Annotated in this window: 105 protein-coding genes and 3 pseudogenes (1 of these 108 cut by a window edge); 41 read left to right on the top strand and 67 right to left on the bottom strand. The window is 64.0% G+C overall.

Going from position 1 to position 110,620, the window contains the following annotated elements:
• Positions 1 to 181: 181 nt before the first annotated feature.
• Complete coding sequence (gene trmL, locus ACODS1_RS14525) at positions 182 to 646, bottom strand: tRNA (uridine(34)/cytosine(34)/5-carboxymethylaminomethyluridine(34)-2'-O)-methyltransferase TrmL (RefSeq protein ID WP_489086208.1); 465 nt, start codon at positions 644 to 646, stop codon at positions 182 to 184.
• On the opposite strand from trmL, the gene ACODS1_RS14530 reads away from it, so the two are divergent.
• A complete protein-coding gene (locus tag ACODS1_RS14530; RefSeq protein WP_489086209.1) occupies positions 645 to 1,088 on the top strand; it encodes a hypothetical protein in 444 nt (147 codons plus the stop codon). The genes trmL and ACODS1_RS14530 overlap by 2 nt on opposite strands.
• A gap of 543 nt (positions 1,089 to 1,631) precedes the next feature.
• Here the strand turns inward: ACODS1_RS14530 and ACODS1_RS14535 are convergent.
• Entirely contained in the window at positions 1,632 to 4,010 is a 2,379-nt protein-coding gene (locus ACODS1_RS14535; protein WP_489086210.1) for a penicillin acylase family protein, read from the bottom strand.
• 123 nt (positions 4,011 to 4,133) lie between these two features.
• On the opposite strand from ACODS1_RS14535, the gene ACODS1_RS14540 reads away from it, so the two are divergent.
• The gene (locus ACODS1_RS14540) at positions 4,134 to 5,147 is read left to right on the top strand and encodes an AraC family transcriptional regulator (RefSeq protein WP_489086211.1); all 1,014 of its coding nucleotides are present in this window, start codon (positions 4,134 to 4,136) and stop codon (positions 5,145 to 5,147) included.
• Here the strand turns inward: ACODS1_RS14540 and ACODS1_RS14545 are convergent.
• Positions 5,144 to 5,716, bottom strand: a complete 573-nt coding sequence (locus tag ACODS1_RS14545) for a DUF6436 domain-containing protein (RefSeq protein WP_489086212.1) — start codon at positions 5,714 to 5,716, stop codon at positions 5,144 to 5,146. The two genes, ACODS1_RS14540 and ACODS1_RS14545, sit on opposite strands and share 4 nt — an antisense overlap.
• Positions 5,717 to 5,827: 111 nt before the next feature.
• Here ACODS1_RS14545 and bipL point away from each other — a divergent pair, with 111 nt between their 5' ends.
• A complete protein-coding gene (bipL, locus tag ACODS1_RS14550) occupies positions 5,828 to 6,769 on the top strand; it encodes a phospholipase BipL (RefSeq protein WP_489086213.1) in 942 nt (313 codons plus the stop codon).
• 192 nt (positions 6,770 to 6,961) lie between these two features.
• Here bipL and ACODS1_RS14555 read toward each other — a convergent pair whose 3' ends face one another.
• Positions 6,962 to 7,726, bottom strand: a complete 765-nt coding sequence (locus tag ACODS1_RS14555; RefSeq protein WP_322978946.1) for a hypothetical protein — start codon at positions 7,724 to 7,726, stop codon at positions 6,962 to 6,964.
• Positions 7,727 to 7,846: 120 nt separating this feature from the next.
• Here ACODS1_RS14555 and ACODS1_RS14560 point away from each other — a divergent pair, with 120 nt between their 5' ends.
• The 3 genes from ACODS1_RS14560 to ACODS1_RS14570 are packed head-to-tail and all read left to right on the top strand — an operon-like array spanning position 7,847 to position 9,454.
• Positions 7,847 to 8,464, top strand: a complete 618-nt coding sequence (locus ACODS1_RS14560) for a 2OG-Fe(II) oxygenase (RefSeq protein WP_489086214.1) — start codon at positions 7,847 to 7,849, stop codon at positions 8,462 to 8,464.
• Between the two features lie 3 nt (positions 8,465 to 8,467).
• On the top strand, positions 8,468 to 8,980 hold the full coding sequence (locus ACODS1_RS14565) for a 2-thiouracil desulfurase family protein (RefSeq protein WP_489086215.1): 513 nt from the start codon (positions 8,468 to 8,470) through the stop codon (positions 8,978 to 8,980).
• A gap of 36 nt (positions 8,981 to 9,016) precedes the next feature.
• A complete protein-coding gene (locus ACODS1_RS14570; RefSeq protein ID WP_322978943.1) occupies positions 9,017 to 9,454 on the top strand; it encodes a DUF4399 domain-containing protein in 438 nt (145 codons plus the stop codon).
• A gap of 69 nt (positions 9,455 to 9,523) precedes the next feature.
• Here ACODS1_RS14570 and serA read toward each other — a convergent pair whose 3' ends face one another.
• Positions 9,524 to 10,753 carry a phosphoglycerate dehydrogenase gene (gene serA, locus ACODS1_RS14575; protein ID WP_322978942.1) on the bottom strand — a complete coding sequence of 410 codons (1,230 nt, stop codon included), beginning with the start codon at positions 10,751 to 10,753 and terminating at the stop codon, positions 9,524 to 9,526.
• 181 nt (positions 10,754 to 10,934) lie between these two features.
• Between serA and ACODS1_RS14580 the strand changes: the two genes are divergently transcribed.
• From ACODS1_RS14580 to ACODS1_RS14600, 5 genes are all read left to right on the top strand, one after another.
• A complete protein-coding gene (locus ACODS1_RS14580; protein ID WP_489086216.1) occupies positions 10,935 to 12,326 on the top strand; it encodes an FAD-binding oxidoreductase in 1,392 nt (463 codons plus the stop codon).
• Positions 12,327 to 12,450: 124 nt separating this feature from the next.
• Positions 12,451 to 13,116: a fumarylacetoacetate hydrolase family protein gene (locus ACODS1_RS14585; protein ID WP_489086217.1), complete on the top strand. Its 666-nt coding sequence runs from the start codon at positions 12,451 to 12,453 to the stop codon at positions 13,114 to 13,116.
• Between the two features lie 81 nt (positions 13,117 to 13,197).
• Positions 13,198 to 14,115 (top strand): SdiA-regulated domain-containing protein, encoded by a 918-nt coding sequence (locus tag ACODS1_RS14590; RefSeq protein ID WP_489086218.1) that lies wholly within the window; start codon positions 13,198 to 13,200, stop codon positions 14,113 to 14,115.
• Between the two features lie 101 nt (positions 14,116 to 14,216).
• Positions 14,217 to 14,564 (top strand): NirD/YgiW/YdeI family stress tolerance protein, encoded by a 348-nt coding sequence (locus ACODS1_RS14595; RefSeq protein WP_489086219.1) that lies wholly within the window; start codon positions 14,217 to 14,219, stop codon positions 14,562 to 14,564.
• A gap of 61 nt (positions 14,565 to 14,625) precedes the next feature.
• Positions 14,626 to 15,534 carry an SdiA-regulated domain-containing protein gene (locus ACODS1_RS14600; RefSeq protein WP_489086220.1) on the top strand — a complete coding sequence of 303 codons (909 nt, stop codon included), beginning with the start codon at positions 14,626 to 14,628 and terminating at the stop codon, positions 15,532 to 15,534.
• A gap of 12 nt (positions 15,535 to 15,546) precedes the next feature.
• On the opposite strand, the gene cadR is transcribed toward ACODS1_RS14600, so the two are convergent.
• On the bottom strand, positions 15,547 to 15,999 hold the full coding sequence (gene cadR / locus ACODS1_RS14605) for a Cd(II)/Pb(II)-responsive transcriptional regulator (RefSeq protein ID WP_489086221.1): 453 nt from the start codon (positions 15,997 to 15,999) through the stop codon (positions 15,547 to 15,549).
• A 78-nt stretch (positions 16,000 to 16,077) separates the two neighbouring features.
• Here cadR and ACODS1_RS14610 point away from each other — a divergent pair, with 78 nt between their 5' ends.
• A complete protein-coding gene (locus ACODS1_RS14610) occupies positions 16,078 to 18,297 on the top strand; it encodes a heavy metal translocating P-type ATPase (RefSeq protein ID WP_489086222.1) in 2,220 nt (739 codons plus the stop codon).
• Between the two features lie 73 nt (positions 18,298 to 18,370).
• Here ACODS1_RS14610 and rpiA read toward each other — a convergent pair whose 3' ends face one another.
• Positions 18,371 to 19,042, bottom strand: coding sequence for a ribose-5-phosphate isomerase RpiA (gene rpiA / locus ACODS1_RS14615; RefSeq protein ID WP_489086223.1), 672 nt, complete (start codon positions 19,040 to 19,042; stop codon positions 18,371 to 18,373).
• A 158-nt stretch (positions 19,043 to 19,200) separates the two neighbouring features.
• On the opposite strand from rpiA, the gene ilvA reads away from it, so the two are divergent.
• Entirely contained in the window at positions 19,201 to 20,715 is a 1,515-nt protein-coding gene (ilvA, locus tag ACODS1_RS14620; RefSeq protein WP_489086224.1) for a threonine ammonia-lyase, biosynthetic, read from the top strand.
• Positions 20,716 to 20,796: 81 nt separating this feature from the next.
• Positions 20,797 to 21,237: a DUF2269 domain-containing protein gene (locus ACODS1_RS14625; protein WP_489086225.1), complete on the top strand. Its 441-nt coding sequence runs from the start codon at positions 20,797 to 20,799 to the stop codon at positions 21,235 to 21,237.
• Here the strand turns inward: ACODS1_RS14625 and ACODS1_RS14630 are convergent, their stop codons facing one another.
• Together ACODS1_RS14630 and ACODS1_RS14635 are read right to left on the bottom strand one after the other, a co-directional pair.
• On the bottom strand, positions 21,238 to 22,464 hold the full coding sequence (locus tag ACODS1_RS14630) for an MFS transporter (RefSeq protein ID WP_489086226.1): 1,227 nt from the start codon (positions 22,462 to 22,464) through the stop codon (positions 21,238 to 21,240).
• 52 nt (positions 22,465 to 22,516) lie between these two features.
• Positions 22,517 to 23,173: a histidinol-phosphatase gene (locus ACODS1_RS14635; protein ID WP_489086227.1), complete on the bottom strand. Its 657-nt coding sequence runs from the start codon at positions 23,171 to 23,173 to the stop codon at positions 22,517 to 22,519.
• A gap of 144 nt (positions 23,174 to 23,317) precedes the next feature.
• Here ACODS1_RS14635 and ACODS1_RS14640 point away from each other — a divergent pair, with 144 nt between their 5' ends.
• On the top strand, positions 23,318 to 23,797 hold the full coding sequence (locus ACODS1_RS14640; protein ID WP_322978930.1) for an RNA pyrophosphohydrolase: 480 nt from the start codon (positions 23,318 to 23,320) through the stop codon (positions 23,795 to 23,797).
• A gap of 20 nt (positions 23,798 to 23,817) precedes the next feature.
• Positions 23,818 to 26,097, top strand: a complete 2,280-nt coding sequence (gene ptsP / locus ACODS1_RS14645) for a phosphoenolpyruvate--protein phosphotransferase (RefSeq protein WP_489086228.1) — start codon at positions 23,818 to 23,820, stop codon at positions 26,095 to 26,097.
• 174 nt (positions 26,098 to 26,271) lie between these two features.
• Here ptsP and ACODS1_RS14650 read toward each other — a convergent pair whose 3' ends face one another.
• Positions 26,272 to 27,015, bottom strand: coding sequence for an NRDE family protein (locus ACODS1_RS14650; RefSeq protein ID WP_489086229.1), 744 nt, complete (start codon positions 27,013 to 27,015; stop codon positions 26,272 to 26,274).
• 128 nt (positions 27,016 to 27,143) lie between these two features.
• On the opposite strand from ACODS1_RS14650, the gene ACODS1_RS14655 reads away from it, so the two are divergent.
• The 3 genes from ACODS1_RS14655 to ACODS1_RS14665 are packed head-to-tail and all read left to right on the top strand — an operon-like array spanning position 27,144 to position 29,531.
• Positions 27,144 to 27,926: a sulfite exporter TauE/SafE family protein gene (locus ACODS1_RS14655; protein ID WP_489086230.1), complete on the top strand. Its 783-nt coding sequence runs from the start codon at positions 27,144 to 27,146 to the stop codon at positions 27,924 to 27,926.
• Between the two features lie 10 nt (positions 27,927 to 27,936).
• Positions 27,937 to 28,737 carry a prolipoprotein diacylglyceryl transferase gene (gene lgt / locus ACODS1_RS14660; RefSeq protein ID WP_489086231.1) on the top strand — a complete coding sequence of 267 codons (801 nt, stop codon included), beginning with the start codon at positions 27,937 to 27,939 and terminating at the stop codon, positions 28,735 to 28,737.
• Positions 28,737 to 29,531, top strand: a complete 795-nt coding sequence (locus ACODS1_RS14665) for a thymidylate synthase (RefSeq protein ID WP_489086232.1) — start codon at positions 28,737 to 28,739, stop codon at positions 29,529 to 29,531. Before lgt ends, ACODS1_RS14665 begins: the two co-directional genes overlap by 1 nt.
• 39 nt (positions 29,532 to 29,570) lie before the next feature.
• Here ACODS1_RS14665 and ACODS1_RS14670 read toward each other — a convergent pair whose 3' ends face one another.
• Both ACODS1_RS14670 and ACODS1_RS14675 read right to left on the bottom strand, forming a co-directional pair.
• Positions 29,571 to 30,941: a DUF3482 domain-containing protein gene (locus tag ACODS1_RS14670; RefSeq protein ID WP_489086233.1), complete on the bottom strand. Its 1,371-nt coding sequence runs from the start codon at positions 30,939 to 30,941 to the stop codon at positions 29,571 to 29,573.
• A 75-nt stretch (positions 30,942 to 31,016) separates the two neighbouring features.
• The gene (locus ACODS1_RS14675; protein WP_489086234.1) at positions 31,017 to 32,408 is read right to left on the bottom strand and encodes a DUF2868 domain-containing protein; all 1,392 of its coding nucleotides are present in this window, start codon (positions 32,406 to 32,408) and stop codon (positions 31,017 to 31,019) included.
• A gap of 256 nt (positions 32,409 to 32,664) precedes the next feature.
• On the opposite strand from ACODS1_RS14675, the gene ACODS1_RS14680 reads away from it, so the two are divergent.
• The 6 genes from ACODS1_RS14680 (at position 32,665) to ACODS1_RS14705 (ending at position 39,549) form a co-directional block, all read left to right on the top strand.
• A complete protein-coding gene (locus ACODS1_RS14680) occupies positions 32,665 to 33,555 on the top strand; it encodes a glycine zipper 2TM domain-containing protein (RefSeq protein WP_489086235.1) in 891 nt (296 codons plus the stop codon).
• A gap of 11 nt (positions 33,556 to 33,566) precedes the next feature.
• A complete protein-coding gene (locus tag ACODS1_RS14685; protein ID WP_489086236.1) occupies positions 33,567 to 35,363 on the top strand; it encodes a hypothetical protein in 1,797 nt (598 codons plus the stop codon).
• Entirely contained in the window at positions 35,360 to 36,382 is a 1,023-nt protein-coding gene (locus ACODS1_RS14690) for a hypothetical protein (protein ID WP_489086237.1), read from the top strand. The genes ACODS1_RS14685 and ACODS1_RS14690 overlap by 4 nt, the downstream gene beginning before the upstream one ends.
• A gap of 101 nt (positions 36,383 to 36,483) precedes the next feature.
• Positions 36,484 to 38,229 carry a hypothetical protein gene (locus ACODS1_RS14695; protein ID WP_322978918.1) on the top strand — a complete coding sequence of 582 codons (1,746 nt, stop codon included), beginning with the start codon at positions 36,484 to 36,486 and terminating at the stop codon, positions 38,227 to 38,229.
• A 67-nt stretch (positions 38,230 to 38,296) separates the two neighbouring features.
• A complete protein-coding gene (locus ACODS1_RS14700; RefSeq protein WP_489086238.1) occupies positions 38,297 to 38,827 on the top strand; it encodes a dihydrofolate reductase in 531 nt (176 codons plus the stop codon).
• A 74-nt stretch (positions 38,828 to 38,901) separates the two neighbouring features.
• Positions 38,902 to 39,549, top strand: a complete 648-nt coding sequence (locus ACODS1_RS14705; RefSeq protein ID WP_489086239.1) for a YitT family protein — start codon at positions 38,902 to 38,904, stop codon at positions 39,547 to 39,549.
• 3 nt (positions 39,550 to 39,552) lie between these two features.
• Here ACODS1_RS14705 and ACODS1_RS14710 read toward each other — a convergent pair whose 3' ends face one another.
• The 33 genes and pseudogenes from ACODS1_RS14710 to ACODS1_RS14870 all read right to left on the bottom strand — a co-directional run bounded on the left by ACODS1_RS14710 (position 39,553) and on the right by ACODS1_RS14870 (position 74,628).
• A complete protein-coding gene (locus tag ACODS1_RS14710; RefSeq protein WP_489086240.1) occupies positions 39,553 to 40,920 on the bottom strand; it encodes a nucleobase:cation symporter-2 family protein in 1,368 nt (455 codons plus the stop codon).
• Between the two features lie 130 nt (positions 40,921 to 41,050).
• Positions 41,051 to 41,578, bottom strand: coding sequence for a lactoylglutathione lyase (gene gloA, locus ACODS1_RS14715; RefSeq protein WP_489086241.1), 528 nt, complete (start codon positions 41,576 to 41,578; stop codon positions 41,051 to 41,053).
• A 227-nt stretch (positions 41,579 to 41,805) separates the two neighbouring features.
• Positions 41,806 to 42,264, bottom strand: a complete 459-nt coding sequence (locus ACODS1_RS14720) for a metallophosphoesterase family protein (RefSeq protein WP_489086242.1) — start codon at positions 42,262 to 42,264, stop codon at positions 41,806 to 41,808.
• Between the two features lie 109 nt (positions 42,265 to 42,373).
• The gene (gene ilvD, locus ACODS1_RS14725; protein ID WP_489086243.1) at positions 42,374 to 44,212 is read right to left on the bottom strand and encodes a dihydroxy-acid dehydratase; all 1,839 of its coding nucleotides are present in this window, start codon (positions 44,210 to 44,212) and stop codon (positions 42,374 to 42,376) included.
• 229 nt (positions 44,213 to 44,441) lie between these two features.
• The gene (locus ACODS1_RS14730) at positions 44,442 to 44,990 is read right to left on the bottom strand and encodes a methyl-accepting chemotaxis protein (protein ID WP_489086300.1); all 549 of its coding nucleotides are present in this window, start codon (positions 44,988 to 44,990) and stop codon (positions 44,442 to 44,444) included.
• A pseudogene (locus tag ACODS1_RS14735) lies at positions 44,988 to 45,770 on the bottom strand (PAS domain-containing protein); the annotation flags it as partial. The pseudogene ACODS1_RS14735 and the gene ACODS1_RS14730, both read right to left, overlap by 3 nt.
• A gap of 105 nt (positions 45,771 to 45,875) precedes the next feature.
• On the bottom strand, positions 45,876 to 46,943 hold the full coding sequence (locus ACODS1_RS14740) for a protein-glutamate methylesterase/protein-glutamine glutaminase (RefSeq protein ID WP_322978910.1): 1,068 nt from the start codon (positions 46,941 to 46,943) through the stop codon (positions 45,876 to 45,878).
• A complete protein-coding gene (locus ACODS1_RS14745; protein ID WP_322978909.1) occupies positions 46,940 to 47,449 on the bottom strand; it encodes a chemotaxis protein CheD in 510 nt (169 codons plus the stop codon). Before ACODS1_RS14745 ends, ACODS1_RS14740 begins: the two co-directional genes overlap by 4 nt.
• Positions 47,442 to 48,251, bottom strand: coding sequence for a CheR family methyltransferase (locus tag ACODS1_RS14750; RefSeq protein WP_489086244.1), 810 nt, complete (start codon positions 48,249 to 48,251; stop codon positions 47,442 to 47,444). Before ACODS1_RS14750 ends, ACODS1_RS14745 begins: the two co-directional genes overlap by 8 nt.
• An 88-nt stretch (positions 48,252 to 48,339) precedes the next feature.
• Positions 48,340 to 50,028, bottom strand: a pseudogene (locus ACODS1_RS14755) (methyl-accepting chemotaxis protein); the annotation flags it as partial.
• Positions 50,029 to 50,420: 392 nt separating this feature from the next.
• The gene (locus ACODS1_RS14760; protein WP_489086245.1) at positions 50,421 to 50,930 is read right to left on the bottom strand and encodes a chemotaxis protein CheW; all 510 of its coding nucleotides are present in this window, start codon (positions 50,928 to 50,930) and stop codon (positions 50,421 to 50,423) included.
• Between the two features lie 49 nt (positions 50,931 to 50,979).
• Positions 50,980 to 52,593 (bottom strand): methyl-accepting chemotaxis protein, encoded by a 1,614-nt coding sequence (locus ACODS1_RS14765; protein ID WP_489086246.1) that lies wholly within the window; start codon positions 52,591 to 52,593, stop codon positions 50,980 to 50,982.
• Positions 52,580 to 53,131 (bottom strand): chemotaxis protein CheW, encoded by a 552-nt coding sequence (locus ACODS1_RS14770; RefSeq protein WP_322978903.1) that lies wholly within the window; start codon positions 53,129 to 53,131, stop codon positions 52,580 to 52,582. The genes ACODS1_RS14765 and ACODS1_RS14770 overlap by 14 nt, the downstream gene beginning before the upstream one ends.
• Positions 53,132 to 53,134: 3 nt before the next feature.
• A complete protein-coding gene (locus ACODS1_RS14775) occupies positions 53,135 to 55,339 on the bottom strand; it encodes a methyl-accepting chemotaxis protein (RefSeq protein WP_489086247.1) in 2,205 nt (734 codons plus the stop codon).
• Positions 55,336 to 57,501, bottom strand: a complete 2,166-nt coding sequence (locus tag ACODS1_RS14780) for a chemotaxis protein CheA (RefSeq protein ID WP_489086248.1) — start codon at positions 57,499 to 57,501, stop codon at positions 55,336 to 55,338. The genes ACODS1_RS14775 and ACODS1_RS14780 overlap by 4 nt, the downstream gene beginning before the upstream one ends.
• On the bottom strand, positions 57,501 to 57,806 hold the full coding sequence (locus ACODS1_RS14785; RefSeq protein WP_489086249.1) for an STAS domain-containing protein: 306 nt from the start codon (positions 57,804 to 57,806) through the stop codon (positions 57,501 to 57,503). The genes ACODS1_RS14780 and ACODS1_RS14785 overlap by 1 nt, the downstream gene beginning before the upstream one ends.
• A gap of 15 nt (positions 57,807 to 57,821) precedes the next feature.
• Entirely contained in the window at positions 57,822 to 58,190 is a 369-nt protein-coding gene (locus tag ACODS1_RS14790) for a response regulator (protein ID WP_061240163.1), read from the bottom strand.
• Positions 58,191 to 58,201: 11 nt separating this feature from the next.
• On the bottom strand, positions 58,202 to 59,452 hold the full coding sequence (locus ACODS1_RS14795; protein ID WP_489086250.1) for a methyl-accepting chemotaxis protein: 1,251 nt from the start codon (positions 59,450 to 59,452) through the stop codon (positions 58,202 to 58,204).
• 45 nt (positions 59,453 to 59,497) lie between these two features.
• Entirely contained in the window at positions 59,498 to 60,127 is a 630-nt protein-coding gene (locus tag ACODS1_RS14800; RefSeq protein ID WP_322978899.1) for a response regulator transcription factor, read from the bottom strand.
• Complete coding sequence (locus ACODS1_RS14805) at positions 60,124 to 61,929, bottom strand: sensor histidine kinase (protein WP_489086251.1); 1,806 nt, start codon at positions 61,927 to 61,929, stop codon at positions 60,124 to 60,126. The genes ACODS1_RS14800 and ACODS1_RS14805 overlap by 4 nt, the downstream gene beginning before the upstream one ends.
• A gap of 74 nt (positions 61,930 to 62,003) precedes the next feature.
• Positions 62,004 to 63,068, bottom strand: coding sequence for a protein-glutamate methylesterase/protein-glutamine glutaminase (locus ACODS1_RS14810; protein WP_489086252.1), 1,065 nt, complete (start codon positions 63,066 to 63,068; stop codon positions 62,004 to 62,006).
• Positions 63,065 to 63,583, bottom strand: a complete 519-nt coding sequence (locus ACODS1_RS14815) for a chemotaxis protein CheD (protein WP_489086253.1) — start codon at positions 63,581 to 63,583, stop codon at positions 63,065 to 63,067. The genes ACODS1_RS14810 and ACODS1_RS14815 overlap by 4 nt, the downstream gene beginning before the upstream one ends.
• A complete protein-coding gene (locus ACODS1_RS14820; RefSeq protein WP_489086254.1) occupies positions 63,576 to 64,394 on the bottom strand; it encodes a CheR family methyltransferase in 819 nt (272 codons plus the stop codon). Before ACODS1_RS14820 ends, ACODS1_RS14815 begins: the two co-directional genes overlap by 8 nt.
• The gene (locus tag ACODS1_RS14825) at positions 64,391 to 64,903 is read right to left on the bottom strand and encodes a chemotaxis protein CheW (protein ID WP_489086255.1); all 513 of its coding nucleotides are present in this window, start codon (positions 64,901 to 64,903) and stop codon (positions 64,391 to 64,393) included. The genes ACODS1_RS14820 and ACODS1_RS14825 overlap by 4 nt, the downstream gene beginning before the upstream one ends.
• Before the next feature lie 3 nt (positions 64,904 to 64,906).
• Positions 64,907 to 66,550: a methyl-accepting chemotaxis protein gene (locus tag ACODS1_RS14830; protein WP_489086256.1), complete on the bottom strand. Its 1,644-nt coding sequence runs from the start codon at positions 66,548 to 66,550 to the stop codon at positions 64,907 to 64,909.
• Between the two features lie 32 nt (positions 66,551 to 66,582).
• A complete protein-coding gene (locus ACODS1_RS14835) occupies positions 66,583 to 67,137 on the bottom strand; it encodes a chemotaxis protein CheW (protein WP_489086257.1) in 555 nt (184 codons plus the stop codon).
• A 22-nt stretch (positions 67,138 to 67,159) separates the two neighbouring features.
• Positions 67,160 to 69,331 carry a chemotaxis protein CheA gene (locus ACODS1_RS14840; protein ID WP_489086258.1) on the bottom strand — a complete coding sequence of 724 codons (2,172 nt, stop codon included), beginning with the start codon at positions 69,329 to 69,331 and terminating at the stop codon, positions 67,160 to 67,162.
• A gap of 6 nt (positions 69,332 to 69,337) precedes the next feature.
• Positions 69,338 to 69,658: an STAS domain-containing protein gene (locus ACODS1_RS14845; protein WP_489086259.1), complete on the bottom strand. Its 321-nt coding sequence runs from the start codon at positions 69,656 to 69,658 to the stop codon at positions 69,338 to 69,340.
• A gap of 10 nt (positions 69,659 to 69,668) precedes the next feature.
• Positions 69,669 to 70,037, bottom strand: a complete 369-nt coding sequence (locus ACODS1_RS14850) for a response regulator (RefSeq protein ID WP_489086260.1) — start codon at positions 70,035 to 70,037, stop codon at positions 69,669 to 69,671.
• A gap of 8 nt (positions 70,038 to 70,045) precedes the next feature.
• A pseudogene (locus ACODS1_RS14855) lies at positions 70,046 to 70,663 on the bottom strand (methyl-accepting chemotaxis protein); the annotation flags it as partial.
• Positions 70,664 to 71,372: 709 nt separating this feature from the next.
• Entirely contained in the window at positions 71,373 to 72,011 is a 639-nt protein-coding gene (locus tag ACODS1_RS14860) for a response regulator transcription factor (RefSeq protein WP_322978887.1), read from the bottom strand.
• The gene (locus ACODS1_RS14865) at positions 72,008 to 72,742 is read right to left on the bottom strand and encodes a sensor histidine kinase (protein WP_489086261.1); all 735 of its coding nucleotides are present in this window, start codon (positions 72,740 to 72,742) and stop codon (positions 72,008 to 72,010) included. The genes ACODS1_RS14860 and ACODS1_RS14865 overlap by 4 nt, the downstream gene beginning before the upstream one ends.
• Positions 72,743 to 73,428: 686 nt before the next feature.
• On the bottom strand, positions 73,429 to 74,628 hold the full coding sequence (locus ACODS1_RS14870; RefSeq protein ID WP_489086262.1) for a class I SAM-dependent rRNA methyltransferase: 1,200 nt from the start codon (positions 74,626 to 74,628) through the stop codon (positions 73,429 to 73,431).
• A 139-nt stretch (positions 74,629 to 74,767) separates the two neighbouring features.
• On the opposite strand from ACODS1_RS14870, the gene ACODS1_RS14875 reads away from it, so the two are divergent.
• From ACODS1_RS14875 to ACODS1_RS14895, 5 genes are all read left to right on the top strand, one after another.
• Complete coding sequence (locus ACODS1_RS14875) at positions 74,768 to 75,634, top strand: HDOD domain-containing protein (RefSeq protein WP_489086263.1); 867 nt, start codon at positions 74,768 to 74,770, stop codon at positions 75,632 to 75,634.
• A gap of 81 nt (positions 75,635 to 75,715) precedes the next feature.
• Positions 75,716 to 76,528 carry a bifunctional DNA-formamidopyrimidine glycosylase/DNA-(apurinic or apyrimidinic site) lyase gene (gene mutM, locus ACODS1_RS14880; protein ID WP_489086264.1) on the top strand — a complete coding sequence of 271 codons (813 nt, stop codon included), beginning with the start codon at positions 75,716 to 75,718 and terminating at the stop codon, positions 76,526 to 76,528.
• A 102-nt stretch (positions 76,529 to 76,630) separates the two neighbouring features.
• The gene (locus ACODS1_RS14885; protein ID WP_489086265.1) at positions 76,631 to 77,209 is read left to right on the top strand and encodes a lysophospholipid acyltransferase family protein; all 579 of its coding nucleotides are present in this window, start codon (positions 76,631 to 76,633) and stop codon (positions 77,207 to 77,209) included.
• A 75-nt stretch (positions 77,210 to 77,284) separates the two neighbouring features.
• Complete coding sequence (locus tag ACODS1_RS14890; RefSeq protein ID WP_489086266.1) at positions 77,285 to 77,623, top strand: multidrug transporter; 339 nt, start codon at positions 77,285 to 77,287, stop codon at positions 77,621 to 77,623.
• A 125-nt stretch (positions 77,624 to 77,748) separates the two neighbouring features.
• Complete coding sequence (locus tag ACODS1_RS14895; protein WP_489086267.1) at positions 77,749 to 79,584, top strand: Na/Pi cotransporter family protein; 1,836 nt, start codon at positions 77,749 to 77,751, stop codon at positions 79,582 to 79,584.
• Positions 79,585 to 79,593: 9 nt separating this feature from the next.
• Here ACODS1_RS14895 and ggt read toward each other — a convergent pair whose 3' ends face one another.
• The 6 genes from ggt to ACODS1_RS14925 form a co-directional block, all read right to left on the bottom strand.
• The gene (gene ggt, locus ACODS1_RS14900; RefSeq protein ID WP_489086268.1) at positions 79,594 to 81,264 is read right to left on the bottom strand and encodes a gamma-glutamyltransferase; all 1,671 of its coding nucleotides are present in this window, start codon (positions 81,262 to 81,264) and stop codon (positions 79,594 to 79,596) included.
• Positions 81,265 to 81,350: 86 nt separating this feature from the next.
• On the bottom strand, positions 81,351 to 81,602 hold the full coding sequence (locus tag ACODS1_RS14905) for a YfhL family 4Fe-4S dicluster ferredoxin (RefSeq protein WP_004373873.1): 252 nt from the start codon (positions 81,600 to 81,602) through the stop codon (positions 81,351 to 81,353).
• 157 nt (positions 81,603 to 81,759) lie between these two features.
• Positions 81,760 to 82,242: a pantetheine-phosphate adenylyltransferase gene (coaD, locus tag ACODS1_RS14910; RefSeq protein WP_322978878.1), complete on the bottom strand. Its 483-nt coding sequence runs from the start codon at positions 82,240 to 82,242 to the stop codon at positions 81,760 to 81,762.
• A gap of 105 nt (positions 82,243 to 82,347) precedes the next feature.
• On the bottom strand, positions 82,348 to 83,946 hold the full coding sequence (locus ACODS1_RS14915; protein ID WP_489086269.1) for a GMC family oxidoreductase: 1,599 nt from the start codon (positions 83,944 to 83,946) through the stop codon (positions 82,348 to 82,350).
• A gap of 143 nt (positions 83,947 to 84,089) precedes the next feature.
• The gene (locus ACODS1_RS14920) at positions 84,090 to 84,635 is read right to left on the bottom strand and encodes a twin-arginine translocation pathway signal protein (RefSeq protein WP_489086270.1); all 546 of its coding nucleotides are present in this window, start codon (positions 84,633 to 84,635) and stop codon (positions 84,090 to 84,092) included.
• A gap of 42 nt (positions 84,636 to 84,677) precedes the next feature.
• Positions 84,678 to 86,108, bottom strand: a complete 1,431-nt coding sequence (locus ACODS1_RS14925) for a coniferyl aldehyde dehydrogenase (protein WP_489086271.1) — start codon at positions 86,106 to 86,108, stop codon at positions 84,678 to 84,680.
• A gap of 215 nt (positions 86,109 to 86,323) precedes the next feature.
• Between ACODS1_RS14925 and ACODS1_RS14930 the strand changes: the two genes are divergently transcribed.
• On the top strand, positions 86,324 to 86,983 hold the full coding sequence (locus tag ACODS1_RS14930; RefSeq protein WP_489086272.1) for a TetR/AcrR family transcriptional regulator: 660 nt from the start codon (positions 86,324 to 86,326) through the stop codon (positions 86,981 to 86,983).
• 177 nt (positions 86,984 to 87,160) lie between these two features.
• On the opposite strand, the gene ACODS1_RS14935 is transcribed toward ACODS1_RS14930, so the two are convergent.
• The 5 genes from ACODS1_RS14935 to ACODS1_RS14955 form a co-directional block, all read right to left on the bottom strand.
• Positions 87,161 to 88,144: a hydrolase gene (locus ACODS1_RS14935; protein ID WP_489086273.1), complete on the bottom strand. Its 984-nt coding sequence runs from the start codon at positions 88,142 to 88,144 to the stop codon at positions 87,161 to 87,163.
• Between the two features lie 168 nt (positions 88,145 to 88,312).
• Positions 88,313 to 88,918 (bottom strand): 16S rRNA (guanine(966)-N(2))-methyltransferase RsmD, encoded by a 606-nt coding sequence (gene rsmD / locus ACODS1_RS14940; protein WP_489086274.1) that lies wholly within the window; start codon positions 88,916 to 88,918, stop codon positions 88,313 to 88,315.
• Positions 88,918 to 90,378: a M16 family metallopeptidase gene (locus tag ACODS1_RS14945; RefSeq protein ID WP_489086275.1), complete on the bottom strand. Its 1,461-nt coding sequence runs from the start codon at positions 90,376 to 90,378 to the stop codon at positions 88,918 to 88,920. The genes rsmD and ACODS1_RS14945 overlap by 1 nt, the downstream gene beginning before the upstream one ends.
• A complete protein-coding gene (locus tag ACODS1_RS14950) occupies positions 90,368 to 91,741 on the bottom strand; it encodes a M16 family metallopeptidase (protein ID WP_489086276.1) in 1,374 nt (457 codons plus the stop codon). Before ACODS1_RS14950 ends, ACODS1_RS14945 begins: the two co-directional genes overlap by 11 nt.
• Positions 91,742 to 91,886: 145 nt before the next feature.
• A complete protein-coding gene (locus tag ACODS1_RS14955; RefSeq protein WP_322978869.1) occupies positions 91,887 to 92,321 on the bottom strand; it encodes a BLUF domain-containing protein in 435 nt (144 codons plus the stop codon).
• 338 nt (positions 92,322 to 92,659) lie between these two features.
• On the opposite strand from ACODS1_RS14955, the gene ftsY reads away from it, so the two are divergent.
• From ftsY to rpoH, 4 genes are all read left to right on the top strand, one after another.
• A complete protein-coding gene (gene ftsY / locus ACODS1_RS14960; protein WP_489086277.1) occupies positions 92,660 to 93,943 on the top strand; it encodes a signal recognition particle-docking protein FtsY in 1,284 nt (427 codons plus the stop codon).
• Positions 93,940 to 94,608, top strand: a complete 669-nt coding sequence (ftsE, locus tag ACODS1_RS14965) for a cell division ATP-binding protein FtsE (protein WP_322978867.1) — start codon at positions 93,940 to 93,942, stop codon at positions 94,606 to 94,608. Before ftsY ends, ftsE begins: the two co-directional genes overlap by 4 nt.
• Positions 94,608 to 95,624: a permease-like cell division protein FtsX gene (gene ftsX, locus ACODS1_RS14970; protein ID WP_322978866.1), complete on the top strand. Its 1,017-nt coding sequence runs from the start codon at positions 94,608 to 94,610 to the stop codon at positions 95,622 to 95,624. Before ftsE ends, ftsX begins: the two co-directional genes overlap by 1 nt.
• Positions 95,625 to 95,767: 143 nt before the next feature.
• Positions 95,768 to 96,622 (top strand): RNA polymerase sigma factor RpoH, encoded by an 855-nt coding sequence (gene rpoH, locus ACODS1_RS14975; protein ID WP_489086278.1) that lies wholly within the window; start codon positions 95,768 to 95,770, stop codon positions 96,620 to 96,622.
• Between the two features lie 65 nt (positions 96,623 to 96,687).
• On the opposite strand, the gene mtgA is transcribed toward rpoH, so the two are convergent.
• On the bottom strand, positions 96,688 to 97,416 hold the full coding sequence (mtgA, locus tag ACODS1_RS14980; RefSeq protein ID WP_489086279.1) for a monofunctional biosynthetic peptidoglycan transglycosylase: 729 nt from the start codon (positions 97,414 to 97,416) through the stop codon (positions 96,688 to 96,690).
• A gap of 157 nt (positions 97,417 to 97,573) precedes the next feature.
• Here mtgA and ACODS1_RS14985 point away from each other — a divergent pair, with 157 nt between their 5' ends.
• The 6 genes from ACODS1_RS14985 (at position 97,574) to ACODS1_RS15010 (ending at position 102,063) form a co-directional block, all read left to right on the top strand.
• On the top strand, positions 97,574 to 97,945 hold the full coding sequence (locus ACODS1_RS14985; protein ID WP_489086280.1) for a DUF423 domain-containing protein: 372 nt from the start codon (positions 97,574 to 97,576) through the stop codon (positions 97,943 to 97,945).
• Between the two features lie 102 nt (positions 97,946 to 98,047).
• Positions 98,048 to 98,248, top strand: coding sequence for a sulfur carrier protein ThiS (thiS, locus tag ACODS1_RS14990; protein ID WP_489086281.1), 201 nt, complete (start codon positions 98,048 to 98,050; stop codon positions 98,246 to 98,248).
• A gap of 76 nt (positions 98,249 to 98,324) precedes the next feature.
• On the top strand, positions 98,325 to 99,119 hold the full coding sequence (locus ACODS1_RS14995) for a thiazole synthase (RefSeq protein WP_322978861.1): 795 nt from the start codon (positions 98,325 to 98,327) through the stop codon (positions 99,117 to 99,119).
• 67 nt (positions 99,120 to 99,186) lie between these two features.
• Positions 99,187 to 99,903: a tRNA (guanosine(46)-N7)-methyltransferase TrmB gene (gene trmB / locus ACODS1_RS15000; RefSeq protein WP_489086282.1), complete on the top strand. Its 717-nt coding sequence runs from the start codon at positions 99,187 to 99,189 to the stop codon at positions 99,901 to 99,903.
• Positions 99,904 to 100,076: 173 nt separating this feature from the next.
• Entirely contained in the window at positions 100,077 to 101,420 is a 1,344-nt protein-coding gene (locus ACODS1_RS15005) for a DUF1329 domain-containing protein (protein WP_489086283.1), read from the top strand.
• A gap of 94 nt (positions 101,421 to 101,514) precedes the next feature.
• The gene (locus tag ACODS1_RS15010; protein ID WP_489086284.1) at positions 101,515 to 102,063 is read left to right on the top strand and encodes an AAA family ATPase; all 549 of its coding nucleotides are present in this window, start codon (positions 101,515 to 101,517) and stop codon (positions 102,061 to 102,063) included.
• 7 nt (positions 102,064 to 102,070) lie between these two features.
• Here the strand turns inward: ACODS1_RS15010 and ACODS1_RS15015 are convergent, their stop codons facing one another.
• The 10 genes from ACODS1_RS15015 to proC all read right to left on the bottom strand — a co-directional run.
• Entirely contained in the window at positions 102,071 to 102,394 is a 324-nt protein-coding gene (locus ACODS1_RS15015; protein WP_322978857.1) for a DUF3392 domain-containing protein, read from the bottom strand.
• Positions 102,395 to 102,675: 281 nt separating this feature from the next.
• Positions 102,676 to 103,836: a radical SAM family heme chaperone HemW gene (gene hemW, locus ACODS1_RS15020; RefSeq protein WP_489086285.1), complete on the bottom strand. Its 1,161-nt coding sequence runs from the start codon at positions 103,834 to 103,836 to the stop codon at positions 102,676 to 102,678.
• Positions 103,833 to 104,429: an RdgB/HAM1 family non-canonical purine NTP pyrophosphatase gene (gene rdgB / locus ACODS1_RS15025; protein WP_489086286.1), complete on the bottom strand. Its 597-nt coding sequence runs from the start codon at positions 104,427 to 104,429 to the stop codon at positions 103,833 to 103,835. The genes hemW and rdgB overlap by 4 nt, the downstream gene beginning before the upstream one ends.
• Positions 104,430 to 104,569: 140 nt before the next feature.
• Entirely contained in the window at positions 104,570 to 104,986 is a 417-nt protein-coding gene (locus ACODS1_RS15030) for a DUF4426 domain-containing protein (protein ID WP_322978854.1), read from the bottom strand.
• Positions 104,987 to 105,000: 14 nt separating this feature from the next.
• Entirely contained in the window at positions 105,001 to 105,621 is a 621-nt protein-coding gene (gene metW, locus ACODS1_RS15035; protein WP_489086301.1) for a methionine biosynthesis protein MetW, read from the bottom strand.
• A 2-nt stretch (positions 105,622 to 105,623) separates the two neighbouring features.
• Positions 105,624 to 106,763 (bottom strand): homoserine O-succinyltransferase MetX, encoded by a 1,140-nt coding sequence (gene metX / locus ACODS1_RS15040; protein ID WP_489086287.1) that lies wholly within the window; start codon positions 106,761 to 106,763, stop codon positions 105,624 to 105,626.
• Between the two features lie 107 nt (positions 106,764 to 106,870).
• Complete coding sequence (locus ACODS1_RS15045; RefSeq protein ID WP_489086288.1) at positions 106,871 to 108,847, bottom strand: dynamin family protein; 1,977 nt, start codon at positions 108,845 to 108,847, stop codon at positions 106,871 to 106,873.
• A gap of 227 nt (positions 108,848 to 109,074) precedes the next feature.
• Positions 109,075 to 109,371, bottom strand: a complete 297-nt coding sequence (locus tag ACODS1_RS15050; RefSeq protein ID WP_489086289.1) for a DUF167 domain-containing protein — start codon at positions 109,369 to 109,371, stop codon at positions 109,075 to 109,077.
• Positions 109,372 to 109,965: a YggT family protein gene (locus tag ACODS1_RS15055; protein ID WP_322978850.1), complete on the bottom strand. Its 594-nt coding sequence runs from the start codon at positions 109,963 to 109,965 to the stop codon at positions 109,372 to 109,374.
• 10 nt (positions 109,966 to 109,975) lie between these two features.
• A protein-coding gene (gene proC, locus ACODS1_RS15060) for a pyrroline-5-carboxylate reductase (protein ID WP_489086290.1) crosses the window boundary here: on the bottom strand, positions 109,976 to 110,620 show its 3' portion. Its footprint extends 174 nt past the window's final position; 645 of the gene's 819 nt are visible here — the last part of the coding sequence; its start codon lies beyond the right edge, outside the window; it ends in the stop codon at positions 109,976 to 109,978.

Raw genomic sequence — 110,620 nt, forward strand, 5'->3', positions numbered from 1 at the left:
TACTTTTCTTTGCGCATTTCAAAGAAAAGTGAGTCGCCCGAGGGGGCGAAACCCGAAATGTCTGAAGACACCCAAAGCGGCGTCCAGAACACCAACACAAGCCAACACACACTTGCCCGTCCGGTGTCAGAACTGCCTTCCCCGAAATTCCACGAAGAACCTTACTTGCCCACCTACCGCCTCAATCCGCGTCGGCGAAGCCGTTCTGCCGCCAGGCTTCGTAAACGGTCACCGCCACCGTGTTGGACAGGTTCAGGCTGCGGCAACCCGCACGCATCGGCAGGCGCACACGCTGCTCTGGCGGCAGGGCGTTACGCACCTCCTCCGGCAGACCACGACTCTCCGGGCCGAACAGAAAGGCATCTCCAGGCTGATAGGCGATCTCGTGGAACGGCTGCGAACCCTTGGTGGTGAAGGCGAACAGGCGCGGCTGGCCGAGGCTTTCCAGGCAGCTTTGCAGGTCGGCATGACGCTTGAGCGTGGCGTATTCGTGATAATCCAGGCCGGCGCGGCGCAGGCGCTTGTCGTCCAGTTCGAAGCCCAATGGCTCGATCAAGTGCAACTGGCAGCCGCTGTTGGCGCATAGCCTGATAATGTTGCCGGTATTGGGCGGGATTTCCGGTTGAAAGAGGATGACGTGAAACATGCAGCACTCCGAGCACTGGGACGAGCGCCATTCTACGCCGCCGGAAGATCCGCGGCCGCGTTTGCGCTGGCGTTTCATGGCATCGGTGATGTTGATCGCCTTTCTCGTCGGCCTGATGATCGGTCGCGTGTTCGATCCGCCACGGCTGCGTATCGCGGATGCCGAGGCCTGGGAGCAGGGCCTGCAGCTCTGGTTCAACCGTGAGCCGCAGACGCAGGCCGAGCGGGTCGAGGGGGCGCTGGTCTATCGCTTCGAGGATGCCTACGGCCGCGTGCGCGAAGGGCAACTGAAACTGCCGCTGGGGCTGGTGAACTGGCGCATCGCGCGCGACGGGCGGGATCTGTTGCTGGTGCTGGTGTCGCCACGCCCGCTTAGCGGAGAATGGCGCGGTAGCGAGGTGGATGGGCGCTGGCGCGTGCAACTGGCGCTGCGTCCCGAATAAAGAAGGGGATTCCCCGGCCTGCCTGTACCAAGGTCCCCGAAGCGGGTGGTGCCACGCTCGTCGAGCGAGCTGTGGCACGGCATGTGACGCATACGTCGCGTCGAATAAAGAAGGGGTTTCCCCGGCCTGCCTGTACCAAGGTCCCCGAAACGGGTGGCGCCACGCTCGTCGAACGAGCTGTGGCGCGGCATGTGACGCATACGGCGCGTCGAATAAAGAGGGGGATTCCCCGGCCTGCCTGTACCAAGGCCCCCGAAACCGGTGGCGCCAAGCTCGTCGAGCGGGCTGCGGCGCACGGCATGTGACGTGTACGTCACGGCGAATAAAGAAGGGGATTCCCCGGCCTGCCTGTACCAAGGTCCCCGAAAATCGGATTGCCTTAGCCTATGCAGGGCGTGTGCCAATTTTATTACCTGGCCCGCAATGCCAGATTTGGCGGGCTGTAGAACGCTCTGGCGAGCGTTGTCAGGGCTGAAGACGGGAGGGTGTGCACCACAGAGCAGCGTGATGCACCTTGTGTGCACCACGCTGCATAGCCGGGCTTTAGCGGGGGAGTAGTTGCAGGGTGCCCTGAGTGTGGGTGGCCACGTCCGCCTCGCTCAGGTGCTGCGGCCGGTAGACGCCCAGCACATGACCGGCGGCCTGGTCGGCGTAGTGTGCGTCGAAGGGCACGCCGCTTTGGCCGACCGGGTTGCTGCCCAGCGCCTTGCTGGCATCGGCCAGGTCGATCAGGCGGCGCGTCGAGGGGCCGTAGACCACCTGCCAGGGCGCCGGGCCGATCTTGTGCGAAAGGTTGTCCGGTACCTCGTGGCTGCCCGGTGCGGCGAAGGGGCCGGCGTTGAGCAGCCAGGCCAGCGGCTGCTGGATGCCCAGCGGATGAGCGTGGGTCAGGGTGTGGGCGCGGCCCCATTGCCAGGTCTGCGGGTCATCGCCGAATTGTTCGCTGAGGTGCGCCAGGCTGGCACGCCAGGCGTCGCCGACGATCTGCGCGCGGGTTTGCGTGCCGCTAGCGCCCTTGCGCTGCCACCAGGGCGATTGCGCATCGGCCATCAGGCGCGGCAGGGCGACATCGAGCACGCGACTCTGCAACAGACTGTCGAAGAAGACATCACCCAGTTCGTCGGCCATGGCCTCGTGCGCCAGTTGATAGAGCAACTGGTTGAACAGGGTTGCGGCCACCGAGTCCAGCGGGTGCTCGCCATTCCACTCGGCCAGGCGTTGCACCAGGGCCTGTTCCCGTTCGCCCTGGGCGGCGCTACGCAGTTCGTCGAGGATCGGCGCCAGCACGCGCTTGGGGTAGTCGGTGCCGGTATCGAGTTGCAGGGCCTGGCTATTGTTCTGATCCCACTTCACCGAGGCGTCGCTCAGGCGCTGGTTCAGGCGCTGGCCGCGATCAGGCAGGTTGTAGTAGCCGGGAATCTCGATGCCGCTGGCCGGTACCGGCTGGTAGTTGGCCGAGACGATATAGCCACGCGCGGGGTTCTCTTCCTGCGGATTGTCGCTGAAAGGGTGATAGCCGGGCTTGTCCGCCTCGCCGCTGCCGCCGTCGAGGATGAAGGTCGGGTTGACCCCGGCAGGGCGTAGAGGCAGCTTGGCCGAGGCCCACCAGCCGATATCGCCGGTGGCGTTGGCCCAGACCACGTTGAGGCCGGGCGCCTCGATCTTTTCAGCAGCGGCGCGGGCCTTGTCCAGGGTATCGGCGCGGTTGAGCTGGTAGAAGGCGTCGAGGATCGGGTTGTCGGTCTCGAGGAAGGCCCACCACATGGCGATGGGTGTACTGCCGCTGCTCTGGCCCAGGGCATCGTTGACGATAGGCCCGTGTGGCGAGCGGCGCAGGGTGATCTGCACTGGCTCGGCGCCCTTGACCTGGATGCTTTCGGTGCGTTGCTCGAGGTCGACCCAGCGGCCCTGATACCGGATCTGGTTGGGGTTGTCCGGATTGACGCGCTCGGCGATCAGGTCGAGGTCGTCGTTCTGGAACATGGTCAGGCTCCAGGCGAAGTCGCGGTTGTGGCCGAGCATGGCGCTGGGGATCAGCGCGTGGTGGTAGCCATACAGCTCGTAGCCGGGCGCCTGCAGGTGCGCTTCGTACCACACCGCTGGCAGGGAGAAGCGAATATGCGGGTCGCCCGCCAGCAGCGGTTTGCCGCTGGCCGTGCGGCTGCCGGAGATGGCCCAGGCGTTGCTGCCCTCGAACTGCGGCAGGCCGCTGCCAGCCAGCGCTGTGTCGCTGAGCTGGGCGAGGGCGGACAGATCCTTCCAGTCGCCGGCATTCAGGGTGTTGCCGAGCACGCCCTCGGGGTGCCAGTCGAGGTCGAAGACCTTGAGGTAATCCGCGCCGAGGCTGTCGCGCACGTAGCTCATCAGCGGTTCGGTGCGCAGCGCGGCGGCGAAGCTGTAGGCCATGTAGCCGGCGACGCTCAGGGTGTCGGCGACGGTGAAGGGACGTGGCTTGATGCCCAGCAGGTCGAACTCCACCGGCAGCGGGCGGCTGGCCTGGTATTGGTTGATGCCGTCGAGGTAGCTCTGCAGCGCGCGTACGGACGGGCTGCCGGCATCCAGTTGGGCAGCGCGGGCGTCGGCGTGGCGACCGATCTCCAGGGTGCGGAACAGGCGATCGGTGGGCAGCAGCTTTTCTCCCAGCACCTGGGCCAGTTCGCCGCGCGCCAGGCGCCGCAGCAGCTCCATCTGGAACAGGCGATCCTGGGCATGCACGAAACCCAGGGCGCGATACAGGTCATCCTGATTCTGCGCCTGGATATGCGGCACGCCGCGCTCGTCGTAGCGCACCGTCACCGGCGCCTGCAGGCCAGCCATGCTCAGTTCGCCATCGCGTTGTGGCTGCTTGCCGTGCAGGTACCAGCCAGCGCCTGCGGCGGTGACGGCAACGATCAGGGCGAGGGCGGTCAGGGGGCGTTTCATCGAGCGGTGATCCTTGTTCTTGTGGGGCGGCAGGCGGGCATTCTGCGCAGCAACCCCGGCGCTGGCATTGACCAGATGCCGCAAGCTTGAAAGTCTATGGTCAATTCTGCCCTGGATCCTGCTATGTCTGATGCCGAGCGCTCCGCATTCGTCGCACTGACCCATTCCGCCACCCTGCGTCGTTTGTTGTACGAAGCGTTGGCAGCTTTGCGTCTGGATCCGACCGACAGTTATCGGCGTGCCTATGCCGGGGTGCAGTTGGCTTCGCCGCTGCACGATGCGCGCGAGGATCACGACAACGCCCCACGCTTCTGGCAGGCGATCGCCGGGATCAGTGGCGATGCCGACATCGGTCTGCACCTGGCCGAGGCCATGCAGCCACGGCCGATGGATGTGGTCGGCTACCTGCTGCTGGCTGCGCGTGACCTGCGCCAGGGGTTGCAGGCCTTCGTACGCTTCCAGCACATCCTCTCCGGTGGCTTCGCCGCGCGGCTGGAGGAGGGCGAGGAGCAGGTGCGCCTGGTGATCGACCTCAACTACCGGGGCTTCGGCTCCTTGCGTCAGCAGATGGAGTGCCTCGCTCTGCTGCTGCACAAGGTGTTGGCGGCGGCCTGCCCGCTGCCATTGCCGCTGCTGGGCGTCGAGTTCCGCCATGCGGCGCCGCGTCGTCTGCATGAGCACCGCCGCCTGCTGGGTGTCACGCCCACGTTTGGCCAAGCGCACGATGCGCTGATCCTGCCGCGTGCCGTGCTCGCCAGGCCGCTGCGCAGTGCCAATGCGCGCCTGTTCGAGGTGCTTGTCGAGGAGGCCCAGCGGCAGTTGGACGAATTGGTGGAAAACCAGTTGCTGGCGCGAGTGCGCTACTGGCTGGAACTCAACCTGGGGCAGGCAAGTTGCGACCTGCGTAGCTGCGCGCTGGCGTTGGGGCTGTCCTACTCGGCGTTGCAGCGGGCGCTGAGCGAGCAGGGCAGCAGCTTCCGTGCGCTGCATGATGAGGCGCGCCGCCTCAAGGCATTGAGCCTGCTGGAGCAGGGGCTGGCGGTGCGCGACGTGGCACGCGCCTGCGGTTTTGCCGAGCTATCGCCTTTCTACCGGGCGTTTCGGCGCTGGCAGGGCGGAACGCCACGCGGGCGCTAGTCGGCAGCCTGCCAATCGCAGAAGCAGCCGACGGCCAGGGTGTTGCTGGCATCCACACGGCGCCCATCGGCCAGGGCTTCGAGGATCGGCTCGATGAAGCTGTTGCTCGAGTTGCACGTCAGCCCTTCGCTGTAGGGGCCGAAGTAGGCGAGTTGGCCTTGCCGATCCCAGATCGCCACCGCCGGGCTGGCGGGAATGGCGTCACTGCCTGGCAGCGCTTCGAGCACCTGCAGACCGCTCAGGTCGGCCGGCAGACTGCCCTTGCTGCCAGGGCGTTGCACGGCATAGAAGGCCACACCCTTGGTCGCGTAGCCGGCGATCAGCTCGGCCAGGTGCTGCTGGTTGCCGACATTGCACGGGCAGGCTGGATCCCAGAAATGCACCAGGCGGATCGGCCCCGGCCCGGCCAGTTCGTCGGGCAGGCGCAGTTCGGCGCCGGAGAACACGGCCGCGCGCTCGTCGAAGGGACGCAGATAGCGCGCCTCGAACCAGCGATAGGCCATGAACAGCGCCACCGCGCAGGCGATGGTGAGCAGGACGATCCAGAGGGTGCGTGATGAGCGAGGCATGGGGGCAGGGCTGGCGAATGGGCGCCTAGCTTGCCATGGCGCGCCCGGCAGCAGAATATCGGCGCATCGAGAAACCTCCGCTCGCGCCAGGCGAGCCATGTCGGAAACCCCATGTCAGAGCCGTTCCAGCCCGAGCAACTGCGCCCTTTGCTGCGACCCTTGGCCGCAGCCCGCCTCGACCTGCCCGCCCTGCAGGCCTATCGCAGCTTCTATGGCCTTGATCAGGCGTTACGCCACACCGGCTTGGACTGCCGCCTGGGCACTTTCAGCGCCGCCGGCTACCAGATCGCCGTGCAACTCTGGGCACCGGCCGAGCCGCGCGGCACCCTGTTGCTGCTGCATGGTTACTATGACCACATGGGCCTGTACCGGCACGTGATCGACTGGGCGCTGAGTCTGAACTTCGCCGTGCTGGCCTGCGATCTGCCTGGGCATGGGCTGTCCAGCGGGGCGCGGGCCAGCATCGGTGACTTCGCCGAGTACCAGCAGGTGCTGCTCGGCCTGTTCGCCCAGGCTGCCGAGCTGGGCCTGCCACAACCCTGGCATCTCTGTGGGCAGAGCACCGGCGGGGCGATCCTGCTGGATTATCTGCTCAGCGATGGTACGCGCCCCGAGCTGGGCCAGAGCATCCTGCTGGCGCCCCTGGTGCGTCCGCGCGCATGGAACTGGTCGAAGTTCAGCTACCGCCTGCTCAGCCCGTTCGTGCGCGAGATTCCGCGTCGTTTCAGCGAGAACTCCAGCGATGCGGCGTTCCTCGACTTCGTTCACAACCTCGACCCGCTGCAACCGCGCAGCCTGCCCACGGCCTGGGTCGGCGCGCTGAAACGCTGGGTGCCGCGTATCGAAGGCGCAGCGCGCAGCCCGCACAGCCCGCTGATCGTACAGGGCGAGGAGGACATGACGGTGGACTGGCGCTACAACCTGGAAGTCCTGCAGGACAAGTTCCGCCAGCCAGAGATCCTGAGGCTGCCCGAGGCGCGACATCACCTGGCCAACGAGAACGAAGCGTTGCGCCGACGCTACTTCGACTTTCTCAGCGAGCGTTTGGCGTAGGACGGAATCGCAAGCTGGTAGGAGCGGATTTATCCGCGATTGGCGTGAGCGCGGAAGGTTCTGGCTGAACGCCGGTGGTGTTTCGCTGGAGCGTTGTGGTGGCGAATCAGGCATGGCCCGGCGGGCTGTTCGCTTCGCTCCTGAGCCCGCCCTACATGCTGGTGCCGCCGCCTTGCTTGGTGACTTCCGGCTTCAGATACCCTGCGGCGGTGGCTCCAGCTCGCTGCTGCTCATGCCCACAGCCAGGCCGGCACGCAACGAGGCCAGGGCCGCCTTGTAGTAGGCCTGGCCATCGGCTGACTGGGCGAATTCGACGAACTGTTCCAGTTCCGGGTCGGATAGATCGCGGTAAACGTGCAGCAGGGTGTTGTCCAGATCCTGATCGATCTGCGCCATCAGGCGTTCACGCTGACCGTTGAGCAGGCTCTGCGCCTGACCGCCGCCGAGCAGGCCGGGGATCATCTGGCTGAGGCTGTCGGCCGCCACGCCGGCCAGGGCCAGGCTGACTTCGGCGCCGGCTTCCTTGGCCGGCAGGGCCTGGGCCAGGTGGCGGATCAACAGGCGGCGGGTGGCATCGGCCTCGGTGCGCGGCAGGCCATTGGCATAGCGCGCCAACTGATCGCTGCGCGTGGCCAGCACTTCGGCGGCGACGATCTTGCGGCCCAGTGCGGATTGGAAGAAGGCCAGCGCCGGCTGCGGATTGGCCAGCTCCATGCGCAGGCTGTGTTGGGCGCGGCGGTCGATGGCGGCGGCGGCGAAGCGCTGGTTGCTGTTGTCCACCAGCGCCTGGTAGACGGCCGGCGGCAGCGTGCTGCGATAGCGCAGTTGAGCCGCATCCAGCGCCTGGTTGAAATGTTCGCGCTGCTGCGGCCAGCCAGCGGCCTGGTACAGGCGCAGATGGTCGTCGGCCATGGCCGGCAGGGCCAGACAGAGCAACAGGGCAAACAGAACACGCATCGCAAACTCCTTGGCAGACCGCCTGACCAGACCACGTGGCGAGGGCTTGGCGGCCAGCTATTTTCGGTGGCTGGCAATGGCTTGTCGAGCAGTTCGCTGGGCACTGATAGAATCGCCGGCATGACCGACTTCTCCGCCTCTTTCACAGCCCTCATCGACGACCTTGCCAGCCAGGGTTGGTCGCAGCAGGAGCTGTTCGCTCCGCAAGTTCTGACCCGCGAACTGGCCGCTGAGTGCCACCGACGTGTGCAAAACGGTGATCTGCATGCCGCTGCCGTAGGCCGGGGCGAGGCCCAGCAGGTGCAGGAAGGCATTCGCGGCGACCGCATCCAGTGGGTCGAGCCGGGGCAGAGCGAGGCCTGTGACCGCTATCTGGTTCTGATGGATGAGCTGCGCCAGGCGCTCAACCAGGCCTTCTATCTGGGCCTGGAAGACTTCGAGTGTCATTTTGCCTGCTATGCGCCGGGAGCCTTCTACCAGCGTCATTTCGACCGCTTCCGTGATGACGATCGACGCACCGTGTCGGCGGTGATCTACCTCAACGAGGACTGGCTGCCCGAGCAGGGCGGGGCGCTGCGCATGTACCTGCCCGAGGGCGGCGAGCGCGACGTGTTGCCGCTGGCCGGCACCCTGGTGCTGTTCATGTCCGCCGAAGTGCCCCACGAAGTATTGGCCTCCACACGTGAGCGCCTGTCGCTGACCGGCTGGTTCCGCCGTCGCGGCGATGGCCCGCTCTGAGTCATGTACAAGATTCTCGTTAGTCGCTGCCTGCTGGGCCACCGCGTGCGTTACGACGGTGGCGCGCATGGGCCGTACGACCTGCTGCAGCAGTGGCTGGACGAGGGACGGGTGGTGGCCTTGTGTCCGGAAGTGGCCGGCGGTCTGCCGACGCCTCGCCCGCCTGCCGAAATTGCCGGAGGGCAGGGCGCGCAGGTACTGGATGGGCGTTTGCCGGTGCTGACCATCGATGGCGCCGACGTTACCAGCGCCTTCGTCGCGGGGGCGCAGCAGGCGTTGGCGCTGGTGCATGAGCACGGCATCCGCCTGGCCTTGCTCAAGGCGCGCAGCCCGTCCTGCGGCAATCTGGAAAACTATGACGGCTCCTTCAGCGGTGTACGTGTCGCGGGCGAGGGCGTGACCGCCGCGCTGCTGCGTCGTGCCCGTGTGCAGGTGTTCAATGAGCAGCAGCTCGACGAGGCGCGACAGGCCCTGCAGGTTCTTGAGAGCGAAGCGGGAACGACTGGCGCGGTATAGAGTCCATCGTTCTCTGCCTTGCTCGAGGACGCTGTGATGACCCGAACCCTGAATACCATTTCCCTTTGTGCGGCCTTGCTGCTGGGTGCCAGCGCCACCGCTTGGGCCGACATGCCGCGCACGCCCGCACCGGAAGGCGCCAAGGTGTACTTCATAGAGCCGGCCGACGGCGCGACGGTCGGCCAGACCTTTACCGTGAAGTTCGGCCTCAAGGGCATGGGCGTGGCGCCGGCTGGTGTCGATGCTCCGGCTACCGGGCACCATCATCTGTTGATCGATGTCGACTCGCCGCCTGCGATGAACGCGCCGCTGCCGATGACCGATGCCATCCGCCACTTCGGCAAGGGCCAGACTGAAACCGAGCTGACCCTGCCGCCGGGCAAGCACACCCTGCAGTTGCTGGTGGGCGACAAGAACCACGTGCCGCTGGATCCGCCGGTCATGTCGGAGAAGATCAGCGTGACGGTGAAGTGACCTGGCTACCGGCCAACTCAAACGAAAAAGGGCGACCCGAGGGTCGCCCTTTGCATATCCGCCTGCCGCTTAGAACAGCACGCGGCTACGGATGGTGCCATGTACCTGCTGCAGCTTCTCCAGCGCCAGGTCGGAGTACTCGGCGTCGACGTCGATCACCACGTAGCCGACCTTGTCGTTGGTCTGCAGGAACTGACCGGAGATGTTGATGCCGTTGTCGGCGAACACCTTGTTGATCTCGCTCATCACGCCCGGCACGTTCTCGTGGATGTGCAGCAGACGGTGCTTGCCAGCATGGGCCGGCAGGGCCACTTCGGGGAAGTTGACCGAGGACACCGAGGTGCCGTTGTCGCTGTACTTGACCAGCTTCTCGGCCACTTCCAGGCCGATGTTGGCCTGGGCTTCGGCGGTGGAGCCGCCGATGTGCGGGGTGAGGATCACGCGATCCAGGCCGCGCAGCGGGCTCTCGAAGATGTCGTCGTTGGACTTGGGCTCGACCGGGAACACATCGATGGCGGCGCCGATCAGGTGCTCGTCCTTGATCGCGTTGGCCAGATGATCCAGCTCGACCACGGTGCCACGGGCGGCGTTGATCAGGATGGCGCCTTTCTTCATGGCGCGGATTTCCTTCTCACCGATCATCCACTGGGTGGACGGCAGCTCCGGTACGTGCAGCGAGACGATGTCGGCCAGGCCCAGCAGTTCGTGCAGGCTGCCGATCTGCGTGGCGTTGCCCAGTGGCAGTTTGGTCACGGTGTCGTAGAAATACACCTGCATGCCCAGGGCTTCGGCCAGCACCGACAGTTGGGTGCCGATGGAGCCGTAGCCGATGATGCCCAGCTTCTTGCCACGGATCTCGAAGGAGTTGGCCGCCGACTTGATCCAGCCGCCACGGTGGCAGGAGGCATTCTTCTCGGGGATGCCGCGCAGCAGCAGGATGGCTTCGGCCAGCACCAGCTCGGCCACCGAGCGGGTGTTGGAGTAGGGCGCGTTAAACACGGCGATACCGCGTTCGCGGGCAGCGTCCAGGTCGACCTGGTTGGTGCCGATGCAGAAGCAGCCGACGGCGACCAGTTTCTTCGCGCAATCGAAGACGTCTGCCGTCAGTTGGGTGCGCGAGCGAATGCCGATGAAGTGCGCGTCGGCGATCTTCTCTTTCAGCTCATCGCCTGACAGGGCGGTCTTGAGGTACTCGATGTTGGTGTAACCGGCGGCCTTCAGCGTGTCTACGGCGTTCTGGTGCACGCCTTCGAGAAGAAGGAACTTGATCTTGCTCTTTTCGAGAGAGGTCTTGCTCATCGGAGTACCTGTGTCCCACAGAAGAATGTCAGGGAAGGGCCGAGAAACTCAGCCAGTGCCCGCAGATCGCTGCATGGCTCGATTCACGGGGTGCGTATGCTAGCATGTTCGCCTTTTTCAATGCTCGGTTGCGACCTGAATGGTTCTCAGGGCGACCATGAATCCTTTGAGAGTTCCGTAGATGACCACCCCCGCCCAGATCGAAGAGCTGAAGACCCTGGTTGAGCCCGGCAAGGTGCTGACCGACGCCGATTCCCTGGAAACCTACGGCAAGGACTGGACCAAGCAGTACGCGCCCGCACCATCGGCCATCGTCTTCCCCAAGACTGCCGAGCAGGTACAGGCCATCGTGCGCTGGGCCAACCAGCACAAGATCGCCCTGGTGCCCTCGGGCGGCCGTACCGGCCTGTCTGCGGCGGCGGTAGCAGCCAATGGCGAAGTGGTGGTGTCGTTCGATTACATGAACCGCATCGTCAGTTTCAACGAATACGACCGTACCGTGGTCTGCCAGCCGGGCGTGGTGACCAAGCAACTGCAACTGTTCGCCGAAGAGAAGGGCCTGTACTACCCGGTGGACTTCGCCTCCAGTGGTTCCAGCCAGATTGGCGGCAACATCGGCACCAATGCCGGCGGGATCAAGGTGATTCGCTACGGTATGACCCGTAACTGGGTCGCCGGTCTGAAGGTGGTCACTGGCACCGGCGAGCTGCTGGAGCTGAACCGCGACCTGATCAAGAACGCCACCGGCTATGACCTGCGCCAACTGTTCATCGGCGCCGAAGGCACGCTGGGCTTCGTCGTCGAAGCCACCATGCGCCTGGAGCGTGCACCGAAGAACCTCACCGCGATGGTGCTCGGCACGCCGGATTTCGATTCGATCATGCCGGTGCTGCACGCCTTCCAGGGCAAGCTCGACCTGACCGCCTTCGAATTCTTCTCCGACCGCTGCCTGGAGAAGATACTCGGTCGTGGCGACGTGCCGGCGCCCTTCGAGAGCCACACGCCGTTCTACGCCCTGCTGGAATTCGAGGCGCTGAACGAGGATGTGGCCAACGAAGCCTTGGCGACCTTCGAGCACTGCGTCGAGCAGGGCTGGGTGCTCGATGGCGTGATGAGCCAGAGCCAGCAGCAGCTGGAAAACCTGTGGAAGCTGCGCGAGTACATCTCCGAAACCATCAGCCACTGGACGCCGTACAAAAACGATATCTCCGTGACCGTCGGCCAGGTACCGGCCTTCCTCAAGGACATCGACGACATCGTTTCGGCCAACTACCCGGACTTCGACGTGCTCTGGTACGGCCACATCGGTGACGGCAACCTGCACCTGAACATCCTCAAGCCCGAAGCGCTGGCCAAGGAAGACTTCTTCGCCAAGTGCGCGGTGGTCAACAAGTGGGTGTTCGAGATCGTCGAGAAGTACAACGGCTCGATCAGTGCCGAACATGGCGTGGGCATGACCAAGCGTGACTACCTGCAGTACAGTCGTTCTGCAGAGGAAATCGCCTGCATGAAGGCGATCAAGGCCGTGTTCGATCCCAACGGGATCATGAACCCCGGCAAGATCTTCGCCTGACGAAAACGCCCATCCGACCGATGGGCGTTTTCGTATGCGGTGCACGATGGCGCCGCCTCGTTTAAGGTAGGACGTCAGGCCACAAGCCGCGATGCCCACAATACGAACAACACAGGAGTCGGTGATGAGCTATCAGCACCAGTACGTCGACGGTACCACCGTCCACTTCTCGCTCGGCAAGGTCGTCTGCATCGGCCGCAACTATGCCGAGCATGCCGCCGAACTGAACAATCCGGTGCCCACCGAGCCGCTGCTGTTCATCAAGCCCGGCTCCTGCGTGGTGCCGCTCGATGGCGGTTTCAGCATTCCCGAGGATCGTGGTTCGGTGCATTACGAGGCCGAAATTGCCGTGCTGATTGGTAAACCACTGTCGAAGAAGCCCGATGCCGAGGAAGTGCGCGATGCCATCAGCGGCTTCGCCCCGGCCCTGGATCTGACCCTGCGCGACGTGCAGGCCAGGCTCAAGGAAAAAGGCTACCCCTGGGAAATCGCCAAGAGCTTCGATGGTGCCTGCGTGCTGGCGCCCTTCGTGCCGGGCGATGCCATCGAGGATCTGACCGATATCGGCATTCGCCTGGTGATCAATGGCGAAACCCGCCAGGACGGCAACAGCCGCGACATGCTCAACCCCATCGTGTCGATGATCCAGCACATGGCCGGGCATTTCGCCCTGCAGCCGGGCGACGTGATCCTTACCGGCACACCGGTGGGCGTCGGTGCGCTGAACAAAGGCGACGAGCTGGCGCTCGAGCTGGTCGGTCATAGCCGCTTCACCAGCCGCGTGCTATAAGCGATGACCGCCGCCTGATCGCGGCGGAACTCCCCTCGACAGCGGATGTCGCATTGCAACCGCGCAGCCGAGCCGTCGCCGATGCCTTATCTCCGCTCTCCTCTGATCCGTCCGCGCAACTGGCTCCTCGGTTGCGCATTGCTGACCGCAGGCGTGCTGGTGCAAACCCAGCATTGGGACGATCGCGCCCAGCTCTGGTGGCAGGAGCGCTCCACGCCATTGGTCAACCGTCTTGCCAGTATCTGGTTGCCCGGTTATCGCGCTGTGGTGCAGGCCAAGGCCCTGGCCGGATTGGAAGACGATGAAACCTCCGGGCTGACCTACAACCCGAGAACCGGCACGCTGTTCACCGTCACCGGTAAACATCCATTGCTAGTCGAGTTGTCCCGCGACGGGGAGATTCTGCGGCGTATCCCGCTCAAGGGTTTTGCCAACCCCGAGGGCGTGGAAATGATGGATAACGGTCGCATGGCCATCGTCGATGAGCGCAGCCGCCTGCTCACCACATTCACGCTCGATGCCAATGCCCTGGAGCTGAACGCGGCGGACTTCCCCGGCTTCGACCTGGGTTTTGCCGATGCGGGCAACAAGGGCTTCGAAGGGCTGGGCTGGGATTCGCGCAGCCATAGCCTGTTGCTCGGCAAGGAGCGCGGACCGCTGGGTTTGTTCAGGTTGCCTTTCCCCGGTGAAGACGGCGCAGCAGGTACGCTGCAGCCGCTGATGGCGGGCAACCTGGGCCTGCGCGATATTTCCTCGCTCAGCGTCGACGAGCGCACCGGCCATCTGTTGGTGCTGTCCGATGAATCGCGTCTGTTGCTGGAACTCGACCGTAGCGGTCAGCCGGTCAGCTTCCTCAGCCTGGCGGGTGGCCTCAACGGCCTGGACAGCAGCATCGAGCAGGCCGAGGGCGTGGCCATGGATGAGAGCGGTGATATCTATATCGTCGCCGAACCGAACCTGTTCTACCGCTTTCGCAAGTCGCTGCCAGGCGCAGGCTGAGCGGACGCGAGCGTTCAGCTTGGCTTAAGCGGCGATTCAGTCTGGCTTCAGCTAGCGGCACTAATCTGAACCCGTCACTTACGAACTACGAGGTTCACAGCATGAAACGCACCGCTCTCGCTCTGATGATGATGCCCCTGATCAGCACCGCCGCTTTCGCCACGGGTTACACCGGCCCAGGCGCCACTCCGCAGGTCACCACCGTATCTGCTGCGCAACAGGCAGCCGACGATACCCACGTCGTACTCGAAGGCCAGATCGTCAAGCGCCTGCAGGACGAACTGTACGAGTTCAAGGACGCCACCGGCACCATCCAGGTTGAGATCGACGACGAAGACTGGCCGAACCAGACCGTCTCGGAAAACGCCAAGGTGCGTCTGACCGGCGAAGTCGACAAGGACTTCAACAACCGTGAGATCGATGTCGACCGCGTCGAACTGATCAACTGATCGTGATGTTCCGCTCACCCGCCACAGACACGCTGTGGCGGGTTTTTTCGTGAGAGAGCCCATGCGCCGCCTGCTTGCCATCAATCCCTGGTTCTATCTGCTTGGTTTCCTGCTGCTGGCCGTCGGCGTAATTGCCCAGCAGTATCGTCTGTTCGAGCGTGCCTGGTTCGTCGTCGAGGAGTGGCAGCATGGCGAGCAGTGGCGCGAGCGGTCGTTGTGGCTGGGCGACTACCGCGCAGTGATCGAGGCCAAGCCCATCGGCGATATCAGTGATGTTTCGGCGCTGACCTTCGATCCGGATCGCAACAGCCTGTTCAGCGTCACTAACAAGCCGGCCAAGGTGATCGAGATGAGCCTGCAGGGTGACCTCCTGCGCACCATCGATCTGCAAGGTTTTGGTGATCCCGAGGCCATCGAATACGTGGCCCCCGGCACCTATGTGATTGCCGATGAGCGTGAGCAGCGCCTGGTCAAGGTGCGTATCGACGATGCCACGCGCGTACTCGACTCGGCCGACTTCCAGCAGCTTTCGCTGGGCATTGGTCGCAATGGCAACAAGGGCTTCGAAGGGCTGGCCTATGACGCCGCCAACCAGCGTTTGCTGGTGGCCAAGGAGCGCGATCCGGTACGCATCTTCGAAGTGCTTGGCTTCCCGCACGTGGACGACAGCAAGCCGCTGGCGCTGCAGGTCAATACCGATCCCAAACGCGATGCCCGGCTGTTCGTGCGGGATCTGTCGAGCCTGGATTTCGACGCCGCCACCGGCCATATGCTGGCGCTGTCGGACGAATCACGCCTGGTGATCGAACTCAATGCCGAGGGCAAGCCGATCAGCACCTTGTCGCTGTTGCGCGGCCAGCATGGCCTCGAACGCAGCGTACCGCAGGCCGAAGGGGTGGCGACCGATGATGCCGGCAACCTGTACCTGATCAGTGAACCGAATCTGTTCTACGTCTTTCGCAAGCCTTAGGAGTGGTTCTGCTCAGTGCGAATGACTCTTGCCGACATGGGTATGACCATCATCGGGTAAGGGCTGCACACCACCGCTGACGTTGAGCTGACGCAGGATGCCGCAGTCCTCCGCCTCCTGCGGGCCGTTGCAGCGATCACGCAATTCGCTGAGCTGATTGCGCAGGGCCAGCAGGCTGTCGATGCGCGCCTGTACGTGCTCGATGTGCTCATCCACCAGACTGTTGATGCCGGCGCAGCTCTCATGGGGCAGGTCGCGCAGAGCCAACAGGCGCTGGATCTCTTCCAGGGTCATGTCCAGGGTGCGGCAGTTGCGGATGAACACCAGGCGCTCCAGATGCTCGGGGCCATAAAGGCGGTAGTTGCCTTCGCTGCGTGCGGGTGCCGGGAGCAGGCCTTCTCGCTCGTAATAACGCACCGTCTCGACCTGGCAGCCGGCCTTCTTCGCCAATTCTCCGATTTTCATGGAATCCCCTCCGATTGCTTGACCCTATAGTGACTACAGGGTGTGTACTCGGCAACAGACACCTGACGGAGAGTTGCCATGAGCCACTGCTGCGACCATTCGCACGAGCAGTCCCCCGCGCGCCACGATCACACCCATGAGCATGCCGAGCATGATCACGGCACCTATGTGTCATCGGTCGATGAGCCGCTCAATGGCGCGGTGAACACCCGTATCCGCATCGAACAGATGGACTGCCCGACGGAAGAGCGCCTGATTCGCGATGCCCTGGGCCGCTTACCTGGCGTGGCAGGCCTGCAGTTCAATCTGCTGCAGCGTGTGCTCACCGTCAGTCACGATCAGGGTGCACTGGATCAGGTGCTGCCCGCCATTCGCGGCCTCGGCTTTACCCCGCAGGTCGAAGAGGCGGGCCGCACGCAGCAGCCGGTTGCCGCTCCAGAGCAGAAGTCCTGGTGGCCGCTGGCGCTGGCTAGCCTGATGGCGACGGCTGCGGAGGGGGTGCACTTCGTCTCGCTGGGCCCAGAGTGGCTGGTGGCGTTGCTGGCCCTTGCCGCCATCGGTCTGTGCGGGCTGAATACCTACAAGAAGGGCTGGATCGCCCTGAAGAACCGCAACCTCAACATCAATGCGCTGATGAGCATTGCCGTGACCGGCGCGCTGCTGATCGGCCAATGGCCCGAGGCGGCGATGGTGATGGTGCTGTTCACCCTCGCTGAGTTGATCGAGGCACGCTCACTGGATCGGGCGCGCAATGCCATTCGTGGGCTGATGGATCTGGCGCCGCCGCGTGCCACGGTGCGGCAGGCTGACGGCAGCTGGCAGGAGATCGATGTACAGGCCATCGATCTCGATGCCGTGGTGCGGGTACGGCCGGGTGAGCGCATCAGCCTCGACGGTGAGGTTGTCAGCGGTTCTTCGACCGTCAACCAAGCGCCCATCACCGGGGAAAGCCTGCCGGTGGAAAAGCGCGTGGGTGATCCGGTCTTTGCCGGCACCATCAACGAGGTGGGCTCGCTGGAGTTCCGCGTCACGGCGGCGGCGCACGACACCACGCTGGCGCGCATCATCCATGCGGTGGAAGAAGCGCAGGGCTCGCGCGCGCCGACCCAACGCTTCGTCGACCAGTTCTCGCGCCTCTACACCCCGGCAGTGTTCGCTTTCGCCCTGGCTGTAGCGGTGCTGCCGCCGCTGGTCATGGGCGGTGCCTGGTTCGACTGGGTCTACCGCGCCCTGGTGCTGTTGGTGGTGGCCTGCCCCTGCGCGCTGGTGATCTCTACGCCGGTGACCATCGTCAGCGGCCTGGCGGCGGCGGCGCGCAAGGGCATTTTGATCAAGGGCGGCGTCTATCTGGAGAATGGCCGGCACCTGGCGCTGCTGGCGCTGGACAAGACCGGCACCCTGACCCACGGCAAGCCGGTGCAGACCGACAGCCTTCACCTGCTGGAAACGCCTGAGCCCGTGCATGCCATCTGGGCGGCAAGCCTGGCCGCGCGCTCCGACCATCCGGTTTCCCGGGCGCTGGCTCTGCATGCCCAGGAGCAGGGGCAGGCGCCGCTTGAGGTCGAGGATTTCGAGGCATTGCCGGGGCGCGGCAGCAAGGGGCGGATCGCCGGCAGGCTGCTTCATATCGGCAACCATCGCCTGGTCGAAGACCTCGGGCTTTGCTCGGCGCAACTGGAACAGCGCCTGGAGGCGCTGGAGCGCGAGGGCAAGACGGTGGTGGTGCTGTGCGACGAGCAGCGTGCGCTGATGCTCTTTGCCGTGGCTGACACGGTGCGCCAGACCAGCCGAGAGGCGATCGGCGAGCTGCACCAAATGGGCGTGCACACCTGCATGCTCACCGGGGACAACGCTCACACCGCGGCTGCCATCGCCGAGCAGGTCGGCGTCGATGAGGCGCGCGGCGACCTGCTGCCGACAGACAAGCTGGCCTGGGTCGAGGCGCGTCAGGCGCAGGGTAAGGTCGTCGGCATGGTCGGTGATGGCATTAACGATGCGCCGGCGTTGGCCAGGGCCGAGATTGGCTTCGCCATGGGCGCTGCGGGCACCGATACCGCCATCGAGACGGCAGATGTCGCGTTGATGGACGACGATCTGCGCAAGATCCCGGCCTTCGTCCGCCTGTCACGGCAGACCCACGCGATCCTGCTGCAGAACATCGTCCTGGCGCTGGGCATCAAGGCGATCTTCCTGGGTATGACCCTGGCAGGCGAGGCGACCATGTGGATGGCGGTGTTCGCCGACATGGGCGTGAGCCTGATGGTGGTGTTCAACGGATTGCGATTGTTGCGCAAGTGAGCACCACCCTGCGTAGCCCGGATGAAATCCGGGAACCTGACGCAATGTTCCCGGATTTCATCCGGGCTACGGTTTAGCGCTTGAGCGTTTTCACGCCTTCGGCAGTGCCGAGCAGCAGCAGATCGGCCGGGCGGGCGGCGAACAGGCCGTTGGTGACCACGCCGACGATGGCGTTGATATCTGCTTCCAGCTTCACCGGGTCGGTGATCGACATGTTGTGCACGTCGAGGATGATGTTGCCGTTGTCGGTCAGCACGCCTTCGCGGTACACCGGATCACCGCCCAGTTTCACCAGCTCGCGGGCGACATGGCTGCGTGCCATCGGAATCACTTCCACCGGCAGCGGGAATTCGCCCAGCACCGGCACCAGTTTGCTGGCGTCGGCAATGCAGATGAAGGTCTTGGCCACGGCGGCAACGATCTTCTCGCGGGTCAGCGCAGCGCCGCCGCCTTTGATCAGGTTCAGGTGCTCGTCGCTCTCGTCGGCGCCGTCGACGTAGAACTCCAGATCACTGACGGCGTTGAGGTCGTAAACCGGGATGCCATGGCCTTTCAGGCGCGCGGCAGTGGCTTCGGAACTGGCCACGGCACCGTCGAACTCCATCTTGTGCTGGGCCAGCGCGTCGATGAAGAAGTTGGCGGTGGAGCCGGTGCCGACACCGACGATGCTCTTGCTGTCGAGGCGCGGGAGAATGTGGTCGACGGCGGCCTGGGCCACAGCCTGTTTCAGCTGATCCTGGTTCATCGCGGGGGAATGCCTGGAAAGATGGGGAACGAGGCGCGAATTATAGCCGCAAGTGCTGGGCTGACGGGGCAAAACCCGTGCGTTTCGTATGGTCGCCTGGCGCGGCGCTGCGGTAGACTCGGCAGTCCCCTCCAAGCCCGAACGCCTGCGAAATCGCCATGCTCGAACAGTACGTGAAGAAGATCCTCACCTCGCGCGTCTACGACGTCGCGGTGGAAACCCCGCTGCAACCCGCCCGTCAGCTCAGCGAGCGACTGGGCAGCCAGATTCTGCTCAAGCGCGAGGATCTGCAGCCGGTGTACTCGTTCAAGATTCGCGGCGCCTACAACAAGCTGGCACAGCTGTCCGCCGAAGATCTGGCGCGCGGCGTGGTCACCGCCTCGGCTGGCAACCATGCGCAGGGCCTGGCCCTGGCCGCCAAGCACATGGGGGTGAAGGCGACCATCGTCATGCCGCGCACCACCCCGGAGCTGAAGGTGCAGGGTGTGCGTTCGCGCGGTGGCAAGGTGGTGCTGCACGGCGATGCCTTCCCTGAAGCGCTGGCGCATTCGCTGAAACTGGTGGAAGAGAAGGGCTACACCTATATCCATCCGTACGACGATCCGCTGGTGATCGCCGGTCAGGGCACTGTGGCCATGGAGGTGCTGCGTCAGCATCAGGGGCGCATCGACGCCATCTTCGTGCCGGTCGGTGGCGGCGGCCTGATCTCCGGTATCGCGGCGTACGTGAAGTACCTGCGCCCCGAGATCAAGGTGATCGGCGTCGAGCCGGACGACTCCAACTGCCTGCAGCAGGCGATGGCAGCGGGCGAGCGCGTGGTGTTGCCGACCGTCGGATTGTTCGCCGATGGCGTGGCGGTGGCGCAGATCGGCCAGCACACCTTTGACATCTGCAAGCACCACGTCGACGAGGTGATCACCGTCAGCACCGATGAAATCTGTGCGGCGATCAAGGACATCTACGATGACACCCGCTCGATCACCGAGCCGGCCGGCGCCCTGGCCGTGGCCGGGATCAAGAAGTACGTCGAGCGCGAGGGCGCCAAGGGCGAGGTGCTGGTGGGCATCGACTCCGGCGCCAACGTCAATTTCGACCGCCTGCGCCATGTCGCCGAGCGCGCCGAGCTGGGCGAGAAGCGCGAGGCCATCATCGCTGTGACCATCCCCGAGCAGCCCGGCAGCTTCAAGACCTTCTGCGAGGCGCTGGGCAAGCGCCAGATCACCGAATTCAACTACCGCTATCACACGGGGCGTGAAGCGCACATCTTCGTCGGCGTGCAGACGCACCCGGAGAACGATCCGCGTGCCGCGCTGGTCGAGGGGCTGCGCGCGCAAGGCTTCCCGGTGCTGGATCTGACCGAGAACGAACTGGCCAAGCTGCACATCCGTCACATGGTCGGTGGCCATGCGGCGGGCGTCGGCGACGAAATGGTGCTGCGCTTCGAGTTCCCCGAGCGGCCGGGCGCGCTGTTCAACTTCCTGCAGAAGCTGGGCGGGCGCTGGAACATCTCGATGTTCCACTACCGCAACCACGGCGCTGCCGATGGCCGTGTGCTGGCCGCGCTGCAGGTGCCGGAAGACGAACGCCATCTGGTGCCGGAGGCGCTGGACGCCATCGGATATCCCTACTGGGACGAGAGCGAGAATCCGGCTTATCGCCTGTTTCTGGGCTGATACGTTCGAACCGTAGGGCGGGTACAACCCGCCAGAGCTCGTTGGCGGGTTGCACCCGCCCTACCTAAAAAGGAAGCCTCGATGGAACACTACCTGCTGGTTCGTATTCTCCACAGCGCCCCAGGCGTGTTGTTGCTGCTGGGCCTGATCGCCCACGGTTTCATGCTGTTCAAGGCGCAGCGCGGTGGTGATGCGGCCGTGCTGGCGCGCAAACTGCGTGTGACCCTGCTGTTCAGCTTACCGGCATTCGCCGTGCTGGCACTGAGCCTGCCGATTACCGGCTACTGGCTGGTCAATACCGCCGGCTGGCCGCTGGGGCAGACCTGGCTGCTGCTGGGTAGCATTCTGTATGGCGTGATGATGTTGCTCGGCCTGCTGCTGGCTGGTCGTCTGGCTGTTTGGCGTGCGCTGGGCGATACGCCGGCGCCGACAGCGCTCAAGCGTCTGTGCCTGATCTATGCCGGGCTCATTCTGGTCTTGCTGATCGCCATCATGGCGCTGATGGGTGCCAAGCCGGTCTGATCAGGCGTGCATGGGCCTGGCCGGGCGTAGCCAGGTGAAGGCCAGTAACAGGTAGATCAACGAACCGCCCCAGTACAGCCAGGCGAAGCCGTTGTTCAGGCCTATCAACAGGTAGGCGAACAGGGGGCCAAGCGCGGCGCCGAGATCCTGGGCTACCGAGTAGCGCGTCATGAAGGCGACCACATTACCGGTGCTGGCGACGTCGCTGGCAAGCGCGTCCGATAGTGTGGTCAGCCCGGTCGCCAGTAGCATCATCAGTACGCTTACCGCAATCCAGGCGATCAGTGGCAGGCCGCTGGCCATCAGGCCAAAGCTCGCCGCAGCCCCCATCAGCGCCCATCCGTAGAGTCGCGAGCGACCTGCCGGGCGATCAGACCAGGCGCCAACGCGTTTACCCAGCCAGGGCTCCCATGACCAGCGCAGCGCTTGCAGGATGCCGGACAAGGCAGTGGCGCCGAGCAACAGGCCGAATACGTCGAGTTCGCTGCCGTAGAAATGAGCGATCAGCGCGCTCAGCGTTGCGGCCAACACACCCTGAATCAGCAAGGCGACGCAAAAGCCGTTGACGAGGATTGCATAGGCTCCGCTGGTCGGCCTTCGTTCATGCGGGACATTGATACCGGATGCAGGTGCGAGCCGCTGTTCGCCATAGCCGGAGGGCAGATGGACGTGGCGGAGCAGCAACGGCAGACCAAGCAGAGCCAGGCCGGTAAAGCTCAAGGCCAGCGCGGGTAATCCATAGATGGGTACCAGTAATCCGCCGAGCAGCATGCCCGCAAGGCTGCCAAGCCGGTAGAGGCCGTTGTAAAGGCCCATTGCCTGGCCGCGCGACTGTCCGTTGGAGCAGTAGACCACCGCCGACAGGCCGCCAATGCGAAACAGCGACCAGCCGATTCCCCATGCGGCGCGTAATAGCAGCCAGGCGATAAAGCCTTTGGCGATACCGTAGCCCAAGGTCGTGGTGGCGCCGATCAAGGTGGCCAACAGCAAGCCGGTTCGCAGGCTGATGCGTTGATAAAGCCAGCCGATCAGCGGGTTGAATGGCAGACGAATCAGCCGGTTCACCGAAAGCAGTACACCGACCTGCCAAAGCGCATCTAGGCCCACTTCCCGCCAATAGACAGGTAGGGCGATATACAACATCGAGTCGCCAGCCAGGCACAGCGCCGTCGCCAGTGCCACGACCACGAGAGGTCGCGAGGCGGCTTGATCGACGGGGCGCGGCATGGCAACTCCTCTGTCGCCTGGGAATGGTTCCTGGCTGGCCGAGAGTGAAGCGTCAGTCGCGCAGCGAAATCACCGGCCAGCCGCGCTCGATGGCCGTGGCACGCAGTACGTCGTCCGGGTCGACCGCCACCGGGTTGGCTACGGCTTCCAGCAGCGGCAGGTCGTTGCGTGAGTCGCTATAGAAGTAGGCGCCTTCCAGGTTGTGCCCCGTTTCGGCCAGCCATTCGTTCAATCGGGTTACCTTGCCGCCCTGGTAGCACGGCGTGCCGGTAATCTGGCCGGTGTAGCGGCCGTCCTGCATGCCACATTCGGTGGCGAGCAGGGTTTCCACGCCGAGGCGTGCGGCGATCGGCGCGGTGATGAAGCGGTTGGTGGCGGTGATGATCACCAGCTTGTCACCCGCAGCGCGGTGCTCGGCCAGCAGTGCCTCGCCCTTGGCCAGGATGATCGGCTCGATCACCTCGGCCATGAACTCGCGGTGCCACTGCGCCAGTTGCGCCATGTCGCTGCGGCCGAGAATGGCCTGGCTGAAGTTCTGGTAGGCCACCACGTCCAGCTTGCCGGCGCAGTAATCGGCATAGAAGGCATCGTTGCGTGCCAGGTACTCGGCGGCGTCGACCAGGCCGCGCTGGCAGACGAATTCGCCCCAGCTGTGGTCGCTGTCGCCAGCCAGCAGGGTGTTGTCGAGGTCGAAAAGGGCCAAGCGCACGGTTCTGTACCTGTTCTTCAAGGGTTTGCGGCGCGCCAGAATAGCCGCTTTGGCGGGGCTTTCAAACTGTGCCTAAACCCGCGTTGCTGCTGGCGTCGGCTTTGTGGAACAATGCCGGAACTTGCGTCTATGAGGTTGCTTGCCGTGATTGATTCCGATGGTTTCCGCCCCAATGTCGGCATCATCCTGACCAACGATGTCGGCCAGGTGCTCTGGGCCCGCCGTATCAACCAGGACGCCTGGCAGTTTCCGCAGGGTGGCATCAATGATCGCGAGTCACCCGAAGAGGCCTTGTACCGCGAACTCAATGAAGAAGTCGGGCTGGAAGAGCAGGATGTGAAAATCCTTGCCTGCACCCGTGGCTGGTTGCGTTATCGTCTGCCTCAGCGTCTGGTGCGCACCCACAGTCAACCGTTGTGCATCGGGCAGAAGCAGAAGTGGTTCCTGCTGCGCCTGACCGGCGCCGAAGACCGCGTGCGTATGGATCTGACCGGCAAGCCGGAATTCGACGGCTGGCGTTGGGTCAGTTACTGGTACCCGCTGGGCCAGGTGGTCACCTTCAAGCGCGAAGTCTACCGCCGGGCCCTCAAGGAACTTGCACCGCGCCTTAGTGTGCGCGACTGATTACGGGATTTTGACCGAGCATGCTCAACACGCTGCGCAAGATCGTCCAGGAAGTGAACGCCGCCAAGGATCTCAAGGCGGCGTTGTCGATCATCGTGCAGCGCGTCAAGGAGGCCATGGGCAGCCAGGTCTGCTCGGTCTATCTGCTCGACCCGGAAACCAACCGCTTCGTGCTGATGGCCACCGATGGCCTCAACAAGCGCTCCATCGGCAAGGTCAGCATGGCTCCCAGCGAAGGTCTGGTCGGCCTGGTCGGTAGCCGCGAAGAACCGCTGAACCTCGAAGACGCCGCCAGTCACCCGCGCTATCGCTACTTCGCCGAAACCGGCGAGGAGCGCTACGCCTCTTTCCTCGGTGCACCGATCATCCACCACCGCCGTGTGATGGGCGTACTGGTGGTGCAGCAAAAGGAGCGCCGCCAGTTCGACGAGGGCGAAGAAGCCTTCCTGGTCACCATGAGCGCGCAGCTTGCCGGCGTTATCGCCCATGCTGAGGCGACTGGCTCGATTCGCGGCTTGGGGCGCCAGGGCAAAGGCGTGCAGGAGGCCAAGTTCGTCGGCGTGCCGGGTGCGCCGGGGGCAGCGGTGGGTACCGCTGTCGTGGTGCTGCCGCCGGCCGATCTGAATGTAGTGCCAGACCGTAGTGTCGATGACATCGCCGCCGAGCTGGAACTGTTCGACAAGGCGCTGGGTTGGGTGCGCGAGGACATGCAGGAGCTGTCCGAGAAACTCGCCACGCAACTGCGCAAGGAAGAGCGCGCGCTGTTCGACGTCTACCTGATGATGCTCGACGACGCGGCTCTGGGTAACGAGGTGCGCAAGGTCATCCGCACCGGCCAGTGGGCTCAGGGCGCGCTGCGCCAGGTGGTGCTGGATCACGTGGCGCGCTTCGAGCTGATGGACGACGCCTACCTGCGCGAGCGCGCCAGCGATGTGCGTGACCTCGGCCGGCGCCTGCTCGCCTACCTGCAGGAAGAGCGCAAGACTTCGCTGGTCTACCCGGACAACACCATCCTGGTCAGCGAAGAGCTGTCGCCGGCGATGCTCGGCGAAGTGCCGGAAGGCAAACTGGCCGGCCTGATCTCGGTGACCGGCTCGGGCAACTCTCACGTCGCGATCTTCGCCCGCGCCATGGGTATTCCCACAGTGATGGGCGTAGTCGACCTGCCGTACTCGAAGATCGATGGCATCAAGCTGATCGTCGACGGCTACCACGGCGAAGTCTTCACCAACCCCAGCGAGCTGCTGAGCAAGCAGTACGCCGAGGTGGTCGAGGAAGAGCGCCAGCTCACCGAAGGCCTCGACGCCCTGCGGGCGCTGCCGTGCGAGACGCTCGACGGCCACCGCATGCCGCTATGGGTCAACACCGGCCTGCTCGCCGATGTCGCCCGTGCCCAGCAGCGTGGCGCCGAGGGCGTTGGTCTGTACCGCACCGAAGTGCCGTTCATGATCAACGAGCGCTTCCCCAGCGAGAAAGAACAGCTGGCCACCTACCGCGAGCAATTGCAGGCCTTCCATCCGCTGCCAGTGACCATGCGTACCCTGGACATCGGCGGTGACAAGGCGCTGTCCTATTTCCCGATCAAGGAAGACAACCCCTTCCTCGGTTGGCGCGGCATCCGCGTCACCCTGGACCACCCGGAAATCTTCCTGGTGCAGACCCGCGCCATGCTCAAGGCCAGCGAGGGGCTGAACAACCTGCGTATCCTGCTGCCGATGATTTCCGGTACCCAGGAACTGGAAGAAGCCCTGCACCTGATCCACCGCGCCTGGGGCGAGGTGCGTGACGAGGGCACCGACGTGCCGCTGCCGCCGATCGGCATGATGGTCGAGATTCCGGCGGCGGTGTACCAGACCCGTGAACTGGCGCGGCAGGTGGACTTCCTCTCGGTTGGCTCCAACGACCTGACCCAGTATCTGCTGGCGGTCGACCGCAACAATCCGCGTGTGGCCGACCTGTACGACTTCCTCCACCCGGCGGTGCTACAGGCGCTGCAGAAGGTGGTGCATGACGCCCATCTGGAAGGCAAGCCGGTGAGTATCTGTGGCGAGATGGCGGGTGATCCGGCAGCGGCCGTGCTGCTGCTGGCCATGGGCTTCGATTCGCTATCGATGAACGCCACCAACCTGCCCAAGGTGAAATGGCTGCTGCGCCAGATCACCCAGAGTAAGGCCAAGGAACTGCTGGGCCAGGTGATGCGCATGGACAGCCCGCACCTGATCTACAGCACCCTGCACCTGGCGCTGCGCAATCTGGGCCTGGGGCGGGTGATCAACCCGGCCTCGAATATCCAGGCCTGAAGCCTAATTATCTGGGAGCGGGTTCTCGACTGGAGGGCTCAAGCGCAGAGGTTTCATGTAGTAGCGAGCTCTGCTCGCGAATCACGGCTAACGGCAAGAGCTTCGCGAGCAGAGCTCGCTCCTACTTCAAGGCACACTCTGCTGCTGGCCGTTCGACCGAGATCGGGCCTTGGGCTACTTCTGCAAGGCCACCTCGCCCAGAAGGGCGCCATGCGGGCCGAAGCTGCGCTCGATGATGCTCCAACGCCCATCCTGTTCTAGGTTCAGCACCGTGCTGGCACGCGTGCCGTAGTCGGCGCTGGCGATGAAAACGCTCGACAGCAGACGTTCGATGTCCAGGCCGACGCCGGTGTTCGGCAGCAGGTGGTCGTCTGGTCGCGCTGTATCGGCCATCACCCACAGCAACGTTTCGTCATCGGCATCCGGAGCCTCTTGCAGCGACTGGCGTGCGCGCAGCAGCTTGGGCCAGGGCGTATCCAGGTTGGCGTTGCACAGGCCGTAGACACCCGGCTGCAAACGGCGCGCCTGGCCCTCCTGGGAATTGAAGTGCCAGAGCTGGGTCGCATCGCCCAGCAGCAGATTGAAGCCGGCGTAATCGGCGGCACGAGGCATGAGCTGGTCGAGGTAGGCGCCTGGCGCTATCTGGCTCAGCAGGTAGTCGGCAGTCAGTTCACCGCGTGAGCGCGGGCCGACCTTCTGCCGGGGATCGCGGATATTGGTCAGCGCGGCGAAGCGACCTTGCGCGGTCACGCCAAGCCAGGTGCCACCGGCTTCCAGATCGCGTCCGGCGAAGACGTCGGGGGCATCCGACCATTGGCTCAAGGCCGCGCTGGGGCGTGCGTAGAACTCATCACGATTGGCTGCCAGGCGCAGCACGGTTGCGCTTTGCGGCCGCCAGGCGAATACGATCAGGCACATGACAGGTTCTCCCAGGCTGAGTCCCGCAGGCTAGCGAGTGCTCGCCCGCTGGGCAACCAGCACGTCGATTCGGCTGCCGCTGGCGGGGCATTTCCGCTACCATGCCGCTTTGTTTTTCGGGGACGTCGATGGAACTGCTGCTCTACCTGGTGCTGGGCGCGGCGGCTGGTGTGCTGGCCGGGCTGTTCGGCGTGGGTGGCGGGCTGATCATCGTGCCGGTGCTGGTCTTCAGCTTCGCTTCGCAGGGTATGTCGGCAGAGATTCTCACGCATCTGGCCGTGGGCACCTCGCTGGCGACCATCGTCTTCACCTCGATCAATTCCATGCTCGAGCATCACCGCCAGGGTGCGGTGCGCTGGCCGCTGTTTCGCTGGCTGACCCTTGGCATCCTGCTCGGCAGCGTGCTCGGTGCGCTGACGGCGGCAGCCATCCATGGCGAGTGGTTGCAGAAGATCATTGGCGTCTTCGCCCTGCTGGTCGCCGCTCAACTGCTGCTGAACCTGAAACCTCGTGCCAGCCGCGGTGTCCCAGGCAAGCCTGGATTGGCGGTGGCGGGCGGTGTGATCGGCTGGGCCTCGGCGATCTTCGGCATCGGCGGCGGTTCGCTGACCGTGCCCTTTCTGGTCTGGCGCAGCGTGCCGGTGCAGCAGGCGGTGGCGACTTCGTCGGCCTGCGGGCTGCCAATCGCCGTGGCCGGTGCCCTGAGCTTCATCTGGACGGGGTGGGGCAACCCGCTGTTGCCGTCATGGAGTGTCGGTTTCGTCTACCTGCCGGCGCTGTTGGGCATTGCGCTGACCAGTATGTTCTTCGCCCGTTTTGGTGCGCGCCTGGCTCATCGCCTGTCGCCGCTGTTGCTCAAGCGCCTGTTCGCCCTGCTGTTGTTCAGCGTGGGTTTGAGTTTCCTCGTTTAAGGAGTTCCTGATGCTGCCTTATCCGCAGATCGACCCGGTGGCTGTCGCCCTCGGTCCGCTGAAAATCCACTGGTACGGCCTGATGTATCTGGTCGGCATCGGTGGCGCTTGGCTGCTGGCCTCGCGCCGGCTGAACCGCTTCGACCCGACCTGGACCAAGGACAAACTGTCCGACCTGGTGTTCTGGGTGGCCATGGGGGTGATCCTCGGCGGGCGCCTGGGCTACGTGTTGTTCTACGATCTGCCGGCGTACCTCGCCGAACCAGCGAAGATCCTGCGCATCTGGGAGGGCGGCATGTCCTTTCACGGCGGCCTGATCGGTGTGATGCTCGCCACCCTGTGGTTCGGCAAGCGCAACGGCAAGAGCTTCTTCGAGCTGATGGACTTCATCGCGCCGCTGGTGCCGATCGGCCTGGGCGCGGGGCGTATCGGCAACTTCATCAACGCCGAGTTGTGGGGCAAGGCCACTGACGTGTCCTGGGCGATGATCTTCCCCACCGATCCGCAGCAGTTGCCGCGTCACCCGTCGCAGCTCTACCAGTTCGCCCTGGAGGGCGTGGCGTTGTTCGTCATCCTCTGGTTCTACTCGCGCAAGCCGCGCCCGACCATGGCCGTGTCCGGCATGTTCGCCGCCTGCTACGGGGTGTTCCGCTTCATCGTCGAGTTCGTCCGCGTGCCGGATGCCCAGCTCGGCTACCTGGCCTGGGGCTGGCTGACCATGGGGCAGATCCTCTGCGTACCGATGGTGCTCGGCGGCCTCGGTCTGATTGCCTACGCCTACAAGCGCCAGCGCGTGCGGGGAGTCGCCTGATGAAACAGTACCTCGACCTGATGCGCCACGTGCGCGAGCACGGCACCTTCAAGGAAGACCGCACCGGCACCGGCACCTACAGCGTGTTCGGCTACCAGATGCGCTTCGACCTGGCCGACGGCTTCCCCCTCGTCACCACCAAGAAGTGTCACCTGCGCTCGATCATCCACGAGCTGCTGTGGTTCCTCCAAGGTGACACCAACATCAAGTACCTCAAGGACAACGGCGTCAGCATCTGGGACGAGTGGGCCGACGAGAACGGCGACCTCGGTCCGGTGTACGGCTACCAGTGGCGCAGCTGGCCGGCGCCCAACGGCGAGTCCATCGACCAGATCGCCAAGCTGATCGAGATGATCAAAAAGAACCCGGATTCGCGCCGCCTGATCGTCTCAGCCTGGAACCCCGCGCTGGTCGAGCAGATGGCACTGCCGCCGTGTCACGCGCTGTTCCAGTTCTACGTCGCCGACGGCAAGCTGAGCTGCCAGCTGTACCAGCGCTCGGCGGACATCTTCCTCGGTGTGCCCTTCAACATCGCCAGCTATGCGCTGCTGACGTTGATGGTGGCGCAGGTCTGCGACCTGCAGCCGGGCGAGTTCATCTGGACCGGCGGTGACTGCCACCTGTACGCCAACCACATCGAACAAACCGACCTGCAACTGACCCGCCAGCCGCTGCCGCTGCCAACCATGAAGCTCAATCCCGAGGTGAAGGATCTGCTGGCCTTCAAATTCGAGGACTTCGAGCTGGTGGGCTATGAAGCGCACCCGCATATCAAGGCGCCTGTGGCCGTCTGAGATGGCTGTGGGTGGCTCTGGTGGGCTTCAGCCCACCAATTACAAGGCGATTTCGCTGCGCAGACGCTCTACCTGTTCGGCACGTTCGGCCTCTTCCAGGCGTGCCCCGGGATTGAGCGACGACCATTGTGGGTGAGCACGTGCCACGTTCAGCGGGGCGGGCAGTTTGCCTTGGCGCCACAGGCTTTCCTGCGGAGCGCTGAGGGTGATGGCGTCCATCGCGGCGTGGCCACGGGCGTCCAGGGCGGCCAGCAGTTGCTGCTGACGCAGGGCGAGCAGGCGCAGCACGGCATCGTCGACGGTCAGCTCGCGCTGGCCTTTCAGTTTTCCCTTCAGCCTTGCTCCATAGTTGCGCAGAGTCTGTGCGCTGCCGCCGATCACCGCGCCCAATGCGGCGGCGGCGCCCATCGTCAAACCGCCGACCAGCAGGTCGACACCCACGCCGGTGGCTGCGCCAGCGGCCATGCCACCGCCGACCTTGATGCCGAGCTGCTTGAGGGTTTCCGGGTTGAACAAATCGTCGCCCCAGCGGCCATCGAGCAGCGGCAGATCGGCCGCCTTGGCATCGCTGCTGCGGAAGGCATACAGGCGTAACAGGGCTTCGACGCAGCGCTGTTCGCGCTGGCGAATGGCATCGCGTAGCTCGCTCACAGCGGCCTGCTCCAGCAGCGGCTGAGCGGCGACGCTGCGGCGGCAGGCGGCGCAGTCGATCAGCAGTTCGGCGATCAGGCGCCGGCCGGCCTGGCGCCGTGCCTGGCGCTGCGCCTCGTGATCTTCGATCAGCCGTTGCAGTTGCGGGCGTGCGCGTTCCAGCAGCAGGGCCAGGCTTTCGTACAGGCGCCGTTCGCCATCCTCCGGCGGCGCCACGCTGTCGAACGCCACCAGGGCATGCAAGCCTAAGCGAGCCAGCGCTTCACGCCATTCGCCCTCGCGATGCTGGCTGCTGGCGACGAAGTTGAGCACCGGTAGCAACGGGCGACCACACATGGTCAATACCGCCAACTCGTCGCGGTACTTGGCCAGCACCGGCTCGCGCACGTCGATCACATAGAGCCCGGCGTCGGAGGCCATGAGCTGGCGCAGCACCTTGGCCTCCTGCTCGTAACGCTGGCGCGCTTCGCTGCCGTCGAGAAAACGTGCCAGGCGCGCCGGGCCGTCCAGGCGCTCACCGGGGCGGTCGAGGCGTTCCAGGTAGTCGAGCAGGGCGATGGCGTCTTCGAGGCCGGGCGTGTCGTATAGCTCCAGCAGGGCCTGGCCATCCACCGACAGGCGCGCACCCTCGACGTGGCGGGTGGTGCTGGCGCGTGGCGAGACTTCGCCGAAGTCGATATCGCGGGTCAGGGTGCGCAGCAGCGAGGTCTTGCCGACGTTGGTATGGCCGACCAGGGCGAGTTTCAGCGGCGGGGTCATGGCGTGGCCTCGATCAGGCAGCCCGGAGGCAGAGCGTAGATTGAGGTAGGAGCGAGCTCGTGCGCCTGCGGTTCTCTAATCATGCCCTGTCTCCAGCCAGCTCAATGGCGCCGTATCGCGGTGCGCAAGCCCCAGGCTGGCAAGTGCCTGGTGCCAGTCCGCCAGGCGCGCGCTGTCCAGGCTTTCCCCAGGGGCGGGTGGCAGCAGCCAGATGCGTGTTGAGCCTGCGCAGCGTGCCAGTTCACCGAGCAGCGCCAGGGTGCCGCGATCCGGCGAGCGGCGTGGGTCGCAGGCGATGGCCAGGCGCTCGGGCGGGAAACGGGTGAGTTGTTCGAGCAACTGCCGGCGCTGTTCGCGGCTGTCGATCACCCCGGCATCGGCCACGCCTTTGGGCAATGAGGCCGGCGGCCAGGTTCGGCGGTCGTCCAATTCCAGACCCAGCAGCAGGGCGCCGCTGCCAGCCTGGCCATTGGCACCGCCTTGCGGCTGATGCAGTTCGGCGGGCGCCAGGTCGCAGATGCCGAGGCGTTCGCTATCCGGCTGCAGGCGCTGGCGCAGCAGGTTGTAGCCGGGCAGGTCGAGATCCAGGCACAGCGCGCGCTTGCCGGATTGCCAGCGCCACAGGCACAGCAGTGCGAGCGGCAGGCGCGGCAGCAAGCCGTAGACCAGCACCACGCCCACCAGCCAGCCGGCCCAGCTTTGCCGGGCGATTTCACTGGTCAGCGCGGAATCGCCACTGGCGCGGATCAGCTCCACGTCCGGCAGGCTGAAGCCGAGCAAGGCGGGCAGGGCGCCGATGGCTTGGGTCAGGGCGATGAAGGTGTCGCCGCCGAGGATGGTGGTCTCCCAGACGAAACCGTAGCGGCGGGTGGCGAGCAGCAGCAAAAGTGTGGCCAGCGCAGCGAGCATGGCCAGCGTCCACAGGCCGTTGACCAGCAAGCCCAGGCCCCAGCGGGTCAGGCGTTGGCGTTGCAGCATCAACAGCAGGGCCGGCGCCAATTGCGCGGCACTGGCATCGCGCGCCAGCTTTTCGCTGAGCCAGAGCCACAATCTGCCCAGGGCGCCGGGGCTGTCACGGGTCAGCAGCAGGCCGAGCAGCCAGCCTGTCAGCATCAGCAGGTTGAGCCCGAGCAGGCTACCCAGCGCCCAGAACACATTCACCGGCTGACGCCCATCACCCAGCGCTGCCAGTGCCAGGCCGGCACCGCTGAGCAGGGCCAGCAGCACCAGCAGCAGGCCAGCCAGGCGTGCGCCCTGCTGCCAGTGCAGCAATGCTCGCCATTGGCCGTCGCGGCGCGCCAGCAGCAGAGCGCGGTGCTGGATGCGTGCGGCCAGGTCGCCCGCTTCGGTGCGGGCCAGGCGATTGGCCTCGGCGTCGTCGAGCGGGCCGGCGTGCTCTTCGCGCAGGCGAATCGTCTCGCTGAGCCAGAGCTTCTGGAAGGGCGTAGGGGAGGAGGCGTCTGTCACGCGGCGTCTCGTCTTACGGATCAGGGCCTGAGAATAACCCCTGATCCGTACGGAGGCGAATCAACGGGATGAGTCGGTGCCTCCGGAGGCGTGATGGGATGGTGGGGCTTTGAATATTTATGTCGAGCGATGTTGTTTTGCTATTCCTTTGTGTGGGTAAATTGGCGCCAGCATCAGGGAAGAGCGCAAAATCTAGCCAAATTTCATGGCTCCTCCCTGAACACGTCTGTTTTTCAGTCACGAAGAAGGGAATTCCATGGAGTTTGCAAAAAAGACCGGAGCCTTTTTGCTCGGTGCCTCGATCGTAATGGCGTCGGGGTGCGCCAACCTCTCCGATAATCAGTGGGTCAACAAGGAAAATATCGGCACCCTGGTTGGGGCGACCGCTGGCGTCTTGATTGGCAGCCAAATTGGTAACGGTAACGGCCGTACCGTGGCGATGCTGGCAGGGGCTCTAGCCGGCGGTTATCTGGGTAAAACCATTGGCGCCAAGCTCGATGAGCGCGACCGCCAGGCTCTGGCCCAACAGACGCAGCAAGCCTTGCAGTTCTCCCGCGATGGGCAGAGCAGTCAATGGGAGTCGGCGCACAGCGGCGCTACGGCAACCATCACGCCGGTCAAGACCGAAACTGTTCAGCGTCAGATCGAGGTCAAGCGCGCCCCGTCTGTCCAGCCGGTGGCCAACATGACGTTGATCAACAAACCCTACCGCGCTGTGAAATCGGCCAATGTACGCAACGCGCCTGATCTCAATGCCGAGAAGGTCGGCGGTCTGCCAGTGGACACCACGTTCACCGCTATCGGGCGTACAGATAATGACTGGATCATGGTGGGACGCCGGGGTGTGACCATCGGCTATGTCTATGCACCGCTTGTGGCCGAAGTACAGCCGGCGCCTGCAGCTTCTGGCGCAACACAGGCTGTGGTCGATAGCGCAACCGATCTTGATAGCCTCGACAGCAGTACCGCATCGAGCAAGGGGATCGACCTCGATGCCATCGACCTGGATGCCGCACCTGTGCAGCAGACTGTGGCGGCGCAGACCACCTGCCGCACTTTGGACTATGACGTCAGCGTCAAGGGTGGGCACGAGAAACAGACCGTGCAGGCCTGTCAGGCGGCAGATGGCGCCTGGGAACTGATCTGACGGAGTCTTCGATGAAATCCTTACTTGCACTCAGCTTGCTTGCGTTGGCCGTTTCGGCTCAGGCGGCTGATCATCGCCTGGCCTACTCGAAGGCTGAAAATGTCGAGGTCTTCGTTGAGCATGTCGATGGGCAGCCCTGGTGTGGCGAGCGCCTGCAATTGCGCTTCGCCTTCGCCAACGCAACGCCGGACTCGGCCGCTGTAGGGCGTCTGCTGCCCAAATTGGGTGGCCTGATCAGCAATCAGTGCGCGGCTGCCAACCAATTGCAGTGGTACAGCACGGATAGTTCCGGTCAGCGTCTGGCCAGCGGCAGTGCTGCACAGAGTGGAGGCTGGCAGGCTCAGGTCAACGCACCGAATGCCCCGGCGGTTCAGGCTCCTGTGGCAGAGGTACCGGCTGTCGTCGAGCCCGCTCCCCAGCCTCTTGCTGAGCCTGCGCCTGAGGTGGCCAACCCGCCTGCGCCAGTCGTTGCCGAGGCGCCTGACGCGGCCTCAAGCTCTGCACCTGCTGTACCTGCCAGCGTGCCCAGCCCGGACTTTACGGTATCTGGCTGGCAGCCTCCCTCTTCGAATGAGGCACTGGCCAAGGCGAGTTTTCTTACTGAGGTCACCGACCAGACCGGCTGTCGCTTCCGTCTCGCGGTTAAGTTCGAAGACCCCGTACAGAATGTGCGCGCTGAGTCGCAAGGCGTGACCTGTGGCACCGATGGTTATGCTCAAGGGCCTGGCAAGTTGAGTGTCACGCGCAGCGATGGCGTGCGTCTGTACAGCTTCAATAACGGCGGGTTCCTCGCCGGGTTACCGGTTGCCGGCAAGGTGCCTGACCTGCCTGTGGTCGGCTTTGACGACAGCAACAACCTGCTGCTGTCTTTGTTCAGTGAGCCAGCCAGCAAGGTGCACTATCTGTTGCGTCTGGGGCGTAACTACAACGGTAGCTGGAATGCCGGCAGCGGCATGCTGCTGGCTCTGACCGAGAATCGCGATCTGTTCCGCAATGCCGACAGCATCAAGCGCACGATCGAGCTAGCCACTGCACGTCTGGATCAAGCCGCTCCTGATCTGGACAACCTACGCTTCTACGCCATGCGCGATCTTGACCAGGGGTTGTTCAAAGGTGATCGCGACTTCTGGCTGTATGAAATCAGCCTTTCACGCCGCTATCGCACCCGTGTTTGGGATTACAACCTGCAACATGCCGATAACTATCTGTTCGCCTTCGAGCGCAAAGAGGCCGAGCAGCAGCGTCAGGCCGAGTTGCAGCGCCAACGCGAGGAGCAACGTCAGCGCGAGCTGTTGGGGCGCCAGGCTGAGCAGCAACTGCAGCTTTACCGTCAATTCCGGCGGGAAACTCGCAAACCCGAAGAGCTCTACCAGCGCATCAGTCGTGATGCCAGTTACTCGCCAACAGGTGGGGGCAGCTACGCCGGCATGCTCAAGGGCAATGCGGTCGATTACAGCCAGATCGTCTACATCGGTGGCAAAACCGAAGGTGGTTGGGAGATCGAATACCCCTACCAGGCCGTGCTCAATACCGACGATAGCGCACAGGATGCCGATAAGGGCTGGTTCCTGGTCAAGGGCAAGGCGCGCCTGGACGGGGAGCGCCTGGATAACCAGCAACTGCCACTGACGTTGGTAGCCGCCAGCTCGCTGATTGCCTGTAACGAGGATGAGTGTGCCGATCTGCGTGATCCATTGACCCTGCTGCGTCATGAAATTGGTGATCCGAGCTGGACTGTCGAAGGTGCCAGGGATGTGATCAAGAAAGCCTGGCCGGATCGGGCCGTCGAGCAAGGAGACGAGCAATGAACAAGAGCGTCATGGCAGTCGCCGGCGGTGCTGTTGTGCTGTTGGCGGCCGGTTACTGGGGGTTAAGTGCCTATGCCGCAAAACAGGCCGAGAAGCGCCTTGAGGATTGGGCGTACGACATGGAGGTGGATGACAAGCTGCACTGGCAATCGGTGTCATCGAGCCCCTTCGGTGGTCGCGTTAGCATCCATGGTGTGGAGCTGGAGACGGGGCGCAATCAACCGCCATTGCGAATTGAGGAAATGACCGTCAGTGAGCTGTTGCAAGGTGACGAGCGCAGCCGTATTCGGCTGCAGTTCAAGGGTATCGAGGCGGATGATTCGGCCTATGCCAATCTGCGCGGTATCGGCGCGTTGGCCGGTGGCGGTGCACGACGTGCCATGCATGATCTTGAACCTGCACTCAATAGCGGTTTGATGACCCTTGCGCCTTCGGATCTGGAGCTGTTCGTTGACATCGATGATGATGCCGGCACGCTTGAGAGTGAACTGATGGTGAGCCTGCCCGAGTTGTTCGAGATGCGTGTCAACTATCAGTTGAGCAACCAGCGTGGCCTCAATCGACAACTCGTCCGTGCGCAGGACGAACTGGCCGATGCCGAGAACCTCTTCCAGGTGCTTGGTCTGCTTCAGGGGTTCGAACAGGGGCTCGAGCGGGCAGAAATCGCCAGTGTCACGCTGAGTCTCAAGGATCACGGCATGCTGAAACGCAGTATCGCTCTGCAGCAGCGTTACAACACGCCGCTGGATCCTACCGCCGGCAGTGCCGACGAGCAGCGTGCGCGTCATTACGAGCGGCAGGTCAAGGAGATCGTCGGGCGTTGCGAAGACGAGAAGCTCGGGAACTCGCTCGACGGTGCCTGTGATTTGCTTGGTGACCTGTTACGGGGTGATGCACAGGGTGTCGAGCTCAGCCTCAGTCCCGACAAGGTTCGGCTGGTCGACTTGAGCAAGCTCGATGATGAGCGTTCGGCCAGGCGTCTGTTCGAGCGACTGAACCCGAAACTCAGCAGCCTGTGATGGCCCACCCTGCGCGGTGAGCTACATTCGGCGAGGTTGGCCCGGCATGCATGGGCTGGCCTCGCGCCTTACGTTCACTCAAAACATTCAAGAGTGTTGTTATGTCATACGATTTCGGCTCGCAGTCGCTGGGCATCGGTAATCCGTTCCGGATCGAAGGTGCAATGGTGGCTGCACGTGGCGCGTTGGTCGTGCTGCTCGGGGCGTACTGCCTATTTCAGGTCGCGGGCCTGGTCGACTCTCGCCGCGAGATCGAAGGCTGGCTGCATGCTGGTGTCGGCCTGCTATTGCTGGTCTGGGGCCTGGTTGGACTAGGCGATGGTCTGCTCAAGGTGTTTCGCTTTTATGTCGGGCGCAACGTGCCTTCCAGCCTGGCGAAGAATCAGGCTGACGGTGAGGCGCGTCACTTGTTGGCCTATACCGCAGAGCAGCTGCACGACATGCTCATGGGGCGCAAGAACACCACCTTCAAGGAACCGCAGAGCCTCTTCGCTCGTTTAGTTCATACCCTGGTGCCCAAGCTGATCTTCCTGCCGCCCACCTACCGCGGCCTGGCGGAAAACCTGCTGTTCGGCCTGTGCATGACCCTTTTCATGCTGCTGACCTACGCGCTGGCCTGGTTCGCCGGTGCCAGCGGCCTGGCACGTCTCAACGGTACGCCGGTGATGGCCTGGCTCGGCTGCCTGCTGACCCTGTATCTGTTCAAGCTGTGGTTCGGCATGCGTAATCCACTGCAGCACTACAGCCGGGGCGACATGAACATCGGTCTGCCGCGTATCGGTTTCATCATCAGCCTGGCCATCCTGCTGCCGGTCGCGCTGGTTTACGTTCACAGCCACGTCCATTCGATCCCTGCCCTGCCGGTGAACCCGACGCCGCTGCTGCTGACCGCGCTGTGCCTGGCGTTGCTGGCCTGCGGCCTGGGCTTGTTCATGTTGCTGCAGCGCCTGCGCAGCGTCGATCCGCATACCGAGGTTTCCGAGCATCGCGACAACTGGCAGCGCAACCTTGTGCCGCGTGAGCTGTTCATTCGCCTCGATGCGCACATTCTGGCCAACCGCCGTTACCAGGAAATCCCTAACCGGGTGTACCTGAAGTTCAACCCGGAAATGATGGAAGAGGGCGGCCAGGACAAGGGTGCCTTCAAGGGGCGCACGCTGGTGGAAACCCAGCCGGTGGTGCAAACGCTCGAACACACTGCGGCCTATCGCCTGACGCGCAGCATTGCCAGCGCGCTGGGTCAACTCTTGCTGGCCGGTAGCGCCCTGTGGCTGGTGGTACTGCTGGGGGATCTGGCGCGGGTTGCCTACCGTCCCGAGCAGCTCATGCTGCTGGGTTACCCCCTGTTGCTGTTGTTGTTCGGTCTGGTGATCAGCCGCATGAGCAATGTGTTCTGGGCTGAAATGCAGTTCCGCTCGCTGTTGCTCGATCTTTCTATCGAGGGCACCTACACCCAGTCCAAGCTATCCACCGGACAGAGCATCTACGACAGCACGCGTTCGGAAAACGTCGTGGTGCGCTCGACCATCACCCCGTGGTTCCTGCTCAGCACGCTGCTGACCAGCACTTTCGTGCGGCCGGGTAGCATGAACCTGGAGCAATATCGTCACGTGCTGTCGTTCGAAAAGAGCGATGACACCTTGGCGGCTATCCTGGGTGAGCTGGACGAGTTCTTCGCAAGCCGTGAGGCGATTGCCGGGGTCAACGAAGTCGACCTCAGGTCGGCCAGCCAGATCTTCCAGATGAACGAGCAAACCCGTGCGCTTCAGCAAGGTACGCCGGTCGCGCTGGAACAGGAGCAGGCCGCTGGCGTGATCGCCCAGCAACCGGACGCTCCAGTCAGCTGAGACGACAACCCGGCAGGTGGCGCGGCAAGCCACCTGCCTTGGCTGCGACGACGCTTGTCACTCTGCTATGCTCGCCGCCATGAATACGACACGCCCCCTTTCCCTGATCGCCGCCCTCGCGCACAACCGTGTGATCGGCCGCGACAACCAACTGCCCTGGCACCTGCCGGCGGATCTCAAGCACTTCAAGGCGATGACCCTGGGCAAGCCGATCATCATGGGTCGCAAGACCTGGGATTCGCTCGGCCGCCCGTTGCCGGGCCGGCTCAACATCGTCGTCAGCCGCCAGCCTGGGTTGATGCTCGAAGGCGCCGAGGTCTTCGCCACGCTGGAAGCCGCCATCGCGCGGGCTGACGAATGGGCGCGCCAGGAGGATGCCGACGAGCTGATGCTGATTGGCGGTGCGCAGCTCTACACCCAGGGGCTGGCACTGGCTCAGCGCTTGTATCTGACCCGCGTCGGCCTGGAGCCGGAAGGTGATGCCTTCTTCCCCGAGGTCGACGACGCCGATTGGCGCCTGGCGTCCAGTGTCGAGCATCCGGCCAGCGCGGACATCCCCTTCTACGCCTTCGAGGTGTGGGAACGCCGCGGCGTATAATGGTGACTCCGTCGGCGCTGCGGGACTAGCGCAGCGCCATACCACGCCCTATGCACCTGGATGCAGCTTCTGCGATGACTGATCAACCGACCGATGAGGTGCCACGCAGCGCGGTGGCCGCCATCTTCGTCCGTCACCCGTTGTGGGAGGACGCGCTGGCCTTGCTGTTCGGCACCGCCCTGGTGGCACTGGGCATCGCCTTCTACGCGCATGCGGGGTTGATCACCGGCGGCACCGTGGGGGTTGCCTTCCTCGCCAACTACCTGGCCGGTTGGCCGTTCGGCCTGGTGTTCTGCCTGGTCAATCTGCCGTTCTACCTGCTGGGTATCTGGCGCCTGGGCTGGGGCTTCACCCTGCGTACCGGCTGCGCGGTGCTGCTGGTGTCGCTGCTGGCCGAGGCGACGCCGCACTGGGTCAGCTTCTCTCACTTGAGCAGCCTCTACGCCGCGCTGTTCGGCGGCGCGGCGATGGGCCTGGGCTTGCTCATGCTGTTTCGCCACCGCGCCAGCCTGGGCGGGGTGAACATTCTTGCGCTGTTCCTGCAGGAGCGCTTCGGCCTGCGTGCCGGCATGGTGCAGATGGGGATCGACGCGAGCATCGTCCTGGCGGCCATCTTCGTGGTATCGCCGGATAAGGTGCTGCTGTCGGTGCTCGGCGCGCTGGTGCTGAACCTGGTGTTGGCCATCAACCACCGCGCCGACCGTTACGTGGGCGTGAGCTGAATCTCAGCCTTCTTTCTGCGTTTCCGGCAGGAACCAGTTCATCAGCAGGGCGCAGATGCCTCCGGTGGCAACGCCGGATTCCAGCACGCTGCGCAGCCCGGCCGGCAGGTGGGCGAGGAATTCCGGCACCTGCGAGAAGCCCAGGCCAAGGGCCAGCGATACCGAGATGATCAGCAGCGCGCGTCGATCCAGTTGGACGCCAGCGAGTATGTTGATGCCCGCCGCAGCCACTGCACCAAACATCACCAGCGCCGCGCCGCCGAGTACCGGCTCCGGCACCGCCTGCAGCACGCCGGCCACCACCGGGAACAGGCCGAGCAGCACCAGCAGCGCGGCGATCCACAGGCCGACGTGGCGGCTGGCGATACCGGTCAGCTGGATGATGCCGTTGTTCTGCGCGAACACCGAGCTGGGGAAGGTGTTGAACACGCCGGCCAGCAGCGAGTTGGCGCCGTTGACCAGCACGCCGCCCTTGATCCGCTGCATCCACAGCGGGCCTTCCACCGGCTGACGCGACAGCTTGCTGGTGGCGGTGATGTCGCCGATGGCTTCCAGCGAGGTCACCAGGTAGATCACCACCATCGGGATGAACAGGCTCCAGGAGAAACCGAGGCCGAAGTGCAGCGGCATCGGCACCTGGAACAGCTCGGCTTCATGCATGCCGGAGAAGTCCAGGCGACCCAGGTAAGCGGCCAGGGCATAGCCGATGGCCAGGGCGATGATGATCGCGCAGCTGCGCAGCCACACCAGCGGCAGGCGGTTGAGCACGATGATCGCGCCCAGCACCACGCCCGACAGCAGCAGGTTCTCGCCATTGGCGAAGGTGCCATTGCCCATCGCTGCGTAGCCGCCACCCATGCTGATCAGGCCGACCTTGATCAGGGTCAGGCCGATCATCAGCACCACGATGCCAGTGACCAGCGGGCTGATCAGGCGTTTGACGAAGGGCAGGATGCGCGACACGCCCATCTCGATGAACGAGCCGGCGATGACCACGCCGAAGATCGCCGCCATCACCGCTTCCACCGCCATGCCCTGGTTGACCAGCAGCACGCCGCCAGCAATCAGCGGGCCGACGAAGTTGAAACTGGTGCCCTGCACGATCAGCAGGCCGGCGCCGAGCGGGCCGAAGCGCTTGCATTGCAGAAAGGTGGCGATGCCGGAGATGACCAGGCTCATCGATACGATGATGTTGGTGTCGCGCGCCGACACGCCGATGGCCTGGCAGATCAGCAGACCGGGGGTGACGATGGGCACGATGATGGCGAGCAGGTGCTGCAGGGCGGCGAGCAGGGCGGCCAGTGGGCGCGGTTTGTCGTCCAAGCCAAAGAGCAGCTCGTTGCGGGATTCGGGGGCAGGTGGGGTGTGCATGGCAGTCGACCGCGAAAAAAGCGGCGATTCTACCCGAGTTGCACCACAGGGCGTCGCGGCTAAAACCCCTCCCACGGTTCAGTGGGCATGTGGGAGGGGCTTTAGCCGCGACAGAGGTTTGCCCTGCGGATCAGTCGACTGCAGTGAACTGGATGATTTCCACCCAGTAGCCATCCGGATCCTTGATGAAGGCGATGTCGCGCATGCGCCCGTCGGTCAGGCGCTTCTGGAAGGCTACGCCGAGGTCTTCGAAGCGCTGGCAGGCTGCCTTGATGTCCGGCACCGCCACGCACAGGTGGCCGAAACCGCGCGGGTCGCTGTTGCCGCTGTGGTAGGAAAACTCCGGATCCTTCTCGGTGCCGTAGTTGTAGGTCAGCTCCAGCACGCCGGGGATCGACTTGCGCCATTGGTGACGGGCTGCCGGGTCGGTGGGGATCTGCGACTTGTCAGCGATCAGCGCAAGGAAGTACAGGCTGAACTCGGCGTCGGGGAAGTCCTTCTTCTCCAGCAGGGTGAAGCCCAGCACGCGGGTGTAGAAATCCAGCGATTTGGTCAGATCCTTCACACGGATCATGGTGTGGTTGTAGACGAAGTCGGCGGTGGCGACGTCGGGCTTGGCGGTCACGCCGGGCAGGGTGTTCAGTTCGTCGAGGGTCATGGGGCCTCCATCAGGCGTGAAAAAGCAGTACCTGCCTAGATGGACGCGGCGATGACGTTTTTCAAGGCTGGTGGTTGGGTATTGGGCCGTGAGTAGTCTGCTGGGTTCCCCGGATTGCATCCGGGCTACGGACTACAAAGTAGAGTGTGTAGGGTGGACAACGCCGTTTTTGTCCACCATGGAGGGCAGAGCGGTGGACGGGTGAAGCGTCGTCCACCCTACGGGGTTCAGACCTGCAGCGTGATCAGCTCGGCCCGTGCCCGGCCATCCTCTATATGCAGGAGGCCCACGCCGATGGGCAGCTTGAAGCGCCGTGGCCCGGCGCTGCCAGGGTTGAGGTAGAGCACGCCGTCGCGCTCTTCGTGCAGCGGCTTGTGCGAGTGGCCGGCGATCACCACGTCGATGCCCTGCTCAGCCGGGTCGAAATCCAGTTGCTTGAGATCGTGCAGCACATGCAGCGTGACGCCGCCAAACGTCAGCCTCAGCCGCTCGGGGATGGCGTCGGCCCAGGCGTCCTGGTCGTTGTTGCCACGCACCACCGACAGCGGCGCGATGCGCTGCAGTTCGGCCAGGATATGCGGCCCGCCGATATCACCGGCATGGATCAGATGATCGACGCCCTGCAACGCTGCCAGCGCCTCGGGGCGTAGCAGGTTGTGGGTGTCGGCGATCAGGCCGATGCGCATGAGTGCCTCCCGTGATGAGTCAGGTGCCAGCTTGCTGCCGGTAAAGTCTGTGGGCAAGAAAAAGCCCGGCAAGCATGGCCGGGCTTTTCATTACAGCGGCACGGAGCAATCAGCCTTCGAGCATCGCCTTGTTGCGTACCGCACCCTTGTCGGCGCTGGTGGCCAGCAGGGCGTAGGCTTTCAGCGCGGTGGACACCTTGCGTGCACGCGGGGCGACCGGCTTCCAGCCTTTCTTGTCCTGTTCGGCGCGGCGGGCGGCCAGTTCGTCATCGGACACCAGCAGGTTGATGCTGCGGTTGGGAATGTCGATCAGCACTTTGTCGCCGTCCTGCACCAGGCCGATGGCGCCGCCAGCGGCAGCTTCCGGCGAGGCGTGGCCGATGGACAGGCCGCTGGTGCCGCCGGAGAAGCGGCCGTCGGTGAGCAGGGCGCACTGTTTGCCCAGACCCTTGGATTTCAGGTAGCTGGTCGGGTAGAGCATTTCCTGCATGCCCGGGCCGCCTTTCGGGCCTTCGTAGCGGATGATGACGATGTCGCCCGGTTTCACTTCGTCGGCGAGGATGCCTTTGACGGCGCTGTCCTGGCTTTCGAAGATCTTCGCGTTGCCTTCGAAGACGTGGATCGACTCGTCGACACCGGCGGTTTTCACCACGCAGCCGTCCAGGGCGATGTTGCCGTAGAGCACGGCCAGGCCGCCTTCTTGCGAGTAGGCGTGCTCGACCGAGCGGATGCAGCCGTTCTCGCGGTCGTCATCCAGGCTGTCCCAGCGGGTGCTCTGGCTGAACGCGGTCTGCGTCGGAATGCCGGCCGGGCCGGCCTTGAAGAAGTGGTGAACCGCTTCGTCCTGGGTCTGGGTGATGTCCCACTGGGCGATGGCATCGGCCATGCTCGGGCTGTGCACGGTCGGCACGTCGGTGTGCAGCAGGCCGCCACGGGCCAGCTCACCGAGGATGCTGAAGATGCCGCCTGCGCGGTGCACATCTTCCATGTGGTACTTCTGGATGTTCGGCGCCACCTTGCACAGCTGCGGCACCTTGCGCGACAGGCGATCGATGTCGCGCAGGTCGAACGGAATCTCGGCTTCCTGAGCGGCGGCCAGCAGGTGCAGGATGGTGTTGGTGGAACCGCCCATGGCGATGTCCAGGGTCATGGCGTTCTCGAACGCCTTGAAGTTGGCAACGTTGCGCGGCAGTACCGAGTCATCGCCTTCGCCGTAGTAGCGCTGGCACAGCTCGACGGCCAGGCGGCCGGCGCGCAGGAACAGTTGCTCGCGGTCGCTGTGGGTGGCCAGGGTGGAACCATTGCCCGGCAGCGACAGGCCCAGGGCTTCGGTCAGGCAGTTCATGGAGTTGGCAGTGAACATGCCGGAGCAGGAACCGCAGGTCGGGCAGGCGCTGCGCTCGTACTCGGCGACCTTCTCGTCGGAGCAGGAGTCGTCAGCGGCGACCACCATGGCGTCGACCAGATCCAGACCGTGGCTGGCCAGCTTGGTCTTGCCGGCTTCCATTGGGCCGCCGGAGACGAATACCACCGGGATATTCAGGCGCAGGGCGGCCATCAGCATGCCGGGGGTGATCTTGTCGCAGTTGCTGATGCAGACGATGGCGTCGGCGCAGTGGGCGTTGACCATGTACTCCACGGAGTCGGCGATGATCTCGCGGGAGGGCAGCGAATAGAGCATGCCGTCGTGGCCCATGGCGATGCCGTCATCGACGGCGATGGTGTTGAATTCCTTGGCCACGCCGCCGTGCTTCTCGATCTCGCGGGCGACCAGTTGACCCAGATCCTTCAGGTGCACGTGGCCGGGCACGAACTGGGTGAAGGAGTTGGCGATGGCGATGATCGGTTTCTTGAAGTCTTCGTCCTTCATCCCTGTGGCGCGCCACAGGGCGCGGGCGCCGGCCATGTTGCGGCCGTGGGTGGAGGTTTTCGAGCGGTAATCGGGCATGACGGTTTCCTGCGGCTAATTCGGTTGTGTGTGCAGTGAGCGGCGTCTGGCGGCTGATCGCCGCGTGGGGAGGGCTGCATGACGAGACGGGATCACCACTCGTGCGGCCTGGGCTCACGGGCCCGCCGGGGATGCCAGGCGAGGAATCGGCTGATTCTACGCCCGGCGGGGCTGGAGGGGAAAGGCTGCTAGCCGGGAAGGGCTGGCCAGGTTGTACTGCGGCGCCGAGTCAGAGGCCGTGATTGAGCTTGTGGGTCAGACGTTGGATGGTTTCCACCATTCGTTGCGCGCCGCCCTGAATGCTCTGGATGGCCCGGCCTGCCTCGTGCGCCAGCAAAACTCCCTGATCTACCTTGTCGCAGCTTTGTTGCATGCTGGAGACAGCTTCCTGGGCCAGCTCGTGGTTGCGCCTCACGACCTCGATGATTTCCTCAGTGGCCTGGGCCGTGCGGGAAGCCAGGTTACGTACCTCATCCGCGACCACTGCAAAACCTCGACCCTGCTCGCCAGCGCGAGCAGCCTCGATGGCGGCGTTGAGCGCCAGCAGGTTGGTTTGCTCGGCGATGCCGCGAATGGACTGGACGATGCTGTTGATCATCTCCGATTGCTGACTGACAGCACTCAAGCGCTCGGCGGCATGAGTCAGCCCGCCAGCGATGCCTTGCACCATATCCACCGTACGGCTGACCACCTCGGCACCGCCTTGTGCTTCAGCGTCGGTTTGCAGTGCGCTTTCATAGGCCAGATGAGTCGCTTCGGATTCGGCTTGTTGCTCCATTATCTCGGCGGTGATGTCGGATGCGAACTTGACGATCTTGTAGAGCCGGCCGCGCGTGTCGAACACGGGGTTGTAGCTGGCCTCGAGCCAAATCACCTTGCCATCCCGGTTGCGTCGCTGGAAACGACCGCTGCAGTATTCGCCACGGTTGAGCCTTTGCCAGAAATGCTGGTAGTTCGGGCTGGACGTTTCCTCCGGGGCACAGAACAGGCGGTGATGACGGCCGATCACATCCTGCCGTCGGTAGCCCATGACGCTGAGGAAATTGTCGTTGGCGGCTACCACCTCGCCGCCAGGGTTGAACTCGATGACCGCCATCGAGCGGTTGAGAGCCGTGATGATCGCATCGTCCTCGTGCTCGTGAGTCACGCTTGGCGTGATGTTGGTTGCCAGCTTGATGACCTTGGTGACTGCACCCGTGGCATCGTGTACGGGGTTGTAGGTCGCTTCCAGCCAGACGTCCTGCCCCTGTTTGTCGAGACGCAGGAAACGCTCACGGATGAATTCTCCTCGCGCCAGGCGGGCCCAGAACTGCCGGTACTCGGCGCTCTGTGCCTCCTGCTGTTGGCAGAACATGCGGTGGTGCTGGCCGACGATTTCGTCCAGGCGGTAACCCATCGTCTGCAGGAAGTTGTCATTCGCTCCGAGGATCGTTCCGTCGGGTAGGAACTCGATGATGGCCTGTGAGCGATTGAGGGATTCGCGCAATGCCAAGGCTTGGGCCAGCTCTTCCTTGCAGCGGGCCAGTTCTTGTTTCAGAGCGGCGTTGAAGAAGTTCATCGTGTTGGACTCCGGATATTTCACCGGTCAGGCAATGTGGCATGACCGAAGGGTGCGTAAAGGTGTCCCTGTTGAGCGACACTCCCTGGCCGATGGCCTGCCTGTTCAATGTTTTTCCGTCCTGAGGATGTAATTGGCGATCTGCTCCAGCGGAATCTCGCGGCTGACCGCATCGATTTTCTTGGCTTCCTTGGGCATGCCGTAGACCACGCAACTGGCTTCGTCCTGGCCGAGGGTGAAGGCACCGGCTTCGCGCATCTCGCGCAGGCCACGGGCGCCGTCGTCGCCCATGCCGGTCATGATGATGCCGGTGGCGTTGGCGCCAGCAGCGCGCGCGGTGGAGCGAAAGAGCACGTCCACCGAGGGTTTATGGCGGCTGACGGGCGGGCCGTCGACCACTTCGACCATGTACTGCGCGCCGCTGCGTTTGAGCAGCATATGGCGGCCACCGGGCGCGATCAGCGCGCGGCCGGGGATGACCCGGTCGCCGTGCTTGGCTTCGCGCACTTCGATCTGGCACAGAGCATTGAGGCGTTCGGCAAAGGCAGCGGTGAAACGCTCCGGCATGTGCTGGACGATGACGATGCCCGGGCACACGCGTGGCAGGGCGGTGAGCACGTACTCCAGCGCCTGGGTGCCGCCGGTGGAGGTGCCGATGGCGACGATGCGCTCGGTGGTGCGGGTCATGGCGCTGGCGGTGCTGGCCGGCAGGATGACGTCGGCATTGAGTTTGGGGGCGGCGGCCACAGGTGGCGGCGCCAGGCGCTTGAGGCGCGCCTGGGAAGCCGCGCGAATGGCGTTGGCCAGCTCTTCGGTGGCCTCCAGCAGAAACTGACGCAGGCCCACCTGCGGCTTGGTGACGATGGCCACGGCGCCGGCGGCCATGGCTTCCATGGTGGTGGCGGCGCCTTTTTCCGTCAGGGTCGAGCAGATCACCACCGGAGTCGGGCGCTCGGCCATCAGCTTCTTCAGGAAGGAAATGCCGTCCATGCGCGGCATCTCCACGTCCAGGACGATCACGTCCGGCCATTCGCGCTGCATCTTGTCCAGGGCGAACAGGGGATCGGCCGCGGTGCCGATCACCTCGATGCCCGAATGTTCGGCCAGACTTCCAGCCAACACCTGACGGACGACAGCGGAGTCGTCGACGATCATCACCTTGATGTTCTTCATGATGGTTGCGCCTCGTAGCGGCGTGCAGCGATCTGCTGTTGAGAGGGGCAGCGCAGGGTGATGTGCCCGCTCCAGATATCGAAAATCAGGTTGCGGTAGCCGTCGCCACCGGCATGTCGCGCGTGGCATTGCAAACCGTGGGCGGCGAGCAGTTGGAGGCCAGCGGCCACATTGGCCTCGCCGATATTCTGCTGGGTCAATGCGCCGAACATGTTGCCACCGCCCAGCAGGCTGATGTGGTAGTCCGCGGCCTGGGTGCCGCTGGCCTGAATTTCCTTGAGCAACAGGTGCAGCGCCTCGTCCGCGTAACGGCCGTCGAGCTGTTGGCCGCGATAGCGGCGGCTGGGCAACATGTAATGGCACATGCCGCCGATGAGTTCATGCGGGTGCCACAGCACCAGCGATACGCACGAGCCCAGCAGTGTGCGGATGCGTGTATGGCGATCGCCGAAGTAGAGCTCTCCTGGTTGCAGGAATATCTCGATGACGCCGTTGGGCTTATGCATGGGGCTTCCGGTAGATCGAGGGGCGCAGTGGTTGCAGATCGTCGCTGATGCCGTTGAGGCTTTCCGAATGGCTGATGAAGAAATAGCCGCCAGGGCGCAGGCGTGCACTCAGACGCTGCACCACCTGACGCTTGGTCGGCTGGTCGAAGTAGATCATCACGTTGCGCAGGAAGATCACGTCGAACACGCCCACCTCGGGCAAGGCATTGTTGAGGTTGATCTGGCGGAAGCTGATGCGCCGCTTGAGTGCCGGCTCCAGGGTGAACATGCCAGCATGCTGGCCGGTGCCCTGCAGGCAGTGACGGTGCAGCACCTCACGCGGGATCTGACTGGCTTCCTCGATGGGATAGATGCCGCTGCGGGCCTGGTCGAGAATGCGCGTGCTGATGTCCGAGGCGAGGATCTCCCATTGGCGTGCCTTGAGCTGCTCGGCCAGCAGCAGGGCCAGGGTATACGGCTCCTCACCGCTGGAGCAGGCCGCACTCCAGATGCGCAGCGGCTGGCTGCCATTGCGCAGATCGTCCTGCAGGCGCTCGCGCAGAAAATCGAAGTGCTTGGGTTCGCGGAAGAAGTAGGTCTCGTTGGTCGTCAGCAGGTCGACGGCTGTCTGCTGCTCGGCCTTGTCCTTGAGCAGCAACTGGAAATACTCGCCGTAACTGTTCAGCTCGTAGTGGCGCAGGCGCTTGCTCAGTCGCCCGGCGATCAACTGACGCTTGGCGTCGCTCATGGCGATGCCGGCGATCTCGTAGATCATGTCGCGAAACTGCTGGAATTCGCGGTTGCTCAGGCTGGTGGTAGTCATGGCTGGTTGTGCTCCTGGGCTCGGGGCGATTCGAGGGATCCTGCGCCGGTGAGCTGGCGCAGGACGTCAGGCGATGGAGCCGTCATGCTCAGCTCACGAAGCGTGCGAAGCCGCTGCCATGTTCATCGTTATGAGCCGAGGTGCCATGTGCGGGTGCCACGGTCGCCGGCAAAGGGCGTGAGAGAACGTTCGTATTGCTGCGGCTGCCCAGGCGGAAGAACTGCATCAGGTTCTGCAGATTGACCGATTGGTTGGTCATCTCCTCGGAGGTAGCCGCCAGTTCTTCGGAGGCAGCGGCATTCTGCTGGGTGATATCGCTGAGCTGGCTCATTGCCGCGCTGATTTGGTGGACTCCCGTGCTTTGTTCTTCCGAGGCGGCGGAGATTTCCTGCACCAGATCGGAGGTCTTGGTGATCGACGGCACCATCTCGTCGAGCAGAGCACCGGCGCGTTCGGCCAGCGACACGCTGCTCTTGGCCACCGCGCTGATTTCCTGTGCGGCGACCTGGCTGCGCTCGGCCAGCTTGCGCACCTCGGCGGCGACCACGGCAAAACCCTTGCCGTGCTCGCCGGCACGGGCGGCTTCGATGGCCGCGTTGAGCGCCAGCAGGTTGGTCTGGTAGGCGATGTCGTCGACGATGCCGATCTTGTCGGCGATGGTTTTCATCGCACGCACGGTTTCCTTGACCGCCTGGCCACCCTCGGCGGCCTCGCGTGCGGCCTTGCTGGCCATGCCGTCGGTGACCTTGGCGTTTTCCGTGTTCTGCGCGATGGAGGCCGACATCTGCTCCATCGCTGCACTGGTTTCCTCCACCGAGGCCGCCTGGCTGGAGGCCGAATGGCTGAGGCTTTGCGCGGTGGCGGAAATTTCCTCCGCGGCGCTGCTGAGCGAGCTGGTGGACTGGTGAACCTGGCCGATGATCTCGGCCAGTTTGCCGACCGTCGCGTTGAGCGATTGCTGCAGTTCGTCCAGATGCCCTTTGTACTGGCCGTTCATGGTGCGGGTCAGATCACCCTCGGCCAGCGCCTTGATCACCGCCATGGCTTCGTTGAGCGGGTTGATGATGGCTTCCAGCGTACCGTTGAAGCCGTTGACGATGCTGCGGTAGTAGCCTTTGTGACGGTTGGCGTCGGCGCGCACGTCGAGCTTGCCTTGCATGGCCGAATCACTGAGCAGGCTGGTGTCTTCGATCAGCGCGATCATGTTGGCGCGCAGTTGCTCGATGGTCTCGTTGATGAATACCTTTTTGCCGGGGAACGTCTCCAGGTGAGCGTCGAGGTTGCCGGCGCCCAGTTCCTGCACGCAGGCGATGGCTTTTTTCTTGACGTTGATATGGCCGGCGACCATCGCATTGATACCGCGGGCAATCTCGGCGTAGCTGCCGGAAAAGCGCGAGGCGTCGATGACCACATCGATATCGCCTTTGTCGTGCTGTTCGGACATGTGGCGCATCTCATCCATCAGGCCGGTGATGTTGCGGCGCAGGGTCTCGATGTTGTCGTTGATGAAGGCTTTCTTGCCAGGCAGTTGTTCCAGCGGCGCCTTGAGGTCGCCTTCGGCGATGGAGCGTACGCAGGCCATGGCCTTTTTCTTCACCTCGATATGGCTGGCCACCAGCGCGTTGATGCCCTGGGCCATCTGGCCGAAGAGGCCCGGCCGCTGGGTACCGAGGGTGGCGTCGATGTCGCCACGGGCGTGCTCGTCGCTGACATGCACCAGATCCTGGCTGAGTCCGCCAAGCTGCTCACCGATCTGCTGCAGTTGTTCCTGAAGCGAGCCTGATACGGCAGGAACCGGCGATGTACTGCTTTCACCGCGTGCGAGCTGCTTCGCGAAGTTGAGCAGAGCTGAGGGCTCGTTGCCCAATTGCTGCTGCAGGCGGTGGTTCAACAGCAGGCACTGCGCGACAACGGCGATCACGGCTACGATGGCAATGGGCATGGCCGCATGGGCTGCCAGATCCGATGCCAGGACAAGACAGGCGAGGGTGGCGGTCGCGCCCAGCGCTGCAAGGCGAATGTTCAGATTCATGGCATGTTGCTCCTTGGTTGGCGGGCAGCGGCGGTACTGCCGTTGTCGAGAATCAGTGCATGGATTTCATCGAGCAGGCTGTGAAACGTCGGGTATCGGCGAGCGTTCCGGTGGCTAGTCATCGTCGCCTCCGCGGTTCAGGCCGACTCGGCCAGCCCGGCACCGGCGAGCCGGTGCAGCTCGTCGAGTGACAGCACACGGCCGATGTCGATCAGCACGACCAGGCCGGTATCGAGCTTGCCCATGCCGATGAGAAAGTCGGTGGGAATGTGGCTGCCGAAGCTGGGCGGTGGCTCGATGTCCTGCGGGGAGATTTCCAGCACGGCATTCACCGCCTCGACGACGATGCCGATGACCTGATCGATACCATCGCGCTGCACTTCCAGAATGACGATGCACGAGCGCCGGCTGACCTGGGTGGCGCCCTGGCCGAAGCGCTGGCGCAGATCCATGATCGGCACCACGCCACCGCGCAGGTTGATCACACCAAGGATGCTCGGCGGCATCAGTGGCACCGGTGTGAGGCGGCCGTATTCGATGATTTCGCGGACGTTGCGGGTACCGACGGCGAAGGCTTCTTCGCCGAGGGTGAAGGTCAGGTACTGCTGGGTGGTATCCGTCACCGCCTGCGGGTTGAAGCTGGGCATGTGTCGCTCCTGGGGCACCCCCTGGTGCCCGCCTGCGAATGGGGCGTGGTCAGTGTTGGAAGCGGATGAAGCCACTGGCCAGCGGCTCCTGCTCATAGCGCTCGCCTGTTTTTTCCGGGCTGCGACGCGGCTGTTTGGCACGCTCGGGGCGCGCGCTGCCGCTTGCGTTGTTGACCTTGAAGAAGTCCATCAACTGCTGCAGCTGCTCGGCCTGACCGCTCATTTCCTCGGCGGTCGCTGCCAGTTCTTCGGAGGCGGAGGCCGATTGCTGGGTGATCTCGCTGAGCTGGTTCATGGCAGCGTTGATCTGCCCGACCCCGGCGCTCTGTTCTTCGGAGGCGGCGGAGATTTCCTGCACCAGGTCGGAGGTCTTGGTGATCGACGGCACCATCTCGTCGAGCAGGGCGCCGGCGCGCTCGGCCAGGGACACGCTGTTCTTGGCCACTTCGCTGATTTCCTGGGCGGCCACCTGGCTGCGTTCGGCCAGTTTGCGCACTTCGGCGGCTACCACGGCGAAGCCCTTGCCGTGCTCGCCGGCACGGGCGGCTTCGATGGCGGCGTTGAGGGCCAGCAGGTTGGTCTGGTAGGCGATGTCGTCGACGATGCCGATCTTGTCGGCGATGGTCTTCATCGCCGCCACGGTGTTCTTGACCGCCTGGCCACCTTCGTCAGCTTCGCGGGCGGCCTTGCTGGCCATGCCATCGGTGACCTTGGCGTTCTCCGTGTTCTGCGCGATGGAGGCGGACATCTGCTCCATCGAGGCGCTGGTTTCCTCGACCGAGGCGGCTTGTTCGGAGGCGCCCTGGCTCATGCTCTGGGCCGTGGAGGAAATCTGCTCGGAAGCACTGGACAGCGAGTCGGCGTTGCTGCGCACCTCGCCGATGATCTGTGCGAGCTTTTCCACCATGCCCTTGATGGCGGCGAGCATGCTGCCGGTGTCGCCAGCCTTGGTCTCGACGTTGACGGTCAGGTCGCCGGCGGCGATGCGCGCCACCATCTCCGCTGCATAGGCCGGCTCACCGCCGAGCTGGCGCAGCAGGTTGCGGGTGATCAGGCCGCCAATCAGCCCGATCACCACCAGTGTGATCAGTGAGACGGTGATGGACACCAGCGTCGCCTGCTGCAGGGTGTCCTGCGCAGCCAGGCTGCCCGTGTCGGCGGCCGTGACGTTGTATTGGAGGTGCGTATTGAGGTCTTCGCTTAGCGGCTCGATGACGTCATGTTGCAGCGCGAGCATGGCATCGCGGGCGGCCTCGTTCTCATTCCTGCGCGACAGAGCCAGTGCGCCGTCAGCGCCTTGCAGAAAGCTGGCGATGCCTTTGCGATCGGCTTCCAGCAGTTGCCCGTCCTTCTCGTCGGACAGCAGCTTGGAGTACTCCTCGATCGCTTGCTGGATGTCGCCTCGGTTGCTCTTGATGCGGGTTTCTATCTCGGCCATCGCCGCATCGTTGGTGGTCAGGATATGGCTATAGAGCAACTGGATCTGTACGTTGATGGCGCTGCGCACCTTGTTCAGGGCGACGATGCTGGGCACCGAGTTGATGTTGCCGTAGTTGGCGGCGGTGAAGACCTGGTTCATCTGCTGATAGCTCAGGCCGGACAACAGCAGGATGCCGAACAGGGCAGACAGAACCAGAAGAATCATCTTTTTACTGATGGTCATTTGCGTGCTCCGGCGCGCTCGCGCGCATTGCATGGAAAGAGGGGGTTTGACCTGCCATGTCTGCGATCTGGCTGATCGACAGCACTTGCTCCATGCGCAGCAGGGTGAGGAATTGCTGATCCAGGCGGGCAATGTCCTCGATGAACTCGCCGCGGATGCGGCTGCCGAATGCGGGGGCCTGGCGGATGGCCTCGGGCTCGATTTCGACGACGGCGTTGACCGCATCGACCAGCGCACCGATCAGGTGGGTTTCCTCTTCGTCGAGGATCTCCACGATGACGATGCAGGTGCGCGCACCCAGTGCGGTTCGGCCATGGCCGAAGCGTTCGGCCAGGTCGATGATCGGCACGATGGCCCCGCGCAGGTTGATCACGCCGCGCACCAGGCTGGGCATCATCGGTACCAGGGTGATCTGGTCGAACTCGAGGATCTCGCGTACGTAGCGAGTCGCCACGCCGTAGGGATCGTCGCCGACGCGGAACGTCAGGTACTGCCGTTGCTGCTCGTGATTGATCAAGGCGTTGATATCGATGCTCATGACTCAGCTCCCGAAGCGGATGAATCCGCTTTCCTGATCGTCGGCCCTTTTCGGCAGGGCGCTGCGTGCAGCGGGTGTGGCGCGCACGGCGCTGTGGCTGCTGCCTTGACTGGCCAGTTGGAAGAACTGCATCAGACTCTGCAGATTGACCGATTGGCCGGTCATTTCCTCGGAGGTGGCGGCCAGCTCCTCGGAGGCGGCAGCGTTTTGCTGGGTGATGTCGCTGAGCTGGGTCATGGCCGCGCTGATCTGGTTGACGCCGGTGTTCTGCTCCTCGGACGCCGCAGCGATTTCCTGCACCAGGTCAGAGGTCTTGGCGATCGACGGCAGCATGTGATCGAGCAGGCTGCCGGCGCGTTCGGCCAGGGAGACGCTGCTCTTGGCCACTGCGCTGATTTCCTGGGCCGCCACCTGGCTGCGTTCGGCCAGCTTGCGCACCTCGGCGGCGACCACGGCGAAGCCTTTGCCATGCTCGCCGGCGCGAGCCGCTTCGATGGCCGCATTGAGTGCCAGCAGGTTGGTCTGGTAGGCGATGTCGTCGACGATGCCGATCTTGTCGGCGATGGTCTTCATCGCCGCCACGGTATCGCGCACCGCCTGGCCACCTTCGCTGGCCTCGCAGGACGCCTTGCCGGCCATACCGTCGGTAATCTTGGCGTTTTCCGTGTTCTGCGCGATTGAGGCAGACATCTGCTCCATTGCCGCGCTGGTTTCTTCGACCGACGCCGCCTGGCTGGAGGCCGCCTGGCTGAGGCTCTGGGCCGTGGCGGAAATTTCCTCGGCGGCGCTGCTGAGCGCACCGGTGGACAGCTGCACCTGACCGATGACGTCGGCCAGTTTGTGCACCGTGGTATTGAGCGACTGCTGCAGTTCCTCCAGATGCCCCTTGTGCTGGCCGCTCATGGTGCGCGTCAGGTCGCCTTCGGCGAGCCCGGCGATCACGCTCATGGCTTCGCGCAGGGGGCGGATGATGGTTTCCAGCGTGTCATTGATGCCCTCGACGATGCGGCGGAAGTCCCCCTGATGGCAGCTGGCATCGGCACGGGTGTCGAGACGCCCTTCGAGCGCGGCCTGGCTGAGCATCTGGGTATCTTCGATCAGGGCCTGAACGTTACGCCGCAGGGTCTCGATGTTGTCGTTGATGAAGGCCTTCTTGCCGGGGAACTGCTCCAGCGGCGCAGCCAGGTCGCCCTCGCTGAAGGCCTTGATGCAGGCCATGGCCTTCTTCTTCACGCTGATGTGGCCGGCGACCATGGCGTTGATGCCCTGGGCGATCTCGGCATAGCTGCCTCGGAAGTGCGAGGCGTCGATCATCACGTCGATATCGCCCTTGTCGTGCTCCTCGGACATGTGGCGCATTTCGCTCATCAGGCCGGAGAGGTTGCCACGCAGGGTCTCGACGATGTCGTTGATGAAGGCTTTCTTGCCGGGGAACGGCTCCAGCGGCGCCTCGAGATCGCCTTCGGCGATGCATCTGACGCAGGCCATGGCTTTCTTCTTCACGCTGATATGGCCGGCGACCATGCTGTTGATGCCTTGGGCAATCTCGGCGTAGCTGCCGGAAAAACGCGCAGCGTCGATGACTACGTCGATATCGCCTTTATCGTGGGCTGCGGACATATGGTGCATCTCGCCCATCAGGCCGGTGATAGTGCTGCGCAGGGTTTCGATGGTGTCGTTGATGAAGGCCTTCTTGCCGGGGAACTGCTCCAGCGGCGCCTTGAGATCGCCATCGGCAATCGAGCGGACGCAGGCCATGGCTTTTTTCTTCGCCTCGATATGGCTGGCCACCAATGCGTTGATGCCCTGCGACACGTCGCCGTAGAGGCCGGGTAGGCGGGTATCGAGCGTCACGTCGATGTCGCCACGGGCATGTTCGTCGCTGACCTGGCGCAGGTTCTGCGCCAGCCCGCCGAGCTGGCCGCCGATCTGCTGCAGGCGATCCTGCAGCGAGCCAGCCGGGGCTATCACCTGTTGTTGGCGGCTACCTTCACCACGAGCTAGCTGTTCAGCAAGGTCGAGCAGAACCTGAGGTTCGGCACCCAGTTTCTGCAGGCTGAGTTGCAGGAGCAGGCCCTGCACGACAACGGCGACCACAGCCACGATGGCGACGGGGATGGCAGCGCTGGCAGGCAGGTTGAAGGCCAAAACCAGCAGGGCGAGGGTGGCGGTTGCGATCAGAGCCGCGATACGAAGAGAGAGGTTCATTGCACGGTGCTCCTCAACTGGCTGGACGGGCTGACGGCACGTGGGCCGCCGCTTTGCGTGATCTGGGCCAGCAGGCCCGGAATGTCGAGGATCAGAGCGACGGCGCCGCTGCCGAGGATGGTGAAGCCGCTCAGCGCCGGTACCTGGCAGAACACCTTGCCCAGCGGTTTGATCACGGTCTGGAATTCGCCGAGCAACTGATCGACTACCAGCCCGGCACGCACGCCGGCGTAGCGCACCACCACCACGTTTTCACGCCGTGGTGGCTGGCCCTGGTCATCGAACATCTGGCGCAGGCGGATGAATGGCAGCACGTTGCCGCGCAGATCGAGGTGCTGCTGGCCGGTAATCTGGTCGCTGGGCAGCTCGATGCATTCCTCGACCATGTCCAGTGGCACCACGTAGCTGGCCTGGCCGACGCCGATGAGGAAGCCATCAATGATCGCCAGGGTCAGTGGCAGGCGAATGCGCACGCAGGTGCCCTGGCCCAGCTTGCTGTCGAGTTCGACGGTACCGCGCAGGGCGGTGATGTTGCGCTTGACCACGTCCATGCCGACGCCACGGCCGGAGAGGTTGCTGATCTGCTCGGCGGTGGAGAAGCCGGGCTCGAAGATCAGGTTGAAGATCTCCTTGTCGCTGAGCTGCTGGCCTTCGTTGATCAGGCCGCGCTGAGTGGCCTTGGCCAGGATCTTCTGCGGGTTGAGACCGCCGCCATCGTCGGAGACTTCGATGACGATGCCGCCGGCCTCGTGGTAGGCGTTGAGGCGTACCACGCCCTGCAGCGACTTGCCGCTTTCGCGCCGCGCGTCGGCCGATTCGATGCCGTGATCCATGGCGTTGCGCACCAGATGGGTGAGGGGATCGCCGATCTTCTCCACCACGGTCTTGTCCAGTTCGGTGTCGCCGCCGCTGATCTGCAGCACGATGTCCTTGCCCAGTTCCTTGGAGACGTCGCGCACCACGCGCTGGAAGCGGTTGAAGGTGGCGCCGATCTGCACCATGCGCAGGGTCAGGGCGCTGTCGCGAACTTCCTCGACCAGGCGCGAGAGGGTTTCGGCGGACTCGCTCATGTCGGTCAGGCCGCTGCGCTGGGCCAGCATGCGCGTGTTGGCGCCGGCGATGATCAGCTCGCCGACCAGGTTGATCAGTTGATCGAGCTTGGTCGCGTCGACGCGGATCAGGTTGGCATCGTTGCCACTGCGGGCGGACTCTTTGCCCGAATTGCTGCGCGCCTCCGGGCTGGCCGCCGGTACCTGGGCGCTGCTGTTGACCTGGCTCGTGGCGCTATCGATGAGGGTCGGTGCGCCGGCACTGGCGCTGAGCATTTCAGGGCTCAGGCCGGTGCAGCGCGCCAGGCGTTCGAGTTGTGCCTCGCCTTCGCTGGCGCGCTCCTGCAGCAGCGCCTGGAAGTCGCTCAGGCTGGCGCCGGGTGGCAGCAGGCGGATGCTGCCTTCTTCGCGCACGAACTCGAAGGCGCCCTCGATGGCGCTGGCCTCGGCGTCGCTGGCGAAACTGAGCTCCAGGCCCAGGTAGCAGGTTTCCGCATCCAGTTCGTCGAGCGCGGGCAGGTGGTCGAGCACCGTTTCGATATGCAGCACCTGGCCGAGGGTGCTCAGGTAACGGATGAAGGCCAGCGGATCCATGCCGTTGCGCAGGGTGTCGGGGCCGAAGCGCAGCGACAGGTGCCAGTGCGGGCTGCCACCCGTGGCGCGACTTTCCTGTTCGCTGCTGGCGCACGGCGCAGGCTCTGCGCTGGCCGGTTGCGCCTGCAGGTAGCGGCTCAGAGCGGTGATCAGTTCCTGGCCGTTGGCGGTCACGCTTTCGGGTAACTCCGCCAGGTCGCCGCCGTCGGCCAGGTGGCGGATCAGCCCGGCGAGGTGGTCGCCGACCTTGAGCATCAGGGCGATCAGATCGGCGTCGAGGTGCAGCTCGCCGCCGCGCACGCGGTCAAGCACGCTTTCGGCGACGTGGGTGAAGGCGACGATGCCGTCGAAGCCGAACAGCCCGGACGAGCCCTTGATGGTGTGGGCCGCGCGGAAGATGGCGTTGATCAGCTCGGGATCGTCCGGGTTGTGTTCCACCTGCAGCAGGGCATCTTCCATCTGCAGCAGCAGTTCCTGGCTCTCGGCGATGAAGGTGCCGATGACACTGTCGAGGTTCATCAGTTGACCTCCGGATCGGTCAGTAAATCGGTCAGCCCGCTCAGGGTGAGCAGCTCGCGTACCACGGCGCTGGCGCCCTGCAGGCGTAGCTCGATGTCCTGGCGGCGTGCCTGCTCGCGGGTGGCCAGCAGCAGTTGCAGGCCGGCGCAGTCGAATTCGTCGATGCCGCTCAGGTCGATTTCGAGGGCGATGGCGCCCTGCAGGGCGACGCTCAGGCGCGGTTTGGTATCGGCAGCGGTGTAGATGCTCAGTGCGCCTTCGAGCGCCAGACGGCGGATCTCATCGGCTGTGGTGGTCGCGTGCATGGCGCACCTCGCGAATCAGGGCAGGATCAGTTTGGAAACGGCGGTGAGCATCTGCGCCGGCTGGAAGGGCTTGACCACCCAGGCCTTGGCACCGGCAGCCTGGCCTTCGCTCTTCTTGGCGTCGCCGGCTTCGGTGGTGAGCATGATCACGGGGGTGAACTTGTAGTTGGGCAGCGTCTTGACGTTCTTCAGGAAGGTGATGCCGTCCATGTTCGGCATGTTCACGTCGCTGATGATCAGGTGCACCTTGCGTCCGTCGAGCTTGGTCAGCGCATCCTTGCCATCGACGCCTTCGATGACGTCGTAGCCGGCGCTTTTCAGGGTCATGCCGACGACCTGGCGGATGGAGGCGGAGTCGTCGACGATGAGAATGGTCTTGGCCATGGGGCATGTCCTCAGAAGAAGGTGATGTCGGAAGCGCTATCGGCGGCGGCGGTGTTGCGGCGACCGTGATGGATGGCGTGCTGTTCGGGCATGGTGTAGGTGTGCGACAGCTCGTTGAGCCAGGTGCGCGCGTCGACCCGTTCGCAGGGTTCGCTCAGGTGGGTGCCCAGACGCTGGATGTCGTCGCGCATGTGGCCGAGCATCTGGCTGACACGATCCTGGAATTGCAGCGCCACCAGCACGTCGGAGATTTCGTCGCCCACGGCCTTGTTCTCCTGATGCAGCACCGTGCCGTGCTCGACCAGGCGAGTGGCGCTGCCGCGCAGGTCGGTGATGAGGTGGTGGATCACCTCGCTGGCACTTTTCAGGGTGTTGGCATCGCGATCGGTGTGTTCGTTGGAAACCTGCAGGGTGCGTTCGATGGCCGCGCTGACGGTCTCGATGGTCTCGTCGATGCGCTTGCCGGTGGCTTCTGAAAGGGTGGAAAGCTTGCGCACTTCATCGGCGACGACGGCGAAACCACGCCCGGCCTCGCCAGCCCGTGCGGCTTCGATGGCGGCGTTGAGGGCCAGCAGGTTGGTCTGTTTGGCGACGTCACCGACCTCCTTGGCCATGGTGCGCAGTTGCGTGGTGTAGCCGCTGAGGCTGACCACCTCGGCCAGCAGGGTTTCCTTGCTGCTCAGCGCCTGGCGCAACTGACCGACGATGTCCTCCAGGTCGCTCTCGCTGCTGGCCAGCAGGCTGAGCAGCGATTGTTCATCATCCTGATTGTCGGTGCTGATCACCGCACTGATGCGCTGAGCCAGTTGGGTGAAACGCGCGCTGAGCGATTCGATGGCGGTTTCAGTGTGCTGTCGCGCCGCCTCGATCTGCTGCGACCAGACGGGGGACAGGCCACGGCACAGATCGGCCAGGCCGTCGACATGGCGCTGGGCCTCCTCTGCCTGGCCGTCGCGGATGCCATTCTGGTAGGCCTGCGCGGTGGCGGCGGCCTGTTTGCCGGCCAGGCTACGTACGCTGGCGTGCACCAGAGCGCCGGGCAGCAGCGCGGCGATCAGCCAATAGGCGCTGGGCAGCATGAGCACCAGCCAGACGAGCAGCAGGCTGCCGAGGCTGGCCAGCGTGGCGGGAAGCCAGGAGATCCGGGGGGCGTTGGTCTGGGTGGTCACGTTGACACTCCATCGAGCAGCGAAGCCGGGCATGGGCGGCCCGTTCTTGGCTATCAGGATGGTGTGTCGGCGTTGGCCAGGGCATCGGTGCATCCCGATGATGGCGTAGGGCCACTCCTTTTTTTTGTAGGACGATTCCTACCTTGACAAGCGCTCCGTCATGGCGAAGCGGATGATGTCGGCGTTGCAGCTGAAGCCCATTTTTTCCATCAGCCGGGTCTTGTGCGTGCTGACGGTCTTGTTGCTGATGGCCAGGCGCTCGGCGATCTGGTTGACGCCCAGGCCGTCAGCGAGCAGGCGCAGGATCTGGAATTCCCGATCCGACAGGCTGTCCAGGCCGCTGTCGCGCGGTTCGGAATTGGCGAAGGCCAGCTGTTCGGCGATGCGCGGATCCAGGTAGCGACCACCGCCGGCGACCTTGTTGATGGCGGCGAGCAGGGTTTCGGCGTTGTGATCCTTGGTCAGGTAGCCGCTGGCGCCGGCCCGCAGCGCGCGTTGGGCGATCTGCGGTTCGTTGTGCATGCTCAGCACCAGGATGGGCAACTTGGCGTAATGGCCGTGGATGCGGGCGATCAGATCCTCGCCGCTGATGCCGGGCATGCTCATGTCCAGCAGCACCAGATCGACCTCCACGTTGCGCAGGCTCTCCAGCACCTGGCCGCCGTTCTCCGCTTCGGCGACTACCTGCAGGCGGTTGTCGAACTCGATCAACTGCTTGAGGCCGTTGCGCATGATGGTGTGATCGTCAGCGATCATGATCCGCGTCATGGGGCCTCCTGGGTCGACTTGATGGGCAGGGTCGCCTGGACAGTGGTGCCCTGGCCGGGGTGGCTGAAAATGACCACTTCGCCGCCCAGGCTGATGCCGCGTTCGCGCATGCCGGCCAGCCCCAGCGAACGTTTGTTGACCGAGGCGGGGTCGAAGCCACGACCGTTGTCGGTGATATCCAGGCGGTAGGTGTCGTCGATGCGCTCGAGGCTCACCACGGTGCGCGTGGCGCCGGAGTGGCGAGCGACATTGTTCAGCGCCTCCTGGACGATACGGAAAGCGGTGGTGGCTTGGTCGTCGGTCAAGGCCGGTTCTTCGCTGTGGGTGGTCAGTTCGCAGGCAATCCGGGTGTGTTGGCGAAACTCGCTGATCAGCCATTCCAGTGCCGGGTAGAGGCCCATGTTGAGCACGGCCGGGCGCAGGCTGGTGGCGATGGTGCGCACCACCTGGATGGTGCGGTCGCACAGCCCCATCAGGTTATCCACGGCAGGGTTCAACCCTGGCGCCTGGCTGCCGAATTGCAGGTTTAGCATGGAAATGCCCATGCGCAAGGCCGTCAGGTGCTGGCCCAGTTCGTCATGGATTTCCTGGGCGATCAGCTTGCGCTCTTCTTCCCGCGCCGATTCCCGCCGGCTGGTCAGTTCGCGCAGTTGCTGGTTGCTGGCGGCCAGGCGCCGCTCGGCCTTGCGGATGTTGGTGATGTCGCGAGCCAGGGACAGCACGCTGGTCACCTCGCCGTGGTCATCACGCTCGGGTACCAGCTGCACGAGGTAATGCAGGTGCTGGTCGACCGGGCCGTCGATGCCGTGAATCAGTTCTTCTTCCAGGGACTTACCGCTTTTGGCGACCTCCCGCACCATCTCGGCCATGATGTCGACTTGTGAGTTGTCGCCAAAGGCATCACGTGCCGGGCGGCCTCTGGCCTCCACCAGAGGCAGCCGGCACAGTGCTTCCAGCGCCGGGTTGGCATAGATCAGGCGGAAGTCGGGAGTGAGGCGGCCGATGGCGTCATGGGTGTTCTCGATCAGGGCACGGAACTGGCGCTCGTTGTGCCGCAGGGTATCGGTCAGACGTTGTTGTTCGGTGAGATCGTGCAGCAATGCCAGACTGTAGCCGCGCCGATCGTAGTGGAAACGAGTGAATTTCACCGACAGGTGACGGCGTGTACCGTCGATGGGATTGCTCAGTTCCAGATGCACCGCTTGCTGGTCGCGTATGAGCTCCTGCAACTGTTCGTCACTATGCAGGGCCAGCGGTATCAGGGCCTGGCCGATGTTCTGGCCAAGCAGATACTTGCGAGCCTGGCCCATCAGTACGGTGGCCGCTTCATTGAGGTAGCGGATATTCAGCGCGTCATCCAGCAGCAGGGCGCCGTCGGCGGTGAAGTCGAGCGCGAAGCTGAGCAGATAGACCAGCTCGGCACGTTCCTGGGTCGAACGGGGTGGGCTCAGGCGAATGAGGAAATGATCGACGTCCGATCCATTCGTCGAAATGCCGGAAACACTGGTTCTCAGCCATTGGTAGGCCTCGCCTGGGTTACCAATGCGCAACTCGCCGCAGGGAATATCGGCCTGCTGGCGGCGTGCGCGCTCCAGAGCGTAAGTGAGCGCGTCCTGATCTTGCGGGTGCAACCAGTGCGTCAGCGGCTGGTGTGTCGGCACCTGCAGCGGCGTACCGAGCAAGCGCAGCAGGGCGGGATTGCCCTGCTTCAGGCAACCGTCGAGATCCAGTACGCCTAGACCGACCGGTGCCGTATGCCATGCTGCGTCACGCAGGGCATCTGCCGTATGCGTCTCTTCCAAAGCCTTCCCCCGATGGCATGACCTTTCCAGTATGGGTCAGTTTTCCGGTTGCGGCGGGCGTATTGAGCCCCGGCTCAGGTGCGCTCGGTGCGCAGGATGTACGCAGGTATCTGCTCCAGCGGAATCTCGCGGCTCACCGCCCCGAGTTTCTTCGCCTCCTTGGGCATGCCGTAGACGACGCAACTGGCTTCGTCCTGGCCGAGGGTGAAGGCGCCGGCCTCGTGCATTTCGCGCAGGCCACGGGCGCCGTCGTCGCCCATGCCGGTCATGATGATGCCGGTGGCGTTGGCACCCGCAGCACGGGCGGTGGAGCGGAACAGCACGTCCACCGAGGGTTTGTGGCGACTCACGGGTGGGCCGTCGACCACTTCGACCATGTACTGCGCGCCACTGCGCTTGAGCAGCATGTGGCGGCCTCCGGGCGCGATCAGCGCGCGGCCGGGGATGACCCGGTCACCGTGGCGGGCTTCGAGCACTTCGATCTGGCACAGGCCGTTGAGACGTTCGGCGAAGGCCGCGGTGAATTTCTCCGGCATGTGCTGGACGATGACGATGCCCGGGCACACGCGCGGCAAGGCGGTGAGCACGTATTCCAGCGCTTGGGTGCCGCCGGTGGAGGTGCCGATGGCGACGACCCGCTCGGTCGTGCGGGCCATGGCGCTCGGGCTGGCGGGCGGTAATACCGCGTCGGCGCCCAGCTTGGGCGTGACGGCGGGTTTTTCCTTGAGCTGGCGCAGGTTGGCGCGCGCGGCGGCCTTGACTGCGCCGAGCAGGTCATCGCTGGCGTTGACGAGAAATTTGCGCAGGCTCATCTGTGGCTTGGTGACGATGCTCACGGCGCCTGCAGCCAGCGCCTGCATGGTGGTGCTGGCGCCCTTTTCGGTGAGCGTGGAGCAGATCACCACGGGCGTCGGGCGTTCGGCCATCAGCTTCTTGAGGAAGGTGATGCCGTCCATGCGCGGCATTTCGACGTCGAGGACGATCACGTCGGGCCATTCGCGCTCCATTTTGCTCAGGGCGAACAGCGGATCGGCAGCGGTGCCCAGCACCTCGATGGCCGGGTCGGCGCCCAGCACCGAGGCCAGCACCTGACGCACGACGGCGGAATCGTCGACGATCATGACTTTGATGGGTTTCATGCAGACTGCACTCCAGTGGGGCTTCCACTGCCGGGTACGATGGGCGACAGCTTCAGGGCGAGCTGGCCGCTCCAGATGTCGAAAAGCAGGTGCCGGTGGCCGGTTCCACCGACGTGCTCGCCATGGCTCATCAAGCCGTGCATGGCGAGGAGCTTGTAGGCCATGTCGATATTCTGCTGACCGACGTGGCGTTTGCCGCGGTTTCCGACGTTCGGAAACATATTGCCGCCGCCGAAGATGCGCACGTGATATTCGTTGGCGCGGGTGCCGTGCGCGCTGATGGCTTCCAGCAGCATGAGCATGGCCTCGTCGCCGTAGCGTCCGTCCAGTTTGGCAGTGGGTTGGCCACGGGTGGGCAGCATGTAATGGCACATGCCGCCGAGTCGATGGCGCGGGTGCCAGAACACCAGGGATACGCAGGAGCCCAGCAGCGTGCGGATGCGCGTGCCGACGCCGGCAAAGTGCACATCGCCCGGTTGCAGGTAGACGTCACGCGTCGTTACGGGCTTAGGCATCGGGTTTGCGGTAGATCGATGGTTTCACGACCTTCAGCGTGTCATCGATACCGTTGAGACTTTCCGAGTGGCTGATCAGAAAGTAGCCGCCTGGCCGCAAGCGGCTGAGCAGACGCTTGACGACTTGACGCTTGGTATCACCGTTGAAGTAGATCATGACGTTACGCAGGAAGATCACGTCGAACAGACCGGTCTCCGGCAGTGGGTTGTTCAGGTTGATCTGTTCGAAGCGTATTCGTCGCCGGATCGAAGGGCATATCAGCATGCTGCCCTCGTTGGCGCCCACGCCGCGAAAGCAGTGCTGCACCCGCATCTGGCGCGGGATGTCGTCACTGTCTTCCAGACGATAGACGCCGGCGCGGGCGCGATCCAGCACCCGTTGGCTGATATCCGACGCCAGGATTTCCCAGGGCCTCTCGCCGAGCACATCCGCCAGCAGCAGGGCAATGCTGTAAGGTTCCTCACCGCTGGAGCAGGCGCCGCTCCAGATACGCAACGGGCGCCCACTGGGGATCAACCCCGGCTGGCCCAGGCGTTCACGCAGGAAGTCGAAGTGCTTGGGCTCACGGAAGAAGTAGGTTTCGTTGGTGGTCAGCAGGTCGACGCAGTGCTGCAACTCCGCCGGGCTCTGGTTGAGGCGCCGGAAGTAGTCGCCGTAGCTGTCCAGCTCGAATTCGCGCAGGCGCTTGCTCAGGCGCCCGGCTACCAGCGGTTTCTTCGCATCGGACAGGCTGATGCCGGCAATGTCGTGGATCAACTGGCGAAACTGATCGAACTCACGATCACTGAGCGCGACGGCGGTACTGCTCATGGCTGTTCCTGGCTGGGGGCTCGCTGCGTGCTGGCCTGCTCCAGCAGGCTGATCTCGTCATCGGACAGCACTCGACCTACATCGAGCAACACGACCAGGCGTTCGTTCAACTTACCCATGCCTCGGATGAAGTCGGCGCGGATACGGTTACCGAAGCTGGGGGCAGGCTCGATCTGATCGGCACCGAGCTCCAGCACCTCGCTGACCGCATCGACCACCATGCCGATCACACGCAGGCCGTCCTCCGTGGCGATCTCCAGAATGACGATACAGGTGCGCGGGCCAATCACGGTCGCGCTGCCGCCGAAGCGCAGCCCCAGGTCGATGACCGGCACCACGGCGCCGCGCAGGTTGATCACGCCGAGGATGCTCGGCGGCATCATCGGCACGCTGGTCAGGTGGCCGTACTCGATGATCTCGCGCACGGCATGGATGTCGACGGCGAACAACTCCTTCGCCAGGGCGAAGGTCAGGTACTGGCCGGCGGCGCTGAGGGGTGCGGCAGTCATCGACTACTCCTGAAAGCGCACGTAGCCAGCAGGCAGGCCGCCGGCCATCAGCGTGGACGCGTCGTCATCGGCCTGAGTGGCGCGTGGCGAGTGGCCCGAACGCGGTACCGGAGCGTGACGCTGCGGGCTGCGGGCACCTGGTGTGCTGTTGAGCTTGAAGAAGTCCATCAGTTGCTGCAGTTGCTCGGCCTGGCCGCTCATTTCCTCGGCAGTGGCTGCCAGCTCCTCGGAGGAGGAGGCGTTCTGCTGGGTGATTTCGTTGAGCTGATTCATGGCTGTGCTGATCTGGCCGACGCCCGAGCTCTGCTCTTCGGAGGCGGCGGCGATTTCCTGCACCAGATCGGAGGTCTTGGCGATGGACGGCACGATCTCGTCGAGCAGGGTGCCGGCGCGTTCGGCCAGTTGCACGCTGGACTTGGCCACCTCGCCGATCTCTTGTGCGGCAACTTGGCTGCGTTCAGCTAGCTTGCGTACTTCGGCAGCGACCACGGCGAAGCCCTTGCCATGCTCGCCGGCGCGCGCGGCTTCGATGGCGGCGTTGAGCGCCAGCAGATTGGTCTGGTAGGCGATGTCATCGACGATGCCGATCTTGTCGGCGATGGTTTTCATCGCCCGTACGGTTTCCTTGACCGCCTGGCCGCCTTCGCCAGCTTCGCCGCTGGCCTTGCTCGCCATACCGTCGGTGATGCGCGCGTTCTCGGTGTTCTGCGCGATGGAGGCGGACATCTGCTCCATCGAGGCGCTGGTTTCTTCTACCGAAGCCGCCTGCTCGGAGGCCGCCTGGCTCATGCTCTGCGCGGTCGCGGAGATTTCCTCGGAGGCGCTGGTCAGCGCGTCGGCGTTGCTGCGCACTTCGGAGATGATCTGCGCCAGGCGCTGCGACATGCCGTGGATGGCGGCCAGCATGCTGGTGGTGTCGCCTGGGCGGGTATTGATCTGCACACGCAGGTCGCCTTCGGCGATGCGCGACACCACCTCTGCGGCATAGCCCGGCTCGCCGCCGAGCTGGCGTACCAGGCTGCGGGTGATCAGCCAGGCCAGGAGAATGGAAATAAGGACTGCCACGCCGCCGATGATCATCAGCTGCAAACGAGACTCTTCGTAGAGGGCCGTGGCTTCGTCTGAGCTCTTGTCCATCAGCCCAGCCTGGAACTTGAGCATGTTATCTGCAGCTGCGAGCAACTCGTTGTTGGTGGGAATCAACTGCTCATACAGATAGCTTTCCGCCCGCTCCTGATCATCGAGCATGGTGAAAATTTCATCGTAACGTTTGCCTATGGCGTCTCGTGCCGTATTGACCTTAGCCATCAGCTCGCGCCCTTCCGGCGTATTGATCATGCGCCCGAGTTCTTCGGTGGCATCCGCACGGCGTTGGCGGCTTGCACTGATCAACTCACGGTTCTTCTCGTCAGAGGCGCTATCGTCAATCAACAAGATATCGCGGATGAAACGAGCTTGATTGAGGGTCTCGTCCTTGATGCTTTGAGCCAATAGCACCTTGGCGTAGCGATCCTCGACGATGAAGGTGCTGGAATCATTGATCGCACTCATGCGTATGATCCCCAGCAGCGTCGCCATTATCAGCAGGAGCACGACCATGCCAAAGCCCAGCCCCAGCTTGGTCGCCACTTTCATATTCTTGAACATGGTTACTTTCTCCATTTGACCTGGTCGGTTGCTCAGGTGCGTGCTTTGTTGCCGGAAGCCGCAATTTCGGCGACCGCCAGGGTGTTTTCGATGGTCAGAAGGACGATGAAGTCGTCCCCCTGGCGCACCATGCCGTGAATGAAGTCGCTGCGGATGGGGTTGCCGAACGCTGGCGCCGGGCGGATCTGCGCGGCGGCGACCTCCAGCACTTCGCTGACGGCGTCGACGATGATGCCCAGTACCTGAGCGTCCTCTTCTTCCACCACCTCGACGATGATGATGCAGCTGCGCTTGTCGATGCGGCTTGGGCCCTGGCCGAAGCGCAGGTTCAGGTCGATCACTGGCACCACCGCGCCGCGCAGGTTGATCACGCCATGGATGCACGAGGCCGCCATGGGCACACGGGTAAGCTGCGGGTACTCGATGATCTCGCGCACGCTCAAACCGTCGAGGGCATAACGTCGGGCGTTGAGTTCGAAGGTCAGGTACTGGCGCGAGGCGTCTTGCTCGTCGACCACCTTCCCCGAGGCTGGAAGCATTGCCACCGGGTGCTGCGGCGAACTCGCCGGATTATCGGGAAGACTCATGATGTGCGCTCATTGGCTGATTTCAGGCTTCGCTGGTGAGCGGAGCCGCGTTCGTCGTGGTGCTGGACAGGTCGGTGAGCAGGCTGGGAATGTCGAGAATCAGCGCCACGGCGCCGCTGCCCAGAATGGTGAAGCCCCCGACGCCACGGCAGGTTTCGAACAGCTTGCCCAGCGGCTTGATCACGGTCTGGAACTCGCCCATCAGGTGGTCGACCACCAGGCCGACGCGCTGCCCGGCGTAGCTGACCACGACGACGTTCTCACGTCGGGGCGGCTGGCCAGCTTCGTCGAACAACTCGCGCAGGCGGATGAACGGCAGCACTTCGCCGCGCAGCGAGATGTGCCCACGATCATGGCGGGCATTGACCTCTAGCTCGATGCATTCCTCGACCAGATCCAGCGGAATCACGTAACCGGCCTGGCCGACGCCGACCAGGAAGCCATCGATGATGGCCAGGGTCAGCGGCAGGCGAATGCGTACGCAGGTGCCTTCGCCGAGGGTGCTGTCCAGGTCGATGCTGCCGCGCAGGGCGGTGATGTTGCGCTTGACCACGTCCATGCCGACGCCGCGACCGGAGAGGTTGCTCACCTGCTCGGCGGTGGAGAAGCCCGGCTCGAAGATCAGGTTGAAGGTTTCCTTCTCGGTCAGCGTCTGCCCCTCGCTGATCAGACCGCGTTCGCGGGCCTTGGCCAGGATGCGCTGCGGGTCGAGGCCGCCGCCATCGTCGGCGACTTCCAGAACGATGCTGCCGGCATCGTGGTAGGCGTTAAGGCGCACGTTGCCCTGTGCTGGCTTGCCCCGCGCCTGGCGCATGGCCTGCGACTCGATGCCGTGATCCATGGCATTGCGCACCAGGTGCGTGAGCGGGTCGGTGATGCGCTCGACGACGGTCTTGTCCAGCTCGGTATCACCGCCGCTGATGGACAGGGCGATGTCCTTGCCCAGTTCCTTGGACACGTCACGTACCACGCGCTGGAAGCGGTTGAAGGTGGCGCCGATCTGCACCATGCGCAGGGTCAGGGCGCTGTCGCGGACTTCCTCGACCAGGCGTGAGAGCAGTTCGGTGGATTCCAGCATTTCGGCATGGCCGCATTGCTGGGCGGTCATGCGCGCCCCGGCGCCAGCGATGATCAGTTCGCCGACCAGATTGATCAGTTGGTCGAGCTTGCCGGCATCGACGCGAATCAGGTTGCCTTCATTGCTGCGGTTTTCCTTGACCTGTTGCTGCTTCTGCAGGGCAGCGGCGATCACCGGCGGCTGCACCAGGCTCTCCTCCACCAGCACCTGGCCGATGGGGCGTGCTTCAGCCTGTTGCTGGCCTTGCACCTGGGTGTGCAGCACCTCCTGCAGTTCGGCAGCGGTCAGGGTGCCGCAGCGCATGAGGATTTCGCCGAGGCGCATGTCCTCTTCCGGCAAGGTGCGGATCAGCTCCAGGTATTCCTCGGATTTGCTGTTGGGCGGCAGGATGCGGATCAGGCTGTCTTCGCGGACGAACTCGAAAGCCCCTTCGATGGTGGCCTTGTCCGCCTCGCTGGCGAAGGCGACCTCGAAGCCCAGGTAGCAGGTTTCCGGATCCATCTCGGCGGCCGGCGGTACGCGGTCGAGCAGCGGTACGATGCTGACGATGCGTCCGAAGGTGTTGAGATAGCGCAGCAGCGACAGTGGATCCATGCCGTTGCGCAGCGTGTCCGGGCCGAAACGCAGCGAGAGGTGCCAATGGTCGGCGCTGACGCCGCCGACACTGCTGCGCTCGACCAGCCCATTGCTGGACGGCAGGTTGCTCGTGTTCTGCGGCGCGTCCATATAGAGGCTGAGCTGGTCGCCCAGTTGATGGTTCTGTTCGAGCAGGGCAGGGTCGAGCTGGTCGAGTGTCTGGCCTTCGTCGAGCAGGTCGATCAGGTGGCCCAGGTGGTCGCCCACCTGCAGGAACAGGGCGGTCAGGGTGCCGTCGAAACGCAGTTCGGCATTGCGAATCCGATCCAGCACGCTTTCGGCAATATGGGTGAAGCCGACGATCAGGTCGAGGCCGAAGAGGCCGGCCGAACCCTTGATGGTGTGGGCCGCACGAAAGATCGCATTGATGGTATCAGCATCGTCCGGGGCGCTTTCCAGCACCAGCAGGGCTTCCTCCATCTGTTCGAGCAGTTCCCGGCTCTCGGCGATGAATATCTTGAGTACTTCGTCCATATCCATGCCGTGTCACTCGCCGCTGGGTTTGATCAGGATGGGGTCGCCGAAGAAGGACGCCAGGCCAGAGAGTTCGAAGGCATCGATGACGGCCGGACTGTGATGGCTCAGGCGCAGCTGGCAGCCCTGGCGCTCGGCTTCCTGCTTGGTCAGCACCAGCAGTTGCAGGCCGGCGCAGTCGATTTCGTCGAGGGCGGAGAGATCCAGTTCCACCTCCGCACCCGGCGCCAGTGCGCGCATCAGCAGATCCAGGTTCTCGCTGACGCTGTAGATGGTCAGGCCACCTTCCAGCGGCAGGATGCGGTACAGGTTCTCGCCCGGCGCGTCGGTCATGGCGCCGTTCTCATGGCAGGATCAATTTGGAAACGGCGGTGAGCATCTGCGCCGGCTGGAAGGGCTTGACCACCCAGGCTTTGGCCCCGGCCGCACGACCTTCTTCCTTCTTCGCTTCGCCGGCTTCGGTGGTGAGCATGATCACCGGGGTGAACTTGTAGGCGGGCAGTTGCTTGACGTTCTTGAGGAAGGTGATGCCGTCCATGTTGGGCATGTTCACGTCGCTGATGATCAGGTGCACCTTGCGGCCATCGAGTTTTTTCAGGGCATCCTTGCCGTCGCAGCCTTCGATCACATCGTAGCCGGCCCCTTTCAGGGTGATGCCCACGACCTGGCGAATGGATGCCGAGTCGTCGACGATGAGTACGGTCTTGCCCATGGGGTACCTCAGAAGAAAGTGATGTCGGAATCGTTGCGTTTGCCGGGCGCATCGCCCCGGTGAATCGCGTGCTGTTCGGGCATGGTGTAGGTCTGCGCCAGCTCTTGCAGCCAGCGTTGGCTGTCCAGCATTGGCGGCGTTTCACCCGTCGAGCGCAGGCGCTGGCGTTCTTCGACGTGCAGTTGCAGCTTGTCCAGATCGTCGCGCACATGGCCGAGCATCTGGCTGATGCGATCCTGGAACTGCAGGGCGACCAGCACTTCGGCGATGTCCTGAGCGACGATTTCACTCTGGCTGCGCATGGATTCGTTGTGGCTGACGATGCCGCTGGCGCTGTGGTGGAAACGGGTAATTACGCCATTGATGACTTCACTGGCGTTGTTCAGTGTCAGCGCATCGGTCTTGGCATATTCCTGGGAGATGGCCAGGGTCTTGTGGATGGCGCCGTTGACGATGTTCACGGTTTCGCCGATGCGCTGGCCGGTTTCGCCCGACATCGCCGAGAGCTTGCGTACCTCATCGGCGACCACGGCGAAGCCGCGACCGCTCTCGCCGGCGCGGGCGGCTTCGATGGCCGCGTTGAGCGCCAGCAGGTTGGTCTGTTTGGCGATGTCGGCGACGTCCTGCGCCATGGTCTGCAACTGATCGGTGAAGCCGGAGAGCTGCATCACTTCCTTGAGCAGCGACTCCTTGCTGGCCAAGGCTTCGCGCAAGGCCATGATGATCATGTCGAGTTCGTGCTGGCTGGTGGAAAGCAGGGCAACCAGGCGGTTGCCGGCTTCGCGTTCCGGGCCATTGCCCAGGCTCTGCTGGATGCGCCCGGCAAGATTGGAGAAGCGCTCGCTGAGCGAGCTGATGGCCTCTTCACTGTGCCCGCGGGCGCTCTCGATCTGTTGCGCCCAGACGGGGAGGGTCTGTCCACAGAGGGCTTCGAGATCGTCTTTGCTGGCCTCGACACTGATGTGCGTGGAAGGCAGGGTTTCTGCGGGCGGGGAGGGGCGCTTGCCGAGCAGCAGGAGGGCGGCGCCCGCAGCCAGCAGAATGATCAGAACAGGGATCAGGCTTAGCCAGCCGAGCCCGACGACGAGCGTCGAGGCGAGGCCGCAGAGCAGAATCAGTGATGGGGCAATCAGGTGATGAGTGTGATCGCGCACTTCTCGACTCCGCGACAGATAGGCTGTTGTCGTCGCGGAACAGCGATCAGGCGGGGTTCCTGCGGGTTGCCTGCGATCATTCCATCGACTCTGGCAGGATGCATCAGCCCCGCCGGCCAGCGGCATCAGGGTTTTCTGGATTTTCTTGCTATGAAATTCCTGTCAGGTACTAGGGATTTCCCTATCTGAGGTAAGGGTCGGGAAAGCTGGCTGCGTACTTGATCAGGTCGGCATTGCTGGAAAATCCCATCTTTTCCATCAGATTGATCTTATGCGTGCTGACGGTCTTGTTACTGATCATCAACTGCTCGGCGATGCGGTTGACGCTCAAACCTTCAGCCAGCAGTCGCATGATCTGGAACTCTCGGTTGGTCAAACTGTCGAGGCCGCGGTTGCTTTGAGGTTTGAGGCTGCTCAAGGCGATCTGTTCGAGTAGATCCGGATCGATGTAACGCCCGCCGGCACTGACCTTCTTCACAGCCGCGATCAGGGTTTCGGGCGACTGGGTCTTGGTCAGGTAACCCGCGGCTCCGCAGCGCAGCACGCGCATGGCCAACTGGGCGTCGTTATGCATGCTCAGCACCAGAATCGGCAGGATGGGGTGTTGATGCACGATGCGTGAAACCAGCGCTTCGCCGCTGAGCCCCGGCATGCTGATATCCAGCAACAGCAGATCGACGGTCAATGATCGCAGGCACTCCAGGGCCTGTGAGCCGCTGGCGGCTTCACCCTTGATGACGATGTCCTTGTCCAGCTCGAAGATTCGCTTCAGACCTTCACGCATGATGGTGTGGTCGTCTACGAGCATCAGATTGATCATGCGCTCTCCCTGGGTTGGAGGCTGATGGGGAAGATCACCTGGACGATGGTGCCTTGCCCCGGATGGCTGAAAACGATGACCGGGCCACCGAGCTTGCGTCCACGCTCGCGCATGCCTGACAGACCGTTGGAATCGGGCATGATGTCGTTCAGGGCGAACCCCTGGCCGTCGTCGAAGATCTCCAGCACGTAGTCGTTCTCGCGACGTTCCAGGCTGACTTCTGCATGGCTGGCGTTGGCATGGCGCAGGATGTTGGTCAGCGATTCCTGGACGATGCGATACAGATGCGCGGCGCGCTCTGCCTCGAGATCGATGCCCTGCGGCGGCCGATTGTAACGGCAATTTATGGCTGAGACCTGGCGAAAATCCTCGATCAGACCTTCCAGAGCCCTGTCGATATTCTGCGAATGTCCGGGGGAGCCACCGTTAGGCAGCTCGCGGATGGTATCGATCGCGCCATGGGTGATCGAACAGAGGCGACTGACCTGTTCCAGAAGATCCGGGCGATCACTCCCCAGGTGAATGCGCAGCACCCCCAGCCCCTGGAGGAGAACGGTCAGTTGCTGGCCCAGTTCGTCATGCAACTCCTGCGCGATGCGCTTGCGTTCTCTCAGGCGCGCAAGGGCACAGGCTCGCGCCAGGCGAGTCTTGCAGTGGGGACAGTTGGCATCTTCGTTCTGCTGTTTACGAGGGCGTACAGACGTATGGGAGAGCGTCGTTGCAATATTCACAGGGGCTCTTCTCTTCTTATGGCGGCTGGTTCGCTGAAGACCGCCGCGGCGAGGCACAAAGGTGGTAGAGGTTCTCTCCGATTGGGGGCTATTCGACGAAGAAGTTCGAAAGTGGGGGACTTTCGATGCCGTAAATACGATCCCCGCCATGGATATGGCTTATGGCTACGGCACAGAGCGAGGAGGCGCGCGTTCGTTGTCGGTTACTCGAACTGAAACCCCGCACAATCCTGATTCGATTCCGCCTGGCATCGCTCGGTTGGCTCCCGCAGTTGGTATACCGTCGATTTTAGAAGTTTGCGAACGAGGAGGCGCCAACCGGGCGAAGTGACCGGTCGGACGAGATGCATGCGGTTAGTACGAGGTATGCGAACGCCTTGGCCATAAGGCGCCGGATACCGTATCGGAAGACAATGATCATGATGCAGGCTCAGCTGGGCGAAGGGCTTAGCATATCGCCCGTGCTGCCCGCGTTGACAGGGGGATGATCGAGTGGGCGCTTGAAAATTGGCGTATGCGCCAGGTGCGTTGCGAGAGTGTCATATCGATGGCGGTTCGGGTCACGCCTCAACTGTTTCGCCGCCAGCGCTCTAGGTCGGGGCTAAGGCTGCCCGGGAGAGCCCCATCGCCAGGGCGCTCTCCCGGTCGCTAATGACCTGGGTGTCGACCGCTTGGGGCGGTCAGGCTCAGCTATTGGGCAGCAGACGAACGGTCAGGCTCTTGATGTAGCGTGTTTCCGGGATCGCCATATGTTCCGGATGATCCGGGCCCTGCGCGCCGCGTTCGAGCAACTGGATGTTGCGGTCGAGGTGGCGTGCGCTCTGCAGCAGAATCTGGTGCAGGTTGTCCTCGGCCAGGTGCATCGAGCAACTGGCGCTGACCAGGATGCCGTCCTTGTTGAGCATGCGCATGGCCATTTCGTTGAGGCGACGGTAGGCCGCTTCACCGTTCTTGATGTCCTTCTTGCGCTTGATGAAGGCGGGTGGGTCGGCGATCACCACGTCGAAGCGCTCTTCGGCCGCCTTGAGTTCACGCAAGGCGGCGAAGGCGTCGCCCTCGACGCAGGTTACCTTCTCGGCCAGGCCGTTGAGCGCGGCGTTGCGCTCCACGCCATCGAGGGCGAAGGCCGAGGCATCGACGCAGAACACCTCGCTGGCGCCGAAGGCCGCCGCCTGCACGCCCCAGCCGCCGATGTAGCTGAACAGGTCGAGCACACGCTTGCCCTGTACATAGGGCGCCAGGCGCGCCCGGTTCATGCGGTGGTCATAGAACCAGCCGGTTTTCTGCCCTTCGATCACCGGCGCCTCGAACTTCACGCCGTTCTCTTCCAGGGCGACCCACTCCGGCACCTGGCCGTAAGCGGTTTCCACGTAGCGTTCCAGGCCTTCGGCGTCGCGGGCGCTGGAGTCGTTCTTGAGCAGGATGCCGCTGGGCTTGAGCACCTGGATCAGCGCGGCCAGTACATCATCCTTGTGCCGCTCCATGGTGGCCGAGGCCAGTTGCACCACGAGGATGTCGAAGAAACGGTCGACCACCAGACCTGGCAGCAGGTCGGAGTCGCCGTAGACCAGGCGATAGCAGGGTTGATTGAACAGGCGCTCGCGCAGCGACAGGCAGACGTTGAGGCGATGCACCAGCAGCGACTTGTCCAACTCGTGTTTGAGATCGCGCGACAGCAGGCGAGCACAGATCAGGTTGTTCGGGCTCATGGCGACGATGCCCAGCGGCTTGCCGCCGGCGGCTTCGAGAATCGCCTGATCGCCGGCTGCAAAGCCGTGCAGCGGCGTGGCGGTGACGTCGATTTCGTTGCTGTAGACCCACAGATGGCCGGCGCGCAGGCGTCGGTCGGCATTGGCTTTCAGGCGCAGGCTGGGCAGGGAAGACATGGCGTGGTGCTCCGCGGGTAAAAGGGCAAAATTATAGCGTTTCGGCGCTGCCAGCGGGGTGGTTAAAAAAGTTGAATGCGCCAGTGCTCTGGCTTTAGCTAGACTGTGCGGTACTTCTCATCTCCTCCGATCCTTCGCCATGACCTATGAACTCACGTCCGAGCAGATTCAGCAGATCCTGCAGGGCATCAGCGTACCGCCGCAGCCCCAGATCATGGTCGATCTGCAGATGGAACAGTTCATGCCCGATCCGGATCTGCGGGCCATCGCCAAACTGATCAGCCAGGATCCGGGGCTATCCGGGGCGTTGTTGAAAATCGTCAATTCGCCACACTTCGGCCTGGCCAACCGTATCGCGTCGATCCAGCAGGCAGTCAATCTGCTGGGCTGCAATACGGTGATCAACCTGATCAATGCCCAGTCGATCAAGGGTGAGTTGACCGACGAGGCGATCCTGACCCTCAACCGTTTCTGGGACAGCGCCCAGGACGTGGCCATGACCTGTCTGACCCTGGCCAAGCGCATCGGCTACCACTCGCCCGACGAGGCCTATAGCCTCGGGCTGTTCCACAACTGCGGCATTCCGCTGATGCTCAAGCGTTTCCCCGACTACATGCAGGTGCTCGAGGAGGCCTATGCCAATGCGACCGAGCAGTGCCGCGTAGTGGATACGGAAAATCAGCTGCTGAGTACCAACCACGCCGTGGTGGGCTACTTCACGGCACGTTCCTGGCGCCTGCCGGAACACCTCTGTCAGGTGATCGCCAACCACCACAACGCCTTCTCCATCTTCTGCGATGAAAGTCAGCGCGATGCTCAGCTCAAGACCCTGCTCGCCATCCTGAAAATGGCCGAGCACATCTGCGAGACCTACCGAGTGCTCGGCGGGCAGGGCGTGGATCTGGAGTGGCAGGCCATCGAGCAACTGGTGCTGGAGTACGTGGGCCTGTCGGAATACGACTTCGAGAACCTGCACGAGAGCATTCGCGATCTGACGGTCATGTAATCGCCGCAACGCGCCTGGTCGCTTATCGGTCACCGGCAATCCTGATAAGGTTGCGCACCGTCGTTCTACAGTCGTATCAGCATGCCCGAACTACCTGAAGTCGAAACCACCCGACGCGGCATCGCGCCCTATCTGGAGGGGCAGCGTGTCAGTCGCGTGATCGTGCGTGAGCGCCGCTTGCGCTGGCCCATCCCCGAAGACCTGGACATCCGTCTGTCCGGCCAGCGTATCGAGTGCGTGGAGCGCCGCGCCAAGTACCTGCTGATCAAGGCCGAGACGGGCAGCCTGATCAGCCACCTGGGCATGTCCGGCAGCCTGCGCCTGGTCGAATGCGGCCTGGCGGCGGCCAAGCACGAGCATGTGGATATCGAGCTGGAGTCTGGCCTGGCGCTGCGCTACACCGATCCGCGCCGTTTTGGCGCGTTGCTGTGGAGCGAAGACCCGCTGCGCCACGAGTTGCTCAGCAAACTCGGCCCTGAGCCGCTGGGCGGGCCGTTCGACGGTGAGCGGCTGTTCCAGCTGTCGCGTGGGCGCAGCATGGCGGTCAAGCCCTTCATCATGGATAACGCCGTGGTGGTCGGGGTTGGCAACATCTACGCCACCGAGGCGCTGTTCGCGGCGGGTATCGATCCACGTCGCGAGGCTGGCTCGATTTCGCGCCCGCGCTACCTGCGCCTGGCCGAGGAGATCAAGCGCATCCTCGCTTATGCCATCGAACGGGGCGGCACCACGCTGCGTGACTTCGTCGGTGGCGATGGCCAGCCCGGCTACTTCCAGCAGGAGCTGTTCGCCTATGGCCGCGGCGGCGAGTTCTGCAAGGTCTGCGGCAGTACGCTGCGCGAGGTCAAGCTGGGCCAGCGAGCCAGCGTTTATTGCCCCAAGTGCCAACGTTGAAAATCTGCTGATGGGCGAGCGGTAGGGCGGGGCAACCGCCAAAGGCCAATGGCGGGTTGCACCCGCCCTGCGGCAAAAAAACAAGAAAACCGAAGGTATTAGATGTCCGCTAACTACTTGCCGCCCAATCCTGCGGCCCAATGGCTGGGGCGCAGCGTGCTGAAACTCATGGGCTGGCGTATCGAAGGGCAGTTGCCGAAACTCGACAAGTTCGTCGCCATCGGCGCTCACCACACCTCCAACTGGGACTTCGTGATCTTCATCGCGATGAAGTTCGTGCTGCGTCTGAATGCCCGCTGGTTCGGCAAGCACAGCATCTTCCGCTGGCCATTCGGGGGGCTGACGCGGGCCTGGGGCGGCATCGCCATCCGCCGGGATCGTCAGCTCAACACCGTGGAGCAGGCGGTGCAGGCGTTCCGCGAGAATCGGCAGTTCATTCTGGTGCTGTCGCCCGAGGGCACGCGCAAGAAGGTGGAGCGCTGGAAGATGGGCTTCTACCACATCGCTCGCGGCGCGGGCGTACCGATCGTTATGGGGGCGCTGGATTACCAGAATCGTCGCGTGGTGATCGGGCCGACCTTCTACCCGACGGGTGACGAGCAGGCCGACCTGGCCACCATGCTGGCTTTTTTCCGCCCATTCGTCCCGAAAAAGCCTGAATATGCTTTTCACGGCGATTGACGGCGATCACGCTGACAATTGCCAAGGCGCTGTTATAGTTACTGGCACCGTTGCGACTAACCTAAGGATCGATTCATGAAAGCGTTCCGCTCAACCGCTGCTGTCCTGGCGCTGACCTCTGGCCTGCTGGCACTGCCTACCCAGGCTGAAGTGGTGCAGCAGAATGCCAGTGGTGATCCGCTCTACAACGTCGAGGCGCCCAAGGGCTACGCCATGGTCGGTGACCTGGTGATTGCCCGGCCGCTGCTGATCGGCGCCACGGCCATCGGCGCTGCCGCCTTCATCGTCAGCCTGCCGTTCACCGCACTGGGCGGTAACGTCGGCGAGGCCGCCCAATCGCTGGTGGTCGAGCCGGGCCGTGAAGCCTTCGTACGCTGCCTGGGCTGCACCAGCAGCGGCTACAAGCAAGACTGATCCCGTTCGATCGCTTTTGCGGCCTCTCGCCTTCATTGGGCGAGGGGCCGCTTGCGTTTGAGAGTTGCTGTAGGGCACTCAACCGCCCTCTCTCTGTACACCGCTGAAAGGATGAAACGGTGGTCATGAAATACCTGCGCGGGGTCATGTTGGCCCTGGTCGTTGCGGGGCTGATCGCCTCGTTCTGGTTCAGCGAAGGATGGCTGCAGCTCTGCGCCGGTCTGGCGGTCTTCCTGTTCGGCATGCAATGCCTCGAAGAAGGCCTGCGGCAGTTGGCTGGCAGCAAGCTCGAGCAGATTCTCGGGCGCAGCACCGCCACCCCATTCAAGAGCCTGCTGTTCGGCGTCGGCGGTACCCTGCTGTTGCAGTCCAGCACGCTGGTGTCCTTGCTGACCATCGCCTTCATCAGTGCCGGCATGATCCAGCTGGCAGGTGGCATCGCCATTCTGTTCGGCGCCAACCTTGGCGCTACCAGCGGCATCTGGCTGCTGGCCATGGCCGGGCAGAACCTCAGCCTCAGCCCACTCGCCCTGCCGTTGCTGGTGTTCGGCGTGCTGGCCGGCTTTTTCGGCCCCAGCAGCAAGGCGGCCGGGCGTATCGTGCTGGGCATCGCCTTCATCTTCCTCGGTATCGACCAGATCAAGGAAGGCTTCGCCAGCTTCGGCGATGGCCTGGACATGACCCAATTGCGCGCCGACGGCATACTCGGCGCGCTGCTGTTCACCGGTATCGGCATGGCCATTACGGTGGTGCTGCAGTCCAGCCATGCGACCCTGATGCTGACGCTGGCGGCGCTGGCCGGCGGGCAGCTGGAGCTTGGCCAGAGCCTGGCCATCGCCATCGGCTCGAACGTCGGCAGCAGCGTCACCACGGCCTTCGTCGGCTCGCTGGGCGGCAACCGCAGTGGTCAACGCCTGGCACTGGCGCACGTGGTCTTCAATCTGGTCACCGGAATATTGGCGTTCATCCTGCTGGAGCCCATGACCTGGCTGGTGCATGCCCTGGCCGCGCCGCTTGGGCTGGGGGATAACCGTCTGATCCAGCTGGCCATGTTCCACACCCTGTTCAACGCCATGGGGGTGGTGCTGTTCTGGCCATTGCAGGGGCGTTTGGCGCAGATGCTGATTCGCTGGCTGCCGGAGCGAGTCGAGCCGCAGGTGCTGATCACCGAACTGGCGCCTGCGCTGGTCAGTGAGCCGGAGCGCACCCGGGCCCGCTACCTCAACGAGCGTGCGCTGGATTCGGTCGAGTCGGCCTCCGTCGCGGTGGTGCAGGAGCTGGGGCACCTTGGCCGCCTGAGCCTGGAGGTGATCTGCCATGCCCTCTACCTGCCGGTGGATCAGTTGGCGCGTGCGCGGGCGGATGATCGTCTGCTGCGCGACAAACCCGCGCTGGGCGGCTTCGATGCGGAGCACCTGTACCAGTTTCACATCAAGGGTGTTTATGGCGACTTGCTGAGCTTCATGGGGCGCATGGAGCTGCCCATGGACGAGGCGCACCAGCAGTTCTGGGTCAGTTGCCAACTGGCGGCGCTGCAACTGGTGGATGCGGTCAAGGACGCCAAGCACCTGCAGAAGAATCTTGGCCATTACCTCGATGAGCCCGATTCAGCCGCGCGCAGCGCCTATGTCGAATTGCGCCGCCATCTGGTGTCGATGCTCCATGAGCTGCGTGACCTGGCCCGTACCGACCTGCCGGAAGAGGCCTGGCGCTCGCGCCTGGCCTGGCTCGATGAGCAGGCGGCGGGGTTCGATGCGAAATTCCGCCAGCGGTTGTTCGCCGAGGTGCGCAATGGCCGCCTGGATGGCCTGCAGACCAGCTCGCTGATGAATGACGTGGGCTATGTCAGCCGCATCTTCCAGAGCCTGCGCAACGTGCTGATGCTGGGCGACGAACAGGCGCTGTTCCGCGAGTTGCGCCGCTTCGGTGACGACGAGGAGAGCCTGATCAGGCTCTCCTAGCGTTCACCATCACTTGTTCGGTACCACCAGCGATTGCCCGATGCCGCGCGGATCGCTGGCGGCCTGTACCTCGCCGCTGGCCTTGTCCCAGAACAGCACCTGCTGATTGCCGTACTGCCGATCCAGGCGCTTGAGGCTGTAGCCGCGCTTTTGCAGCTCGGCAATCTGCTCAGGGGTGAAGGTATCCGGTTCATGCTCGATCACGTCGGGCAGGAACTGGTGATGGTAGCGCGCCACGGCTGGCCAGCTTTCGACGGGCTGGCCGTCGAGGTATTGCAGCATCGACAGCAGCACCATGCTCGGAATGCGACTGCCGCCTGGCGTGCCGAAGGCGGCGAACTCGTCGGTGCTTTCGAGAAAGCTCGGGCTCATCGACGACAGTGGGCGTTTGCCGCCGGCGATGACATTGGCCTTGCTGCCTGCCAGACCGTAGGCGTTGGCACCGTTGACGTCCGCTGCGAAGTCGTCCATCTCGTCGTTGAGCAGTACGCCGGTGCCGGGCACGGTGAAGGCCGCGCCGAACGGCAGGTTGACCGACAGGGTGGCAGCCACTGCGTTGCCTTCGCTGTCGAGCACGGCGAAGTGGGTGGTGTGATCGCCCTCGTGCCAGGTGCCGGCGGGCGGCAGGCTGGAGCTGGGTGTGGCCTGCTGCGGGTCGATGCTGCCGGCGAGAACGGCGAGATGGCCAGGGGAAAGCATCTCGTCCAGCGGGTTCTTGATGAAGTCCGGGTCGCCCAGCAGTTCGCGGTCGCGGTAGGCGCGGCGCAAGGCTTCGACCACGTAATGCACGCGTTGCACAGGCTCGGCATCTCGCCAGGGCAGTTGTTCGAGAATACCCAGGCTTTGCGCCAGGGCTACGCCACCGGCCGACGGCGGCGGGGCACTGATCAACTCGTGACCCTCTTCCAGGGTGAAGCGCAGAGGCGCACGGCTGACCACGTGATAGCCGCGCAGATCGTCCATCGTCCAGATCCCGCCGGCGCGGCGCACACCGTCGACCAGGCGTTCGGCCTGGGCGCCGTAGTAAAAGCCGGCGCGCCCATGGTCAGCCAGTGCCTGCAGGGTGGTGGCCAGTTCCGGCTGGCGCAACAGATAACCCTCGGCGGGAACCTCTCCCTGGTTGAGGAACAGGCGCGCACTTTCCGCATCATCGCGCAGCGCTGCCAGGCGCCAGGTGGCGCGCTCGCGGTAGACGCGGTCGATGGCAAAGCCGTCGCGGGCCAGGGCGATGGCCGGAGCCAGGCTGGTTTTCAGGGGCAGGCGGCCATGCTTTTCGGCCAGTTCCACCAACGCTGCCGGCAAGCCCGGAATGGCGGCGGCGAGGGCGCCATTGAGTGACAGCTCGCGTTGCACCTGGCCGTCCTTGACGTAGAGATCGGCCTTGGCCTCCAGCGGTGCTCGTTCGCGGGCATCGAGGAAGTCGTAGCTAGGCGTGTCACCAGCAGTGCGCAGGAGGAAGAAGCCGCCGCCGCCAAGCCCGGAACCGTAAGGCTCGACCACGGCGAGCGCGGCGCTGGCGGCCACGGCGGCGTCGAAGGCATTGCCGCCGGCGTCGAGCATCTGCTGGGCGGCTGCCGTGGCGGCGGGGTGGGCGGTGGCGATTGCGGCTTGATGGGGCGTGGCCTGGGCCAGCAGGCTGGCGCCAAGCAGCAGGGTCGATAGCAGGAGTTTGCGCAGCATGCGATCTACCTAGAGGGGCTGAGGAGATCGCAGCTTAACAGTCTTGACCTGGTGTGGGCGTCTGCCTGGCCAGGTGCGGATGCGATTCAGGCCTTGCCGGTGATGATGCGGTATTTCTGCATCAGCTCATCCTTGCTCTCGACGTTGTTCTCGTCGAGCGGGATGCAGTCGACCGGGCAGACCTGCTGGCACTGCGGCTCGTCGTAATGGCCGACGCATTCGGTACACAGGTTGGGGTCGATGACGTAGATCTCCTCGCCCTGCGAAATGGCGCCGTTCGGGCACTCCGGTTCGCAGACGTCGCAGTTGATGCAGTCGTCGGTGATGATCAGGGACATGGGACAACTCCTGTCGAAGCGTGGGCGTCGACATTGGCAGACAACGATGCGCGAATTGTGCCGGATTGGTGCGGCTTGTGCCATGCGCCAGTGCTGCATCTGTGGGAGGGGCTTTAGCCGCGACAGTCGCCGCTGAAGCGCCTCCCACAAGTGCTCTTCAGCTTTTGCGAAAGCGCTCTTGCAACGCGTCGGCCACGGCGGGATGGACGAATTTGGTGATATCGCCGCCAAGGGCCGCGATCTCGCGTACCAGGGTCGAGGAAATGAAGGAGTACTTTTCCGACGGCGTGAGGAACAGGCTCTCCACATCCGGCGCCAACTGGCGGTTCATGTTGGCCAGCTGGAACTCGTACTCGAAGTCCGACACCGCCCGCAGGCCGCGCAGGAAGACATTGGCGCCCTGTTCCTTGACGAAGTGCGCGAGCAGGGTGGAAAACCCCACGACTTCGACGTTCGGCAGGTGCTTGGTGACCTCGCGGGCCAGCTCGACACGTTGTTCCAGGGGGAACAGCGGGTTCTTCTTGGGGCTGGCGGCGACGGCGATGATGACGTGATCGAACAGGCGTGCAGCGCGTTCGACCAGATCACCGTGGCCCTTGGTGATGGGGTCGAAGGTGCCGGGGTATAACACTCGATTCATCGGGACGTCCTGGCGGGTCGAAAAGGAGTCGGATGGTAGCGCAGCCCATCCCGGTGGCCAAGCCACGGGGATGAGCTGTGTGTTCCGACCAGGGCGCCGCCGCCTCTAGCTCGAGCTTTTCAGGCGTTCACCAAGCAGCGTTGCAAGCTTGGCGGTCAGCCCGTAGATCGACAGTTGCGGGTTGGCGCCGATGCTGGTGGGGAAGACCGAACCGTCGTGAATCGACAGGTTGGCCAGTTGATGGTGGCGACCGAGGCTGTCGACCACCGCCTGCTGCGGGTCTTCGCCCATGGCGCAGCCGCCCATGACGTGAGCGCTGCCCAGGCGGGTGCGGTACAGCGCGAGATCGAGCTGCTCGATCAGGGCTTTGGCCTCATTCCAGGTCTTCACGTAACCGGCATCGGCATGCATCGGCATCACCGCCTTGGCCCCGGCGGCGAACTGAACCTCGGCCATGGTCAGGAAGGCGCGGCGCACGCCATCCCAGGTGTAGTCGGTCATCTGGTAGTCGAGTACCGGGCTGCCATCGCCGCGCAGCTCCACCCGGCCTTCGGCGCAGTCCGGATGGAAGCCGTCACGCAGCAGGGCGAGCATCACGTTGGTGTGTGGCAACTGCTCCATGCGCAGGGCGTTCTCGCGGCCGAACTCGCCGAGCAGGGTGGCGGTCAGCGCCGGCTGCAGCGGCGGCACCTCAAGCTTGAAGGACAGCCGGCCAGTGGTGCCGTCATCCCACTGGAAGTGATCGGAGTAGAGCGATTGCGGCGCGCCGTAGAAGGGGTTGATGACCTGCTCGAACTGCGCCGCAGAGAAGTTCACCAGGTGCAGGTAGGTGCGTCGGCCGACGCGTTTGTGCGGGTCAGGCACCGCGGAGCGCAGTAGCAGCCCGGGCGTGTTGATGCCGCCGCCGGCCAGCACGTAATGCCGCGCCTTGACTCGGATGCGCTTGCCGGTGGGCGCGACGCAGCGCGCGTCCATGCCCAGGCAGTCGATGCCGACCACCTTGTCGCCTTCGATCACCAGCTTGTCGGCGCGCGCCAGGTAGAGCAGCTCGCCACCCGCATCGAGGGTGGCGGGGATGGTGGTCACCAGCATCGATTGCTTGGCGTTGGTCGGGCAGCCCATGCCGCAGTAACCGAGGTTCCAGCAGCCACGCACGTTGCGCGGGATCACCGCCCAGTGATAGCCGAGCTTGTCGCAGCCCGTGCGGATCACCTCGTTGTTGGCATTTGGTGGTATGGCCCAGGGGGCGACGCCCAGGCGTTGCTCCATCTTCTCGAACCAGGGCGCCATGGACTCGACGTCATGGCCTTTCACGCCATGGGCCTCGGCCCAGTGCGCCAGGGTCTGCGGTGGCGTGCGGAAGCTGCTGGTCCAGTTGACCAGGGTGGTGCCGCCGACGGCGCGCCCCTGCAGGATGGTGATGGCGCCGTCCTTGCTCATGCGGCCGATGCCTTCCTGATAAAGGTTCGGGTAGGCTTCGGCCTCCTGCATCTTGAAGTCGTCGCTGGTTTTCAGCGGGCCTTCTTCGATCAGTAGCACCTTGTAGCCGGCGGCGCTGAGGATTTCCGCCGTGGTGCCGCCACCGGCGCCGCTGCCGACGATGGCGACATCGGCCTCCAGCGTCAGGTCGTTTTCCAGACGCGAACCGTCGTATGTCTTCCAGCCCTTGGTCAGGCCTTGCTTGAACAGATCGGGTACAGGCATTTCAGGCTCTCTTGTCGTTATCAGTGACGCCGGCAATTTCACGTGTAGGAGCGAGTGGGTAGGGTGGGCTTCAGCCCACCAAAGCTGGCCGCTGTGGGTGGGCTGAAGTGGCTCGCCGCCCGGCCCGGCCTACGGATCAGCCGCTATACGGTAGGTGGGCCGGGATAGCCGCAATGCGCCCAGGCCTCCTGGCGGCTGTACCAGGCCATCATCACCAGCTGCAGCAGCGAGGCGTGACCCATGCGCAGCAGGCTCAGGCTGCTGTTCTGCCAGCGCCTTAGAAAATGCCGCACGTCATCGCCGCTGGCGTTGTCCCAACTGCCCCAGATCCCGGTCAGCGGACCACGGGTGATGGGCAGGGCCAGGACGTCGAACAGCTGCACGGTAAGCTTGAGCATCTCCGGCGACAGGTGCGCCAGGCTGTTGTCGAGGCTCTTCAGCGTGCCGTCGATGGCCTGTGGCATCTGTTCGGCGCTGACGGCGCCGTCGAGCATCACCGGGATCAGCGCACGTAGAAACGGCAGATCGCTGCTGCGCAGAATCAGGTAACCGCCAGCAGGTGTGCTGGCCGAGCAGCCGCTGAGCGTTGCGGTCAGCCCGGCAGTGCCGAGCAGCGCTGTGCCCATCAGACCGACCTTGAGCAGGCTGCGCCGCGAGAGTTGCGGCGCGTCGAGTGTGGTGTCGTTCATTGTTGTTATCACCAGGCGTAGAGCGGGCCAGGCCCGCGTGGATCAGCGTACGAACAACTTGTAGACCAGCTTCTGCAGCGCCTTGCCATACGGCGGATAGATCAGCCGTGCGGCGTTGAAGCGCTGCTTGATGAACACGCCCTTGGCCTTGCTGAAGGTCAGGAAACCTTCGTGACCGTGGTAGTGACCCATGCCCGACGGGCCGACGCCGCCGAACGGCATGTCGTCCTGGGCCACGTGCAGCAGGGTGTCGTTCAGGCACACGCCGCCAGAGTGGGTTTCATGCAGCACACGCTGCTGCTCGCGCTTGTCGTAGCCGAAGTAGTACAGCGCCAGCGGGCGAGGGCGCGCGTTGACGTAGGCGAAGGCATCTTCGATACGGTCGTAGGGCACCACCGGCAGCAGCGGGCCGAAGATCTCGTCCTGCATCAGTTTCATGTCGTCGTTGACTTCCAGCACCAGGCTTTGCGGCAGGCGCCGGCCCTGGGTTTCGGGGTAGATCGGTACGACACGCGCGCCCTTGGCCTGGGCGTCCTGCAGGTAGCCGTTGAGGCGCGCCAACTGGCGCTCGTTGATGATCGCGGTGTAGTCCGGGTTGTCCTTGAGCGCCGGGTAGAAGCGCTGCACCACCTCGCGGTAGGCGCTGACGAAGCCGTCGACGCGAGCGCGCGGCACCAGCACATAGTCCGGCGCCACGCAGGTCTGCCCGGCATTGAGCGTCTTGCCGAAGGCGATGCGCTCGGCGGCGTCGGCTAACGGCACGTCGGCGGAAACGATGGCCGGCGACTTGCCGCCCAGTTCCAAGGTCACCGGAGTGAGGTTCTCGGCGGCGGCGCGCATCACATGCTTGCCGATGCTGGTAGCGCCGGTGAACAGCAGGTGGTCGAACGGCAGCTTGGAGAAGGCCATGCCGACTTCCGCCTCGCCCAAGGCGACGCTGACCAGATCCTCGGGGAAGATGCGCGCCAGCAGATCCTTGACCAGTTGCGAGGTGACCGGCGTGGACTCGCTCATCTTGATCATCACCCGGTTGCCGGCGGCCAGGGCACCGGTCAGCGGGCCGATGGCGAGAAACAGCGGGTAGTTCCACGGCACGATGATGCCGACTACACCCAGCGGCTGGTAGATGACCTTGGCCGAGGCCGGCATGAACTGCATGCCGACGCTGCGCCGCGAGGGCTTCATCCATTTCTTGATGCGCTTGGTCACGTAGTGGATGCCGTGCAGGCTGGGCATCAGTTCGGCGAGCAGGGTTTCGTCGGCCGAGCGGTTGCTGAAGTCGGTGGAGATCGCCGCCACCAGGGCGTCCTGCTGCTGGGTCAGCAGCTCGCTCAGGGACTTCAACCACTGGATACGTTGTTCAGCCGACGGCATCGGATTGGCGGCAAAGGCAGAGCGTTGCTGGGCGAAGGTGGCGTCCAGCTGGTTGATCTGCTGTTGGCTGTGCTGCAGGTAGGCGATGTCGGCGACCATTGGGTTTCTCCTCGACGTTCCAGCGGGCTGCATGGGAATGACTATGCTGGATTTTTAGAGCAATTACTCTAATGTGTCAAATAGGATGCCGCGTCGCCGTCCTCGCTGCACCCTAACCAAAGGCCTGGCAGCGCCTGCGCAGTGCATCTGGGGGTAACACTTCGGCTGTTTCGCCTGTACCTTTGCCACTTTTGAAGCCGAGATCGAGCAGCGTCATGGCACCACCCAAGACCCGCGACCGCATCGTTGCCGAGAGCCTGGCCCTGTTCAACAGCCAGGGCGAGCGCAACGTCACTACCAATCACATTGCCGCGCATTTGGGCATTTCGCCGGGCAACCTGTACTACCACTTCCGTAACAAGCAGGCGATCATCGCCGAGCTGTTCGCCCAGTACGAAGCGCAGGTCGACAGCTTTCTGCGCCCGCCCGAAGGACGTGCACTGACAGTGGCGGACAAGACCTTCTATCTGGAGGCGCTACTGGCGGCGATGTGGCATTACCGCTTCCTGCATCGCGATCTGGAGCACCTGCTCGAATCCGACGCCGAACTGGCCGAGCGTTACCGCGCCTTCGCCCGGCGCTGCCTGGTGGGAGCGCAGTCGGTTTATCAGGGCTTCGTCGAGGCCGGCATCCTGCTGATGACCCCGGCGCAGATCGAGGCGCTGACGCTCAACGCCTGGATCATCATGACCTCCTGGGTGCGTTTTCTCTGCACGGCTGGCGCCAGCCCGGACAACCTCAGTCAGGACATGCTGCGCCGTGGCATCTGCCAGGTGCTGGCGTTGGAGGGCGGCTATGTCGCGCCATCCGCCCGTGAGGCGGTCGAGGCGCTGTATGGCCGGCTGCACGTGCCGCTGGAGCAGGTGCTGGGGTGATTGCCTCACGCGCTCGGCCTCTGTAGGAGGGGCCTTAGCCGCCGTCTTTTCGCCGCTGAAGCGCCTCCTACAATCCGCATTTATCGCCGTGCGGGGTGCAAAGGCCGTTGTCGCGTCTTCCCGGATTTCATCCGGGCTACAGCCTTGCATGTCGCGTACGAGCGGCTTCAGCCGCGATTACCCGAGGTCAGCCAGCCACTGCGGAATCCGCCGCTCCAGGTAATATCCCGGCTGGCGCGGGCTGCCTTCGACGAAGCCGACATGTCCGCCCTTGGCGTGCAGCTCGAACTCCGTACCAGCGGCGAGCTCGCTGGCCTCGGGCAGGCTATGGCGGAAGATAAAGGGATCGTCCTCGGCCTGGATGATCAGCGTGCGCGTGCGGATCTCACCCAGGTAGAAGCGGCTGGACGCACGCCGGTAATAGTCGTGGGCATCGGCAAAGCCGTGCAGTGGCGCGGTGAAACGCCCGTCGAAGTCCCAGAAGGTACGCATGCCGTCCAGTGGCCCCAGACGCTCCAGTACCGATAGCGACTCGCTCCGGCCCTGCTCGCTGAACAGGCGCTGCTTGTTGTTCACGTAGGCCACCAGTTCGCGCATGAAATGCGCCTGGTACAGCCGCGAGAAGCCCAGGCCGATGCGGTCGGCGCACTGATCCAGACGAAACGGTACCGACACCGCCACCGCGCCCTGTAGCTGACTCTGCGCGCCGCTTTCGCCCAGGTACTTGAGCAGCACGTTGCCACCCAGCGAATAGCCCACGGCGTACAGCGGCGCCATTGGCCGTTGCGCGCGTAGGTGCACTACCACCGAGGCCAGATCCTCGCTGACGCCAGAGTGGTAGCCGCGCGGCAGCAGGTTAGGCTCGCCCGAGCAGCCACGCCAGTTCAGCGCCACGCTGGCCCAGCCGCGCGCAGCCAGGGCCTGCTGTAGGCCTAGCACATAGAGCGAGCTGGAGCTGCCGGTCAGACCGTGCAACACCACCACCAGCGGTGCATGGGCATCATGCGGGCCATGCCAGTCGAGGTCGAGGAAGTCGCCATCGTCCAGCCACAGCCGTTCGCGCTGGCGCTCCAACTGCGGCGGTTTGCGGCAGAAGGGGTTCCACAGGGTCTGCAGATGCGGGCCGGGAAGCCACCAGGCGGGGCGAAAGTCGGTTGTCATGGTGCATTCGGCCGTCGGTAGCACGGATTCAAGGGGGTACTCGATGTAGGGCGTACTCGCGAAGCAGTACGCCGTCGCGGAATCTATCATGACGCCGGCGCCAGGGCAGGGAGGCGGCAAGCTCTGGCATGATCCAGGCGGACTGTTCGCTACGCTCCTGAGTCCGCCCTACGCAGTCCTTTGCCACAGCGCGTAATGCACCTGGCCGGTGTGTTTCTCGCGGTGCAGGCGCCAGTTGCCCGGCAGGCCCAGGGTCGAGGGTGCGGTCTCGCTTTCGGTGTACACCCAGGCGTCATCGGCTAGCCAGCCCTGCGTTTCCAGTAGCGTGCAGGCGCCTTGCAGCAGATCCTTGTGAAACGGCGGGTCGAGCAGGACGATATCGAAGCAGCGTGGCGCCGGGCGTGCCAGAAGTTGCAGGGCGTCGCCCAGCTGGATTTCGCCGTTGCTGCACTGCAGCGTCGCCAGATGCCCGCGCAGCGAGGCCACCGACGCCGGGTTGAGGTCGCAGGCCAGGCCGCTGGCGGCGCCGCGCGACAGCGCTTCGAGCAGCAATGCCCCGCTACCGGCGAAGGGGTCGAGCACGTGGGCGCCTTCGACATAGGGCGCCAGCCAGTTGAACAGCGTCTCGCGTACCCGATCGGGGGTCGGGCGCAGGCCCGGCCCGTCGGGGAAGGCGAAGCGCCGCGAACGCCACTCGCCGCCGATGATGCGCAACTGGCCCTGGCCGCCGTGGGCCTTGCCCGCGGCAGGTTTCTGCGGAGTGCGACCACGCATCAGTGCGGCACCGTGCTGGCGCGTTCGGCCGGGCGCTCGGTGGGCGGTGGCAGCTCTTTCTGCGGCACCGTCGGGCCGGCGGTGACCACCACCATGGCTTCGGGATCGAGGTGCTTGGCCATCGCCGCCTTGACTTGCTCGGTGGTCAGGCTCTGCACGTCGCTCATGAAGTCGTCGAGGTAGCTCAGCGGCAGGTCATAGAACCCCATCGACGCCAGTTGCCCGACGATATCGGCGTTGCTCGCGGTAGACAGCGGGAAGCTGCCGGCCAGTTCGCGTTTGGCGCTGTCCAGCTCCTGTTGGGTGGGGCCGTCGCGCAGATAGTCGGCAAGGAGTTGTTTGACCAGTGCCAGGGTGCCTTCGCTGAGTTCGGCACGGGTCTGCAGGTTGATCATGAACGGGCCACGGGCCTGCATGGCGCTGAAGCCGGAGTAGACGCCGTAGGTCAGGCCGCGTTTCTCGCGCACTTCGCTCATCAGGCGGGTGCCGAAGCCGCCGCCACCGAAGATCTGGTTGCCCAGGTACAGCGCGGCGTAGTCCGGATCGCGCCGGTCGATGCCGAGCTGGGCGAGCATCAGATGGTTCTGGTTGGACGGATATTCGATATGGCGGGTGCCCGGCTTGGGCGTTTGCGGCTGGGCGATCTTGGCCAGCGCTGGGCCTTGCGGCAGGGCGGCCGATACCTGGCTGGCGATGGCTTCGGCCTCGGCGCGCGTCAGGTCGCCGACCAGCGCGATCACCGTGTTGCCGGCGGCATAGGCGCGGGCGTGGAAGGCCTGCAGTTGCTGGCGGGTGATCGCCGGGATCGACTGCGCCGTACCGTCGCTCGGGTGAGCGTAGGGATGTTGGCCGTACAGGCGTTCGAACAGCTCCAGGCTGGCCAGCTTGCCCGGGTTCTGCTTCTGGAACTCGAAGCCGGCCAGCAACTGGTTCTTGATCCGCGCCAGCGAATCCGCGGGGAAGGTGGGTTTGCCAAGGACATCCGCGAACAGTGCCAGCGCCGGCTCGCGTTGCTCCGGCGCGCTCAGGCTGCGCAGGCTGGCCACGGCCATGTCGCGATAGGCGCCGTTGCCGAACTCGGCGCCGAGGCCCTCGAAGCCAGCAGCGATGGCGCCGACATCCTTGCCCGGTACGCCTTCGTTGAGCATGGCATTGGTCAGGGTGGCCAGGCCCGGCACGCCGCCGTCCTGGCTGCTGCCGGCGGCGAAGGTCAGGCGCAGGTCGAACATCGGCAGCTCGTGGGCTTCGACGAACAGCACCTTGGCGCCTTGCTCGGTGTGCCAGGTCTGGATATCCAGCGTGCGGCGGCTGGGTGCCTGGTCATCGAGCTCGGCCAGCGATTGCAGCTTGGCACCATCGCCCGTCGGTGCGTGGCTGGGGACGATGCTGCAGGCGCCCAGCGCCAGGGCGGTGGACAGCGCCAGGCCGAGCAGGCCCAGACGGCGGTGCTCAGTCTTCATGATGGAACTCCTGGTTACGGGACGCTTCGGGCAGGACATGGGCGACGCTCAGGCGGTCGCGGACGAAGAAGGTGCGGGCGGCCTGCTGAATATCGGCCGGGGTGACGGCCTGCAGTTCGGCCAGTTCCTGGTCGATCAGCTTCCACGACAGGCCGACGGTTTCCAGTTGGCCGATGCTGGTGGCCTGGCTGGTGATCGAGTCACGCTCGAACACCAGGCCGGCGATGACCTGGGCGCGTACGCGCGCCAGTTCGGCGGTCGAGGGCGGGGTTTTCTTCAGCTCTTCCAGCTCGCGCCACAGGCCGGCTTCGGCTTGCTCCAGGGTCTTGCCCTTCTGCACGTTGGGTGTGGCGGTGAGGACGAACAGGCTGTCGCCACGGGTGAAGGCGTTGTACCAGGCGCTGGCGCCGGACACGAGTTCCTGCTCGCGTTCCAGATGGCTGGACAGGCGTGCGCTGTAGCCGCCATCGAGCAGGGCAGCAGCCAGGCGTAGGGCGTAGACCTGGCGCGGCGTTTTGGTGGTGGCCAGCCCCGGGACGTTGAAGCCCATCAGCAGGCTTGGCAACTGCGTCTTGAGGTGCAGCGTGAGGCGTCGTTCACCTGCGGCGGGCAACTCCAGCGGCAGCTTGGCTGTGGGCACCTCGCGGCGTTCGATGGCGCCGAAATAACGCTGGGCAAGGGTTTTCACCTCGTCGACGCTGACGTCGCCGACCACCACCAGCGTGGCGTTGTTCGGCGCGTACCATTTCTTGTACCAGGCGCGCAGCTCATCGATGTGCATGCGCTCGAGGTCGGCCATCCAGCCGATGGTGGGGATGCTGTAGCCGCTGGCCGGATAGGCCATGGCCTTGAACTGCTCGAAGGCCTTGGACGAGGGACGATCATCGGTGCGCAGGCGGCGCTCCTCCTTGATCACCTCGATTTCCTTGTCGAATTCGGCGGCCGGCAGTTGCAGGCTGGCCAGGCGGTCGGCCTCCAGCTCCAGTGCAACCGGCAGGCGGTCGCTGGCCAGCACCTGGTAATAGGCGGTGTAGTCGTCGCTGGTGAAGGCGTTCTCTTCCGCGCCCAACTGGCGCAGCACCTCCGACGCTTCACCTGGGCCGAGCTTGGCGCTGCCCTTGAACATCATATGTTCCAGGGCATGGGACAGGCCGGTCGAGCCGGGCGTCTCGTAGCTGGAACCGACCTTGTACCAGAGCTGAGAGACCACCACCGGAGCGCGATGATCCTCACGGACGATGACCTTCAGGCCGTTGTCCAGAGTGAATTCGTGGGTGGGTTGTGCGGGGGAGGCGAACGCCGCCAGTGGTAGGCAAAGCACCCCCAGGATCAGGCCGAGGGGACGGCGTGCAGAGACAATCATCAGGTGTCGTCCTGTTCGATGGCGCGAGGCGGTAGGGCCGCCGTTGACGAGAGGGCGTCAGGATACCCCATCCATGCGACGAGGCACCGCCCGTCGTTCCGACATCGGCGCAAAGCTTTAGGTTCTGTGTGCTGGTGAAGCCGGCTCAGTCGATCAGTGGCGCGTTGATCGTGGTTACGCTCGCTGCCAGCTCCAGCAACAGGCCGTTGACCTGTTCCGCGCTCATGCTGAAGGGATCCAGGCGATCACTGCAGGAGTACTTCAGGAACAGCTCCCGGTTGGCTTGCTTGGCGCCGGCCCAGCCCATGCTCCAATTGGCATGGCGGCGTACGCTGATTTCCTCGTAGTCGAGAATCGTCAGATCCTTGTGGCGATTATCTTCGGCCAGCCGGTTGTACAAGGCATTGATCGCCGCTCGCGGCCCCTCCAGGGCCTGGAGAAAGGTGTCGGCGTTGCAGCACAGGATGCCGGTGAGGCCGCTGGCTGGGTTGTTGCGACGGGAACTGTCGAGAATTTCGCGGATCAGCTGCGAAGAAATGCCATGGCTGGCACGGCTGGCGTAGGTAAGGCGTACGAGCATATCGGTGATCCTGAAAAGGCTGGCTTGAGAAATAACTTCGACAATTCTGCCTCTGTTTGTACAGTTTTTGTATAGGTATTTAATGGCGCGGTTGGTCGCGCTCTTCGGGCTCGTGATCACGATGGCTTGCGCCTGATCAACGGCAGCTCGCAGGCAGGCGGCGACGCTGCGCGGCGGCGCTCTAAAGTGGTAAAGTCTCGGGTTGTTTCTTACAGCCCAGGCCCTTTTGCGTATCCGTGCGGGCGCAGTTCAAGGACGCGCCTGGCAAGCGAATTTTTCTGAGTGCGGTCAGTGGCTCCTGCTGCTTGCGCTGACCGCTCGCCCCTTTGAGATGACCCATGTTTGGTTCCAAAGACGACAAGAATCCACCGGCCGAGCCCGGTACCCAGGCTCAGCCTGTGAGTGAAGAGAAGAAATCCCTGTTCAGTTGGTGGCGCAAGAAGCCTGCAGAGGCAGCTGCTCAACCCGTTCAGCCGGAAACTGCGCCTGTCGATTCGCCCGAACCTGCAGCGGTGCCTGCCGAAGCGCCGGCAGATCAGCCTGCTGTAGCGTCTGTCGTTGAGCAGCAGGCTGCCGCTCCCGCGCCTGTTGCGGCGCCGGTGGTGGCCGAGCCGCCAGTAATGCCCGAGCCTGTCGCCGCACCGGCGCCGGCACCGACCGCTCCCGTCGTGACACCGGCCACTCAGGAAAAACCGAGCTTCTTCGCCCGCCTCAAGCAGGGCTTGTCCAAGACCAGCGCCAGCCTCGGCGAAGGCATGGCCAGCCTGTTCCTCGGCAAGAAGGCCATCGACGACGACCTGCTCGATGACCTGGAAACCCGCCTGCTGACCGCCGACGTCGGCGTCGAGGCCACCACCACGATCATCGGCAACCTGACCAAGCGCGTGGCGCGCAAGGAACTGGCCGACAGTGGTGCGTTGTACAAGGCGCTGCAGGAAGAGCTGGTGACCCTGCTCAAGCGGGTCGAGCAGCCACTGGTCATCGACAGCGCCAAGCAGCCGTACGTGATTCTGGTCGTGGGTGTGAACGGCGTGGGCAAGACCACCACCATCGGCAAATTGGCCAAGAAGCTGCAACTCGATGGCAAGAAGGTCATGCTGGCTGCCGGCGACACCTTCCGCGCCGCTGCCGTGGAACAGCTGCAGGTCTGGGGCGAGCGCAACAATATCGCGGTGATTGCCCAGCACACGGGCGCCGATTCGGCTTCGGTGATCTTCGATGCGGTGCAGGCCGCCAAGTCGCGCGGCGTCGATGTGCTGATCGCCGATACCGCCGGGCGCCTGCACACCAAAGACAACCTGATGGAAGAGTTGAAGAAGGTGCGCCGGGTGATCGGCAAGCTGGACGAGACCGCGCCGCACGAAGTGCTGCTGGTGCTCGATGCCGGCACCGGGCAGAACGCGATCAATCAGGCCAAACAGTTCAACCAGACGGTGAACCTCACCGGCCTGGCGCTGACCAAGCTCGATGGCACCGCCAAGGGCGGCGTCATCTTCGCCCTGGCCAAGCAGTTCGGCCTGCCGATTCGCTATATCGGTGTGGGCGAGGGCATCGACGACCTGCGTCCGTTCGAGGCGCAGGCGTTCGTCCAGGCACTCTTCGAGGAGCGTGAGCGCGGATGATCCGATTCGAGCAGGTCGCCAAGCGTTACCCCAATGGCCATGTCGGGCTGCACGAGCTGAGCTTTCGCGTTCGCCCTGGCGAATTTCTCTTCGTCACCGGCCACTCCGGCGCTGGCAAGAGCACCTTGCTGCGCCTGCTGCTGGCCATGGAACGCCCCACCAGCGGCAAGCTGATGCTGGCTGGGCATGACCTGTCGACCATCACCAATGCGCAGATTCCCTTCCTGCGCCGGCAGATCGGCGTGGTGTTCCAGAATCACCAGTTGCTGTTTGATCGCACAGTGTTTGACAACGTCGCCCTGCCGCTGCAGATCCTTGGCTTGTCCAAGCCGGAGATCGCCAAGCGCGTCGGTGCCGCGCTGGAGCGCGTGGCGCTGTCGGACAAGGCCGCGCAGGCGCCTGGCGACCTGTCCACCGGGCAGCAGCAGCGCGTCGGCATTGCCCGCGCCATCGTCCATCGTCCCGCTCTGCTGTTGGCCGACGAACCCACCGGTAACCTCGACCCGCGTCTGGCTGCCGAGATCATGGGCGTGTTCGAGGACATCAATCAGTTGGGCACCACGGTGCTGATTGCCAGCCACGACCTGGCACTGATCGCGCGCATGCGCCATCGCATGCTCACCCTGCAACGTGGTCGCCTGATCGGCGACGGGGAGGCGGCCTGATGAGCGCGTCGAAGATGCCACCACCGCAGCCGGCCGAACGTGTCGGCGCGGCACCGCGCAACAAGGTCGCCGATCGTCCGGCGGATGAGCCGGATTTCCGCACGCTGTTCCACGCCTGGCTGGAAAGCCACCGCGCCAGTCTGGTCGATAGCCTGCGGCGCCTGGCCCGCCAGCCCATCGGCAGCTTCTTCACCTGCTGGGTGATGGCCGTGGCCCTGAGTCTGCCGATGGGCCTGTCGCTGCTGCTGGACAATGTCGAGAAGCTCGGCGGTTCCTGGCAGCGTGCGGCGCAGATTTCCCTGTTCCTCGACATGTCCGCCGGCGATCGTGAGGGTCAGGCTCTGCGCGAGCAGATCAAGGCGCTGGACGATGTCGCCGACGCCGAGTGGATCAGCCGTGAGCAGGCGCTGGAGGAGTTCCAGCAGCTTTCCGGGCTGGGGCGGGCGCTCAAGGAATTACCGGAGAACCCGCTGCCCGGCGTGGTGCTGGTGACGCCCAAGGAAGTCGACAAGGCCAAGCTGGAAGCCTTGCGCCAGCGTCTGGCCGAGCTGCCCAAGGTGGAGCAGGCGCAGCTCGACCTGGTCTGGGTCGAACGTCTGACCGCCATCCTCAAGCTGGGTGACCGCTTCGTCTTCGGTCTCAGCGTGCTGCTGATCCTGGCGCTGCTGCTGGTGATCGGCAACACCATCCGCCTGCATATCGAGAACCGCCGCGCCGAGATCGAGGTGATCAAGCTGGTCGGTGGCACCGATGGTTACGTGCGCCGCCCATTCCTTTATATGGGCGCGCTCTATGGTTTTGGCGCGGGTATCTTCGCTTGGCTGCTGCTGGCTTTCGGGCTGGATTGGCTGAACGATGCTGTAGTACGTTTGGCCGGCTTGTACGGTAGCGATTTCGCCCTGAGTGGCGTACCTTCGTCCGACGGTTTTTCGCTGCTGCTCGGCGCCGTGCTGTTGGGCTATATTGGCGCCTGGCTGGCGGTGGCGCGCCATCTCAATGAGCTGGCGCCGCGTTGAGGCCTTGCCTGGCAAGGCTGAACGCAAGCTGACAAGCTATTGTTTTGGTTGATATTGACTATCTGGGCAGGAACTTATCCACAGGCTCTGCATCAGATAGCGCAGTGCTACACTGCACGAGTTTCGTGAATCGGAGGATTCGAATGTCCACTTCCTTGCAACCTGTTCATGCTCTTGTTCCAGGCGCCAACCTGGAAGCTTACGTGCATGCGGTCAACAGCATCCCGCTGCTGACGCCCGAGCAGGAGCGTGAACTGGCCGAAAATCTCTACTATCAGCAGGATCTCGAAGCCGCCCGCCAGATGGTGCTGGCTCACCTGCGTTTCGTGGTGCATATCGCCCGCAGCTACTCGGGCTATGGCCTGGCCCAGTCTGATCTGATCCAGGAAGGCAACGTCGGCCTGATGAAAGCGGTCAAGCGCTTCAACCCGGAAATGGGTGTGCGTCTGGTCTCCTTCGCCGTGCACTGGATTCGCGCGGAAATCCATGAGTTCATCCTGAAGAACTGGCGCATCGTCAAGGTGGCTACCACCAAGGCGCAGCGCAAACTGTTCTTCAACCTGCGTAGCCAGAAGAAGCGTCTGGCCTGGCTAAACAATGACGAAGTGACCGCCGTGGCCGAAAGCCTGGGCGTGGAGCCGCACGAAGTGCGCGAGATGGAGAGCCGCCTGACCGGTCAGGACATGGCCTTCGACCCGGCCGCCGATGCCGACGACGACAGCGCCTTCCAGTCGCCCGCGCATTACCTGGAAGACCACCGCTACGACCCGGCTCGCCAGCTTGAGGATGCCGATTGGAGCGACAGCTCCAGCAGCAACCTGCACGAAGCGCTGGAAAGCCTCGATGAGCGCAGCCGTGACATTCTCTACCAGCGCTGGCTGGCCGAGGAGAAGGCGACGCTGCACGACCTGGCTGCCAAGTACAACGTCTCCGCCGAGCGTATCCGTCAGCTCGAGAAGAACGCGATGAACAAGCTCAAGGGCTGTATTGCCGCCTGAGTTCCTCGCCAACGAAAAAGCCGCACCCAGGTGCGGCTTTTTCATGTCTGCGTATCCGCTTTGGATCAGAGCCAGCGGGGCCAGCCATCCGGGCGACGTGACTCGAGTTGGTCGAGATAGTGGCTGCCGCCCAGTTGACGAATCTGCTGACGAATCCAGCTTGCCCGGCGAGCGATATAACCCGTCGGGTGACCCGCGCTCCAGCGCAGTGGATTGGGCAGTACCGCGGCCAGTTGGCTGGCTTGCCGCGTATTCAGGTAGGGCGCACCGACCCCGAAGTGATAGCGTGCGGCAGCCTCGGCGCCGAAGATGCCGTCGCCCCATTCCACACTGTTGAGATACACCTCGAGGATGCGCTCCTTCGACCAGAGCAACTCGATCAGTGCGGTGAACCAGGCCTCCAGGCCCTTGCGCAGCCAACTGCGGCCCGACCAGAGGAACAGGTTCTTCGCCACCTGCTGGCTGAGCGTGCTGGCGCCGCGTAGCGAGCCGCCATTCTGGTTGTGCGCGAGTGCTGCCTGGATGGCGCCGATGTCGAAGCCCCAGTGCTCGGCGAACTTCTGATCTTCACCCGCGATCACCGCCATCTTCAGGTCGTCCGGCAGTTCGTTCCACGGGCGCCATTGACGCTTGAGCTCCAGGCTTTTTCCGTCACTCCAGGCTTCGATCTTGCGCTCGATCATCAGCGCCGTGCCGGGCGGGGGTACCCAGCGCAGGACGAGCACCAGCGCGGCGCTGGCCAGCATGAACCAGAGCAGCAGTTTGAGGAGGAGGCGGGTCAGGGAACGAAACATGGCGGCTATTAAACCAGATGGTCGGCCCAAGCGCGGGCGGTGAGCGCGAATTTATTCCCGCCTTGGAGCATTAATGGGGCTGTGACAACGCTGCTTACTGCTTCGCACGCGGCAGGGGGTAAACTGCTCGGCATCGTTTCGCTCTTTCGGAGGTTGCATGGCTCGTCTCTGGCTGCTGTTGTCCGCCTTTGCCGGTTTTACCGGCGTTGCCCTCGGTGCCTTTGCCGCGCATGGCCTGAAAAATCGGCTGACGCCGGAATACCTGGCGATCTTCCAGACCGGTACGCACTACCAGTTGATCCATGCGTTGGCCCTGTTCGGCGTTGGCCTGTTGGCGCTGCACGTGCCGGGACGGTTGCCGAACATCGCCGGCGTGGCTTTCGCCATCGGCATCCTGCTGTTCTCCGGCAGCCTCTACCTGCTGACCCTCAGTGGTATTGGCAAGCTGGGCATCATCACGCCGTTCGGCGGTGTCGCCTTCCTCGTCGGTTGGCTGTGTTTGGGCTTGGCCGCGTGGAAGCTGACCTGACTCTGGCGTCAAGGATGAAGACCAATGGCGCCTTTTAGCCTTGGTCACTGGCAGCTCTCGGGCTAGAATGCCGGCCCTCTCCTTAGTTGTGACCGACCCGTCATGCGTATTCAGTTGAACGGCGAACCCTTCGAGCTACCCGACGACCAGAGCGTCGCGGATCTGCTGGTGCGCCTCGACCTGACCGGGCGCCGCGTGGCGGTCGAACTCAATCTGGACATCGTTCCGCGCAGCCAGCATGCCACCACCCGCCTCGCCGAGGGCGATCGCGTGGAGGTGGTACACGCCATCGGCGGCGGTTGAGCGACCGCCGACACCGTTTCACGACCGCGACGGGGTGGCGAGCCGCCAGCCGTGCCCCACGATCCGAGGAGTACTCATGAGCCAAGTTCGCAACGACAAGCCCTTCACCCTGGCCGGTCGCACGTTCCAGTCGCGCCTGCTGGTCGGTACCGGCAAGTACAAGGATATGGACGAAACCCGTGACGCCATCGCCGCGTCGGGTGCCGAGATCGTCACCGTGGCCGTGCGCCGTACCAACATCGGGCAGAACCCTGGTGAGCCGAACCTGCTCGATGTGATCAGCCCGGACAAGTACACCATCCTGCCCAACACCGCCGGCTGCTACGATGCCGCCGATGCCGTGCGTACCTGCCGCCTGGCCCGCGAGCTGCTCGACGGGCACAACCTGGTCAAACTGGAAGTGCTGGCCGACCAGAAGACCCTGTTCCCCAACGTCATCGAAACCATCAAGGCCGCCGAAATCCTGGTCAAGGATGGCTTCGACGTGATGGTGTATACAAGCGACGACCCGATCATCGCCCGCCAGTTGGCCGAAATCGGTTGCATCGCGGTGATGCCGCTGGCCGGCCTGATCGGCTCGGGGCTGGGCATCTGCAACCCGTACAACCTGCGCATCATCCTCGAAGAGGCCAAGGTGCCGGTGCTGGTCGATGCCGGCGTGGGTACCGCCTCCGACGCCACTATCGCCATGGAGCTGGGCTGCGAGGCGGTGCTGCTCAACAGCGCCATCGCCCATGCGCAGGATCCGATCCTCATGGCTCGCGCGATGAAGCATGCGGTCGAGGCTGGGCGCCTGGCCTACCTTGCCGGCCGCATGCCGAAGAAACTCTATGCCAGCGCGTCTTCCCCGCTGGATGGTCTGATCAAGTAACGATGCGATTTGCTGCGGGCCGCTTCGCCGGCCCGTCATGTCGCAAAGCACTCTACAAGAGCACAGCATGACTGACACCCAACAGCCCGAACTGACCGAAGACGGTCGCCAGCGCCGTACCATCAAGAGCTTCGTGATGCGCGCCGGGCGCATGACCGAAGGCCAGCAGCGCGGTCTCGACAAGGGCTGGCCGCTGTTCGGCCTGGAGCTGGCTGACGGCCTGCGCGACTTCGATCAGGTGTTCGGTCGCAGCGCGCCGCGCACGTTCGAGATCGGCTTCGGCATGGGCCATTCCACCCTGGAGATGGCCGCGGCAGCGCCCGAGCAGGATTTCATCGGCGTCGAGGTGCACAAGCCCGGCGTCGGGGCCTTGCTCAACGGTGCGATGGCGCAGAACCTGAGCAACCTGCGCGTCTACAGCTGCGATGCGCTGGAAGTGCTGCGCGACTGCGTGGCCGACGCCAGCCTCGATCGCGTACTGCTGTTCTTCCCCGACCCCTGGCACAAGGCGCGTCACCACAAGCGCCGTATCGTCCAGCCGGCTTTCGCCGAGCTGGTGCGCAGCAAGCTGAAGATCGGTGGCGTGCTGCACATGGCCACCGATTGGGAGAATTACGCCGAGCACATGCTCGAGGTAATGAATGCTGCGCCGGGCTATCGCAACCTGGCTGCCGATGGCACCTATGTGCCGCGCCCAGAAGAGCGCCCGGTGACCAAGTTCGAGCGCCGTGGCGAACGCCTGGGGCATGGCGTCTGGGACCTTAAATTCCAGCGCGAAGCATGAGCGAAACCGCACGGTGCCATATCGTGCGGGCAAGTGGCAGAATCGCAGACTAGATCGGGCTCACCCGACGGCCAGGATGGCACCTCACCGCAATACACAACAATAAAGCTCGCCCCCGAGGGTGAGCGCACAGACAGCCGCGCGAGCATTTCAGGCGTGGCGAGGAGAGCATTGTGTTGAGATCGGTTTCCCTTCTGCTATTGGGGGCTTTGACGCTGCAGGCCCAGGCCAGGGTCGACGCAGACCAGGCCGAGCGTCTCGGTCGTGATCTGACGCCGCTGGGCGGCGAAATGGCTGCCAATGCCACCGGCACCATTCCGGCCTGGACAGGTGGGCTGGCCAAGCCTCCGGCAGGTTATGAGCCGGGCATGCACCACCCGGATCCCTTTGCTGCCGACCAGTTGCTCTATCGGGTCGACAGCCAGAACCTGGCGAAGTACGAGCCGTTGCTGTCGCCCGGTATGAAGACCCTGCTGGAGCAGAATCCCAGCTTCTACCTGCGAGTGTTCCCCTCTCGCCGTAGCGCCGCTGCGCCTCAGCGCATCTACGACGCCACACGATTCAATGCCCTCAACACCGAATTGATCTCCGGCGGTAATGGCGTGCAGGGCGCCGCGGCGGGCGTGCCGTTCCCGCTGCCGCAGAACGGCCAGGAGGCCATCTGGAACCATGTCATGCGCTACCGCGGCGAACAGATCAGCATGGTCACCAACCAGGCTGCCGTGCTCGCCAATGGCAGCTACAACCTGCTCAAGCTGGAGCGCGAGGTGTATTTCCTCTACGGGCGCGAAGGCGTGACGCCGAAGGATCTGGACAACACCCTGTTCTACTACAAGTACCGGGTGGTTGCGCCGGCGCGGCTCGCCGGCTCGGCCCTGGTGGTGCAGGAAACCCTCGACCAGGTGCTGTCGATCCGCAAGGCCTGGCGTTTCAACCGCGGCGAGCGCCGCGTGCGCCGTCTGCCGATGCTTGCCTATGACAGTCTGCAGCCCGATACCAATGGCATGGCCACGGCCGATCAGGTCGATTCCTACAACGGCGCGCCGGATCGTTACGAGTGGCAACTTCTGGGCAAGCGCGAGATGCTCGTGCCCTACAACAGCTATGCGGTGCACCAGGAGGGCATCCCCTACGGCGATATCCTGCAGGCCAAGCACCTCAATCCCGAGCTGCTGCGCTACGAGTTGCACCGTGTCTGGGTCGTCGAAGCGTCCCTGCGCAAGGGCTTCAGCCATCCCTACGCCAAGCGCCGCTTCTATCTTGACGAGGACAGCTGGCAGATCCTCGCCGTCGACCTGTACGACAAGAGCGGAGGCCTGATCGGGCTGCAGGAAGCGCATCCGATCAGCTACTACGAGGTACCGATGTTCGGCTCCACGCTGGAAACCATCTACGACCTCAAGGGCGGTCGCTATTTCGTCGATGGACTGGACAACAACGAGCCGATGTACGACTTCAACGCCAGGCTGACGCCTCGCGATTTCACTCCGCAGGCGTTGCGTCGCGAGGGTAACTGAGGCCTGATTGAGCCCGCGCATCCGCCCGGCTGGCAGGTGCGCGGGCTGGGCCGGCAGCCGTCAGGAGTGAGTCATTTCAAGGAGGTCATCGGCGATGGACGTCAGGTTGCATCTCTTCGGGGCATCCGGTTCCGGAACCACGACGCTGGCGCGTGCGCTGGCCGAAAAACATGGCTGGCTGCATCTGGATACTGACGACTTCTACTGGTTACCCTGTGAGCCACCCTATCAGCACAAGCGCACGCCGCACGAACGTATCGAACTGATCCGCGAATGTGCTGCACAGGTAACCAGCTGGGTACTGAGCGGCTCGCTGTGCAGTTGGGGAGAGGCCTTGATCCCCTCGTTCAGTCATGCCGTTTTTCTACGCCTGGACGATACCGAGCGTATGCGCCGCTTGCGCCAGCGTGAGGTGCAGCGCTATGGCGAGCGCATCGAGCCTGGCGGTGACATGCATGCGCAAAGCCAGGCGTTCCTGGCCTGGGCGGCGGGTTACGAACAGGGTGGCCTGCAGACCCGCAGTCTGCGCATGCACGAAGCCTGGATCGAGCGGCAGTTGAATTGCCCACTGCTGCGCCTGGACTCGACACAAGCCACGGCTGCCCAATTGGCTGAGCAGGTCGTGGCATGGCTGCGCCAGTGAGGGGGGGCTAGTTGCGATCGGCCAGAATGCCGATCACCGCGAAGATCAGGATCAGCACCGGGGCCAGGGTGTAGTTGTTGAATTGCGCCAGGCCCTTGGCCAGCCAGGGTGTGAGAAAGACCATGGCCAGGCCGTAGCCCACCGCGCAGAACACCACGAACAGCAAGGTGCGCAGGACGAAGTTGAGGTTACCGATGGTGCGTTGTACCCAGGCGTTGATGGCTGGCCCGAACAGCACCAGCAGAGTGGCCATGATGGCCAGGGAAATGTCGCCGAGGTGGCTGCGGCTCCAGCGCGAAAGGGTGACGATCAGGTCCAGTAGCAGATCCATTCAGGCTCCTTCAGTGCGGCGCGGCGTGAGCGATGACCGCGCGGATCAAGCGCGGTAGCCTACCGGAATCCTTGCCTGCTGTGGGTGAACTCGCAAGCCATTGAAAAACTACCTCGGCTTTGGCGTCCTGCGTCGCTCTACCTCCTGCATCCATGCAGTCGTGCGTTGTCATTGCTGCGTTAAAAACAGGCTAAAAATGCTCATTTACAGCTCGTAAACTCCGCTTTTTCGCCTGTTTTTGCCTTGCACTGACTGCCTCGCCTACGTTTTTCAACGACCTGCTAGGCCAGGAACAGCTGCAGCAGATCGTTGAGAAACAGCTGGCCTTTGGCCGTTGCGACCAGGCGCGTAGCGTCGGCCTGCAGCAGGCCAACGCACTCGGCCTCGCGGCGCGCTGCGTCGAGTTGCGCGAGCGATAGACCGGTACGTTGGCTGAACAGTTCAGCGGGTGCGCCGTCGGTCAGGCGCAGCACGTTCATCAGGAACTCGAAGGGCAATTCGTCGGCATCGAGCCGGCGTTCGCCAGCCTGATAAGCCTTGCCCGGAGCCAGATAGTCTTTGGGCAGGCGGGTCTTCCAGGTGCGCAGGATGCGTCCGTCCGGTGTGCTCAGCTTGGCGTGGGCGCCGGCGCCGATGCCGAGAAAATCTCCGAACGTCCAGTAATTGAGGTTGTGCCGTGCCTGCCTGCCCGGCTGGGCATAGGCGGACACCTCGTACTGCGCGTAGCCCTCGGCCGCGAGCAGCGCCTGGCCGGCTTCCTGGATATCCCAGAGCAGATCGTCCTCGGGCAATTCCGGCGGCTGGCTCCAGAACACCGTATTCGGCTCCATGGTCAGTTGGTACCAGGACAGGTGCGTCGGTGCCTGGGCAATGGCGGTGCGCAGGTCGAACAGGGCGTCCTCGATGCTCTGTTCGGGCAGGCCGTGCATCAGGTCGAGGTTGAAGTTGTCGAAGCCGGCGGCGCGCGCCATATCGGCTGCGCGGATGGCTTCGTCACCATTGTGGATACGCCCCAGCGCCTTGAGTTTGGCCTCCTGAAAGCTCTGCACGCCAATCGACAGACGATTGATGCCGAGGCTGCGATAACCCTTGAACTTGGCCTGCTCGAAGGTGCCAGGGTTGGCTTCCAGGGTGATCTCGATATCCGGCGCGAAAGCGATTCGCCGCTCGACACCTTCCAGCAGTCGACCCAGCGCACGATCGGAAAACAGGCTGGGGGTGCCGCCGCCGAAGAAGATCGAGGTCAGTGGCCGGCCGTGCGCATGGTGCAGATCGCTATCGAGATCGGCGAGCAGCGCGTCGACGTATTCCTCTTCCGGCAGTGTCGGCCCGGCGGCGTGGGAGTTGAAGTCGCAATAGGGACATTTGCGCACGCACCACGGAATATGGATGTATAGCGCGAGGGGCGGGAGCAGGAAGCTCCCGCCAATGTTGTCGCTCATGCCAGCCCCAGGCGCTGCTTGAGCAGGGCCATGGCGCGGGCGCGATGGCTGAGGCGGTTTTTCTGCTCGGCGGGCAGCTCGGCGCTGGAACACTCGGTTTCCGGCACCCAGAACAGCGGGTCGTAGCCGAAACCGTGTTCACCGCGTGCCTCGTGCAGGATGCTGCCGTGCCACAGGCCTTCGCAGAGAATCGGCAACGGGTCGTCAGCATGTCGTACCAGAGCCAGGGCGCAGACGAACTGGGCACCGCGCTCGGCGTCTGGCACGTCTTTCAGGGCAGCGAGCAACTTGGCGTTGTTCGCCGCATCGCCCTGGCCATCGGCGTAGCGTGCCGAATAGATACCCGGTGCGCCACCGAGGAAGTCCACCGCCAGGCCGGAGTCGTCAGCCAGTGCCGGCAGGCCGGAGATGCGCGCGGCGTTGCGCGCCTTGAGGATGGCGTTCTCGACGAAGGACAGGCCGGTTTCTTCCGGTTCGACCTGGCTGAATTCGCCAATCGAGCGCACGCGCACGGCGTCGCCGAGCATGGCCTGCAGCTCCTTGAGCTTGCCGGCGTTGTGGCTGGCCAGTACCAGTTCCTTGAAGTCGGTCATGCGGATATTGCCTGTCAGTTGAACAGTGAATTACAGACTCTGTAGGAGCGGCGCCCCGCCGCGAACCAAGGTGGCCGCACCCTGCAAGCTTCGCCCCGGGGCGGGGCTTCTACGCAAAGCCGCTGGCAGCACCTTTGGGATTATTCGTCCGGGAAGATTTCCTGGTTGAAGGTGATGCGGTGCGACTCGTCACCCTGGCGCACGTCGAGGGTGAAGGTCATGACTTCGCGGTTGTTGAACGGGAATTGCGCCACGTAATAGATGGCGCCGCTCTCGCTGATCTGGCGGAAGGTCAGCGGCGTATTCTGGCCCAGCAGGTTCTTCACCTGGCCACTGACCTGTGCGGTGCTGGCCTTGCCAGCCTTGAGCACGGCGACGTTGACCACGCCCTGAGTCTTGCTACGTGCGAGCCCGGCGGCGGCGGCGATATCCGGCTGCAGGAAGCTGGAGTTGAACACGCTGTAGTGCACGTCGAGGTCGCCAAAGCTCTGCTTACGCTCGGCGGCGGCCGGTAGGGCCATGCACAGGGCGATCAGGAAGGGGATGATGCGACGCATGATGTTCTCCTCGTTCAGACCGCGACACGATGACCGGCCAGGCCTGCCGCACTGATGCGGTAGATGCCGATCTCGCCCAGCAGGTTGGGCCAGATGCGGCTGGCGATGCCGTGGCGATGGTCGCGGTCCACCGCCAGGCGTTCTTCCACGCGGGCACCTTGAGCATGGCACAGGCGCTCGAAGTCCTCGAAGGTGCAGAAGTGGATGTTCGGCGTGTTGTACCAGGTGTAGGGCAAAAAGTCCGAAACCGGCATGCGACCTTTTGTCGTCAGGTACCAGCGGCAGCGCCAGTGGCCGAAGTTGGGGAAGGTGATGATGCAGGTCTTGCCGACGCGCAGCATCTCGGCCAGCACCTTGTCCGGGTAATGCAGTGCCTGCAGCGACTGGGTCATGACCACCACGTCGAAACTGTCGCTGGCGAAATTGCCCAGGCCCAGATCGAGGTTCTGCTCGATGACGTTGACGCCGCGCTCGATGCACAGGGCGATCTTGTCCGGGTCGATTTCCAGGCCGTAACCGGCCACCTGCTTGTTGTCGCGCAGCCAGGCCAGCAGTTCGCCGTCGCCGCAGCCCAGGTCGAGCACACGGCTGCCCGGGGCGATCCATTCCTGGATGATGTCCAGATCCGCTCGCATGCTCATACCTCGATTCGCTTCATGTAGCTGCCGAACGCCTGCAGGTAGCGCGGGATCGGCATGAGGAAGGCGTCGTGGCCTTGTGGTGCGTCGATCTCCAGGTAGCAGACGTTCTTCTTCGCCGCCGTCAGGGCGTCGACGATTTCCCGCGAGCGGGCCGGGGAGAAGCGCCAGTCGGTGGTGAAGGACATGACGCAGAAGTCCGCCTGAGCCACGGCCAGGGTCTTGGCCAGGTCGCCGTCGTGGGTGGCGGCCGGGTCGAAGTAGTCCAGCGCCTTGGTCATCAGCAGATAGGTGTTGGCGTCAAAACGCCCGGAGAACTCCTCGCCCTGATAGCGCAGATAGCTTTCCACTTGGAACTCGACGCTGTGGAAGTCGTAGTTGAGCTTCTCGCTCTTCAGGCCACGACCGAATTTCTCGCCCATGGCGTCATCGGACAGATAGGTGATGTGGCCGACCATGCGCGCCAGCATCAGGCCGCGCTTGGGGATCACGCCCTGCTCGATGAAGTGCCCACCGTGAAATTCCGGGTCGGTGAGAATCGCCTGACGCGCCACTTCGTTGAAGGCGATGTTCTGTGCCGACAGCTTGGGTGCCGAGGCGATGGCCAGGCAGTGACGCACGCGCTCGGGGTAACTGATGGTCCATTGCAGCGCCTGCATACCACCGAGGCTGCCGCCGACTACTGCCGCCCACTGCCGGACGCCAAGAACATCGGCCAGGCGCGCCTGACTGTTGACCCAGTCTTCGACCGTCATCACCGGGAAGTCGGCGCCGTAAGGCTTGCCGGTGGCGGGGTTGGCGCTGCCGGGGCCGGTGGAGCCGTTGCAGCCGCCGAGGTTGTTGAGGCTGACGACGAAGAACTTGCGTGTATCGATAGGTTTGCCTGGGCCGATGCAGCTGTCCCACCAGCCCGGCTTGCGGTCTTCCGCGCTGTGATAGCCGGCAGCGTGGTGATGGCCGGACAGCGCGTGGCAGATCAGCACGGCATTGGAGCAGTTGGCATTCAGCTCGCCATAGGTTTCGACGACCAGTTCGTACTCGGCCAGGCTGCGCCCGCAGGCCAGCGCGAGCGGCTCGCTGAAGCGAAATACCTGGGGGCTGACCAGGCCAACGGAATCTTCGGGAAAGGCAGTAGGCATGGAGGCGCTGCTAACGAATCGGAGGAGGGCGCCAGTCTAAAGAGCACCGACCCCAGCGGCAAGCGAGCCCGGGCGCTTGCCACCCAGGCATTGGTGCGTCGCGGGTGTCACAGGCTCTGCGGGCGCGCCGCCACCGGCAAACTGACCACCTTGCCTTGGCGCTGTACCGGTGCCGGGCGGCGCAGCACGCGTAGCATCTCGGCGGCCTGAGCCAACTGCTGCTCCAGCTCTTCCTGATAGCGCGCCAGTTGCACGCTGCGTTTGCGTGATTGCTGGGTTTCCTGGGCCAGGGCCTTGAGGCGCAGCATGTGGCTTTCCAGCATCTGCTTGTGTTCCAGTGTGTTCTGCATCAGCGGCATCAGGGCCTCGGCTGCCCACTGCTCGGCATCCTGGCGCACGCGCTGGTGCAGGCCGATGGCCTCCTGCGCGAGGGTGGCGAAGAAGCGTCGGGTGAGGCTGCGCTGTTCGGTGAGCAGGGTTTTCAGGTGCAGGCGGAATTGGTCGCCCTTGCTCTGCAGTTGGCGCAGTTCGCGCCAGTAGCGCTTGAGCTGGAACTGCGGCGCGTCGACGCCGCTAAGTGGGTTTTCCTCGTTGTGCCGCTGGTAGATGGCCGCGACCATCTTGTTGGCCATGTCGGCTTCATGCTGCAGGTTGTGCAGATCCTGTTCGACGGCCTGGAAGAACTGCACGATGGCCTGGTTGATGCCGAGCGTCGTCCAGCTACCAGTGAGGTTGCGACGTACCTTCTCCAGGTGTTCCTGCAGACGCTCGGCCCGCACGGCGTAGCGCAGCAACTGCCCCTGGCGTTGCAACAGGCGCTGGTTGGTCTTCAGGCCGAGCAGGCGCTTGTGGTGCAGGCTGTGGTCGTCCTTGGTCTTGGCGGTCAGCTCGAACAGCAATTGGCCGTTGTCCTGCTGGTGGTTGCCGAGCAGAGCGAGCTGTTCGCTGACCTTCTGCAGGCGCAGCCCCAGCACATGCTGGCTGTTGTTGAGCAGGGCCAGTACCTGGCGTACCACCTGCTCCTCGAGCAGGCGTTCCTTCTGCGCGACGATGCGTTCGCACAACAGGTTTTCCAGATTGGCCATCTGGCTACGCGCCAGCAAGGCCTGGTCGCCACGCACCTTGGCCAGCAGTGCCTGCTTGGCCGAGAGCGGCAGGACATCTTCCTTGGCAAGGCCCAGTTGCTTGGCTGTGGCGCTCTGGATCTGGGCGATGGCGTTGTGCACGAAGGTCTCGCCAGCCAGGTCGTCCCAGAGCACGTCGATCTTGTTCAATACGGCGAACAGGGTGGTCTGGCTGTCTTCATCCAGTTGGCGGATGTGCTGCTGCCAGATGTTCATGTCGCTGGCCGTGACGCCCGTGTCGGCGGCGAGCAGGAAGATGATCGCCTGGGCGTTGGGCAGCATCGACAGGGTCAGCTCGGGTTCGCTGCCGAGGGCATTGAGGCCCGGAGTGTCGAGAATGCGCAGTCCTTGGCGCAGCAGGGGGTGATCGAAATTGACCATGGCATGGCGCCAGGCGGGCACCAGCACCTGGCCCCGCTTGCCGGCGCTTTCCAGCATGTCGGGGTCGAAGCCGAGCTGAATGGCCTGCTCCACCAGCATGACCTTGGTCTTGGCCACCTGGCCGAACGCCAGGGCCATGTTGTCCGGATCGCTGGCGTCCAGCGGGATGTTCACCCAATGCCGTGGAATGCGTTTGAACTGGGCGACGCTGGCCGAGGTGCTGCGGGTTTCGATGGGCAGCAGGCGGATGTAGGAGCGCTCCGAGCGCGGATCGAAGAACAATTCGGTCGGGCACATGGTGGTGCGCCCGGCCTGCGAGGGCAGCATGCGCTGGCCATATTCGGAGAAGAACAGGCTGTTGATCAGCTCGGTCTTGCCGCGCGAGAACTCGCCGACGAAGGCCAGGGTGATGTGGTCGATGCGCAAGAGCTTGAGCGCGCGCTCGAGCTTGGCGGCTACCGCATCGGAATTGAGTCGGTTGTGCTCCAGCCAACTGCGATAGCGGGTGATCTCGCGGATCAGCTCGCGCTTCCAGGCGACGTAGGCGTCGACCTGCTGGCTGAGACGTTCCATGCTCATCCTGGCTCTCCTTTCGGTCATGGTTACCGCACAAGGACTGGGGCGATGGCATGGTTGTGGGCGACTGCATGTTCCTTTTTGCCCCTTCACCGACCACTGCCGTGGACGTACGCGGCTTGCACCGGCGATGGCGCATTATGCGGCCACTGAAGAGCGCGTCAATTGGCGCGATCGATCGGCCCGCCTTGTGGTCGGGTAGGGGGCGCGAGCGGTCGGCTGATGAGGGTTCAGCCGGGGCGGCGCAGGCCTTCGATGGCCGGAAGTTGCTGGGGGGCTCGAATGCGCAGGCGCTTCTGGCGATTGAGCTCGCCGCTTTCCAGCGTGACCTGACTCTTGGCCACACCGAAGGCCTTGGCCAGGAAGGCCTGCAGGTGGGCATTGGCCTTGCCGTCGACCGGCGGCGCGGTCAGGCGGATCTTCAGCCGCTCACCGTGCAGCCCGGCGAACTCGTCCTTGCTCGCCTTGGGCTGCAGATGGCAGTCGAGGATCAGGTCCTCGCCGTCCCAGCGAAAGTAGCTCGCCACTCAGAGGAAGGGGCTGAGCATCGGCGGCAGGCCGGTGTAGGCCGCCAGACCACCAATGATGAAGCGATCCGCCAGGTTGATGGCGATGAAGGCAAAGATCGGCGAGATATCCAGACCGCCCAGGTTCGGCAGCAGGCGGCGGAAGGGCGCCAGCAGTGGCTCGCAGATCTGGTTGACCAGTTGCGCACCGGGGTTGTAGCTGCCGGGTGCCACCCAGGAGAGGATCACGCTGATGATCATGGCGAAGAAGAACACCTTGAGGAACAGCGAGGTGACACCAATCACCGACCAGACCAGAAGCTGCAGGATGAAGCCGCCCACGTTGTAGCCCATCAGGGTCAGCGTCACCACCATCAATACCAGTTGCACCAGGATGGCGAGGATCAGCGAGGCCAGATCGAGCCCGGCGAAGCCCGGAATGATGCGACGCAGCGGTGTCAGCAGCGGCTTGGTGGCCTTGACCACGAACTGGCTGAGCGGGTTGTAGAAGTCGGCGCGCACCAGTTGCAGGATGAAGCGCAGCAGCACGATCAGCAGATAGAGGCTGCCGAGGGTCTGGATGATGTAGATCAGGGCTTCGATGAGTCCGGACATGTGTGCTTCCTTATTGACCCAGTTGTTCGGCGAGTTCGGTCGAGCGATTGGCTGCAGCGTTCAGTGCCTGTTGTACCAGCGCTTCGAAGCCGCCGGCCTGGAAGGTTTTGATCGCCGCTTCGGTGGTTCCGTTCGGCGAGGTGACGCGGCGACGCAGTTCGGCGGCGTCCACATCGCTCTCACTGGCCATGCGCGCGGCGCCCAGCGCGGTCTGGATGCTTAGCTGTGCGGCGGTCTCGCGCGGCAGGCCGAGGTTTTCACCCGCGGCGGTCATGGCCTCGATCAGCAGGAAGAAATAGGCCGGGCCGCTGCCGGAGACGGCGGTTACCGCATCCAGTTGGGCTTCATCGTCCAGCCACAGGGCCAGGCCGACGGCGCTCAGTACCTGCTCGGCCTGGGCTTTCTGCTCGGGGCTGACGCGCGGGTTGGCGAACAGGCCGGAAACGCCCTGACGCAGCAGCGCCGGGGTGTTGGGCATGCAGCGTACGACGGCGCGCTCGCCCAGCCATTTCTCCAGGCTGGCGCAACTGATACCGGCAGCGATGGAGACGATCACCTGATTGGCGGTCAGGTGCGGCGCCAGATCGAGGCAGACGGTCTTCATCACCTGCGGCTTGACGGCCAGCACGATCAGATCGGCGCCTTCGATGGCCTC

Source organism: Pseudomonas sp. FG29, from assembly GCF_057809355.1.

Excerpts from the sequence above, each read along its gene's own strand:
- cadR (WP_489086221.1), bottom strand. The coding sequence starts at position 15,999 with ATGAAAATCGGAGAATTGGCGAAGAAGGCCGGCTGCCAGGTCGAGACG.
- ACODS1_RS14600 (WP_489086220.1), top strand. The coding sequence starts at position 14,626 with ATGCGCCGCCTGCTTGCCATCAATCCCTGGTTCTATCTGCTTGGTTTC.
- ACODS1_RS14740 (WP_322978910.1), bottom strand. The coding sequence starts at position 46,943 with ATGAAGAACATCAAGGTGATGATCGTCGACGACTCCGCTGTCGTCCGT.
- coaD (WP_322978878.1), bottom strand. The coding sequence starts at position 82,242 with ATGAATCGAGTGTTATACCCCGGCACCTTCGACCCCATCACCAAGGGC.
- ACODS1_RS14955 (WP_322978869.1), bottom strand. The coding sequence starts at position 92,321 with ATGCTCGTACGCCTTACCTACGCCAGCCGTGCCAGCCATGGCATTTCT.
- ACODS1_RS14590 (WP_489086218.1), top strand. The coding sequence starts at position 13,198 with ATGCCTTATCTCCGCTCTCCTCTGATCCGTCCGCGCAACTGGCTCCTC.
- ACODS1_RS14935 (WP_489086273.1), bottom strand. The coding sequence starts at position 88,144 with ATGACAACCGACTTTCGCCCCGCCTGGTGGCTTCCCGGCCCGCATCTG.
- ACODS1_RS14870 (WP_489086262.1), bottom strand. The coding sequence starts at position 74,628 with ATGTCTTCCCTGCCCAGCCTGCGCCTGAAAGCCAATGCCGACCGACGC.
- ACODS1_RS14610 (WP_489086222.1), top strand. The coding sequence starts at position 16,078 with ATGAGCCACTGCTGCGACCATTCGCACGAGCAGTCCCCCGCGCGCCAC.
- ACODS1_RS14950 (WP_489086276.1), bottom strand. The coding sequence starts at position 91,741 with ATGATTGTCTCTGCACGCCGTCCCCTCGGCCTGATCCTGGGGGTGCTT.
- ftsE (WP_322978867.1), top strand. The coding sequence starts at position 93,940 with ATGATCCGATTCGAGCAGGTCGCCAAGCGTTACCCCAATGGCCATGTC.
- ACODS1_RS14585 (WP_489086217.1), top strand. The coding sequence starts at position 12,451 with ATGAGCTATCAGCACCAGTACGTCGACGGTACCACCGTCCACTTCTCG.
- ACODS1_RS14720 (WP_489086242.1), bottom strand. The coding sequence starts at position 42,264 with ATGCGCATCGGCCTGATCGCCGACACCCACAACCTGCTACGCCCCGAG.
- ilvA (WP_489086224.1), top strand. The coding sequence starts at position 19,201 with ATGCTCGAACAGTACGTGAAGAAGATCCTCACCTCGCGCGTCTACGAC.
- ACODS1_RS14750 (WP_489086244.1), bottom strand. The coding sequence starts at position 48,251 with ATGACTACCACCAGCCTGAGCAACCGCGAATTCCAGCAGTTTCGCGAC.
- mutM (WP_489086264.1), top strand. The coding sequence starts at position 75,716 with ATGCCCGAACTACCTGAAGTCGAAACCACCCGACGCGGCATCGCGCCC.
- ACODS1_RS14535 (WP_489086210.1), bottom strand. The coding sequence starts at position 4,010 with ATGAAACGCCCCCTGACCGCCCTCGCCCTGATCGTTGCCGTCACCGCC.
- ACODS1_RS14775 (WP_489086247.1), bottom strand. The coding sequence starts at position 55,339 with ATGAACCTCTCTCTTCGTATCGCGGCTCTGATCGCAACCGCCACCCTC.
- rsmD (WP_489086274.1), bottom strand. The coding sequence starts at position 88,918 with ATGCGTGGTCGCACTCCGCAGAAACCTGCCGCGGGCAAGGCCCACGGC.
- ilvD (WP_489086243.1), bottom strand. The coding sequence starts at position 44,212 with ATGCCCGATTACCGCTCGAAAACCTCCACCCACGGCCGCAACATGGCC.
- rpoH (WP_489086278.1), top strand. The coding sequence starts at position 95,768 with ATGTCCACTTCCTTGCAACCTGTTCATGCTCTTGTTCCAGGCGCCAAC.
- ACODS1_RS14890 (WP_489086266.1), top strand. The coding sequence starts at position 77,285 with ATGAAAGCGTTCCGCTCAACCGCTGCTGTCCTGGCGCTGACCTCTGGC.
- ACODS1_RS14920 (WP_489086270.1), bottom strand. The coding sequence starts at position 84,635 with ATGAACGACACCACACTCGACGCGCCGCAACTCTCGCGGCGCAGCCTG.
- ACODS1_RS14835 (WP_489086257.1), bottom strand. The coding sequence starts at position 67,137 with ATGAGTCTTCCCGATAATCCGGCGAGTTCGCCGCAGCACCCGGTGGCA.
- ACODS1_RS14655 (WP_489086230.1), top strand. The coding sequence starts at position 27,144 with ATGGAACTGCTGCTCTACCTGGTGCTGGGCGCGGCGGCTGGTGTGCTG.
- ACODS1_RS14850 (WP_489086260.1), bottom strand. The coding sequence starts at position 70,037 with ATGGGCAAGACCGTACTCATCGTCGACGACTCGGCATCCATTCGCCAG.
- ACODS1_RS14650 (WP_489086229.1), bottom strand. The coding sequence starts at position 27,015 with ATGTGCCTGATCGTATTCGCCTGGCGGCCGCAAAGCGCAACCGTGCTG.
- ACODS1_RS14665 (WP_489086232.1), top strand. The coding sequence starts at position 28,737 with ATGAAACAGTACCTCGACCTGATGCGCCACGTGCGCGAGCACGGCACC.
- ftsY (WP_489086277.1), top strand. The coding sequence starts at position 92,660 with ATGTTTGGTTCCAAAGACGACAAGAATCCACCGGCCGAGCCCGGTACC.
- ACODS1_RS14930 (WP_489086272.1), top strand. The coding sequence starts at position 86,324 with ATGGCACCACCCAAGACCCGCGACCGCATCGTTGCCGAGAGCCTGGCC.
- metW (WP_489086301.1), bottom strand. The coding sequence starts at position 105,621 with ATGCGAGCGGATCTGGACATCATCCAGGAATGGATCGCCCCGGGCAGC.
- ACODS1_RS14840 (WP_489086258.1), bottom strand. The coding sequence starts at position 69,331 with ATGGATATGGACGAAGTACTCAAGATATTCATCGCCGAGAGCCGGGAA.
- mtgA (WP_489086279.1), bottom strand. The coding sequence starts at position 97,416 with ATGTTTCGTTCCCTGACCCGCCTCCTCCTCAAACTGCTGCTCTGGTTC.
- hemW (WP_489086285.1), bottom strand. The coding sequence starts at position 103,836 with ATGAGCGACAACATTGGCGGGAGCTTCCTGCTCCCGCCCCTCGCGCTA.
- ACODS1_RS14690 (WP_489086237.1), top strand. The coding sequence starts at position 35,360 with ATGAACAAGAGCGTCATGGCAGTCGCCGGCGGTGCTGTTGTGCTGTTG.
- ACODS1_RS14570 (WP_322978943.1), top strand. The coding sequence starts at position 9,017 with ATGACCCGAACCCTGAATACCATTTCCCTTTGTGCGGCCTTGCTGCTG.
- ACODS1_RS14925 (WP_489086271.1), bottom strand. The coding sequence starts at position 86,108 with ATGGTCGCCGACATCGCCTACCTGCAGCACAGCCAACAGCAGATCAAC.
- ACODS1_RS14625 (WP_489086225.1), top strand. The coding sequence starts at position 20,797 with ATGGAACACTACCTGCTGGTTCGTATTCTCCACAGCGCCCCAGGCGTG.
- ACODS1_RS14800 (WP_322978899.1), bottom strand. The coding sequence starts at position 60,127 with ATGACGCGGATCATGATCGCTGACGATCACACCATCATGCGCAACGGC.
- lgt (WP_489086231.1), top strand. The coding sequence starts at position 27,937 with ATGCTGCCTTATCCGCAGATCGACCCGGTGGCTGTCGCCCTCGGTCCG.
- ACODS1_RS14860 (WP_322978887.1), bottom strand. The coding sequence starts at position 72,011 with ATGATCAATCTGATGCTCGTAGACGACCACACCATCATGCGTGAAGGT.
- ftsX (WP_322978866.1), top strand. The coding sequence starts at position 94,608 with ATGAGCGCGTCGAAGATGCCACCACCGCAGCCGGCCGAACGTGTCGGC.
- ACODS1_RS14780 (WP_489086248.1), bottom strand. The coding sequence starts at position 57,501 with ATGAACCTCGACAGTGTCATCGGCACCTTCATCGCCGAGAGCCAGGAA.
- bipL (WP_489086213.1), top strand. The coding sequence starts at position 5,828 with ATGTCAGAGCCGTTCCAGCCCGAGCAACTGCGCCCTTTGCTGCGACCC.
- ACODS1_RS14745 (WP_322978909.1), bottom strand. The coding sequence starts at position 47,449 with ATGCATAAGCCCAACGGCGTCATCGAGATATTCCTGCAACCAGGAGAG.
- ACODS1_RS14595 (WP_489086219.1), top strand. The coding sequence starts at position 14,217 with ATGAAACGCACCGCTCTCGCTCTGATGATGATGCCCCTGATCAGCACC.
- ACODS1_RS14765 (WP_489086246.1), bottom strand. The coding sequence starts at position 52,593 with ATGACCATCAGTAAAAAGATGATTCTTCTGGTTCTGTCTGCCCTGTTC.
- ACODS1_RS14810 (WP_489086252.1), bottom strand. The coding sequence starts at position 63,068 with ATGAAACCCATCAAAGTCATGATCGTCGACGATTCCGCCGTCGTGCGT.
- ACODS1_RS14565 (WP_489086215.1), top strand. The coding sequence starts at position 8,468 with ATGTACAAGATTCTCGTTAGTCGCTGCCTGCTGGGCCACCGCGTGCGT.
- ACODS1_RS14770 (WP_322978903.1), bottom strand. The coding sequence starts at position 53,131 with ATGAGCATCGATATCAACGCCTTGATCAATCACGAGCAGCAACGGCAG.
- ACODS1_RS14685 (WP_489086236.1), top strand. The coding sequence starts at position 33,567 with ATGAAATCCTTACTTGCACTCAGCTTGCTTGCGTTGGCCGTTTCGGCT.
- ACODS1_RS15030 (WP_322978854.1), bottom strand. The coding sequence starts at position 104,986 with ATGCGTCGCATCATCCCCTTCCTGATCGCCCTGTGCATGGCCCTACCG.
- ACODS1_RS15055 (WP_322978850.1), bottom strand. The coding sequence starts at position 109,965 with ATGTCCGGACTCATCGAAGCCCTGATCTACATCATCCAGACCCTCGGC.
- thiS (WP_489086281.1), top strand. The coding sequence starts at position 98,048 with ATGCGTATTCAGTTGAACGGCGAACCCTTCGAGCTACCCGACGACCAG.
- ACODS1_RS14785 (WP_489086249.1), bottom strand. The coding sequence starts at position 57,806 with ATGCACGCGACCACCACAGCCGATGAGATCCGCCGTCTGGCGCTCGAA.
- rpiA (WP_489086223.1), bottom strand. The coding sequence starts at position 19,042 with ATGAACCAGGATCAGCTGAAACAGGCTGTGGCCCAGGCCGCCGTCGAC.
- ACODS1_RS14820 (WP_489086254.1), bottom strand. The coding sequence starts at position 64,394 with ATGAGCAGTACCGCCGTCGCGCTCAGTGATCGTGAGTTCGATCAGTTT.
- ACODS1_RS14580 (WP_489086216.1), top strand. The coding sequence starts at position 10,935 with ATGACCACCCCCGCCCAGATCGAAGAGCTGAAGACCCTGGTTGAGCCC.
- ACODS1_RS14825 (WP_489086255.1), bottom strand. The coding sequence starts at position 64,903 with ATGACTGCCGCACCCCTCAGCGCCGCCGGCCAGTACCTGACCTTCGCC.
- ACODS1_RS14710 (WP_489086240.1), bottom strand. The coding sequence starts at position 40,920 with ATGCACACCCCACCTGCCCCCGAATCCCGCAACGAGCTGCTCTTTGGC.
- ACODS1_RS14915 (WP_489086269.1), bottom strand. The coding sequence starts at position 83,946 with ATGCCTGTACCCGATCTGTTCAAGCAAGGCCTGACCAAGGGCTGGAAG.
- ACODS1_RS14695 (WP_322978918.1), top strand. The coding sequence starts at position 36,484 with ATGTCATACGATTTCGGCTCGCAGTCGCTGGGCATCGGTAATCCGTTC.
- ACODS1_RS14545 (WP_489086212.1), bottom strand. The coding sequence starts at position 5,716 with ATGCCTCGCTCATCACGCACCCTCTGGATCGTCCTGCTCACCATCGCC.
- ggt (WP_489086268.1), bottom strand. The coding sequence starts at position 81,264 with ATGCTGCGCAAACTCCTGCTATCGACCCTGCTGCTTGGCGCCAGCCTG.
- ACODS1_RS15015 (WP_322978857.1), bottom strand. The coding sequence starts at position 102,394 with ATGGATCTGCTACTGGACCTGATCGTCACCCTTTCGCGCTGGAGCCGC.
- ACODS1_RS14905 (WP_004373873.1), bottom strand. The coding sequence starts at position 81,602 with ATGTCCCTGATCATCACCGACGACTGCATCAACTGCGACGTCTGCGAA.
- ptsP (WP_489086228.1), top strand. The coding sequence starts at position 23,818 with ATGCTCAACACGCTGCGCAAGATCGTCCAGGAAGTGAACGCCGCCAAG.
- ACODS1_RS14760 (WP_489086245.1), bottom strand. The coding sequence starts at position 50,930 with ATGCCCAGCTTCAACCCGCAGGCGGTGACGGATACCACCCAGCAGTAC.
- ACODS1_RS14815 (WP_489086253.1), bottom strand. The coding sequence starts at position 63,583 with ATGCCTAAGCCCGTAACGACGCGTGACGTCTACCTGCAACCGGGCGAT.
- ACODS1_RS14630 (WP_489086226.1), bottom strand. The coding sequence starts at position 22,464 with ATGCCGCGCCCCGTCGATCAAGCCGCCTCGCGACCTCTCGTGGTCGTG.
- ACODS1_RS14895 (WP_489086267.1), top strand. The coding sequence starts at position 77,749 with ATGAAATACCTGCGCGGGGTCATGTTGGCCCTGGTCGTTGCGGGGCTG.
- ACODS1_RS14700 (WP_489086238.1), top strand. The coding sequence starts at position 38,297 with ATGCTCGCCGCCATGAATACGACACGCCCCCTTTCCCTGATCGCCGCC.
- ACODS1_RS14830 (WP_489086256.1), bottom strand. The coding sequence starts at position 66,550 with ATGTTCAAGAATATGAAAGTGGCGACCAAGCTGGGGCTGGGCTTTGGC.
- trmL (WP_489086208.1), bottom strand. The coding sequence starts at position 646 with ATGTTTCACGTCATCCTCTTTCAACCGGAAATCCCGCCCAATACCGGC.
- ACODS1_RS14540 (WP_489086211.1), top strand. The coding sequence starts at position 4,134 with ATGTCTGATGCCGAGCGCTCCGCATTCGTCGCACTGACCCATTCCGCC.
- ACODS1_RS14875 (WP_489086263.1), top strand. The coding sequence starts at position 74,768 with ATGACCTATGAACTCACGTCCGAGCAGATTCAGCAGATCCTGCAGGGC.
- rdgB (WP_489086286.1), bottom strand. The coding sequence starts at position 104,429 with ATGACCGACTTCAAGGAACTGGTACTGGCCAGCCACAACGCCGGCAAG.
- trmB (WP_489086282.1), top strand. The coding sequence starts at position 99,187 with ATGACTGACACCCAACAGCCCGAACTGACCGAAGACGGTCGCCAGCGC.
- metX (WP_489086287.1), bottom strand. The coding sequence starts at position 106,763 with ATGCCTACTGCCTTTCCCGAAGATTCCGTTGGCCTGGTCAGCCCCCAG.
- ACODS1_RS14945 (WP_489086275.1), bottom strand. The coding sequence starts at position 90,378 with ATGAAGACTGAGCACCGCCGTCTGGGCCTGCTCGGCCTGGCGCTGTCC.
- gloA (WP_489086241.1), bottom strand. The coding sequence starts at position 41,578 with ATGACCCTCGACGAACTGAACACCCTGCCCGGCGTGACCGCCAAGCCC.
- ACODS1_RS14885 (WP_489086265.1), top strand. The coding sequence starts at position 76,631 with ATGTCCGCTAACTACTTGCCGCCCAATCCTGCGGCCCAATGGCTGGGG.
- ACODS1_RS14795 (WP_489086250.1), bottom strand. The coding sequence starts at position 59,452 with ATGCACCGATGCCCTGGCCAACGCCGACACACCATCCTGATAGCCAAG.
- ACODS1_RS14790 (WP_061240163.1), bottom strand. The coding sequence starts at position 58,190 with ATGGCCAAGACCATTCTCATCGTCGACGACTCCGCCTCCATCCGCCAG.
- ACODS1_RS15045 (WP_489086288.1), bottom strand. The coding sequence starts at position 108,847 with ATGAGCATGGAACGTCTCAGCCAGCAGGTCGACGCCTACGTCGCCTGG.
- ACODS1_RS14845 (WP_489086259.1), bottom strand. The coding sequence starts at position 69,658 with ATGACCGACGCGCCGGGCGAGAACCTGTACCGCATCCTGCCGCTGGAA.
- ACODS1_RS14555 (WP_322978946.1), bottom strand. The coding sequence starts at position 7,726 with ATGCGTGTTCTGTTTGCCCTGTTGCTCTGTCTGGCCCTGCCGGCCATG.
- ACODS1_RS14530 (WP_489086209.1), top strand. The coding sequence starts at position 645 with ATGCAGCACTCCGAGCACTGGGACGAGCGCCATTCTACGCCGCCGGAA.
- ACODS1_RS14705 (WP_489086239.1), top strand. The coding sequence starts at position 38,902 with ATGACTGATCAACCGACCGATGAGGTGCCACGCAGCGCGGTGGCCGCC.
- serA (WP_322978942.1), bottom strand. The coding sequence starts at position 10,753 with ATGAGCAAGACCTCTCTCGAAAAGAGCAAGATCAAGTTCCTTCTTCTC.
- ACODS1_RS14730 (WP_489086300.1), bottom strand. The coding sequence starts at position 44,990 with ATGGAGCAACAAGCCGAATCCGAAGCGACTCATCTGGCCTATGAAAGC.
- ACODS1_RS14985 (WP_489086280.1), top strand. The coding sequence starts at position 97,574 with ATGGCTCGTCTCTGGCTGCTGTTGTCCGCCTTTGCCGGTTTTACCGGC.
- ACODS1_RS14560 (WP_489086214.1), top strand. The coding sequence starts at position 7,847 with ATGACCGACTTCTCCGCCTCTTTCACAGCCCTCATCGACGACCTTGCC.
- ACODS1_RS15010 (WP_489086284.1), top strand. The coding sequence starts at position 101,515 with ATGGACGTCAGGTTGCATCTCTTCGGGGCATCCGGTTCCGGAACCACG.
- ACODS1_RS14670 (WP_489086233.1), bottom strand. The coding sequence starts at position 30,941 with ATGACCCCGCCGCTGAAACTCGCCCTGGTCGGCCATACCAACGTCGGC.
- ACODS1_RS14680 (WP_489086235.1), top strand. The coding sequence starts at position 32,665 with ATGGAGTTTGCAAAAAAGACCGGAGCCTTTTTGCTCGGTGCCTCGATC.
- ACODS1_RS14995 (WP_322978861.1), top strand. The coding sequence starts at position 98,325 with ATGAGCCAAGTTCGCAACGACAAGCCCTTCACCCTGGCCGGTCGCACG.